Here is a 95564-nt window from a genome sequence, read left to right as displayed (position 1 = left end):
TCTTTCCGGTCTGCCCAATAGCTATCATTATCAATATGACTTTGCGAGAAAGGTAGCAGACTAGATGTACCATGATCACCAAGTTCGGAGACATAAAAMTACACGAGATAGAGCAAGAGTTAAACCTGCAAAACTTTCATTTTTACGATGGCAAAAATTTTTGGCATGCTCCTTCGCATAAATTGGAATTTCCTGAACAACATATAATAAACCTTAATGCCGTATTGTCTGAAAATAAATTAAGGCTGGAGGTTCTTGAAAAAGAAACCATCGCTGAAAAAAATAAGTCACAATTATTTAGAGAAAAGTTAAATATCCAAGAAGAAAATAGCAATATACTTCGAAATGAGTTGAATGATATTAAAAAATCTTTTTATTATAAGATCCTAAAAGTTCTTAAGTTAATAAACTAAGAGGGTTATATGTTAAACATCGTTATTCCAATGGCAGGTGCCGGTAGCCGTTTCGCCCAAGCAGGCTTTATTCAACCTAAGCCATTAATTCCTATACATAATGTTCCAATGATTAAGGTGGTGATTAATAATCTAAGACCTAAAGTTGAGCATAGATTTATATTTATAGTACAAAAAAAACATGTTTCCCAATACGATTTAATTACTAAATTACAGTCCTGGTCGCCTGGCGCAATCGTAATTGAAACCGAAGGATTAACAGAAGGTGCCGCATGTACGGTTTTACTGGCTAAAAAGTATATAGATAATGATAATTCACTCATGATTGCAAATAGCGACCAATATATCGATTGCGATATCGATGACTACCTCGAGGAATTAGACCGAGACTCTTTAGACGGTCTGATTATGACGATGGCTGCAGATGATCCAAAATGGTCGTTTGTTGGAATGGGCGAACATGGCTATGTTACTAATGTAGTTGAGAAACAAGTTATTTCGAACGAAGCTACTGTGGGTATTTACAATTTCAAACACGGAAGTGATTTTGTAAGTGCAGCAGAAATAATGATAGATAAGAATGATCGTGTAAATAATGAATTTTATGTAGCACCGGCTTATAATTATATGATCGAAAGAAATATGAAAATTGGTATATATAACATTGGTTCTGAAGCTAATGGTATGTACGGACTTGGGATCCCAGCCGATTTAAATTTATTTCTGGGTTTGGAACTATCAACCAAAGTAACATCCGGACTCTAAAAATGATTATCATCAGTCATCGTGGTTATTGGCATAATCAAGAAGAAAAAAATACAGAAACGGCCTTCATTCGCTCTTTCGATATGGGTTTCGGAACTGAGACCGACATTCGTGATTGTAATGGCAAGCTCGTTATCTCTCACGATATTCCTAACGGAACTGAAATTTCTTTAGATTATTTTTTAAGTTTGCTCAAAGGCAGGGATTTACCGCTTGCATTAAATATTAAAGCAGATGGACTAAGTGATTTGTTGGTTAGTTCGCTTTCAAAGGCTAATGTGACAAATGCCTTTGTCTTTGACATGTCTATCCCTGACCAAATGTCTTATGTTCGAGAAAATAAAATCAACGTTTTCGCTCGTGTCAGTGAATATGAAAAAACACCTGCTTTCTATCATGAAAGTTTTGGTATTTGGTTGGATGGGTTTCATAGCATTTGGTATGATAAATCCTTAGTTGAGGGATATATTTCGGAGGGTAAATACATTTGTATCGTTTCCCCTGAACTCCATAAACGAAGCGATTATAAAGATTTGTGGAAAATGTTGAAAATTAGTGGCTTATCGGTAAGTACGCAACTCATGTTGTGTACTGACCTACCCGAAGATGCACGTGATTTTTTTAAGGAGGATATATGATTAAGGCTGTCATTTTTGATATGGACGGTGTTTTAATTGAGGCTAAGGAGTGGCATTATGAAGCCCTAAATAAATCCCTAAACCTGTTTGGTTTTAATATTGATCGTTATGATCATCTTACAAAATTTGACGGACTCCCGACTAAAGATAAGCTGAATATTCTCAGTGCAGAATATTCTCTACCACTGGAGTTGCATTCTTTTATTAATGAAATGAAGCAACAATATACAATGGATATTGTACATGCAAAATGTAAACCGATGTTTATACATGAATATGCATTGTCAAAACTTAAACAACAGGGATATAAACTGGCAGTAGCCTCGAATTCAATTAAAAATACAGTTATTACAATGATGGAAAAAGCATCACTAGACAGTTATTTAAATGTAATGCTTTCAAATCAAGATGTTACAAAGGGCAAGCCAGATCCGGAGATTTATATTAAAACCATTGAAATCCTCCAGCTAACACCTGAAGAATGCCTCATTGTTGAGGATAATGAAAACGGAATAAAAGCAGCAAAAGCATCTGGTGCTCACGTATTAGTTGTGAGCGATGTTACAGATGTTAATTATCGTAATATTACTGACTTTATAAATAATATAAATCTGGAAGGTTAATATGAACATCATTGTTCTTGCTGCTGGTGAAAATTATATCGATTCTAATGATAAAAACTATCCACTCTGTTTGTCAGAAATAAATGGTGTCTCTATAATTCAGAAAATTTCAGAGCAAGTTTCATTCAACAAGGGCAGTACAGTCTTCCTTTTTCAAGAAAAACATATTCGAAAGTTCCATCTTGATAATATTGTTGATTTGTTATCTCAGAAGAGAAGTTCAGTTTTCCCAATTCCTGAAAATACTTCTGGTGCCGCATGCACTGCTCTTCTTGGGGTTGTTGACCTTAATCAGTCTGAACCACTTCTCATAATCAGCGCTAACCAGTTAATCGATATTGATTTTGAGAAGTTTGTAGAATTTATGCATGAAAGCGATTCTGACGCGGGTACTATCATTTTTGATTCCATACACCCTCGATACTCTTACGTTTTATTGGATAATGCTGGATTAGTAATCGAGGCCTCGGAGAAAAAACCGATAAGCCGTGATGCAACGGCGGGTGTTTATTGGTTTAAAAAAACAGGTGAATTTACAGAATCTGTAAAGAATATGATTCGTAAAGATGCACGTATTGACGATAATTTTTACATTTGCCCTTCTTTCAATGAGATGATTTTAAAAGGCCTGAAAATTAGTGCAGTTAAAATTATGGCCTCGCAGTATCATCCACTGAAATCAATGAATCAGGTAGAGTTTCAACATCGTTAACGAGGTATTATGAAAAGTTTCAAAGCTAGCGAAATGATCGGCGGTTGGTTTGTTGGGGCATTTAACCCTGCAGTATTAAATACTTCTGCTTGTGAAGTCGCTGTTAAAAATTACTCTAAAGGTCAGTACGAATCTAAACATTTTCATAAGATAGCCACTGAAGTTACTTACATTATTTCTGGAGAAGTGATGATGTGTGGTAAACAATGGGGGCCTGGCGATATTATAGTTCTTACCCCAGGTGATATAACTGATTTTGAGGCCCTGACAGATACCGTCAACGTCGTAGTCAAACTTCCTGGTGCTCTTGGCGATAAATATATAGCTTGAATCGTGTGAAAATAGTAGAAATCAGCTGTCTGTAGCGCGTTTATTACAATCGATAGTTTTTTATAAATTTGATGAATTCAAAATCTAATATTCACTTCTCGCTTTACTAAAATTTATAATTAGCCTGATTTTATCAGGTTCTGTGTCGATTAAAATTCTACAATTCCCGAAGATGTGAGGGAGTTTGCTTGATTTATAATGGCTTAACTTTGCTTTTTAGTGATGAGCTGAGTCTATAAAGCTTCTTGCTGATATAACGTTATCTTTAAATCTTATGTGCATGCCTTGATTAAAACGTTACCGGTAAAGTAAACAGTACATTGAGGAGATATGTACAACCGGTTGCAGACATTCACGCTCACAATATTGTTATGGCTGCAATAGGTTCACCCTTCGCCATTCTCATGTACAATGCTTGTGTTCATTTGTATAGCTCAGTGCAGTTAAACTCACTGTTTACAGGGGTTTAGACTTAAATCTGGGCGATCAACTAATTCAGACAGGAGTTGCTAATGTCCAAACAACAGATCGGCGTTGTCGGTATGGCGGTAATGGGCCGTAACCTCGCGCTTAACATCGAAAGCCGTGGTTATTCCGTTTCCATTTTTAACCGTTCTGGCGACAAGACTGACGAAGTCATCGCAGAAAATCCGGGTAAAAATCTGGTTCCGCACTACACCGTCGAAGAGTTTGTTGACTCGCTGGAAAAACCACGTCGTATCTTGCTGATGGTGAAAGCCGGTGAAGCAACTGACAAAACCATCGCATCCCTGACTCCGCACCTGGATAAAGGCGACATCCTGATCGATGGCGGCAACACCTATTATAAAGACACCATTCGCCGTAACCGCGAACTGTCTGAGCAGGGCTTCAACTTCATCGGTACCGGCGTTTCCGGCGGTGAAGAGGGCGCACTGAAAGGCCCGTCAATCATGCCTGGCGGCCAGAAAGAAGCGTACGCACTGGTTGCGCCAATTCTTGAAAAAATCGCTGCACGTGCTGAAGATGGCGACGCTTGCGTAGCCTACATCGGTGCTGATGGCGCAGGTCACTACGTTAAGATGGTTCACAACGGTATCGAATACGGCGACATGCAGCTGATCGCAGAAGCCTATTCCCTGCTGAAACAGTCCCTGAACCTGAGCAACGAAGAGCTGGCAACAACCTTCGCTGAATGGAATAAAGGCGAGCTGAGCAGCTACCTGATTGACATCACCAAAGACATCTTCACCAAGAAAGACGAAGAAGGTAAATACCTGGTCGACGTGATTCTGGATGAAGCAGCGAATAAAGGCACCGGTAAATGGACCAGCCAGAGCTCTCTGGATCTGGGCGAACCACTGACTCTGATCACCGAGTCTGTGTTTGCACGTTACCTGTCTTCTCTTAAAGATCAGCGTGTTGCGGCTTCTAAAGTGTTGTCCGGCCCGGCTGTTAAACCTTTCACAGGCGACAAAGCAGAATTCATCGAGAAAGTTCGTCGCGCTCTGTATCTTGGTAAACTCGTTTCTTACGCGCAGGGCTTCTCACAGCTTAAAGCCGCTTCTGACGAGAATAACTGGGATCTGAACTACGGCGAAATCGCGAAGATCTTCCGTGCTGGCTGTATTATCCGTGCTCAGTTCCTGCAGAAAATTACCGATGCTTACGCTGAAAACGCGTCCATCGCTAACCTGCTTCTGGCTCCGTACTTCAAAAACATCGCTGACGAATATCAGCAAGCGTTGCGTGATGTTGTGTCTTATGCCGTTCAGAACGGTATCCCGACACCAACCTTCTCTGCTGCGATCAACTACTACGACAGCTATCGTTCAGCGGTTCTGCCGGCTAACCTGATCCAGGCACAGCGTGATTACTTCGGTGCACATACTTACAAACGCACTGATAAAGACGGCGTATTCCACACCGAATGGTTGGATTAATCCGTTTGGCGGCGTGCTGAAAAGCGCGCCGTTGCTGACGTCAATAAAAAGCCGCCAATGCATCTGCAAAGGCGGCTTTTTTACGTCTTAAGGTTGACGTTATTTCTTATGACGCTGACGCAAATTATCGATCACCGCACTCAGGTTCAGATCCTGATCCTGCAACAACACCAGCAGGTGATAGACCAAATCTGACGCTTCGTTTTTCAGCTCAAAACGGTCGTTGACGGTTGCTGCCAGTGCAGTTTCCACGCCTTCCTCACCGACTTTTTGTGCGATGCGTTTGGTGCCGCTGGCATACAGTTTGGCGGTGTAGGAGCTTTCTGGATCGGCAGTTTTACGCGATGCCAGCAGTTCTTCCAGCTGGTACAAAAATGCCCAGTCGGTTTCGGCAGGGTGGAAACAGCTGTTGTTGCCTTTATGGCACGTCGGGCCAATCGGATTGACCAGCACCAGCAACGTATCGTTGTCGCAATCAGGCGTAATGCTCACGACGTTCAGATAGTTTTCTGAGGTCTCGCCTTTGGTCCATAAACGTTCTTTGGTGCGAGAATAGAACGTCACTTTGCCGGAAGATTGCGTAACGCTCAGGGCTTCCTGATTCATGTAACCGAGCATCAGCACTTCGCCAGACACAGCGTGCTGGATGATTGCTGGCATCAGGTTATCCACTTTTTCCCAGTCGAGCTGGCTGATTTGTTCGCCGGTCAGCAGACCGGTTTTTACTTCCTGATTACTCACAAGCGGATCTCCACGCCATTTTCAGCTAAATAGCTTTTCAGCTCGCCAATATTGATAATTTGTTTGTGGAACACCGATGCGGCCAGTGCGCCATCAACGCGTGCTTCGCGGAAAGCGTCGAGGAAGTGTGGCATTGTGCCCGCACCGCCGGAAGCGATGAGCGGAACATGGCAAACTTCGCGGATCATCTTCAGCTGTTCCAGATCGTAGCCATTACGCACGCCGTCCTGATTCATCATGTTCAGCACGATTTCGCCCGCGCCGCGTTCCTGAACTTCCTTCACCCAGTCAATTGTCTGCCAGGTAGTCACTTTGGTGCGTGCTTCGTCGCCGGTAAACTGATGGACCTGATAAGTGCCTGTCGCCGCGTCGTGCCAGGTATCGATGCCCACAACAATGCACTGTACACCATAACGGTCGGCGAGGCGGCTGATCAGCGTCGGGTCGGCGAGAGCAGGGGAGTTGATGGAGATTTTATCGGCACCAAACTGCAAAATCTGCCCCGCATCTTCCAGGCTTTTGATTCCGCCTGCGACACAAAACGGGATATCGATGACTTCTGCCACGCGCGACACCCAGCTTTTATCGACCACGCGGCCATCGCTGGAAGCGGTGATATCGTAAAACACCAGTTCGTCGGCGCCTTCTTGCGCATAGCGCTGTGCCAGCGGGACGATGTCGCCAATGATTTCGTGATTACGGAACTGCACGCCTTTTACGACCTGGCCGTCTTTAACGTCGAGGCAGGGAATTATCCGTTTTGCCAGCATGAAATTGCCTCCGTCACATTGAATTTACCGTCGAGTAATGCCCGCCCGACAATCACGCCTTTCACGCCGCTGTCACGCAGATTGGCGATGTCCTGCAATGAACCGATACCGCCGGAAGCCTGAAAAGCCACCTGTGGAAAACGCGCGGTCACTTCACGGTACAACTCTACGTTTGAGCCTGCCAGCGTGCCGTCGCGGGAAATATCCGTACAAAGAACGTGTTTCAGGCCGAAAGGCAGAAACAGTTCCACGATCTCTTCAAGCGTGGAACTGGAATTTTCCTGCCAGCCGCTGACGGCGACGTTTTTAGTGCCATCGGCAGCGATACGGACGTCGAGCGCCAAAACCAGTGCGTCTGCGCCGAAACGCTTGAACCAGCCCTGAACTTTCTGCGGATCTTTCACCGCCGTCGAACCCACGACGGCGCGGGTTGCACCGGTATTCAGCAGGGCTTCAACGTCCTGTTCGGTGCGGATACCGCCACCAACCTGAACCGGTACAGATACGCCCGCCAGCAATTTTTTCAGCAACGGAATCTGACGTGCCGCCGGATCTTTCGCGCCGGTTAAGTCAACCAGATGCAAAACTTCTGCGCCTTGTTGCTGATAATCCTGCAAACGTGGAAGCGGATCGTTGCCATAATCACGCTGCTGGCCGTAATCGCCCTGATGCAAACGCACCACGCTGCCTTCGATCAAATCTAAAGCCGGGATAATCATCCTGTTTACATCTCCAGAAAGTTTTTCAGCAACTGTGCGCCCGCCGCACCGGAGCGTTCGGGGTGAAACTGTACGCCGAAGAAGTTGTCTTTTTGCACGGCAGCGCTGAAAGGCTCACCGTAAAGCGTCTGCGCGATCGTGTTTTCGCAAACCGGCATGGCGAATCCGTGGACGAAATAGAAGTACGCATTTTCATCGATGCCACGGAATAAATGGCTGTCAGCGTTCGCTGTCACCTGATTCCAGCCCATGTGCGGCAGAGGCAAACCGAGATCGGGCATACGGCGCACCGGTGTTTCAATAATCCCCAGCGTATCAATCCCGCCGTTTTCTTCACTGGAAGACGCCAGCAGTTGCATACCGAGACAAATCCCCAGCACCGGCTGAGTACAGGCTTTAATCAGCGTAATCAGTTCGCGCTGTTCGAGTTGTTCCATCGCCGCCTGTGCGGTGCCGACACCCGGTAAAAAGAGCTTATCGGCCTGCAAAACAATTTCCGGTTCACGGCTCACCGTCGGTTCAAAACCCAGACGCTGAACCGCATATTTCACGGAAGAAAGGTTGGCACAGCCCGTATCAAGGATAACGACGTTCATCACAGCACTCCTTTCGAGCTCGGCAATGTATTGCCATCGACACGAATCGCCTGGCGCAGCGTGCGTCCGAATGCCTTGAACAGGCTTTCGACGCGGTGGTGATCGTTCTTACCTTTGGTGCGCAGGTGCAGGGTACAGGCCATCGCGTAGGACAGCGAACGGAAGAAGTGTTCGACCATTTCCGTGCTCAGATCGCCGACGCGCTGATAGTTAAACTCTGCCTTATATTCCAGGTGCGGGCGGCCGGAGATATCCAGCGCGCAGCGCGCCAGACATTCATCCATCGGCAGCACAAACCCGAAACGTCCAATACCGCGTTTATCGCCCAGCGCCTTATTAATGGCTTCACCCAGCGCCAGCGCCGTGTCTTCAACGGTGTGGTGATCGTCGATATACAAATCACCTTTCACTTCGATATTCATGCGGAAACCGCCGTGCGTGGCAATCTGATCCAGCATGTGGTCGAAAAAGCCGACGCCGGTGCGGATCTTGCTTTCGCCTTCGCGATCCAGCCAGACATCCACGTCAATCGCGGTTTCGCGGGTCACGCGGTTCACTTTGGCATGGCGGTCGCGTTTCGTAAGCTGTTCCGCAATAGTGGCCCAGTTCAGCGTATCACGCTGATAACGCAGCCCGGCGATGCCCATATTGGCGGCGAGCTGAATATCGGTATCGCGGTCGCCAATCACATAACTGTTGGCGGTATCGAGTACGCCGCTTTCCAGATAAGCCTGCACCAGTTTGGTTTTAGGTTTACGACAGTCGCAGTGGTCTGCAGGCAGGTGCGGACAAATCAGCACTTCATCGAAAACCACGCCCTGCGATGTCAGGATTTGCATCATCAGGTTGTGCGGTGGATCGAACGTTTCCTGCGGGAAACTTGCCGTGCCCAGCCCGTCCTGATTGGTGATCATCACCAGTTTAAAACCTGCGTTTTGCAGGGACAGCAGGGCCGGAATAACGCCGGGCTCCAGCGCCAGTTTGTCCAGACGATCGACCTGAAAATCTTCCGGCGGCTCAGAAATCAGGGTGCCGTCACGGTCAATAAAGAGCGTTTTTTGAAATTGTGGACTCTGGCTCACATGTGCTCCTTGCGGGGGCTATTTTGTTTTTCATTAATAGAGGCGGCAGCGGCGCCGGGTAACGCCTGCAATGCGGTAATAACGCGCTGGAGTTCTTCCCGGGTGCCGATAGTAATACGTAAGCAGCCGGAAAGCCCCGGTTGCTTATTCTGGTCACGCAAGATAATGCCCTGATCCCAGAGGTTTTTAAATGCTGCGCTTGATGCGGTGAAACGCGCCAGCACATAGTTGGTATCGCTGGCAAAAACTGCCTCAACGCAGGCGCATTTCTCCAGCTCTTCCATTAACCAGACGCGGTTTTCAGTCACTTCGGCGACGCGCTGACGCATCAGCGCCAGCCCTTCCGGGCTCAGTGCCTGTGCGGCGATATCTGCGACCGGCGTAGATATTGGATAAGGCGCAATCACTTTCATTAATAAGCCGATGACTTCGCTGTTCGCCAGCGTGAAGCCGCAGCGCAAACCGGCCAGCGCAAAAGCTTTCGACAGCGTACGCAAAATAGTGAGGTGCGGATATTCCTGCAACCAGCCGGAAACGCTCGCCTGCGGGCAGAATTCGATATAGGCCTCGTCCACCGCCACAATCGCGCGGCCACGGGTCATTTCCAGTACGGCGCGGATTTCGTCCGGGTCGATAATATTGCCGGTCGGGTTATTCGGGCTGCACACGTAAACCAGCTTCACGCCGTCCAGCGAAGCTTCGATTGCCGGAAGATCCAGAGACCAGTCGGCTTTTGCCGGAACCGTACGGCCTTCAACGCCGATGGTTTCTGCGCTCACGCTGTACATGCCGTATGTTGGCGGACAATAAAGGATGGCGTCTTTGCCCGGTTCGCAGAATGCGCGGATCAGCAGTTCGATGCCTTCATCCGCGCCACGGCTGACCAGAACCTGCTCAGGATCCACACCGGCGTAAGCGGCGTAGCGGTTAATCACCAGCGCGGGCTGACATTCCGGATAACGGTTAAACGTCTGCTGCGTCAGCTCAAAATTTGGCGCGATGGCGTATTCATTGGCGTTGAGCCACACGTCACCGTTGCCACCCAGACGACGGGCGGACTGATAAGGCGTCAGTTCCTGCACGTTTTTTCGGGCCAGCGCCTGAACGCTGAGATTCTTTTCATTACTCATCAACGCGGCTCCTTCAGGGCGTTTACACGCAGGGTTACTGCATTTTTGTGCGCAGTCAGTTGTTCCGCCTGCGCCAGTGTTTCAATTGTTTGCGCCAGCCCCAGCAACCCTTCCGGCGTTAATTGCTGAACGGTCATCCGTTTCTGGAAATCGGCCAGGCCCAGGCTCGAACAGGTCGCGGTATACCCGTATGTCGGTAAAACGTGATTAGTGCCAGACGCATAATCGCCTGCGGATTCCGGTGACCAGTCGCCGAGGAAAACCGAACCGGCGCTGGTGATGCTGTCGACCAGTTGCTCCGGCTCGCGGGTTTGCAGAATCAGGTGTTCCGGCCCGTAGGCGTTGCTGATTTCGATACACTGCGCGAGGTCTTTCGCGACAATCAGACGGCTGCTTTCCAGTGCCTGACGCGCAATGTCGCTGCGCGATAACGTCGCCAGTTGACGCTCAACCGCTTCGCCGACGGCCTGCGCCATTTTCACGTCCGGCGTCAGTAAAATAACCTGGGAATCCGGGCCGTGTTCCGCCTGTGAAAGCAAATCAGACGCCACGAAATCCGGCGTTGCGCCGCTGTCAGCAATTACCAGCACTTCAGAAGGCCCGGCGGGCATATCGATCGCCGCGCCGTCCAGACTCTGGCTGACCTGACGTTTAGCTTCGGTTACATAGGCATTGCCCGGCCCGAAGATTTTCGCCACGCGGGGAACACTTTCCGTGCCGAACGCCAGCGCCGCAATCGCCTGCGCGCCGCCCAACTGATACACCTCTTCCACGCCACACAACTGCGCGGCATACAGAATTTCGTCGGCAATCGGCGGCGGTGAACAGAGCACCACTTTCTGGCAACCGGCGATACGCGCTGGTGTTGCTAACATTAATACGGTGGAAACCAGCGGTGCGGAACCGCCCGGAATGTACAGCCCGACGGACTGAATCGGGCGGGTCAGTTGCTGACAACGAACACCCGGCTGCGTTTCGATATCCACCACGGCCAGTTTCTGTGCCTGATGGAAAGTGTCGATGTTACGCACCGCGTGCGCCATCGCCTGTTTAACGTCATCGCCCAGACGCGCCGCGGCTGCTGAAATTTGCTCCGCGGTGACACGAAGGTCCTGCACTTCAGTTTTATCAAAGCGGGCGCAAAACTCGCGCAGCGCGCTGTCACCTTCACTGCGGACACGACGCAGAATTTCGCTCACCGATTCAGTAATACGGTCGGAGGCAGAAATTGCCGGGCGGGTCAGCAGGTCGCGACGCTGCTGTGCGTCGCATTGTTGCCAGTCAATAGGAGTAGAGAACGCGTCAGGCTTCATGGCATTACTCCATCATTTTTTCGATTGGAAGAACCAGAATAGAGCTGGCGCCCAGCGCTTTCAGTTTTTCCATGGTTTCCCAGAACAGCGTTTCGCTGCTGACCATGTGCATGGCAACGCGTTGCTGATCGCCTGCCAGCGGTAAAATAGTCGGACGTTCAGCGCCCGGCAGCAGCGCGACGATTTCGTCCAGACGCTCGCTTGGCGCGTGCAACATAATGTATTTGGATTCGCGGGCCTGAATAACGCCCTGAATACGGGTCATCATTTTGTCGATCAGCAGCTGTTTCGCCTGTGGCATTTCGCCGTCGCGCTGAATCAGGCAGGCTTTGGAGCGGTAAATCACTTCAACTTCACGCAGACCGTTGGCTTCGAGCGTTGCGCCGGTGGAAACCAGATCGCAGATTGCGTCGGAAAGACCCGCGCGCGGTGCGACTTCAACTGAGCCGTTCAGCAGGCAGGATTTGAAATCAACGCCTTTTTTATCGAGATATTGCTTGAGCAGGTGAGGGTAGGAGGTGGCGATACGGGCATTTTGCAGACTTTGCGGGCCGGTGTATTCGGTGTCCAGCGGCGTGGCCAGTGACAGACGGCAACCGCCGAAATCCAGACGACGCAGCGTGAAGTAACGCGGGTCTTCGCCCTGAGCGCGGCGGCTCAGCAGCTCTTCTTCCAGCACGTTCTCACCGATAATGCCCAGGTCAACCACGCCGTCCATCACCAGCCCCGGAATGTCGTCATCACGAACACGCAAGATGTCGATCGGCATGTTTTCAGCGAAAGCGATCAGACGCTGTTCCTGCAGGTTGATTTTAATCCCGCAGCGGGCCAGCAGTTCGCGTGACTCATCGCTCAGGCGACCTGACTTCTGCATTGCTATCCGTAAACGTGTTTTATCCAGCATGATGACCTCAGTTTCTCAATTATTTATCGTAAATTCAGTTCGTCAGATTCTTTTACTTCAATTCCTTTGGCCATAAAAAAAGCCCCCGGAAGAAATCTTCCGGGGGCTCTCTCTGCGTTCTGCGCCACTGGAAGATCTAAACAGTCTCCCAGCACCAATCGCCTGAAAGACTAGTCAGGGTGATGGTGATGATGGTGGTTAATCAGAACGTTTGTCATGTCAGTGTCTCGTTTTGTTCATTCAGCGCCGCGTGATTCAAAACTGAATCATTCGCCACACGTATCAAATTCGTTGCCAATAAAACTAAACTATCGGGCGGCAACTGCGCAACCTTTTTTTCCGATGATGAGTTTTTCTTATCCACAGCAGGGTTTTCATCAAATAAATGAATGATCTGCTAACAGACGCTGAGAAATCCTTACGCACCGCCAAAGGGAAAAGGCGTATTTTGCTAGTATAAAGAGAGATATCTGCAGCTGGTGAAATCATGCCAGAGAACAAACGGAGCGATGTATGAAAAAGATTTCGATTATCGGACTGGGCTGGCTGGGCATGCCGCTGGCAATGGCGCTGGCCTCAAAAGGGTACGACGTGGTCGGGAGCAAAACCACGCCCGACGGTGTCGATGCCGCCAGAATGATCGGCATTGAATGTTTCCCGCTGGTCTTCACGCCGGAAATGGAATGCGAAGCGGACGATCTCGAAAAGTTGCTCAACGTCGATGCCTTAATCATCACGCTGCCTGCGCGCAGAACGGCGGAGGGCAGCGAGCTCTATTTCCAGGCGGTACAACAGCTGACGGACAGCGCGCTGGCGCATAACGTCCCGCGCATCATCTTTACCAGCTCGACGTCCGTTTACGGCGACCATGAAGGTGTGATGAAAGAAGACGCGCCGTTGCTGCCTGTTTCACGCAGCGGCATTGTGCTGAAAGAGCTGGAAAACTGGTTCCACGGCTTACCGAATACGTCGGTCGATGTCCTGCGCCTCGCCGGGCTGGTCGGCGGCGATCGTCATCCGGGGCGATTCATGGCGGGAAAAACGCAGGTAAAAGGCGGTCAGCACGGCGTCAACCTGGTCCATCAGGATGACGTGGTCGCGGCCATCACCTTATTGCTCAGCCTGCCAAAAGGTGGCCACACCTATAATCTCTGTGCGCCTTCGCATCCGGCAAAAGCCGAATTCTATCCGGCACTGGCGCGGCAGATGGGGCTGGTGCCACCGACGTTTGCTGAAGAGCCTTCAGCAGGGAAGGGTAAAATCGTCGATGGCGGCCGGATCTGCAAAGAACTGGGGTTCGAATATCAGCATCCGGATCCACGAAACATGCCTTTTTAACTTACAAAACCTTATTCGATAATATTACGTTATGGCCTGCCTGAAATTTAGGCAGGCTTTTTTATTTGGTCTTTTATTGTTCAGTAACAACACCGCATCCTTGTTTGGTCAGATTCTGTGCCGTGTATTATTAAATTTTTATTTCCCCCGCTAATTAGCCTGCTTAATAACAGGTTAATCTCCGTAACTATTCAAAAATCCTCTTAATAAATGCAGTTAGCGATGTACTTTATTCGCTTTTTACACGTCGGAAGTGGCGCGGGATGCTGGTTGAGTAATAAAATTCCTATTCTTGAGCTTTCAATTTGTCATTGAGCGGCATAAACCACTTTTTTAACCACAATCATTAAAGTTTTCCTGAAGAGATGCCGATACGTTTGTACGGCCTAAGTCCGCCGTCTCATCATTTCTTCTTATCAATCTAGTCTCATGACTGGATGTCTGCGCTTGTCTGGTAACAAATACTTACAATCATTGTCTTTTTGCTTTTGAAATAGCGTGGTTGCTCACGTTTCCCCTACTTTTTGAACTAAATTTAACCAAAACTTTTCGGACTCGATCCCCTGTAGGCCTTGTGGTGACTGGGTTGCGCAGAATTAGCACAATGATCATGCTATTGGAAATTTACAGCATAAAAAACTGGGTGGGCTATGATTGATTGGTGTGTGTGCTAATCATTTGGCTTTAATTGGTCTTTGTACAAAATGATCTCAAAATGGCGAAAAAAGACAGCCACAGCCCCCTTTTTTAGACACTTTTTTACTTTTGGTTTAAAACTGCGCAAATTTTTACGATAAATTGCACTTTTGGAGACAAAATAAGTTTTAAAAATGTGATGTGCGTCACACTTTATTCAAAATTCGGCAACGCCCAGATTGTATGTATAAAGGGAACGGGGTTAGAGTTGCGTCGTAGTAAGATTATTCCTAATAATGTATGTAAAAGCGTTTCACTGAATGAGACGCCATCACAGCAACGGACCCTGCCAGTACACCAAAACTGAAGTGTTTCACGATTACTTAGCAGTGCAATTGTCACAATTAATTTAGTTTACATCAGGAACAACTTTGTATTGGCGGTGAAGTAAATACCGCAGGATAAATCTATTTCCAACGTGAGATTTATTAATCAGCCAATGATCCAATTGTTTTGATAGTAAAAAATACTCCTGTCACGCCGGGTGAAACTCTTGCTGCATGGAATATGTCTATCAATCCGCCACCTTAAAAAAGTGGCATCGGTAATGGGGTAGAACAGAATGTCCGAATTGCTAAAGCACATATATGATATCAACCTGTCATATCTATTGTTGGCACAGCGCTTGATTAACGACGAAAAGGCCTCAGCGATGTTTCGCCTGGGGATTGATGACGTAATGGCAGAAACCCTGGGGCAACTGACGCTGCCACAGATGGTGAAGCTGGCTGAAACGAACCAGCTTTTATGTCAGTTCCGCTTTGACGACAGTAAGACAATTGAACGACTGACTCAGGAATCGCGCGTGGATGACTTGCAACAAATCCACACCGGCATCCTGTTGTCCAGCCACCTGCTTAAAGGCCTGGCTGCGAAAGACAGCGGCGCGATGAAGAAAAGGGCGTAGCTATGTCTGGGAAAGATGCGTCAACCAAACCGGCAGAAAAAAGTATCGTCCAGGAAGCACGGGACATTCAGCTTGCCATGGAATTGATTACGCTGGGTGCCAGATTGCAGATGCTGGAAAGCGAAACGCAATTGAGTCGTGGCCGACTGATTAAACTGTACAAAGAATTGCGCGGCAGCCCGCCGCCAAAAGGGATGCTGCCGTTCTCGACGGACTGGTTTATGACCTGGGAACAGAACATCCACTCTTCCATGTTTTACAACGCATACTCGTTTCTCTTAAAGAGCGGGCATTGTAATGGCGTGGAAGCGGTAATTAAGGCTTACCGTCTCTATCTGGAGCAATGTCCGGAACAACCGGGTGAGGCGCCGATCCTCGCGCTAACCCGCGCATGGACGCTGGTCCGTTTTGTCGACAGTGGAATGCTGCAGCTCTCTGCCTGCAACTGCTGTGAAGGTTCATTCATTACCCATGCACACCAACCGCGCCACGGGTTTGTCTGCAGTCTTTGCCAACCCCCATCCCGGGCAGTAAAAAAACGTAAACTTTCCCCGCAGGTTGCCGATATAACATCTCAAGAGCTGGACGAACAGGTCAAGCGCGCTGTCTGAGATTGTTAGGTTGCAGTATGTCGTCCGGAGCGGTGGTAACACCGCTCATCATTTCCCCCTAACGTCTCCGCCATAATCTGGCCCCTTTTATGCACGTTTGAGCTGCGTAACATCGGGCAAGGTGGCACAGCCTCGCGCTTTTCCTCGCCCTAAAACCACATAGAATTAAGGATTCATCGTGCTAGTAATATTAGGTTACCTCGTGGTCATGGGCTCAGTGTTTGGCGGTTTCCTGCTCGTCGGCGGTGAACTGGGCGCATTATACCAACCCGCAGAATTACTCATCATCGGTGGTGCCGGCATTGGCGCCTTCTTCGTCGGTAACAACGGCAAAGCGATTAAATCCACCATGCGCGCCCTGCCGCAGCTGTTTCGAGCGTCGAAATACAACAAAGCGTTGTACATGGATTTAATGGCGCTGCTGTACCGCCTGCTCGCCAAATCGCGCCAGCAGGGGATGCTGTCGCTGGAAAATGACATCGACAATCCGGCGGAAAGCGACATTTTTGCTAATTATCCCCGCATCCTTGCCGATAAGCATTTAGTCGAATATCTGACGGACTATCTGCGACTGATGGTCAGCGGCAACATGAACGCCTTTGAAATCGAAGCCCTGATGGACGAGGAAATCGAAACCTACGAGCACGAAAGTGAAGTCCCGGCAAACAGCCTGGCGCTGGTGGGCGATTCACTGCCTGCTTTCGGTATCGTGGCGGCGGTCATGGGGATCGTGCACACCCTGGCTGCGGCGGATCGTCCGGCCGCAGAGCTCGGGGCGCTGATTGCCCACGCGATGGTGGGGACCTTCCTCGGTATCCTTTTGGCCTACGGATTTATTTCCCCGCTGGCCAGCGTACTGCGCCAGAAAAGTGCTGAAAACGCCAAAATGATGCAGTGCATCAAGGTGACTTTGCTGTCGAGTATCAACGGCTACGCGCCACAAATTGCCGTCGAATTTGGCCGTAAAACGCTTTACACCTCCGAACGACCTTCCTTCATCGAGCTGGAGGAACACGTTCGTCAGGTCAAGTCACCGGGCCAGAAACAAACTGAAGAAGAAAAAGTATGAAGCATCAGAGCCATCCAATCGTTGTTGTACGCAAGAAAAAGAACAAGCACGGCGGAGGGCATCACGGCGGTTCGTGGAAGATTGCTTACGCTGACTTTATGACAGCGATGATGGCTTTCTTTCTGGTGATGTGGCTGATTTCGATCTCCAGCCCTAAAGAACTGGTGCAAATTGCCGAATACTTCCGTACGCCACTGGCGGTGGCCATTACCGGCGGGCCACGCAGCAGCGATGCCACCAGCCCGATCCCGGGCGGCGGCGCTGACCCGACGGTGCAGGACGGTGAAGTCCACAAAATGGATCAGTCGCAGGGCGAAAGTAAGCGTGAAGCCGGCGATTTACAGAAATTGCAGCAAAAGCTGGAAGACATGCTGGCGTCAGACCCGCGTCTGAAAGATTTACGTCCGCATCTGATGATTAACCTCACCGAGCAGGGTTTGCGTATTCAGATTATCGATAGCAAAAACCGCCCGATGTTCCAGCTTGGCAGCGCCATTGTTGAGCCTTATATGCGCGATATCCTGCGGGCGATCGGGCCGGTTCTGGACGATTTCCCGAACAAAATCAGCCTGGCCGGTCATACCGATGACATGCCGTATGCGCAGGGCGAACGTGGTTACAGCAACTGGGAATTATCGACCGACCGCGCCAACGCCTCACGCCGCGAAATGATCATCGGCGGCCTGAGCGAAGGGAAGGTTCTGCGGGTGATGGGCATGGGTTCCACCATGCAGCTTAAAAATCATCCGGCCGGGGACGCGATTAACCGTCGCATCAGTATTTTAGTTCTCAATAAACACGCAGAAGAAGCGATTGAGCGCGAAAACAGTGAGGGCGAAGCGATCACGATCAATGACGCCGGTGAACTGCAACGCCAGGTCCCCGGGCGCCAGAGCGCCCCGGCACTCGCGCCGAAAATGAGCCTGGCTCCGGCCGCGCCAGCGACACCAGAATCATCAGCAGCACCAGTACAGGCACCATCAATACCCGGGATTAATACGCAGACGCCAGTGACACCATCGGCAGGCGCCCAACCTGCGACAGCGGCTCCGGCCACTGTGACGGTCACGGCACCTGCGACCACATCAACAAGCCGCGATTCACAGCAGAGGTGATCACGTGAGCATGGATATTACTGATTTTTATCAGACATTTTTTGATGAAGCAGACGAGTTGCTGGCGGACATGGAACAACATCTGTTGTTGCTTGATCCGCAAGCGCCCGATATTGAGCAGCTCAACGCGATTTTCCGCGCCGCGCACTCAATCAAGGGTGGCGCAGCGACCTTTGGATTTACGGTTTTGCAGGAAACGACTCACTTACTGGAAAACCTGCTCGACGGTGCTCGTCGTGCTGAAATGAGCCTGAGCACCGACATCATCAACCTGTTTCTGGAAACAAAAGACATTATGCAGGAGCAACTCGACGCCTATAAATCATCCCGGGACCCCGATGCAGAAAGCTTTGAATATATCTGTGCGGCCCTGAGACAACTGGCCCTCGACGCGCAACAAGAGCGGGAGCCTGCTCCGGATCTTCACGTCGTCGAATCTGCCCCGGCGGCTAATGCCCCGGAAGCTGCACCTGCCGCACCTGCCGCACCTGCCGCAGGCAAAGGCGACCTGCGCGTACGCCTCTCCGGTCTGAAAGCCCAGGAAGTTCCGGTCATGCTGGAAGAACTGGGTAATCTTGGCGAAATCAAAGATCCGGTTCAGACCGCAGACAGCGTGGAAGCGACGCTGGTCACCACCGTGACCGAAGACGACATTATTGCCGTTCTGTGCTTCGTGCTCGAACCGGAACAAATCAGCTTCACACATGCTGCCACGGCGGCTCCTGCGGTTGTCGAAACGCCAGCGGCTGTGCCTGTTGTCGCTGAAGCTGCACCGGTTCCGGCCGCGCCGCGTTCTGCGCCGGTGCTGACCGCCGTGCCGAACACCGAAGTGGCAAAAGCCCGTGCGCCAAAAGCGCCGGAATCCACCAGCATCCGCGTTGCGGTTGAAAAAGTGGATCAGCTCATCAACCTGGTCGGCGAACTGGTCATCACCCAGTCCATGCTGGCGCAGCGTTCTGACCTGCTGGATCCGGTGATCCACAGCGACCTGCTCAACAGCATGGGGCAGCTGGAACGTAACGCCCGCGATTTGCAGGAATCGGTGATGTCGATTCGTATGATGCCGATGGAATTCGTGTTCAGCCGCTTCCCGCGTCTGGTGCGTGATCTGGCGAGCAAGCTGAACAAGCAAATTGAACTGACGTTGCTGGGCAGCTCGACCGAACTCGATAAGAGCCTGATCGAACGCATTATCGACCCGTTAACGCACCTGGTGCGTAACAGCCTCGACCACGGTGTGGAAACGCCGGAAGTGCGTATCGCCAACGGCAAAGACGCGACCGGTAACCTGACGCTGTCTGCGGAACATCAGGGCGGCAACATCTGCATCGAAGTGATCGATGACGGTGCCGGCCTTAACCGCGAACGTATTCTGGCGAAAGCTGCGTCGCAGGGCATGAACGTCAACGACAACATGAGTGACGAAGAAGTCGGCATGCTGATCTTTGCCGCCGGGTTCTCGACGGCAGAAAAAGTCACCGACGTTTCAGGCCGTGGCGTGGGCATGGACGTGGTGAAACGAAACATTCAGGAAATGGGCGGTCACGTTGAAATCCATTCCCAGCAAGGTAAAGGCACCACTATCCGCATCCTGCTGCCGCTGACGCTGGCGATCCTCGACGGCATGTCAGTGAAAGTCGGTGAAGAAGTCTTCATCCTGCCGCTGAATGCGGTGATGGAATCGCTGCAACCGCTGTCGGAAGATTTACACCCGCTGGCCGGTGGCGAGCGCGTTCTGCAAGTGCGCGGCGAATATCTGCCGCTGGTTGAGCTTTATAACGTCTTCGATGTTAAAGACGCGAAAACCGAGGCGACGCAGGGCATCGTGGTGATTTTACAAAGCGCAGGGCGTCGTTATGCGTTGCTGGTTGATCAGCTGATTGGTCAGCACCAGGTGGTGGTGAAAAACCTGGAAAGCAACTATCGCAAAGTGCCGGGCATTTCTGCCGCCACCATTTTGGGCGACGGCAGCGTGGCGCTGATCGTGGACGTGTCTGCCTTGCAGTCGCTCAACCGCGATAAATTAGCAACAGGCGCAACCGCCGCATAATAAGCAAAGCTTCCGGCGACCTGAACCGTCGCCGGGTGTGAAAAACTCAGGCCGATTTAAAGATAAAAAGCAAAGGTGAACAACATGGCAGGACTTGCAACCGTGTCTAAAATTGCGGGCGAAACGGTAGGTCAGGAATTCCTGATCTTTACTTTAGGCGATGAAGAATACGGCATCGATATCCTGAAAGTGCAGGAAATCCGCGGTTACGACCAGGTAACCCGCATTGCCAACACCCCGGCATTTATTAAAGGCGTCACCAACCTGCGCGGCGTGATCGTGCCGATCCTCGACCTGCGTGTGAAGTTCGCTCAGGAAGATGTGATTTACAACGAAAACACCGTGGTGATCGTCCTCAACTTTGAAAACCGCGTGGTCGGGATTGTGGTTGATGGCGTTTCTGACGTGCTGTCACTGAGCCAGGATCAGATCCGTCCTGCGCCGGAGTTTGCCGTCACCATGTCCACCGAATACCTGACCGGGTTGGGTTCGCTGGGCGATCGTATGCTGATTCTGGTGGATATCGAGAAGCTGCTGAGCAGTGAAGAAATGGCGCTGGTTGATTCGGTGACGAAGATCTAAGTCTCTGGGTTCGGCACCTAGGCTGAATCGTTCGGTCAAGGTCAAGGTCAAGGTCAAGGTCAAGGTCAAGGTCGTGGGCGCCGGCCCACACCGGGTTAAGGGGCGTAAACGCGCCCCTTAACAATCCTGCGTTTTTCAAACTGCGCGCTGCCGCTGGAACGACGGACATGTTCTGCCACATCCGTGGGTGGCGCAAATCTTGCCGCTGCGCGGTTCCTTCTCTCGGTCCTGAAGCCTCAGGTCTTCAGGCCGCTCCGTTCAGCAAGATTTTGAGCGCGCCATTTCATCTTTTTAAAAGATAACAACGAGTTGTTTGCTCCTCCACCTGTCCACCTGCAAAGGGTAAGGTCGGGATGGGGTTTAGCAGACGACTCCATCCTGAATCACCCCACCAAATCCCTCCCGCTAAATTCTTTCCGCCAGCGTGTCGGTGTGGTGTTAAGCCGTTGCCGGAAGTGGTGACGCAGCGTTTCGGGGGAACCGAAACCGGCTTGTTCTGCGACGCGGTCAACGCTCATCTTTCCGCTTTCCAGCAATGCGCAGGCTTTTTCCAGCCGGACGGTCAGCATCCATTCTCCCGGGGTGGTGCCGGTTGCATCGTGAAAACGACGCAAAAATGTGCGGCGGCTCATTCCGACCTGAACGGCAAGTTGTTCAATCACCATTGGCGTATTGAGATGGCTGCGTAAATCATCCAGCAGCGGCGCGAGCGTTTTGGTCTGCCGCAGCGGCACCGGTTGCTGGATAAGCTGCGCCTGATTCCCTTCGCGCATTGGTGGTGTCACCATCCGGCGGGCGGTTCGGTTGGCGACTTCTATCCCGTAATCTCGGCGGATGAGATGCAGACATAAATCGACACCGGCCGCGCCGCCCGCAGAGGTGATAATGCTGCCTTCATCGACGTAAATCATGCCGTGCTCAACCTGCACTTTTGGGAATTTTTGCGCCAGAATCTCGGTGCTGTTCCAGTGCGCGGTGGCACGTTTTCCGTCGAGCAAACCGGCTGCGCCGAGCACAAAGCTACCTGCACAAATCGACACAATCCGCGTGCCGCTGTTGTGTGCTTTTTGCAAGGCGTCAATAAGCCGCGCCGGTGCCGGTTCGTGTACGCTACGCCAGCCGGGGATGACAATCGTGCCCGCGCCTTCGAGCAGTTCCAGCCCGCCATCTACCACCAAACGGACGCCGCCCTGTGCGCCAAATGTGCCTTCCTCAACGGACGCGACGGACAACTCGTACAACGGTTCGCCGGTCAGTTCATCGGCGCGGCCAAACGCCTCGACCGCTGTCCCAAATTCAAACGTGCACAAACATTCGTAGGCGAGCAAAACCAGCCGCCGGTTTTGCGGCGCAGAAACGCGTGTTGCTTCGATTTTTTGCATAACAGGTCACCGTCAGTTTGGCATGATCTTGACGATACATGGCATATCCGCTGATTTCCACTGCGCCGCCAATCTTCCATGCTGAACGCCTCTCAACGTTTGCAGGATTTACGCATGAAAAACACATTGGCACTGATGGCTGTGTGCCTCGCCGCCCTGATGTCAGGGCTGGAAATCTCCAGCGTACCGGTTATCTCGCCGGTTCTTGAAGCACAGCTGCACGCCAGTTTCCGCGAACTTCAGTGGATCATGAACGCGTACACGCTGGCCTGTACAACCGTGCTGATGGCAACCGGCACGCTGGCCGACCGCTTTGGACGCAAACGCGTTTTCATCATCAGTATCGCCGCGTTCGGGCTGACGTCGCTGATGTGCGGATTATCTGGCAGCGCCGCGTGGCTGATTGCCGGACGTTTCCTCCAGGGCCTGAGCGGCGGCGCGATGCTGACGTGTCTCATCGCGATTCTTTCCACGCAATTTCCGCAGGGCAAGGCGCGCAGCCAGGCATTCGCCGCGTGGGGAATTACCTTCGGTTTCGGGCTGGGGTTCGGGCCGATTATCGGCGCGCTTCTGGTGGCGTGGCTGAGCTGGCAGTGGGTATTTCTGGTGCACTGTTTTATCGCGGTGATCACGCTGATTCTGGCGCTGAACAACGTGGTGGAATCCCGCGACGGGCAGGTCAAAAAACTCGATCTCGGGGGATTGCTGACGCTTTCGGTGACAGTGATGGGCGCGACGTATCTGATTACGCAGGGCAGCAGTCTGGGCTGGGAAAGCACGCTGGCGCGCAGCATTATTGCGGTGACGGGGCTGAGTGCGGCGCTGTTTGTCTGGACGGAGAAACGTCATCCGCACCCGATGTTTGATTTTTCGGTGTTCCGCATCCGGCCATTTTCCGGCGCGCTGATGGGGTCTGTGGGCATGAATTTCAGCTTCTGGCCGCTGATGATTTATCTGCCGGTTTATTATCAGAGCGGGCTGGGCTATACCAGCGTGGCGACCGGGCTGGCGCTTCTTGCGTACACCTTACCGACGCTGCTGATGCCGCCGCTGGGCGAAAAGCTGACCGCCAGATTCGGCGCGGCGCGGCTGATCCCGCTGGGTTTATTCACTATTGGCGCGGGGTTTATGCTGATGAATATCGCCGTCGTAACGCACACCAGCCTGCTGCCGGGCGCACTGATTGCCGGTGCTGCGCTGGGCCTGACCAATACGCCGGTGACCAACACGACAACCGGTTCCGTCCCCGGCGACCGCGCAGGAATGGCGTCGGGCATTGATATCAGCGCGCGGCTTATCACGCTGGCAATCAACATCGCGCTGATGGGAAGCCTGCTGGTCACGGGCATCGCCACCAGCCTGAAAGCATTATTGCCCACCGCAGAGAATTTACCGGCAATCGCCGAACACATCGCCGGTGGCAGCGACGTTTCGCTTGCTGGCGATATAGCGGCGCAGGCACTGACAGAAGGTTTTTCCGGTGTTTTGCTGTACGGCGCAACCGGCGTCTGGGCACTGGCGCTGGCAAGCTATTTGCTGTTTAACGTGAGGAGGCGGCGTAAAACCGCATCTTGCGAGCCGTACTGACATTTAAAATCAGCGCTGCATTTCTTGCAGCGCACTTTGCGTAGCGCCTTCCAGTTGCTTTAAAAATAATCATTTAACCGGTGCATCTTTTTGTCAGATAGGGTGTTATCCGCCCGTAATACGGGGCCTCACGGATATCAGCGTGGTGCAAAATGAGAGTTTGATTAAGTACGACAACTGGCGTACATTGAGGCCACATGAGTTTCAGAGAGATCAAATGGAAAGTGATCGAATGTTTAAAGAATGGAAATATTGAATTTGAGGCAAGGCGTGAGATTCATCTCAAGAATTTATTAAGTACGGGTGATATCTCGCCCTTTGAGGTGGCTGCGTTAATCGGCAGGGCATCCGGGGAAAACCATCAGGTTCGTCCCTATCATTTCGACAGCAGCATTGATGTCCACATTATCACCGTCATGAGTGCCGGAGTTCACTGGTACATCAAATGGTATTTCACAGACCCAACCAGCGTTTTTATCAGCGTTCATCATTAAGATTAAGGGAAATTATGATTATTTATAAAGTAGGGGATGAGAAAAAGGCCGTGTGCGGCGTTTGTGAGGCTTTACGGATGGTCAGCTATCAGCTGCGCGATGTGCCGTTTGATGACGGCAGCGGGATCGTCAAAAATATCATCGCGGGCGTGTGTAAAACCTGTGGCAATGTTGCGGTGATCCCTTTTCAGTCCGTGCCCGCCATTAAAAAGCAGCTTCAGGTACAACGCAAAGCCGTGGAAAGCCGTGTGCCTGCGCATATGATTGACCTGTTAAATCTGGCGAGTGCGGAGTTAGGTGCAACGCCTGAGTTTGTGCCTTTGCTGCTGAAATATTATATTCATCAGCTGGCCTCAAACCCTGAGGCCGCTGTGCGTCTGGTGACTTTGCTGACGTCAGAACTCGCAACAGGTCTGGCTAATAAACGCCTTTCGCTGAAGGGGCGTGAAATTGGCAATGATATTGAAAAACTCAAAGGCCTTTCCCAAATCGACAACACCACCGAATTACTGAAAGGCGTGGTGCTGATGATCCACAACGATCTCCTGGTCGAGCCTGATGCGCAGCGTATTGCGCTTTTAAAGAGTTTTGTCGCCACTGTCGCCTGATCCCATTCTCCCCCCAAAAATCTTTTGAACCCGATCACATAAAGTTCCCTCCTTTTCTGCCGATAACCATTCCAGATATTTCCCATTTAAAAAGGAACAACATGTTCAACCGTATGAAAGTGGTCACGGGTATCGTGATCTTACTGGTGGTCTTCGGTGCTTTACAGTTGGTATCCGGCGGCCTGTTCTTTAAATCCTTAAAGACAGACAAAGACAATTTCACCACTTCGCAGCAAATCCGTTTACAACAGGCGGAATTCAACGCCAGCTGGATTTACCTGCTGCAAACCCGCAACACGCTTAACCGTGCGGGTATCCGTTTCATGCTTGACGCTAACCAGATGGGCAGTGGCGCGACGGTGAAGGAGCTGATTGATACCGCAACAAAAGATCTGCAAATCGCCGATCAGCATTTTGCCAATTATCAAAAAATTCCTGTCGATGCCAGCCAGAACCCGGAATACGCGGTAGACGCTAAAAAGCAATATCAGGTTCTGCACAACGCGCTTTCTGAACTGATCGAACTGATTGGTCTGGGCCGTATCAATGATTTCTTCGAACAACCTACGCAGCAGTATCAGGACAACTTCGAAAAAGCCTTCGTCACGTATATCGATCAGAACGATCGCCTGTACAACGACGCCGTTCAGATCAGCGATAACTCCTTCACTCACGCCTTGTGGATGCTGGGCACCGTGCTGGCTGTGTTGATTATTTTCATGGTTCTGGCCTGGTTGGGCGTGCAGAAAATTCTGGTCCATCCGCTGAAAAATATTGTCGAGACCATCCGCAAAATTGCAACCGGTGACCTGACGCACGAAATAGTCGTGAAAAGCCGTAATGAAATCGGCCAGCTTGCCGATAGTCTCAAGTACATGCAGGACGAACTGATTCGCACCGTGTCCGGCGTGCGTCACGGCGCAGATGCCATTTACAGCGGGGCGAGCGAAATTTCTGCCGGTAACAGCGATTTGTCTTCGCGCACCGAGCAACAGGCGTCCGCGCTGGAAGAAACCGCAGCCAGCATGGAACAGCTGACCGCAACGGTGAAACAGAATGCCGAAAACGCCCGTCAGGCCAGCCAGCTGGCACTGAGCGCGTCTGAAACTGCACAGAAGGGCGGGAAAGTGGTAGCAAACGTGGTCGATACCATGAATGACATCGCCAGCAGCTCGAAGAAAATCACTGACATTACCGGTGTGATTGACGGGATTGCGTTCCAGACCAACATTCTGGCGCTGAACGCCGCTGTAGAAGCCGCCCGTGCAGGCGAACAGGGCCGCGGGTTTGCGGTCGTTGCCGGTGAAGTGCGTACGCTGGCACAGCGCAGCGCGCAGGCAGCAAAAGAAATTAAAGGGCTGATTGATGATTCTGTCAGCCGTATTAATACCGGTTCAGTGCTGGCCGAAAGTGCCGGTGAAACCATGCACGACATGGTGAACGCCGTTACGCGTGTGACCGACATTATGGGCGAAATCACCTCGGCTTCTGATGAGCAGAGCCGCGGGATTGAACAGGTCGCACAAGCCATCACTGAAATGGATCGGGTGACGCAGCAGAACGCCTCACTGGTTGAAGAATCCGCGTCCGCTTCGGCGGCCCTGGAAGAGCAGGCAAGCCTGCTGACGCAATCTGTGGCGGTGTTTACGCTGAGTCAGACCGCAAATAACAGCGTGCGCCAGAACCCGGGCACTTCGGCAAGACTGCCTCTGTTGACTCCGAACCTTTCAGGTTCTAAAGCCGGTTCAGGTGGAGCGCAAAGTACAGATTTAACCGAAAACTGGGAAACCTTCTGAGTCACGTACATCGCATAATTATATAAGAAAGAGGGTGACGGTCAGGGCTGTCACCCAACGAGGTTATCCATGTTTAAGCACATCCGTGTGTCCACCTGCATGTTTTTGTTGTTGTTAGTGTTTTTCGTTATGCAACTGGTCAGTAGCGGTTTATCGCTGCAAGCTGCCCACACGGATAAATTAAATTTTGAGCAGATATCCAACACCGCCGAACAGCGTGATGCGCTCAGCCAGACCTGGTCATATTTGCTGCAAACCCGTAATACCCTGAACCGTGCGGCGACGCGTCTGGCGCTGAAACAGCCGCAGGACACAGTAACGCAGCTGATGGGTGACGCTAAAAACAGCCTGAAAAGTGCTGAAGATTCCTACGCCGCTTTCCTGGCTCTGCCGCGCAGAACTGAAAAAGCCGCTGAACTGACGACCGTGAATAAAGCCAGCTACGAAGCGCTGCACGGTATGTTGCAGGTTTTGATTGATTCGTTATCGCGCGGCGACATGGACGGATTCCTCGCCAGCCCGACGCAGAAATATCAGGATTTGTTCCAGAAAGAAGTCGGTAATTACACCGCTTATGTGGGCGGACGTTTCCAGCAGGCGCAAACGCAAACTGCGGATTCTTATCAGAGCGTGATGATTAACACCACCATCGTTACCGTGCTGTTGCTGGTTCTGACGGCGCTGGCGCTGGTCGTCACCCGTCGCATTCTGTTCACTCCGCTGACCATCATGCGCGGCCATTTTGACCGTATCGGTGCCGGGGATATCTCCGCGCCAATCACGGTAGACGGGCGCTACGAAATTAAAGTGATGCTCGAAAGCCTGCAACAGATGCAGCAGTCGCTGGCTGAAACCGTCCGCACCGTGCGTCACGGCGCCGACACCATGTTCTCCGGCCTGAAAGGCATTGCTGCCGGTAACACCGATTTGTCTTCACGCACCGAGCAGCAGGCTTCGGCGCTGGAAGAAACCGCCGCCAGCATGGAAGAGCTGACCGCGACCGTGAAACAGAACGCCGAGAATGCCCGTCAGGCCACACAGCTGGCGCGCGATGCCTCCAATACCGCAGAGAAAGGCGGCGAACTGACCGGTAACGTGGTGAGAACCATGAATGATATCGCCGGAAGCTCGAAGAAAATCAGCGCCATCACCAGCGTGATTGACGGCATTGCTTTCCAGACCAACATTCTGGCGCTGAACGCCGCAGTCGAAGCGGCGCGTGCCGGTGAGCAGGGTCGCGGATTTGCGGTCGTGGCCGGTGAAGTTCGCAGCCTGGCACAGCGCAGTGCGCAGGCGGCCAAAGAAATTAAGGCGCTGATTGATGAATCTGTCAGCCGCGTCAGTCAGGGTTCTGTTCTGGTGGAATCCGCCGGTAACACGATGGATGACATCGTGCGCGCCGTGACCCGCGTCACCGACATCATGGGCGAAATCGCCTCGGCGTCAGACGAACAAAGCCGCGGAATCGAGCAGGTTTCGATTGCCGTGACACAAATGGATCAGGTGACTCAGCAAAACGCCGCGCTGGTTCAGCAGGCTGCTGCTTCCACGCACGCGCTTGAAATTGAATCTGAGAATCTGACCCGCGCAGTATCGGTGTTCCGCCTTGCCACCACCGAAGGCGTGTTGCAACGCCGCAGTGGCCAGTCGCAGGCCTTTACACCACGCCAGGTGGCTCAACCCACGTTACTTCCGGCCACCGCGCGAGCGGGTTCGGCAGATAACTGGGAAACCTTCTGACAGGCTAATTGGGATGAAGCGTCAATGGGGTTTCCGTCACACCACCTGTCCATTAATGGAGCTGCACCATGAATCAACCAGGCTCGCCAATGAGTGCTGATAACTCCTCGATCATGGCACAGATGATCCAGCGTTTACCGCTGTCAGATACGCATTTCCGCCGGATCAGTGAGCTGATTTATCAGCGGGCGGGAATTGTACTGGCGGACCATAAACGCGAAATGGTCTACAACCGCCTCGTCCGGCGGTTGCGGATCCTCGGGCTTAATGACTTCAGCAGTTACATGGCTTTGCTGGAAAGTGACAGCAACAGCCCGGAGTGGCAGGCGTTTATCAATGCGCTGACCACCAACCTGACGGCATTTTTCCGCGAGGCGCATCACTTCCCGATTCTGGCGGAGCATGCCCGTTCGCGTCCGAATAATTACAGCGTCTGGAGTACGGCGGCATCGACCGGTGAAGAGCCGTATTCCATCGCCATGACGCTCAGCGAAGCGCTGGGGCCGCGTATGGCAAACTGCCGCATTCAGGCCAGCGATATCGACACGCAGGTGCTTGAAAAAGCCACGGCGGGCGTTTACCGGCTGGAAGAGCTGCGCACGCTCAGCCCGCAGCAGTTACAGAAATTCTTCCTCAAAGGCACCGGCCCGCACAGTGGCCTGGTGCGTGTACGCCCTGAACTGGCGCAGATGGTGGCTTTCCAGCAGCTGAATTTGCTGGCAAACCAATGGCAGCTGAACGGTCCGTTTGATGCGATTTTCTGCCGTAATGTGATGATTTATTTCGATAAAGAAACACAGGAGAAAATTTTACGCCGATTTGTTCCGTTACTTAAACCGGGTGGCCTGATGTTTGCCGGACACTCCGAAAACTTCAGCCAAATCAGCCGGGAATTTTATTTGCGCGGCCAGACCGTCTACGGCCTCGCCAAGGAGAGGTAATGAATAAAATCAGAGTGTTGAGCGTCGATGACTCGGCGTTAATGCGTCAGCTGATGACGGAAATCATCAACAGCCATCCGGATATGGAAATGGTGGCGACCGCGCCTGATCCTCTGGTGGCGCGCGATCTCATCAAAAAATTTAATCCGGATGTTCTGACGCTGGATGTCGAAATGCCGCGCATGGACGGCCTGGATTTTCTGGAAAAACTGATGCGTCTGCGCCCGATGCCGGTGGTGATGGTGTCGTCGCTGACCGGTAAAGGCTCGGAAATTACGCTGCGCGCACTGGAACTGGGGGCGATTGATTTCGTCACCAAACCGCAGCTCGGTATCCGTGAAGGGATGCTGGCCTACAGCGAAATGATTGCCGATAAGATCCGCACGGCGTCAAAAGCGCGTCTCAACAAAAACGTCAACGTTGAGCAGCCGCGCATTCTCAGCCATACGCCGCTTCTGAGCAGTGAAAAGCTGATTGCTATCGGGTCGTCTACCGGCGGCACCGAAGCCATTCGCCACGTGTTGCAGCCGCTGCCGCCGACCTGTCCGGCGCTGATGATTACGCAACATATGCCGCCGGGTTTTACCCGCTCTTTTGCCGAACGTCTGAACAAACTGTGTCAGATCACCGTGAAAGAGGCCGAGGACGGCGAGCGCGTTTTGCCGGGCCATGCGTATATCGCACCGGGCGACAGACATATGGAACTGGCGCGCAGTGGCGCCAACTATCAGGTTAAGTTGAACGACGGGCCGGCGGTGAACCGCCATCGTCCGTCGGTCGACGTGTTATTCCGTTCGGTGGCGCAGTATGCCGGACGCAATGCCGTTGGGGTGATCCTGACGGGAATGGGCAATGACGGGGCCGCCGGCATGCTGGAGATGCACCGCGCAGGGGCGTATACCCTTGCACAAAACGAAGCCAGCTGTGTGGTATTCGGTATGCCTCGTGAGGCTATCGCGACCGGTGGCGTAAACGAAGTGGTGGATCTCAGTCAAATCAGTCAGCGGATGCTGGCACAAATATCAGCCGGTCAGGCATTACGTATTTAATTTTTCAGCCTCGCGGCTTAGCACCAAACCTTAGGAGTAGATAAAACATGGCCGATCCAAATCTGAGATTTCTGGTAGTTGACGATTTCTCTACCATGCGTCGTATCGTGCGCAACCTGCTGAAAGAGCTGGGCTTCAACAACGTTGAAGAAGCGGAAGATGGTGTCGATGCACTGAACAAACTGCGTGCCGGTGGTTTTGACTTCGTGGTATCCGACTGGAACATGCCAAACATGGACGGTCTGGATTTGCTGAAAACCATCCGCGCTGATGGCGCATTAGCCAAACTGCCGGTGCTGATGGTGACGGCAGAAGCGAAGAAAGAAAACATTGTGGCAGCCGCACAGGCCGGTGCCAGTGGTTATGTTGTGAAACCTTTCACTGCGGCCACGTTGGAAGAAAAACTGGGCAAAATCTTCGAAAAACTGGGCATGTAGGAGCTGATTTATGGCAGAGATACCAATGCCTGCAAATGATGCGGCAACCGCGGGCGAGATTATCGCCCGCATTGGGCAACTGACCCGTATGTTGCGTGACAGCATGCGTGAACTTGGCCTGGATCAGGCCATTGCTCAGGCGGCTGAAGCCATTCCTGACGCGCGCGACCGTCTGGATTACGTCGTCACTATGACCGCTCAGGCCGCAGAACGCGCCCTGAACAGCGTTGAAGCCGCACAGCCACGCCAGAACAAACTGGAGTCTGGCGCGAAAAAGCTGGATAAGCGCTGGGATGAATGGTTCGAGAACCCGATTGAATTATCGGATGCACGCGAACTGGTCACGGATACCCGCAGCTACCTGAAAGAAGTCCCTGAGCACACCAGCTTTACCAATGCTCAGCTGATGGAAATCATGATGGCGCAGGACTTCCAGGATCTCACCGGTCAGGTGATCAAGCGCATGATGATTGTGGTTCAGGAAATTGAAAATCAGCTGCTGATGGTGCTGATGGAAAACATTCCTGAGCAGCAGGTTAAAGCCAAGCGAGAAAACGACAGTCTGCTTAACGGCCCGCAACTCGACGCCAACGGCGTCGGTGTTGTCGCTTCGCAAGAACAGGTCGACGACCTGCTGGATTCGTTAGGTTTCTGATGTTCAGAATGTTTGCCCGTCCGCTTTCAAAATTCAGAAGGCGGATGGGAAAACGTCACTCCGTGCTGCATTTCTCGCCCGTTCCCTCCGTTTTTCTACCCGCGAAGTCAGTTAAGTGATTTTGTGAGATTTATTTTAAAAAAATTTCACGTCACAGGATCCTGTACTCCTACGCTTATCCGGGAAAAATCCTGGAAACAAATTAATCCAGATCTGTCTCAGGGTTAGGTGAAAATTATCTGTTATCTTCAGCTCTGAAGAGTTAATAAGAAATATCCTGTATCCGCTGTGAGTTACCCGTAAATATTGGTTGGGATGTCGCCTGTGGGGTGTATTGCTCAATCAAAAAACCGCCGATACAATACGCCGCATTCGCCACTGAGCTGATCGGAATTAATAATTTCATCAGCCAGTGGGGAATTCTGGAAGTATAAAAATATATTTCCTGCACCGGGCGGAAACCGTTATTTATAAACGCCATGTTTATAAAGTGAGTCATGCTCAATTAACTCTTAACAGGTACTTAAATAAGGATATCACATGAAAAAGATCAACATGACTGAAGCAAGCACAATCGTTGGCGGCACCACTACTTGCGTTAACAGCTTCGAACTGAACCTGGTGGGTAATGCCACAGTTTGTAACGCTGTTAAAACTTGTACTGACAAAAACGGCGTTGTGACTAAAACCTTTACTGCTGCTGCAATCATCAACTGCGGTAGCGTAGGCTGAGAGTAATTTTCTCTCTGTAAGTTGGAATAAATCCAGGTAGTCATATTTATTCTGACCGGGCGTTGTATTGCAGTAATACAACGCCCACCTGGCTCCTGTGAATAATCACAATTGAAAGTATTTATTAACAGGGAGCCGTCAAAGCATCGCGTTAATTTTCAGGATGAAAGCCTCCCATGAAAAAAAGAATACTCCCCATTCTGGCTTATACCGTTTTTGTAGCGGTTATTTCAGCGCTTATTACTACCGCCTGGTTCCATTATTTCGTCTTAAACCAGAATAGCGGCAGCCCGGAAGAACAGCAGGTTCTGACTTCCCTGAGCGCCGACAAATTATCAAAAAGTCCGGTCCAGGACGGGCAGGATATTATCGAAATTTTCTCTTACGGCTGTCATTTCTGCGCGCTGAATGAAAAGAACGTAGAAGCGCTGGAAAAGCGTATGCCTGAAGGTAAAAAGCTGGTGCGCCTGCATTTCAGCCTCGACAATCAGGGCGGGCTGGCACGTTTTGCGCCAGTATTTGCGACACTTCAGGTCATGGGCATTGAAGAGGCGCACCGCGAGAGTGCTTATGAAGCCGTGCTCAAAAACAAAATTGATTTAGGTGATGCAGAGAAACGCACTGCGTGGCTTCAGGAAAACAAGATCAGCGTTGATGAATATAATAAAGTCAGCCAGACGCCTGAAGTGAAAGAACTGCTGGATTACATGACGAAAGTCACTCAGTACTACGATATTAATGCCACGCCGATCTTTATTGTGAATAAAAAATGGGTTGCTATTCAGGATCGCGAGTTCCCGGCGTTCTCTGATAATTTGCTGTCATTATTAGAGCATGACAAGGCGCTGGAGAAATAATGAAATTCTTCGCCCTGTGGTGCGCTCTGTTTTGGAAAAACCTGTCGGTCAGGCTGATGTGGTTTTTCTATAAACTCCGGCTTATCGGTTACAGGGCGCATTGTTTATTATTCCGGCACATTGATTACCGTATTATTTTTGGTTTGTCACGGTTCGGGCGCTTTCTGGGGCTGACGCCACGCACGGTTAAACTGCGTGCTGCGGTGGCCCATTCAAACAGGAAGTGCCTGCTTGATGATAAAAAGACGTTTAATTATATCTGGCAAACCCGGCGTCGTGAGCTGCTGATTCAGGCGGTGACGTACGGGCAAAGCCGCCGTGCGTTGCGCGAGCTGGCAGCCTGTTCGGCGGCGCTGAATGCGGTGGTTGAGCCGTTGCACCGCGCCGGGCAGCCGGTCATTCTGGCACCGCTGCACATGGTGTCAGACGTGCTTTCCACCATGGTGGGCGCGGCGGCGTATCCGGGAAAAGCAACGGTCATCACATCAAGAAGCGCCAATGCGCATGATGAAGCTGAACGGCAGCTGGGCGGCGTCGATCTGACCTACTGTTCAATTCATGACAATAACAAAACCCTGGCGGGCAATATGATGACGTCGGTAATGGAAGCGGCAGAGAATAAGCGAAATATTATTCTCTTTCCTGACATTACACCTGACTTCACCAACTTTGCGAGCAAGGATAAAAGCGAAAAGTTTCCGTGCAGGATATTTGGCCGTCCGGCCCATCTGCACAGCGGAATTATTCGTCTGGCAAGAATGATGTCGGCGCAAGTCGTTTTTTATCACCTTTATTACGATAAAGGATTACAAATAGCGGTGCATGAACCGGTGCCGGCCAAAAAGCTGAAAACCGAAATGCCGGGAATTATTGAACGAAGTATAAGCGAACATTCCACTGACTGGATGCTGTGGCATTCACACTCACTCTTTTTTATTAATGAATAAACCAAAGTGCGTGCAGGGATATTACTGATAAGAATAGGATGTTGAGGTCGTTTGTTTATGGATAATATTATTCCCAGACTGGTTTATCAGGCTGAAACCAATGAATGTGCGCTGGCCTGTATTTCCATGCTGGCCGAAACGCAGGGCATTGACGCGCCGCTCGATGCGCTGCGTGAACGTTTCCCCGCCTCGGCCCACGGCACCGCGCTGTCCACGCTTTGCGACATTTTAAATGAGCTGTCGATCCCTGCGTATCCTGTCGCGTTCGATCTGGAAGAGTTGTCCGAACTGCCGCTGCCGGCGATTTTACACTACGGCGCGAGTCACTATGTTTTGCTGGCTTACCGGCAGGGCAGTTATGTCTGCGTGATGAACCCGGCGATTGGCGAACAGCTGTTGCCGGTGGCGGCGCTGAAATCAGAGATCAGCGGCTATGCGCTGGTGCTCGATAAAGACGCCGCAACGGCAAAACCCGTTCCTGAAAAGGTGAAGAAAACCCGCCGTTTCCGTGCGCTTGAATGCATGAGCCTGAAAGAAACCGCAGGTATTCCGGGCATTTACAGCCTGATGATGCTGGCATTTCTGGTCTCCCTGACGCTGTTTATCATGCCGGTGATGGTCAGCAGCGCCATCAATAATGTCTTCTCGTCCGGCGGGAAAACCGATTTCCCATACTTCTACTATCTGCTGGCCTTCGTGATTTCCACGCTGCTGGCTTTTGCCGTGCGCAGCGTGACCGAGCGGTTCATCAAGCGCTTCGTGGTGATGCAAAGTGTCAGCGGTTTTGCGCGTCTGATGACGAATTCCCTGGCCTATTTTGAGAAACGCAGCCCCGGCGAAATCTACAGCCGTTTCTCTAACTGGCAACTGGCCGCCGCCCGAAAAATCGAGCTGGACAACGGCCTGCGTGTGAACTGGATTGTCGGCGCCATTGCGCTCGGTGTGATGTGTTACATCAGCCCGATGCTGGCCGCCATTTCTGCCGCGGGCGTCACCCTGATGGGGCTGGTCAGCGTCTGGGCGATTTTCCGCGATCGTTTTTACACCCAGCAAATTCAGGTAAAAAGCGCCGAGCAGAGTGATTTCCTGCTCGAAACCATCCAGGGTTTTGCCACGATAAAATCGGCAGGGCTGAGCAGCCAGCGCCAGGGCGTTTTTGCCGGATACGCGCTTTCGCTGTTTGACTGCCGCCAGAAGCAGAACGTTTACGAGCAGGTCAAAAGCAGTCTGTATCAGCTGATCGGCAGTCTGGAGATGGTGTTTTTCATGCTGCTGGCGCTGCCGCTGCTGAAAGATAACCTGATTTCTCTCGGTGAGTTTTTCGCCTACAGCTTTGTGCGCCAGATTTTTACCGCGTACATCACGCAGATTTTCTTCTCCGTTTTGCAGAAAAATCAGCTGCACGTCATCGATACCCGCGCGAAGGATCTGTTCCCGTCCGCGCCGGTCAGCGAAGAAGGACACGGCGAGACGCTGCCGCCGGTGGCGCATTTCAATCAGCAACTGACCTATCGTGATATCTGCTTTGCCTATGAACCCGGCAAACCGGTGCTGGAAAACCTGTCGATGGTGCTGCGTCGCGGCGAAGCGCTGGCGATCGTCGGGCAAAGCGGCGCGGGCAAAAGCACGTTGCTGAAAGTGATCACCGGGCTGATTGAACCGCAGTCAGGCGAAATTCTGGCAGACGGTCAGCGGGTGAGCAGCCGTCAGGCGCAGAAACTGTTCTTCCTGCAAAGCCAGGAGGACATCCTGTTCAATGCCTCGGTGGTTCAAAACATCACGCTGTTTGACCCGCATTTTGACGCACAAAAACAGCTGCGCGTTGATCAGGCTTTTCAGGGGCTGAATCTGACGGACGTCATTGACCGTCTGCCGGGGAAACAAAATGCGCTGATCCGCGAAAGTCATCCGGCGTTATCCCTCGGCCAGCGGCAGCGCCTGATGCTGGCGCGTGCGATGTACAGCGATTGTCCGGTGCTGGTGCTGGACGAACCGACCGCGAACCTGGATGAAGTGACCGCGTTGCAGGTCATGCACACCCTGATTGAACATTGCCGCCAGTATCAGAAAACGCTCATCACCGTCACGCACAGCGAAACCACCCTGACGATGTTTGACCGCATTTGCCGGATGGACCAGCGTCGCGTGGAATCTTACGGTGCCGCAGCGGGCAGCCACCGAATCGCTCAGGGAGAAGAGGCGTGATGTCCGGATTAAAAAAAATAAATGCGCTGCCGGTCAGAAAACGCAGGGCGGTTTTTGCGCTGCTTGGCGCGCTGGTGATTGTTCTGGTCGTCGCCGGTTTCCTGCTCTGGCAGGCGCTGAACCGTACCGAAGTTCCGCTGGTGACGGAAGAAGTCAGCCGCGGCGACATCGAAAAAACGGTGCTGGCGACCGGCATCCTCAAACCGTCCGTGCAGGTTAACGTAGGTGCGCAGGTTAACGGTCAGCTTAAAAAACTGTACGTCCGTGCCGGTGACAAGGTGACGAAAGGCCAGCTGCTGGCCGAAATCGACCCGACCTTACAGCAAAGCGAACTGCGTAAATCCGAAGCCGAACTCGACAGCGCCGTGGCGCAGAAACAGGCGTCACTTTTTACCCTCAAACAATACCAGCTGGAACTGAAACGCCAGCGGAAGATGGACAGCGAAGGTTCCGGGATCCGCAGCACGCTGGAGCAGGCGCAGGCGAAAGTCGATACGCAGGTGGCGCAGGTCAAAGTGAATGAAGCGCAGATTGTGCAGGCGCAGATGTCGCTGGAAACGGCGAAAGCCAATCTGGGCTATACGCGGATCCTCGCGCCGGTCGACGGCCAGGTTCTGGGTATTGTCACCAAGGAAGGGCAAACCGTGGTGTCCTCACAAACCGCGCCGACCATTCTGGTGCTGGCTAATGTCGATACCATGACCGTGCAGACCCGTATTTCAGAAACGGACATTCTGAAAGTTCACGCCGGGCAACCGCTGTGGTTCTACGTGGTGGCAGATCCGAAACACCGTTATGAAAGTGTGATGGGTACCTTGCAGGACGCGCCGAATGACGCTTTGCAGGACGATACCGCCAGCACGACGTCATCACAGCAGCCGTCTGCCGTCTATTACAACGGCGTTTTCAGCGTGCCCAATCACGACCATGTGCTGCGGACATCGATGACCGCGCAGGTGTTTATTGTCACTGAACAGGCCAGAAACGTGCTGCGTCTGCCGGTTGTCGCGCTCGGTGAGCCGCAGGGGAAAGACCAGTATCAGGTGCAGGTCGTGAACGGGAAAAACGTTGAACAACGCCTGATCCGCGTCGGGATTAATGACCGCCAGTTTGCGGAAGTTAAAGAAGGGCTGAAGGAAGGCGAGCGCGTCGTGTCGTTGCAGGGCAGTTCAGGAGCCGTCAATGGCTGATTCTCCGTTAATCGAGCTTGAGCATATTTACCGGCATTTTGGCTCAGGAAATGCCGCCGTTACCGTGCTCAAAGACATTTCCCTGCGCGTGCATGCCGGGGAAATGCTGGCCATCATCGGCGCATCGGGTTCCGGTAAATCCACGCTGATGAACATTCTGGGCTGCCTGGATAAGCCTTCAGAAGGCAGCATGCGCATTATGGATGTGCCGACGGGTGTGGCCAGCAACGAACAGCTGGCGCAGCTGCGCAGTCAGTACATCGGTTTTATTTTCCAGCGTTATCACCTGATGCCGTATCTGACGGCAACGGAAAACGTCGCCATACCGGCGCTTTACACCGATATGCCTGCGGCTGAACGTGAGAGCCGTGCGACACATTTGCTGACGCGCCTCGGGCTGGGCAGCCGCCTGGATTACCGTCCGGCGCAACTTTCCGGCGGCCAGCAGCAGCGCGTGAGTATTGCCCGTGCACTGATGAACGGTGCGCAGATTATTCTCGCGGATGAGCCGACGGGCGCGCTGGACAGCAGCAGCGGGCAGGAGCTGATGGCGATTTTGCACGGTCTGCATCAGGCCGGGCATACCATCATCATCGTGACGCACGACCGCAATATCGCCAGCCAGTGCCAGCGCATTGTGGAGATCCACGACGGGGCGATTATTGCCGACAGCGAAAATCCGGTGGCTGAACAGGGGCAGCCGCAGGGCTTACCGGCGACCACCGCAACGGGCCGTTCTCCGGCCTGGCAGGGCATCAAAGAAGCCGTGCGCATGGCGTGGCGATCGCTGCTCGGACACCGCGTCCGCGCATTCTTGTCCATGCTGGGCATTATTATCGGCATCTCATCGGTGGTCTCTTCCATGGCGGTCGGCGAGGGCGCCCGGCAGAGCATTCTGAGTCAGATCAGCCAGCTCGGCACCAGCACCATCGAAATTCAGCCCGGTCTGGGCTGGGATAAACCGCGTCCGGATTTTGAACGCTCGCTGACGCTGGACGACGTTGAGCTGCTTGGCCGTCAGCCTTTTATCGACAGTCTGTCGCCGGTGGTCAGTAAAACGGTCATCGCGATACGCGGCGGGCGGCAGGTGCTGGTTTCGCTGTCCGGCGTCAGCAACGGATTTTTCCGTGTGCAGGGGCTGAATTTTGCGTCGGGAAATCATTTTACCCGCCGTGATCTCGATGACCGCGAGCCGGTCGTCATCATCGATCAGAGTGTGCGCAGTACGCTGTTTCCCGGCGGCGAAGATCCGATGGGCGAGATCGTTCAGCTTTCCGGCGTGCCTTACCGCGTGATTGGCGTGGCGGACAGAAAAGGGCCGAAATACATCGGCGAGCAGCTGAGTTCGTGGATCCCTTATACGTCGCTGATGGAACGCATGTCCGGGGATACGCCGCTGCAATCCATCACGCTGCGCATTGCCGACAATTTCCCGATTGAGGATGCGCAGAAAGACGTTGAGCGGTTGCTGGATTCGGCGCACGGGAAACGCGATTTCTTCACGATGACCAACGATCAGATGACCAAAACGATCCGCAAAACGTCGGAATCCATGACGCTGCTGATCACCGCCATTGCCGGGATTTCCCTGCTGGTCGGCGGCGTCGGGGTGATGAATATCATGCTGGTGTCGGTCACGGAGCGTACGCATGAAATTGGTATCCGCCTTTCCGTGGGCGCACGCCCGGCGGACATCATGCGGCAATTCCTGATTGAGGCGATGGTGATTTGTACGCTCGGTGGGCTGATTGGTATTGCCGGTTCCGGCCTCGCCGGGCTGATTTTTTCTCAGGTTACGCAGGAATTCACCATGATTTTCACCTGGCCGCCTATTTTGCTGGCTTGCGGATTCTCCGCGCTTATCGGGCTGGGGTTCGGCTTTTTCCCGGCGCGGAATGCTGCCCGTCTGCACCCGACAGAGGCGCTGGCTCGCGAATGAACAAACTGACTCTTATCGCCGTCACGCTGATGCTGAGCGGCTGCGGGCAACTGCTTAAAAGCGATTACCAGAGGCCGATGCTCTCTGTCCCTGACGCCTGGCGCTTTCAGGAAACGGGTTCTGCCTATGCGAAGTTCACGCCGCACTGGTGGGATAACTTTGACGACCCGCAGCTGTCGCGGGTGATCAATGCCGCGCTGCAAAGTAATAACGATCTGGCGCTTGCCGGGATCAAACTTAAACAGGCTCGGCTGGCTGCCGGATTGTCGGATACCAATCTGACGCCAGATTTCACGGCGAACGCGTCGGCCAGCAACACCAAAAATATGCGCAAGTCCACCACGCCGGTGGAAAGTTACGACAACGGGCTGTCGGCGTCGTATGAGCTGGATTTGTGGGGAAAACTGGCGCGCACCCGTGAGCAGTCGGACTGGCTGGCGAAAGCGTCTGCCGAAGACTTGCAGGCGACCGCGCTGACGCTGATTGGCAACACGGCGCAGCTTTACTGGCAGATTGCCAGCCTGAATCAGCAGATCACGACATTACAGCAGAGCCTGACGATCGCGCAGGAGACGCTGAAGATGGTCACCTCCCGTTTCAGTGCGGGCGATCTCGGTCAGCTGGATTATTTGCAGGCGCAGCAAACGGTACTGACGCGGGAAAACAGCCTGCGGGATCTGATCCGGCAGCGCGAAGAATCGCGCAATGCGCTGGCGATTTTGCTCAACCGCCCCGCCGGACAGTTTGCCGCTGAACGCCGCTCGCTGGATTTCCACCAGACCGTACCGGTCGCCAGCCGTCTGCCGGTTGAGGTGATCGCCAGAAGGCCGGATGTGCAGTCATCCGAAATGAATTTACGCGCCGCGCTGGCGGGTTCTGACGTTTCGCGGCTGAGCTTTTATCCGTCGCTTTCCCTGAACGGTTCGCTGAATGCGGGCGCGGCGGTGTTCGGCCAGTGGTTCAGCAATCCGACACGCACGCTGGGCACGGCGCTCGATTTGCCGTTTATCCAGTGGAACAAAGTGCAGATGACGGTGGAACAGTCCGGGCTGGATGTGCAGACCGCCGCAATCCAGTTCCGCAGCACCGTTTACAGCGCGTTGCAGGATGTGGATAACGCGCAGTCGCAACGCCAGACGTATCAGCAGCAAAAGCAGAGTCAGTTGCAGAATCTGGAACTGAGCCGCCAGCGGCTGACGCTGGTGGACAGCCAGTACCGCAACGGATCGGTGACCTTCCAGACATTACTGGATGCGCAGGATTCGCTGCTGGACAGCGAAAATACGCTGATCACCACCCAATACAATTATCTCTACTCCACCATGAAACTCTGGCTGGCGCTGGGCGGCGGGGAAGACAACACAATGGATCAGAAAGGATAAGTGATGGAAAAGGAACTGTCTGAACGCGCTAACGCCCCGCGTCGGGTCGTGGTGACCGGTTACGGCGCCGTCACGCCGCTGGGCATGAATGCCGCAGAAAGCTGGGCGGCGATCATGGCGTACAAACCGGGTTATCAGTACTGCGACAAATCGGCGGCCGGAATCAAATCGCGCTTCTACGGGCTGATTGAAAACGAGCCAGTATTAAAAAATGTACCGGCGGCCATCCGCCGTCGCCTGCCGCGTTATGCCCGCCTGACACTCGCGTCGGCGCAGGAAGCCATGAAAATGGCCTTCGGTGATGAACATCCGGAACAGCATTATGACCTGCTGGACTGCGGCGCAATTATGGGCACCGGCTGGGCGGGGCAGGATGAAACGCAGGTGCATTACGACGATTTTCTGCGTACCGGTATGGGTTCGCCGTTCGGCTGTTTCTTCTCGATGCCAAGTTCTGCCACGGCGGCGGTCAGCCTGCTGTGGGGCCTGCGTGGCTATCAGAATACGACAATCGCGGCCTGTGCTACCGGCACCATGGCGGTCGGCGATGCGTTTGAACTGATCCGCAACGGGCGGGCAAAAATGATGCTCGCCGGGGCGGGGGAATCGCTGCGCTCGGATTCGGCGGTCTGGAATATCGACGTACTTGGCGCGCTGGCCAGCGAACAGGAAGAAATCACCCGTGCCTGCTGCCCGTTCAGCCTCGACCGCAACGGGTTTGTGCTCAGCGAAGGCGCGGCGGTGCTGTGTCTGGAAGATCGCGAAACCGCGCTGGCGCGGGGCGCGACTATCCTCGGCGAGATTTGCGGATACGGGAATTTCTCCGACGCCTTTGACTTTACCGCACCGGCAGCCGACAAAATTGCGCGGGTGCAGACCATCCGGCATGCGCTGGATCAGGCGGGCATCGCGGCCAGCCAGCTCGATTACATCAACGCGCACGGTACGTCCACGCCGCTTAACGATCTCAACGAAACCGAAGCGATCAAAATGGCGCTGGGCGATGAAGTGGCTTACGCCACGCCGTGTTCGAGCACCAAATCCTATACCGGTCACCTGATTGGCGCGGCGGGCAGTTTTGAAACCATCGTCTGTCTCCAGGCGCTGGCGCACCAGATTATGCCGGCGACCTGCAATCTGAATAACCCGGATCCGGCGTGCGATCTGGATTACATCCCGAACCAGCACCGTCCGGCGCAGATCAGTACCACCCTGAACCTGAGCTTTGGTTTTGGCGGGGCGAACGCGGCGCTGGTGATCAGCCGGGGGCAATAATGTCGTTTATTTACAGCCTGCGCGATGCCGAAACGTGGGCGAAGTTTTCCGGTGATTACAACCCGATTCATTTTGATCACGCCGAAGCGAAACGGCTGGGGCTGGACGGTTTATGCGTTCACGGCATGCGCGCGATGCTCGATATCAAAACGGCGCTGAGCGCCCGGATGGAAAACGATGCGTCCGGCGCTGACGGCTTCAGTTTCGTCAGCCGCCTGCGCGAACCGGTGCTTTGCGATGAGCCGTACCAGCTGGCGCTGAGTGAAACGGTGCGCCGCGGACACATGCAGATAAGCGGCAATCTGCTGGGCAAAGAGGCCTTCGCGCAGGCCAGTATCAGCAGCAAACTGACCGGCACCGGTGGCGTAAATTTAGCGCCGGTGGCGCAGACGTTTTCACTTTCTGCGCAAACCCTGAGGTCGTTTTATCAGGATTTCCCGCACGGGGGAAAACCGGTGGCGGTCTGGAATTTTATGGACGCGGTGCTGTTTCGCCAGCTTGTTCAGTCGTCCGGCACGCTCGACACCGTGCGCAGCATTTTGCCGGAAGTCAGGGCGGCCTGCCTGAGCGAGGTTTTCAGCCAGGTTCAGGTGGTGCAAACGCATCATGAGACCCGTTTTTCACGTTCGTTGCTGGCGGCGGGCACAGAAACGGCGTGCTGCGAAGCTTTTGATTACGCCGTGCTGCCGACGCTGGTGACCGGCGATAAGCATTCGGGGCTGATTTTGCTCGCCAGCCTTCAGGCATGGCGCGGCGCTGAACCGCTCATGACGGTGACCGTCACGCTCAAAACCGGGCCGCTGAAAGCCTGAATAAAAATATTAATTCAAGATTCAATTTTAAAAAAAAACACACACCAACATAATGATATTAAAGGACTAAAAAATGGCTCAATACGATGAAGTTTATGAAAAAGTTAGCGAGATGCTGTGCGATGCGAAAGACCTGGAACCTGATGCCTTAACGCCTGACTCACCGCTTCACCAGCTCAAGCTGGACAGTCTGGATTATGTTGAGCTGATGGTGCTGGCGAAAAAGGAATTTGGCGTGTCGGTGGAAGCCGAATTGTTCGTCAATAATCCGCAAATTTCGCTGCGCGAATTGTGCCAGTACCTCAGCGATAACAGTAAATAAGCCATGCAGGATAAATGGATCCTCGTGACCGGCGGAAGCCGTGGCATCGGTCGTGCCACGGTGATGCGGCTGGCAAAAGACTGGAATGTCGTTTTCACCTGGCAGAACAGCCAGAAGGAAAGCGATGAGCTGGAGCAGGCGTGTGCCGGATTGCCGGGTTCGGTAGAAGGGCATCAGTGCGATGGCCGCGATGAACAGGCGGTGGCAGCGCTGTCCGCTGAGCTGCTGGCGCGTCTGGGCGCGCCGCATGCGGTGGTTCACAATGCCGGGATTACGCTCGATGCGTTGCATATTCATCAGACCAGCGAAAACTGGCACAAAGTGATGGATACCAACCTGAATGCCATCTTTTACTGGAACCAGCAATTACTGGAACCGATGATGTTGCAGGGCGGCGGCTCGGTGGTGATGATGTCATCCGTCACCGGCATTAAAGGCAACAGCGGCCAGACGGCGTATGCCGCCACCAAAGCTGCGATGATCGGCGTCAGCCGGACGCTTTCCATCGAACTGGGGCGTTTTGGCGTGCGGGTTAACTGCCTGTTGCCGGGGTATATCCGCACGGAAATTCTCGATGCCGTGCCGAAAGACGTGCTGTCGGGGATCCGTAAAACGATTCCGCTCAAACGCTTTGGTCAGCCGGAAGAAGTGGCTGGCGCGGTATCCTGGCTGGTCAGTGATGACAGTGCTTATATGACCGGCCAGACACTGGTTCTGGACGGCGGTCTTTCCGCCTGAGTTTTTCCCCGCCTTTTTCCGCTGTGTAATCAGGACGCTATGCGTCCTGATTTTGTTTGATTTCCCCACCCTCGTCTTGCCGTTCTCCGTCAGATTTTTCCTCTGCTTTGCCACATTCTGGCCATTGCGTGATCAGTTACCGCCATTTGTTTGCCCCTTTGTTTGCACAATGAAAAATAAATGTTCACACGATGAAAAAACCACCGAATAAGGCTAAGAAAATTCCTTACCGCTTACAGGGTTTTTTCGCCAATAAAACCTGATAAAAAACAGACAAATATGTCAGCTTTTAGGATGTTTTTCAGCGATTAATCATTCAAAGCTATCGGTAAGACCGGTAAATTCCTTATATTTCCGTGCGGTTTATTATTTACTTACTCAGCCTGTGTTATTTTCCTTATGATGATATAACTAACCTCACCTATACTCTGCTTCAGGGGCTTTTTATTATCGGTTTACATTTCGTGAGGTGAGCGAATCGCATATATATAGCGCAACGGCTTTAGATGTTTTTTTGAACATTATTAATTTTTTTGCAGGAGGTGTGAGCGTCTTATTAGTGACATTGGGTATTTAAACAAGGAGCAGAAGTTAACCTTTCACTTGCAAGGATTAGCCTGAAAACAAATAAATGTTAACAGACTTTATTTGTTGGGTTGGGTGAACGATAACCTTATCTCAGATAACATACAGAGGAACAGGCACTATGAAAAATCGTAAATATTTGACCCCGTCCGAAGTGGAGAAACTGCTCGAGGCCACGCTGCATGGCAGGCACGCGGAGCGTGATTATTGCCTGATCTGGATGTGCTTTATCCACGGCTGCCGGGTCAGTGAGATCAGCAACTGGCGGCTGTCCGACATCGATATGGAGGGCAACAATATTTATATCCACCGTTTAAAAAATGGTTTTTCTACGGTTCATCCTCTTTATATGAGAGAAAGGAAATCTCTCCGGCTTTGGCTCAATAAAAGGCAGCAATATCGGGGCGCGGATTCAGACTGGTTGTTTTTATCAAACCGTGGCGCGAAATTATCCCGGCAGAGAATTTACTGGTTAATTCGTAATTATAGTGAGGCCGCTAATCTCACTATTAATGCCCATCCTCATATGTTAAGACATGGCTGCGGATTTGCGCTTGCCGATCGCGGAATAGATACCCGGTTAATCCAGGATTATTTAGGTCACCGGAATATTCAGAACACCGTTTTATATACCGCCAGCAATGCTCAGCGGTTTAAAGAAGTGTGGTAAATAACATGTAATTAATTATTACAATGGAGTCATTTTGAACTAAATTGGAGCCTATCCTAGTGAGAGCGTAAATCTCTGTCAATACTGTAAATTCCTCCCCGCCAAAATTCACATTAATTAACGTTTTTTCAATAAGTTACTGTCGTAAAAACTATTTCCTCGCCATTTTTATCTCTCGGTTTTTTCTTATATCCCGTTGCTGTGGCTATTTCTTGTCTGCGACATCTCTCAGTTTAACCAGATAAAAACACTATAAATATTAAAACATCTGGATTTAATGACTGTTGATTTCAGTTTTTTTGGTGGTTATCACCAAAGGAGTCACTTTAGTTCAAAATGAATCGTTTGGTTTAGAACGTTAACCTGACCAAACGCTTTATTAAATGGAGTGGAACTCCATGAACTAAATAAAGGAATGGCAGATGGTTTTGTCAAAAACAATTCGATTACACCCTGAAGGTGTATCGACAGCAATATGTTAATAGGAAAAATATCGTGAAAAAGAATCTTCTTGTTGTTGCCCTGATGGCTGCTTCCGCTTTTGCTTCTTCAGCTTTCGCAGCTGATGGCGCAGTAAACTTCACCGGCACCATCACTGATGCAGCTTGTACTGTTGATACAGCTTCTAAAGACCAGAACGTCTTCCTGGGCAATATCGCACGTACAGCTTTCCCGGTTGCAGGCACCCTGGCTGCACCTAAGAAGTTCACTCTGGTTCTGACTGACTGCCCGGACACTGTAACTGGTGCAACCGTACGTTTCGACGGCAACCAGGTTTCTGGTGATAACAGCATTCTGGCACTGACCGCTGGCGACACTACCGCGACTGGCGTAGGTATCCAGATTTCTGACAACCAGAACAAAGTTGTTCCACTGTACGAAGACTCCTCTGTATACCCGCTGGTCAGCACTGGCGCTAACAACCTGGACTTCTCTGCACGTTACATCTCCCTGACTGACGCTGTAACTGTCGGTGATGCAAACGGCGTGACTCAGTTCACCGTTGTTTATCAATAAGTCTTACTGATCGCCTGGCGATCAGATAAGTCAGACCAGGGGCTCCAGAGCCTCTGGTCTGTTTGAACCCTTGGTCTACATGAATCCCAAAGACAGGTTGAATCACCATGAATAAATGGCGCGTCACAGCGGTGGCAGCACTATTAATGACATTCGCGTCTGCGGCGCAGGCAGGCATCGTCGTGGGCGGAACACGTCTGATTTATGACGGCGGAAAAAAAGAAGCGTCGATCAATATCAGTAACCCGGATCACACGCCGTATCTCATTCAGTCCTGGGTCGATGGCGCCCTGACCGAAACGGGTGCGCAGGGTGAAAAGGCACCTTTTATCGTCACGCCACCTTTGTTCCGTCTTGATGGCAACCAGCAAAATATCCTGCGAGTCGTTCGCGCGGGCGGCAATTTGCCGGACAACAAAGAATCGCTCTACTGGCTGAACATTAAATCGATTCCTTCAGCTGAGAAAAAAGAAAACACCCTGCAAATCGCGGTGAAAACACGCATCAAACTGATTTACCGCCCGGCGGCCGTGAAGGACTCGCTGGAAGACGCCGCTAAAACGCTGACCTGGAAACGCGTCGGTAACAACCTGCAGGTGACCAACCCTTCTGCACATTACATCACTTTCTTCAATGTGAAGATTAACGGCACTGCCGTGAAAGAAGCCACGATGGTTGCACCGCAATCAAGCGCCACCTTTGCCGTTCCTGCATTGAACGGCGGCGCACTGAGCTGGCAGTTCATTAACGACTACGGCGGTACCAGCAAGCCGTTAGTGGCAACACTCTGATCTGCGCCGTCGCCGGATAAGCTTTGCTGTGCGGGCAGGACAAGGGATGGAGGGTGCACCAGTCATTCTGGTTGCGTTGAAAAATGGAATTATACGAATGAACAAAAAACCGAAGAATAAGACTTCGACCGGCTTTAAACGCTCCCGGATTGCCTGGCTGGTTTCCTGTCAGTTCGCAATGTTAATGGGCGGTGCAGGAATGGCCAGTGCGGCGGAATATTTCAACCCGGCATTACTGGAAATTGATAACCCTGCACAGGGAAAAGCCGATCTTTCTGTTTTTGAAGAAGGGGACTTGCAGCCACCGGGCACGTACCGCGTTGATATTTATCTCAATGGTTCGATGGTCGATACCAAAGACGTCGTATTTTCACTCGTCACAAACAGCTCGGGCAAAAAGAGCCTTCAGCCTTGTCTGAGCACCGAAATGCTCAAAGAGATGGGCGTCAGAACGGGGATGTATCCGGGCATTGCGGCCACGGATGAGTGCGCCAACTTTACCGGCGAAATCCCTCAGTCTTCTGCGGCACTGCGTTTTGATCAGCAACGGCTGGATCTGAGCATTCCTCAGGCCTCACTCAATTCTCAGGCGCGCGGCTACGTGTCTCCTGACAAATGGGATTCGGGTATTCCGGCGTTCCTGATGAACTACAGCTTCAGCGGCGCGAATACCGAAGCGCGTAACAGCGACACCCGTAATTCCGATACCTACTACCTGAATCTGCGTTCCGGCGCGAATCTGGGTGCCTGGCGTTTGCGTAACTATTCGACCTGGAACCGCGACAGCAAAGGGACCGATCACTGGGATTCCATTAATACGTATTTGCAGCGCGATATTCAGGTGCTCAAAAGCCAGCTGACGCTCGGTGACAGCAACTCACCGACGGAAGTTTTTGATACCGTGCCATTCCGCGGGGTTCAGCTGGCAACGGATGACGACATGTTGCCCGACAGCATGAAAGGCTATTCGCCGGTCGTGCGCGGGATTGCGCGCAGTAACGCACAGGTCACGATCCGCCAGAACGGTTACGTCATTTACCAGAGCTACGTGCCAGCGGGTGCGTTTGCGATTTCCGACCTGTACCCGACGGCGGGCAGTGGTGACCTGAATGTGACCATTAAAGAAGCTGACGGCAGCGAGCAGAATCTGGTGGTGCCGTTCGCCTCGGTGCCGGTGCTCCAGCGTGAAGGCCATCTGAAATACAGCTTCACCAGCGGTCAGTACCGTTCTTACAGCAGCGATGTTGAGAAGACGCCGTTCACGCAGGGCACGGCCATTTATGGTTTATCCCACGGCGCAACGGTGTACGGCGGTTTGCAGGCAGCGAGTAAATATCAGTCACTGGCAATGGGACTCGGGCAAAACCTCGGCGCTATCGGCGCCTTGTCGGCGGACGTGACGCAGGCCTGGACCAAGCAGGAAGATAACCCGAAAGACAGCGGTCAGTCATACCGTGTGCGCTACGGTAAAAGCTTCGTTGAATCGGGCACGAACTTCAGCCTGGCCAGTTACCGTTATTCCACGCAGGGCTTCTATACCCTGAAAGAGGCGCTGGAAAGCTATTCCGGCGGCAACGGCTATTACTCCGATCATAAGAAGAGCCGCGCAGAACTGACGCTGAGCCAGAACTTATGGGAAAAAGCCGGTGCGATGTCCCTGAGCCTGGTGAAAGAGGAATACTGGAATAACAACCGTTCTACCGAGTCTGCCAGCGTGGGTTACAACAACACCTGGAAAGGCGTTTCTTATGGCCTCAACTACACCTACAACCGCAACGGCACTGACAGTAACGGTAACCGCACGTATTACACCGACCAGATTGTCGCGGTCAATATCAGCGTGCCGCTGGGTCAGTGGCTGGCGGGCAGTTATGCCACGTACAACCTCAACACCAGCAAAAACGGCAACACCACGCAAAACGTCGGTCTGAGCGGAACCACACTGGCGGATAACAACCTGAACTACAGCATCAATCAGGGTTATGGCAGCCAGGGGCAGGGTTCCAACGGGTACGCGAGTGCGGACTACAAAGGCGGTTATGGCGAAGTTAACGCCGGTTACGGTTACGACAACAGCCAGCGTCGCATGGATTACGGCCTGCAGGGCGGCATTCTGGTGCATGAAAACGGCGTGACGTTATCGCAACCGCTGAGCGAAACCATTGTTCTGGTGAAAGCGCCGGGCGCGGATGGCGTCAGCATTGCCAGCAACACCGGTGTTAAAACCGACTGGCGAGGTTATGCGGTGGTGCCGTATGCCACGGCGTACCGTCGCAACCAGATTTCACTCGATACCGCAACGTTACCGGACGACGTCGATATGACGCTGACCAGTACGGCGGTGATCCCGACCCGCGGCGCGGTGGTGCGTGCGGACTTCGATCCTAACGTCGGCCAGCGTGTCCTGATGACCCTGACCCGTGCCGATGGCCAGCCGGTTCCGTTTGGTGCAATGGCGACCAACAGCACCGGTAAAAACGGCAACAGCAGCATCGTGGGCGACAGCGGGCAAGTGTATCTGTCCGGTCTGGCCGATGCAGGCAAGCTGGATGTGAAATGGGGCAGCGGCGCGTCACAAGCGTGTCAGGTGAATTACACCCTGTCTGAGCAGCCTGCCGGTTCGGGGATTCAGATGATTAACGGAGCCTGCCGGTGAGGGGAAATACGGAAATGAATAATCAACATTCTGAGCAGTCAGTGGAAAGGGAAAACGTACAAATGGCGTCTGAAATCATTCATCCCCGCATCTCTTTCTGGGGAAAAACCTGCGCGCTGGTCTGTTTCAGCCTGTCGGTCTGGGCGATGAGCAGCACTGCGCAGGCGGCGAGCTGTTCGCCAACGGACGGCACCAAAACCTATAACTTTCCCATGGATTATCTGCTGAGTGACCCGGCACAGAACACCGCCGGGATGGTGAAGCCGGACGCGTTTACCTGGAACCTTACCGGAAACTATAACGTCACCTGTTCCTGTACCGGCAGCTACACCGGCGCATACGCGACCGCCAAAGTACCGGACACCGGCATGGTCTACAGCGACGGTACGCTGAATTATTACGCGATCAACGATTACCTCGCGGTGGCCAGTAAGGTGTACATCGCCGGGAAGGTGAATGACTTCATCGCGACGCCTTTTGACGGGCGCAGCAACCTCAATACGGCGACCAGTTGCGACAGATACCCGTACGCGACAGGGTCCAGAGGCTCGGTGTCATTGTACTTCCGCCGTCCTTTTGTCGGTGTCCAGACTATCCCTCTGACGAAAATTGTTGATGTGTATATCGCGACCGATGCCACGACGCAGTCCCCGACGCCGGTATCCACCGTCTGGATGAGCGGAACGGTCACCGTGCCGCAGTCCTGTGTGATCAACGGCGGCGGTGTGATCACCGTGCCTTTCGGCGACATCATGTCGGGGGATATTTCCACCAAAGGCGAGATGGCGAAAAACTTCACGCCGAAGAATGTCGCCTTTAACGTCGCCTGTACCAACATCTCAGACGGGGTTCAGGTCAGCCTTTCCTTCCAGGGCACGCCGGATGGAAACGATCCGACCGCGCTGGCGACCACTAACGGCGATGTGGCAGTGCGACTTCAGGATGCGGCGGGCAAAACCGTTGCGCCAGTGAGTGGTTTCCTGCCGCTGAACATGGATTACACCTCTCAGGTGGGAACATCGGAAATCAACTTATATCCGTTTAACACCACGGGGAAAATGCCAGATACCGGAAACTTCACGGCAACGGCCACGATCCGCGCTGAAATTCAGTAATGCCTGCGCCCGAAGCGCAGCGTGACTGACAGAGGAAAGATAAGGAAATAAGTACGATGAACTCTCAACGGAATAAACAGCAGATTGTGACGGCGCTGGTGCTGGGTGCGGCTTTTGTCCTGGCCTCACAGGTCGCGAAAGCCGACACCATCATGAATATTACCGGCAACATCAAGGCGTCGCCGTGCACGATCAACGTGCCGGCCGGCGGGCTGAATGTCGATCTGGGGCAAAACATCCAGGCGGCCAGCCTGGTGGCTCCGGGTGCAGCGTCGGACTGGAAATCATTTTCCATCGCGCTGACCGCCTGCCCGACGTCAACCGCGACAGTGACCCTGACGATGAACGGTACACAGGATGACGCTGACAACACGTTGTATGCCAATGCCGGTACGGCGGGAAACGCGCAAATCGAAGTGCAAAACAGCGAGGGAACGCGTCTGGGTAACGCCGTTCAGTATACAAAAAATATTGATGCGGCCAGCCGTGGTACTGAATTCGACCTGCAGGCCCGCGCGTATACCGTTAACGGCAATGTGACGCCGGGAACGATAAGCGGTGTGCTGCTGGCGACGTTTATCTACGAATAACGTCGCACGGCACGTTCACTTACCACGATTTTCAACATGACTTTTTTTAACGTGAAAACAGGAAATAACATGAAAGGACTTATGAAAACTTCATCACTGGCGCTGGTCATTTTTGCTGGCCTGAGCCAGAGCAGCTTTGCAGATCCGACACAAATCAACATCAACGGCACGGTCGTGGCCTCTGCCTGTACCGTCGATAATGCCGGTGCGCCGGTGCAGGTGACGCTCGATACGCTGGAAGCCACTGCGCTGGCGACCGCGGGCGAATCAGGTGGATGGAAAACGTTTGATCTGAAGCTGATTAACTGCCCGGCAACCACGACCGTCAGCACCGCGACTTTCGCCGGTACGCCTGCCACGGCGAATGCCAACCTGTACACCAATACCGGTACAGCGACCAACGTAGAAGTAGAACTGCAAAACACGGCAGGTAAGCAGTTGGGTAACGGCGCGACCTACGCGGTAGATGTTGATGCCAGCACCCATGAAGTGGTCTACCCGTTGCAGGCCCGCGCGTACACGACCGCCGGTTCTGTCATGCCAGGCACGATCATCGGTTCTGTTCAGGCCACCTTTACCTACCAGTAACGGCGGGCGGGCACGGGCCGTCATGGGAGACATTCAATGAAGCCAATAAAAAGTATTCAGGGCGTTGTGCTGCTGGCAGTGGCGGTCAGTGCGGCCACTGCTAACGCCGCAGATCTGAATATCAACGGGAAAGTCGTCAGCAGCCCGTGCATTGTGGATACCGCGTCAGTCAGCCGCGATGTGGATTTTGGTCAGCTCATTATCAAAAAGGACCTGGCGACGGCAGGTGCGGGCGGTGACTGGAAATCCTTTGAGGTCAGGCTGAACAATTGCCCTGCGACGGTTTCCAGCGTCATCGCTAATTTCACCGGCACCCCGGCGCAGGAAGACGCGACGCTTTACAGCAACAGCGGAACGGCCACCCACGTTGGCGTGCAACTGGTCACCGATGCCGATAAAACGGTGGTACTGGCGCCCGGAAGTCAGTTAAGCGCCGATGTCGATGCGCAGAGAAGTGCGGTATACGAGCTGGCCGCGCGGCCTTACACCACGAGCGGCGAGGTTACCGCTGGCTCACTGGTGAGCCTGACACAAATCAACTTTACCTATCAGTAAGATCGCCATCTTTCCCGTCTGTCACCGGAGGGGCAGGCGGGAAAGGGCACTCATAAAGTGGTGAACAATGGATGTTGTTCACCAGAAGGGAATTCGTTTCGTGCAATCGGGCACGGAAAGGATCACTGAAAATACAAGGAAGACATTATGAACAGTTTAAACAGCGTCAGATTTCATCAGCATGCCTTCATTTCTGCGGCCGCGGCCGCCTATCCGCAGGGGGCGTTCATTATGGATGCCTGCCCGGTCACCGCGCTGGGCGTGAAAAAAATGCTGGTCGAATCCGCCGGGATCACCGGACCTTTTACCTATGTTCAGTCGCTTGCCGCCATCCCGGAGAAAATCGCCGACGCACCCCCTGCGTTGCTGATTATGGATATTTGCGGTGAAAAGGAATCAGTGCTCGACGGGTTACGCCTGCTTTCCCAGATCGTGGCGTCCAGTCCGGCCATGAAAATTGTGATTTGTACGGACTACAGTGACCACCGGATCCTCGAACTTCTGGCATCGTCCGGGGCACACGGCCTGCTGCTCAAAAATGAGCCGGTGCTGGCGCTGGAACAATGCGTCACCGAAGTGCTGGCCGGTGCAACACAGTGGTTAAGCCCGCGTGCGCGGCAAATTCTCTCCGGTGCCCGACAGACAACGCCACTCACCGCCCGTGAGCTGGACGTTCTCGCGTATCTGTTCTCTGGTCTGAGTGTTTCGCGGGTCGCGCAAACACTCCACCGGGATATCCGCACTGTCAGCACGCATAAGCGCAATGCAATGATGAAACTGGGGTTTCACAATGACAGCGAGCTCTTTGCCCAGGGGACGTGGATGGCCAAAATCGGCCCGTCCGCGATCATGTAATTTCAGATGACTGAGCCACGAGCCGGGAATTTATTCCCGGCAAGTCAGGGAGCTACACCATGATTCACGCCCACATCAAACCCCGGACAATCGCCCTGATGGACAGCCATCCGCTGACGCTTTCCGGGCTGTCCTATCTGGTTAACTCCATCGACGAGACCTGTGATATCCGCATGGAAGAGACCAGTCTGGGCCGCATTGCAGAAGGCCTGATGTACCAGTCGGTGGACATTCTGATCACCGATCTTCATGGTTATCAGGAAAGTATTCAGGAAGGGCAGGAAATTCTCCAGCGCCTGAGCCTGCAATTTCCCCAGCTGATTATCGTGGTATATACGCTGTGTCGCGACGCAGACAAACTGAAAAAATTGCTCAAATTCAGCAATATCAGCCTGATTGCGCGCGGAGAGTCGCCGGTGATTACCGATGATTTATTCCGTCATGCGCTGGCGAAAAAGAAAGTGTTAAGCCCGCTGATCTGCTGCACGTTAGCCGAGCAGGATGTAGCCAGTCAGCGCACCGGATTCCGGCCGACGCAAAGCGAGAATGAGATCATCAAATATCTGCTCAACGGCATGAGCCTCAGCCAGATTGCGGAATTGAAAAATCTCAGCATCAAAACCGTCAGTGCGCATAAATGTAATGTCATGCGTAAGCTGCACATCACGACCGATGCGGAATTGTTCCTGCTGCTCAAAAATGGCATGTGAACTGAGGGGGATTTAGCCATCCCCGCTACATGGATTAGTCCGGTGAGCCGCGTACTGCGGCGCCTGACGGGCAGAAACGTAAAAAGGTAACGCCCGTTATATGGTGATTGACCGGAAACGCCCGGCGTTACTGGCGGTATAAATAACCGTGTTCTGAATATTCCTGTGCCCGAGATAATCCTGAATCAGCCGGGTATCGCAGCCGGTATCTGCCAGCGCATAACCGCAGGCGTGTCTGAGCATATGCGGATGAACCGCCACGTTAATTCCCGCGTCTTCGCCGTATTTACGGAACAAACGATAGAGTTGTTGTCGCGACAGCTGCCCGCCATGACGGGAAAGAAATAACCATTCTGAGTCGGCATCCAGATATTGTGACCGAATTTCAAGCCATTCTTTAATAAAAGTCATCTCCCTGTCCTGAATGGGATGCTGAACAGAGAACCCGTTTTTGAGGCGGGTGATATAAATTATCTTGGTCGAAAGCTCAATGTCCTTAACCCGTAAATTAGCCAGCTCGCTAACACGAAGGCCGTGAATAAAACACATTAATAACATGCATTTATCGCGCACTTTATTGACGCCTGTCGAAACGGTACCGACGAGTTTCTCCATCTCAACCTGAGTTAAGTACTTTCTCCCACTCATATTTTTTCTATCCTTGATTAATTGCAGATGATTTATGTTCTTACGGGGCTGTTTAAGTCCCGGAACAAAGACAGGGTAAGGGATGTTATTTTTTTACCGGCGAGCTTTTTCGCAGACAGTTCCACAAATGTCAGTCATGCATGATCAGGGAAATATCAGAAAAAACGGTAATGTAATAATATCGTCTGAAATCAACGTGAAAGAAAACTCATTTTTTCAGGACGATTAACGGTGGTTTTTGTTAATGAATTTTACACAGCAGTGCTATCCACAAAATAAAAACTAATCAGTTTGGCGCAGCGATTCTAACGTTTAAACTTCTCAAAAAGGAAGGACGCATATGCTATTTTTTGATCATTGAATAAGAATAAACCCACATAAAGTCAGTGAATTCCTAAAATAGTCCCCTCCGCTCTCAGGTTCTTCAAGACATTTATCCATTTGATTTAGTAAACAGACCTCAAAACCTGCCTCTTTTCCATCCATAAGACTTAGCCGCTTTTGTCATGCTATGCATGAAATTGTGCCCGTCGCTCTTTGCGCCGGGTAAATGCTGACAGGAAACACCGGTGGCTGAAGACAGCGATCTCGAAAAAACAGAAGCCCCCACATCCCACAGGCTGGAAAAAGCCCGTGAAGAAGGGCAAATCCCGCGTTCGCGCGAACTGACCTCGATGCTGATGCTCGGGGGCGGTTTGACGTTGCTGTGGGTTTCCGGTGAATCGATGGCGCGTCAGCTGGGTGTGATGATTTCGCAGGGGCTGAAGTTTGATCACGGCATGGTCAGCGATGATCGCCAGGTGTTGCAGCAAATGGCGACACTGCTGGGCCGCGCTGTCTGGGCGTTATTGCCGGTTATCGGCGGCCTGATCCTGATTGCCCTGGCCGCGCCGCTGTTGCTCGGCGGGCTGATGTTCAGTGGGAAATCATTTGCCCCGAAATTCAGCCGCATGGATCCGATTGCCGGATTTAAGCGTTTGTTCTCCGGTCAGGTGCTGGCCGAACTGCTCAAGGCCATCCTGAAAGCGCTGCTGGTCGGCTCTGTCGCCGGTTTTTATGTGTGGCACAAATGGCCGGACATGATGCGGCTGATGGCGCAGCCGACAATCCCCGCACTCGGCGAAGCGCTGAATATGGTGGCGTTCTGCGGGCTGATGGTGGTTCTCGGGTTAACGCCGATGGTGGCGTTCGACGTGTTCTGGCAAATCTGGAGCAACCTGAAAAAACTGCGCATGAGTAAGCAGGATATCCGCGACGAGCATAAAAGTCAGGAAGGCGATCCGCATGTTAAAGGCCGTATCCGCCAGCAACAGCGCGCCATGGCACGCCGACGCATGATGGCCGATGTGCCGAAAGCCGACGTTATTGTGACCAACCCGACGCACTACGCCGTCGCATTGCAGTACAGCGAAAACAAAATGAGCGCACCGAGAGTGCTGGCGAAAGGCGCGGGCGACGTGGCGCTGCGCATTAAAGAGCTGGGTGCCGAACACAAAATTCCGATGCTGGAAGCGCCGCCGCTGGCGCGTGCGCTTTACCGGCACAGTGAAATTGGTCAGCAAATCCCGACCGCGCTGTACGCCGCGGTTGCTGAAGTTCTGGCCTGGGTTTATCAGCTTAAACGCTGGAAGCGCGAAGGCGGACTGATCCCGAAAAAACCTCAACATTTGCCAGTGCCTGACGGTCTGGATTTTGCAGGAGAAAGTGATACCCATGGCTAATCTGGCCGCGATGCTGCGTTTACCCGCCAACTTTAAGTCCGGACAATGGCAGGTTCTGGCAGGCCCAATCCTCATCCTGATGATCCTGTCGATGATGGTGCTGCCTTTACCGCCGTTCCTTCTCGACTTGTTGTTCACGTTCAACATTGCGCTGTCCATCATGGTGTTGCTGGTGGCGATGTTCACCCAGCGGACGCTCGATTTTGCGGCTTTCCCGACCATCCTGCTGTTCTCAACCTTATTGCGTCTGTCGCTCAACGTCGCCTCCACGCGTGTGATCTTACTCGAAGGTCACACCGGCGGCGCGGCGGCGGGGCGGGTTATCGAAGCGTTCGGCCACTTCCTGGTCGGTGGTAACTTCGCCATCGGTATCGTGGTGTTTATCATCCTGGTGCTGATTAACTTTATGGTTATCACCAAAGGTGCCGGGCGTATCGCCGAAGTTGGCGCGCGTTTCGTCCTCGACGGGATGCCGGGTAAACAGATGGCGATCGACGCCGACCTCAACGCCGGTTTAATTGGCGAAGACGAAGCGAAAAAACGCCGCAGCGATGTTACGCAGGAAGCAGACTTCTACGGTTCGATGGACGGTGCGAGTAAGTTCGTGCGCGGTGACGCCGTTGCCGGTCTGATGATCATGATCATCAACGTGGTCGGCGGCCTGCTGGTGGGTGTTCTTCAACACGGTATGGATCTCGGCCACGCCGCAGAAAGTTATACCTTGCTGACCATCGGTGACGGTCTGGTCGCGCAGATCCCTGCATTGGTAATCTCCACCGCTGCCGGTGTCATCGTGACCCGCGTCGGCACCAATCAGGACGTCGGCGAGCAGATGGTCACCCAGCTGTTCCGTAATCCGCGCGTCATGATGCTGAGTGCCGGTGTTCTCGGGCTGCTCGGCATGGTGCCGGGCATGCCAAACCTGGTTTTCCTGCTGTTCACCGGCGCTTTACTGGCGCTGGCGTGGTGGACGCGTGGTCAGGAGCAGAAAGCTCCTGCGGCAAAAGAAGTGGCACCGTCGGCAGCCGACAGCGGCAAACAGCTGGTGGAAGCCAGCTGGTCAGACGTACAGCTTGAAGATCCGCTGGGCATGGAAGTGGGCTACCGCCTGATTCCGATGGTGGACTTTGCGCAAAACGGCGAACTGCTGGGGCGTATCCGCAGTATCCGTAAGAAATTCGCGCAGGAAATGGGGTATTTGCCGCCGGTGATCCACATCCGCGACAACCTCGAACTGCCACCTGCCGGTTACCGCATTCTGATGAAAGGCGTCGAAATCGGTACAGGGACCGCACATCCGGGGCGTTGGATGGCGATCAATCCGGGTAACGCCATTGGCGAACTGCCGGGTGAACCGACGGTCGATCCGGCGTTCGGGCTGGCGGCGGTGTGGATTGAACCGTCGATGCGCGAACAGGCACAAATTCAGGGCTTCACCGTGGTGGAAGCCAGTACCGTAGTGGCGACGCACCTCAATCACCTGATCAGCCTGCACGCCAAAGAACTGTTTGGCCGCCAGGAAACGCAGGAACTGATGGAACGCGTCACCAAGGAAATGCCGAAGCTGACGGAAGATTTCATTCCGGGCGTGATTTCCCTGACCAACATGCACAAGGTGCTGCAAAATCTGTTGTCCGAACGCGTGTCGATTCGCGACATGCGCACGATTGTCGAAACGCTGGCGGAATACGCACCAAATCAGCCTGATCCGAACGAACTGACGGCTGTGGTGCGCGTCGCGCTGGGCAGGGCGATTACTCAGCAATGGTTCCCGGGTAACGGCGAAGTCCAGGTTATCGGGCTGGATACCGCGCTTGAACGCCTGCTGTTACAGGCGCTGCAAAGCGGCGGCGGATTAGAACCGGGGCTGGCCGATCGTCTGTTAACGCAATCGGAAGCCGCGTTACAGCGTCAGGATATGCTCAGCGCGCCACCGGTCCTGCTGGTGAATCACGCGCTGCGTCCGCTGTTGTCGCGCTTCCTGCGCCGCTCACTGCCGCAGATTGTGGTGATGTCGAATCTCGAAATGACCGACAGCCGCCAGATCCGCATGACCGCTACCATTGGTGGTGAATAAGATGCTTCGCACCGCGCTGCTCGTCCTCAGCCTGATAAGCCTGCCTGCCGTTGCCGCGTCAGGTTCCTGGTCTGATACCCAGCGCGGCGTAACGCTGCAAAACCGGGGCGTGATGATGTCGTCACCGCCGCTGGCCGCCGCAGATTCCGCGCCGGTCAGGCAAAAAAGTTCGGCGACGATCACCACGGTCAGCTGGAAATATGAAGTGCTCGGCGCAAGACCGGCAGGGTTACAGGTGAAACTCTGCAACACCCTGAATCACTGCGTGGGGCTGGATGCGGACAGCGGTACGACGCGTTCGTTTTACGGCCAGACCGCCAGCTCCCCGCTGCGGTTTGTGTATTTCGTCACTGGAAATGGGGCGATGAATACGCCGCTACGGGTGATCGGGAATCAGGTCATTGTGAATTACCGGTGAGCCACCGGGGGCTTATAACGGAGGACCGGGAAAGTTTCGGTTTTTCACTCGCCGTGAGGGCTGGCGGATGACCGGGAAAGTTTCGGTTTTTCACTCGCCGTGGGGGCTGGCGGATAACCGAGAAAGTTTCGGTTTTTCACTCGCCGTGAGGGCTGGCGGATGACCGAGAAAGTTTCGGTTTTTCAATAACTGTGATCACTTAACTTCCTGCGCCGAAACCGACAAAAGAGGGCTATGACGAGCCCTCTTTTGAATCTCCGCGTCTTTTTTACTGCGCGCTATCGCTCGCTGGCTATGTTTCAGCAACTACAGTTATTGCCGCGAAAACTTGCCGCTGCGCGGTTCCCTCGCTCGGTGTTACTCGGCCTGCGGCCTCGCCCTTCGGGTCGTCACTTCGTGACGCTGTCTCGCTTCGCTCGGCTCGAGCCACAGGTCTCGAAACACTTCACTCGGCAAGCTTTCTGAAAGCGGCCAGAAGCTTTAAAAAAGATAAAATAGCATTACGTTCTTTAGATCAAAAACGGTGAGGTTGCGAATTAGAAAGCTGTGGCCGCTTTCAAAAATCACGCTGAAAGGAGAGGTGGAAAACCGCGTATCTTTTCGCGCGGTTTGTAATCCGACTGGAAGGAACCGCGCAGCGGCGGGATTTTGCGGCAATAGCCGGAGCTGCTGGAAAATAGCCAGCGAGCGGTAGCGCGCAGTGAAAGAGCCCGGGATTTTCAAGGGGCGCGGCGATAGGCGCTCCTTGAAGCCAGTTTGGGTGGCAACCCAAGGTCTTGAACTTGACCTCAGAGCCAGTTTAGGTGGCAACCCAAGGTCTTGATTTATCAGATGCGATCACTGCAATTAAGAAACCGAAACCTGCTCATTCTGAACAAGAAGAAACCGTTCTCCGTTTCGGTCTAAACGGAAATCTTCCTGACGGTTTGCCCGGATACAGTTTCCTGCCCGTTCGGTCCGTAGAATTTTTGTGTCTGGCTGGCGTTGAGAATAGCCAAAGCCTCGGTGTTGTAGGCAATTTGTTTGCCCAGCAACATGCCGTTGTGACGATTGATCTGACTCAGCCTGGTGGTCAGCTGCACCACCTCTTTCCACATCGCGGCGATTTCCGGCTGACGGGAGTAGGGGGCGCTTTGTTTCAGGCGTTCGTCATGCTGACGACGCTGTTTATCAAGATAGTCTACCGTAGCGAGCAATGAGCTCTTTTGCTCGGTGATATGCTGCAGGGCCGCTCCGTTCACGCGGCCTGAGCACAGTATCGTTTGTTCGTGATTAATCACTTGATCCAGCGCTTGCAACGTTTCAACCAAGGTAGTCATGGACTTGATAAAATTCTTCATCGGGCCTTATTACCTTCCAACTTTTTCGTCTCTTAGCCGGGTCTGCGGCTTAAAAACCTTTGAGATAATCCTGCGTGTCCTTCAACAGAGCATCAGCAATTTTGCCGGTATCCATGGTCAGTTTGCCATCACGGATAGCTTGTTTCAGTTCGTCGACACGTGCCGTATTGATGTCCTGGGCACTTGACTGAGTCAGAGACGTTTGCGCTGAGCTCAGGGTCACCGCCGTACCGCTGGTGGTGGTGCCAGAAACAGTGTCTTCTTTGCGCGTATTCTGAACAGAAGCTTCAGAAGGATCACGCTGCTGGATCGAAGTTAAAGGTGAAACACCTTGAGTACGATCGATAGCCATATAAATATTCTCCGGTAAGGGTATTCAGGGCCTTTAATGTGACGCAAACCCCAAAAATGCCGTCGTGGGACGACTCTGATACGTTTGTTATCGACATGTGGCGAAATAACTTTAGCCTTAATTGCAGCTTTTTCTACAAATACGGTTGCAATTCAACCTAAATTGTCACTGTCACAGACCCATCTGAGCCCACTGTCCCGTTCACAATTACACCTGACGGCATTCTTATCCGCACGGATTCATTTGCTGCTGCGTTGTTCATCGCCTTACCGGCGCTGGACACGTTAAAACCACTGCCTGTCGCCTGTACCTGCACTTCCTGACCCGCACGCACCATCCACGGACGGCGCAGCATCGACAACGTTAACGGCTGGCCGATGCTGATATTGCGCAGCGTGACGCCGTTGATCGCCTGATTGCTGTCAAGAATTGCCTTCGGCGGCAGCAGATCCAGACGCCCGTTTTTGGCTTCCAGATCCGTTTGTGCCAGATGCGCACCCGCAGGCACATTTTTCGCCGCCACCCAGTAAGTTCCGCTCACCTGGACCTTGGTCTGCACATAACTTTTCTGACCGTTACAGTTCACCGCCACCGAGACATTTCCCCAGGTGCGGCTGTTGGACGAAAGCATAAATTGTGGCGATAAACACTGCGGCTGACGCGCGGCGGGGGTCATTACAACCACCTTCACCTGCATTCCGCTGTCGGCATATTGCTGACGGAAGAACTGCTGGAGCTGCGAGGTCAGTAGTGTATCGCTATTGGCCGACGCAGGCACGCTTTTGGCTGGCGCATTTTGCGCAAAGCTGCTTCCGCCGGATGTCACACCCAGAAGAATGCAGCCCAGCGTGATGCTTAAACGTCGGAGTTTCAGCCTGTTCATACGCGATTTACCTTTGTGCCCGATGTGTCGGCGAAAAGTTTACTGGAGACAAGTCTACCCTCAGTTTGCAATTCCTAAAGGGACAAATAGCGGACGATTTTGCGCTTATTCAGACGATAGGTTGTTGACACCCGCATTTATGCTGTCGACTCCAAAATCTCACTTTGCGGAGGGCGCATGCTCGACAAATTGAACGCCGCACTACAGTTCCAACAGGAAGCGCTCAACCTGCGCGCCCAGCGGCAAGAAATACTTTCAGCCAATATCGCCAACGCCGATACCCCGGGGTATCAGGCGCGCGATATCGATTTCGCCAGTCAGTTGCAGAAAGTGATGGAGCAGGGCCGCGCCAGTGAAAGCGGCATGTCTTTGTCACTGACGTCTGACCGCCACATCGCGGCATCAAACGTTTCACCCGCCGACATGGATTTGATGTACCGGATCCCTGACCAACCGTCGGCAGACGGTAACACGGTCGATATGGACCGTGAACGTACCAACTTTGCGGATAACAGCGTGCGCTATCAGACCGATTTGACCGTCCTGGGCGGCCAAATTAAAGGGATGATGTCGGTGCTGCAAGGATAAAACCTATGTCGATGCTCGGTATTTTTGATATCGCCGGTTCTGCGCTTGCCGCGCAGTCTCAGCGTCTGAACGTCAGCGCCAGTAACATGGCCAACGCCGACAGTGTGACCGGCCCGGATGGTCAGCCTTATAAAGCTAAACAGGTCGTGTTTCAGGTGAACGCGGCGCCGGGGCAGGAAACCGGCGGCGTGAAAGTGGCGCAGATCGTTGATGATCCGGCGCCGGTGCGCATGGTGTACGAGCCCGGTAATCCGATGGCGGATGCGAAAGGGTATGTGCAGATGCCAAACGTAGATGTGGTCAGCGAAATGGTCAACACCATCTCCGCTTCCCGCAGTTATCAGGCCAACGTCGAGGTGCTCAACACCACTAAGTCGTTGATGATGAAAACTCTCACTCTGGGGCAATAGCGGAGCGAAATATGTCTATAACGACGTCGATTAATGACACCACTGATAACACCACGATCACCAGCACCGGCTCCAGCACGTCCACGACCGGAACCAGCTCGGCCGATGATCTCTCCAGTAGTTTCCTGACCCTGCTGGTCGCTCAGCTGAAAAACCAGGATCCCACCAATCCGATGGATAACAGCCAGCTCACCAGCCAGCTGGCACAAATCAGTACCGTGAGCGGGATTGAAAAACTCAACACCACGCTGGGCGGCATTTCCGGGCAAATCTCCAGCGGCACTTCCGTGCAGGCCAGTTCCCTGATTGGTCACGGCGTGATGGTCTCCGGCAGTGCGATCCTGGTGGGTAAAGACACCGACGGTACGGTCAGCACCACGCCATTTGGTTTCGAGCTGGAAACCGCGGCAAGCAGCGTTACCGCCACCGTCAGCGATTCCACCGGCAAAGTGGTGAAAACCCTCAGCCTGGGTTCACAGACTGCGGGCGTTCACAGCTACACCTGGGACGGCACGCAGGACGATGGCACCGCCGCCCCGGATGGCAGCTACACCTTCAGCATCAATGCCCTGAACAACAGTCAGCAAATGGTGGCAACACCGCTGAACTATGCGCTGGTCAATGGTGTAACCAAAGATTCATCCGGGAATACCGCGTTGGATCTGGGCGTGCGCGGAACCGCAACTGTCGATTCTGTACGCCAGATTTTGTAAGCCGTTGGCTCACTTCCTTCGCGGGAAGAAGAGCTGAAACCCTTAACTTCATGCAGCAACTACACACAGTAAAATGGAGCTAACATGAGCTTTTCCCAAGCAGTCAGCGGCCTGAGCGCGGCATCGACCAACCTCGACGTGATTGGTAACAACATCGCCAACTCCGCCACCGTGGGTTTTAAGACAGCCACCGCCTCTTTTGCCGATATGTTCGCCGGTTCTCAGACCGGTATGGGCGTAAAAGTCGCCGCTGTCACACAGAACTTTAACGACGGTACCACCACCAACACCTCCCGCGGGCTGGATGTGGCACTGAGCGGCAACGGTTTCTTCCGCCTGACCGACACCAGCGGTGCGGTTTACTACTCCCGTAATGGCCAGTTCTCCCTCGATGCGAACCGTAATCTGGTGAACATGCAGGGTCTGAGCGTGACCGGTTTCCCGGCGACGGGTACACCACCGACCATCGCCGCGGGCGCACAGCCTGTTGCGCTGAACATCCCGACGACCATGATGAGCGCCAAAGCCTCTACCGCCGCCACCATGGTGGCTAACCTGAACTCAACGGATACCGCGATCCCGGCGACCAAAACGTTCAGCAGCAGCGATGACACCAGCTACAACTACGTGAACAGCATCACCACCTATGACTCGCAGGGTAATGCGCACGACAACAACGTGTACTTCGTGAAAACCTCCGCGAACAACTGGGATGTTTACTCACAAGATGGCAGCGTTGCCGGCTCCGCAGCCGCCAAAATTGGTTCTCTGAAATTTGACACCAGCGGCGCACTGGTCAGCACCACCGACGCAACAGGCGCTGCCAACGCAGGTCTGGCACTGACATTGCCAATGAACACTGCCACCAACGGCACCGTGACCCCGCAAACCGTTTCTCTGGATTTCACCGGCAGTATTCAGCAGAGCACCGGCAGCGACAGCATCGGTTCCCAGAATCAGGATGGTTATGCAGCGGGCCAGATGACCGGTTACACCATCAATGACGACGGCACGATTTCCGGGACTTACTCCAACAACAAAACCCAGTTACTGGGACAAATTGTGCTGAGTAACTTCTCCAACCCTGAAGGTTTGAAATCCGAAGGCGATAACGTGTGGTCGGCGACCTCTTCTTCAGGCCAGGCTGTCACCGGTATCGCGGGTCAGGGCGGTTTAGCGTCCATGACCAGTGGCGCGCTGGAATCTTCCAACGTCGATCTGAGTGCGGAGCTGGTCAACATGATCGTGGCTCAGCGTAACTATCAGTCGAATGCGCAGACCATCAAAACTCAGGACTCCATCCTGAACACGTTGGTTAACCTGCGCTAACGCGCGACTTAAAAACAGGGCAGCACTATGGATCGCGCTATCTACACCGCGAGCGGCGCAGCCAGCCAGACGCTGGTTCAGCAGTCGGTCACGTCAAGTAACCTGGCTAACGCCTCCACACCGGGCTTTCGCGCACAGCTTTTAGCCATGCGCGCCGTACCGGTGGATGGCGAAAGCCTGCAAACGCGTACGCTGGTCACGGCGTCCACACCGGGCGCAGACATGACTCAGGGGAAACTTAACTACACCGGCCGTCCGCTGGATGTGGCTTTACAGCAGGATGGTTTCCTGGCGGTGCAGATGCCTGATGGCACTGAAGCGTACACGCGCAACGGCGACATGCAGGTCTCACCTGCCAACCAGCTGACCATTCAGGGTCATCCGGTGATGGGCGATAACGGGCCAATCGAAGTTCCGCCGCAGTCTCAGCTCACGATTTCTGCGGACGGGACCATTGCTGTCCTGGAAGCCGGCGCTGATCCCAACACCATGGGGCAGCTCGGCAAACTGAAACTGGTGAAGGCGGCTGGCAATGAAGTGACCCGCGGAGACGACGGCATGTTCCGTCCGACCGCCGCGACGGCGCAAGCCCGGGGCGCGACATTGCAGGCCGATCCGACCATCCACGTTATGCCCGGAACACTTGAAGGCAGTAACGCGGATCCGGTTTCGACCATGGTTGACATGATAGCCAACGCACGCCGCTTTGAGATGCAGATGAAAGTCATCCACAGCGTCGATGAAAATGAACAGAGTGCCAACAATCTGCTGTCAATGAGCTGATGATGGCAGAGGAGTAATGACATGATCCCATCGCTATATATTGCGAAGACCGGGCTGGATGCCCAGCAGACCAACATGGATGTTATCGCCAACAACCTGGCGAACGTCAGCACCAACGGCTTCAAACGCCAGCGTGCGGTTTTCGAAGACTTGCTGTACCAGACAGTCCGTCAGCCGGGTGCGCAATCTTCCGAACAGACGAACCTGCCTTCCGGTTTGCAAATCGGTACCGGTGTTCGTCCGGTATCGACCGAGCGTCTGTTCTCACAGGGCAACCTGTCGCAGACCAGCAACAGTAAAGACATCGCGATCAAAGGCGAAGGTTTCTTCCAGGTGCAGCTGCCGGATGGCACCACCGCCTATACCCGCGACGGCTCTTTCCAGGTTGATCAGAACGGCCAGCTGGTCACTTCCAGCGGCTACCAGATCATCCCTGCGATCACCGTTCCGGCGAATGCCCTGAGCATGACCGTCGGTCGTGACGGTATCGTCAGCGTGACCGTGCAGGGCCAGACCGCTGCACAGCAGGTCGGCCAGCTGACGCTGAGCACCTTCATCAACAACAGCGGCCTGGAATCTATGGGTGAAAACCTGTACCAGGAAACCCAAAGTTCCGGCGCGCCAACAGACAGCACGCCGGGTCTGAACGGTGCCGGCCTGTTGTATCAGGGTTATGTCGAAACCTCTAACGTCAACGTGGCGGAAGAGCTGGTCAACATGATCCAGACGCAGCGTGCTTACGAAATCAACAGTAAAGCGGTGTCCACGTCGGACGAAATGCTGCAAAAACTTTCGCAGCTGTAAGTTTTTTGTGGTGGTAAGAAAAATAAGAGGGCAGGGGCAAATTTGCTTCTGCCCTGAACCGGTTCAGATCCCTACCAGGTCGATTTTTTTAAGGCGATAACTGTGGTGACCAAAAAAATAACGTCGGTAATGACTTCTTATACAGACCGACCAGGCAAGCTGGTGCTGCCGCTGTTAGTCACGTTACTGGCGAATGGCTGTGCGTATATGCCCCATACTCCGCTGGTACCCGGCGCAACGTCCGCCGCGCCTGCACCTGCCGCACCGCCGGTTCCCAACGGTTCGATTTTCCAGTCCGTTCAGCCGATGAACTATGGTTATCAGCCTCTGTTTGAAGACCGCCGTCCACGTAACGTCGGTGACACACTGACCATCGTCTTGCAGGAAAACGTGAGTGCGAGCAAAAGCTCCTCCGCCAACGCCAGCCGCAACGGGTCAACCACCTTTGGTGCAGCCACCGCACCCCGTTATCTGGAAGGTCTGTTCGGCAATGCGCGCGCCGATGTCGACATGAGCGGTGCCAACACCTTCGCCGGGAAAGGCGGCGCGGCGGCCAACAACACCTTCAGCGGCACGCTGACCGTGACGGTTGCGGAAGTGCTGGCTAACGGCAACCTGAAAGTTGTCGGTGAAAAACAAATCGAAATTAATCAGGGAACCGAATTTATCCGGTTCTCCGGTGTGGTCAACCCGCGCACCATCAGCGGTGCCAACGCCGTTATCTCCACGCAAGTGGCTGATGCGCGCATCGAATACGTGGGCAACGGCTACATCAATGAAGCGCAGAACATGGGCTGGTTGCAGCGGTTCTTCCTAAACTTATCGCCGTTATAACGAGGCAATCATGCGAAAACTACTTTCCGGTGTTATCTGTCTGGCAATGTCCGCCCTGGTGGTACTGCCCGCATCCGCCGACCGTATTCGTGATCTGACGACGGTACAAGGCGTGCGTGATAACGCCCTGATCGGCTACGGCTTAGTCGTTGGCCTCGACGGAACCGGTGACCAGACCACGCAGACGCCGTTTACTACCCAGACGCTGACCAACATGTTGTCCCAGTTAGGGATCACCGTTCCGGCGGGCACAAACATGCAGCTGAAAAACGTGGCAGCCGTGATGGTCACCGCCAAAATGCCGCCATTTTCACGCGCCGGGCAGGCGATTGATGTCGTGGTTTCCTCAATGGGTAACGCCAAAAGTATTCGCGGCGGAACCTTGCTGATGACGCCAATGAAAGGCGTCGATAATCAGGTTTACGCGCTGGCGCAGGGTAACGTGTTGGTCGGCGGTGCCGGGGCTTCTGCCGGTGGCAGCAGCGTCACGGTTAACCAGGTTTCCGGTGGCCGTATTACCGGCGGGGCGACCATTGAACGCGAACTGCCAAGCACGTTTGGTACGGAAGGCGTGATTAGCCTGCAACTCAATGATGAAGATTTCAATCTGGCGCAGCAGGTCAGTGACGCCATTAACCGTCAGGGGCTGGGCTCCGCCTCAGCGCTGGATTCGCGCAATATTCAGGTCATCGTGCCGCGCGGCAACACCTCGCAGGTGCGTATTCTGGCGCAGATTCAGAACATCGAAGTCAACGTCGGGCCGATGGACGCGAAAGTGATCATCAACTCCCGTACCGGCTCGGTGGTGATGAACCGCGACGTCACCCTCGACAGCTGCGCCGTGGCACAGGGCAATCTGTCCGTGGTGGTCGATCGCCAGAACGACGTCAGCCAGCCGAATACGCCATTTGGCGGAGGCCAGACCGTCGTGACGCCAAATACCAATATTTCCGTCCGTCAGTCCGGCGGTTCTATTCAGCAGGTGCGTTCGAGCGCCAGCCTGAACAACGTGGTCCGCACACTTAACGCGTTAGGCGCGACGCCTATCGATCTGATGTCCATCCTGCAGGCGATGAAAACAGCCGGTTGCCTGCGTGCTGATTTGGAAATTATCTGATGAGCGATCTGATGTCGATGTCAGGGGCGTTTGATCCGCAGGGTGCGGCGTATGACACGAATTCCCTGAACAAACTGAAGCGGGACGTTTCGCAGGATCCGCAGGCCCACATCAAAGAAGTCGCCAAACAGTTCGAAGGCGTCTTCGTGCAGATGATGCTGAAAAGCATGCGTCAGGCGCTGCCGCAGGGCGGGATCCTCGATAACCAGTCCACCAAGCTTTATACATCGATGTACGATCAGCAAATTGCACAGGACATGTCCGACAAAGGGTTGGGCATGGCCGACATGATGGTGGAACAGCTGACCGGCGGCTCAAAACAGCCGTCGGAACTGGCGGGCACCACGCCGATGGCGCTCGACGGCGAAGTGCTGAAAACCATGCCCATTCAGGCGATGGAACAGTATCTGCGTAAAGTCATTCCGACCGCGCCGGATCGCACCACCGGCGGTGCGCCACTGCCAACCGACAGCGGCCAGTTCGTCTCCAGCCTGAGCATTCCGGCGCAGGTGGCGAGTAAAGACAGCGGCATTTCTCATCAGCTGATTGTGGCGCAGGCTGCGCTGGAATCGGGCTGGGGTCAGCGCGAAATTCCAACCGCCGACGGTAAACGCAGCTACAACCTGTTCGGCATCAAAGCGGGCAGCAGCTGGGAAGGCCCGACGACCAATATCACCACCACGGAATACGCCAACGGCGTGGCGAAAAAAGTTCAGGCCAGTTTCCGTGTTTACGGCTCTTACGTGGAAGCGATCAGCGACTACATCAAACTGCTCACCAACAACCCGCGCTACGCCCAGGTGGCGTCCGCAAATACGCCTGAACAGGCCGCACATGCACTGCAACGCGCGGGCTATGCGACGGATCCGAATTACGCCGACAAACTGGTCAGTGTGATCCAGAAAATCAAAGGCGCGGGCGAGCAGGCTGTGAAAGCTTACAGCCATGATTTAAAAGATATTTTTTAGTGCCGCAAAAGCGTGTTTTTTTTCTCAAGTTTTAGCCGTACAGGCCGATAACACGTTAAGAATGGGAAAAGGGGAAAGCCCCGTTTCAGTTCCCTTAATTACACGGTGGTAAAAAAGTCACCGGCAGCCAAAAGGTCACTCATGTCCAGTAGCTTAATTAATACCGCAATGAGCGGACTGAACGCAGCGCAGGCCGCGCTCAGTACCACCGGCAACAACATCGCTAACGTCAGCGTAGCCGGTTATAACCGCCAGACTGCCATCATCACTCAGAGCAACGGGACGTCGACGTCTGCCGGGTATATTGGCAATGGTGTGACGGTGACGGGCGTGAACCGTGAGTACAACTCTTTTGTCGTGAAGCAACTGCTGGGCGCGAGCGCGACAGGCAGTGCGCTGTCAACGCAGCTTGATCAGGCCAGCTCCATCGATGATTTGCTGGGTGACAGCTCAACCGGCATCGATGCCACCATGGCAACCTTCTTCAAGGGCCTGCAAACCCTGACCAGTAACGCCAGCGACAGCTCGGCGCGTCAGGCGGTTTTGGGTGAAGCGCAGGGCTTAACCGCGCAGTTCAACAGCTCGGCGAAATACCTGAGCGACATGAATACCGCCGTTAACCAGCAAATCACGCAGAACGTTGACCAGATCAACACCTATGCGGCGCAGATTGCCAAGTTAAACAATCAGATTACCGCGACGCGCGGCAGCACAGGGCAGGAACCGAATGCCCTGCTCGATCAGCGCGATCAGCTGGTCAGCCAGCTCAATAATATTACCGGTGTGACCGTCACGCAGCAGGACGGTGACACGTACAACGTCTCCTTCGCCAACGGTGCGCCGCTGGTGAGCGGTGGAACGGCGAAAACCGTTGTGGCGATGGCATCCAGCGCGGATCCGTCAAAACTGACGGTCGGCATGACCCAGCCTGATGGCTCGGTGACACAGCTTCAGGAAAGCCGTCTGACCACCGGAACACTCGGCGGCACGCTGGCATTCCGCAAAGACAACCTGGAACCGGCGATCAACCAGCTGGGCCAGCTTGCGCTGTCCATGGCCGATGCGTTCAACACCACCAACAAAGCCGGTTTTGATCTCAACGGCGACGCCGGTACAGATTTCTTCTCGTTCACCGGCGCAACCACGGTGGCGAATACCAAAAACACCGGCACTGCCGATGTGAGCGTGGCTTATAAAGACACCACGGCCGTGAAAGCCAGCGATTACACCATGGCGTACGACGGCAGCGCGTGGAAAGTGACCCGCGTATCCGATGGCGCAACCATTACGCCAACGGCAGGCACCGACAGCAGCGGTAATCCGACGATGGACTTTGACGGCTTATCCGTTTCCGTCACCGGAACGCCAGCCACCAACGACAGCATCACCATCAAAACGGTGAGCAACGTTGCCGGCAGCATTAATGTCGCCATCAATGATTCTTCGCTGATTGCCGCCGCAGGCGCAGCAGACAGCGGCGTCAGCGATAACACCAATGCGCAGAAATTGCTGAACCTGCAAACCGCAAAACTGGTGGAAGGTAAATCTACCCTGACCGGCGCGTATGCCAGCCTGGTGAGTAACGTCGGTAACCAGGTTGCCACGCTGACCACCACCAGCACGGCGCAGGCCAATATCGTGACGCAACTGACCACGCAACAGCAGTCTATCTCCGGGGTTAACCTCGATGAAGAATACGGCGATCTGCAACGTTACCAGCAATATTATCTGGCGAACGCGCAGGTTGTGCAGACTGCTTCGACCATCTTTGACGCGATCATCAACATTCGCTGATCTTTGAACTGATAAGGAACTGATGCCATGCGCCTTAGTACCAACATGATTTACGACCAGAACATGAACGCGGTGTTAGATGGTCAGAACCGTTTCCAGGCGACCGGTTTACAGCTGTCCACCGGCTCGAAAGTCAGCAAGCCTTCTGATGATCCGCTGGCTGCTTCGCAGGCCGTACTGGTTCGTCAGGCACAGGCAGAAAACGCGCAGTATTCTGTGGCGCGTACCTTTGCCAACCAGAGCATGAGTCAGGAAGAATCGACGTTAAGCAGCGTGACATCCACCATTCAGGATGCGCAGACGCTGATCGTTCAGGCCGGTGACGGTTCCCTGAGCGACGACGACCGTTCCTCACTGGCGACCAAACTGGAAAGCCTGAAATCTCAGCTGCTGAACCTGGCAAACAGCACCGACGGTAATGGCCGTTACATTTTTGCCGGTTACAAAAGTGATACGCCGCCGTACACGCAGGACGCGACGACCGGTGCCGTAACCTATACCGGTGGCACGACGGCGCTGACCCAGCAGGTTGATGCCAGCCGTACCATGACCATCAGCCATACCGGCAATCAGGTTTTCGATTCCTTAACCGGTGATGCGAAAGCGGAACCCGATGGCTCTGCCAGCGAATCCGATATCTTCAAAACCATCGACGGTGCGCTGACTGCGTTGAAAACGCCTTCTGCGGATTACACGTCTGATACCGAATATTCAGATGCGATCGGCAAAGCCAACCGCGGCCTGAGCAACTCACTCAACAACGTGCTGTCTGTGCGTTCAGAGCTGGGGACTCAGATGAGCGAACTGGACAATCTGGATACGCTCGGGGATAACCGCGACGTGGCAAACTCGACCAAACTCAGTAATCTGGTCGATACCGAATGGACATCCGCAATTTCGACGTACACGCTGCAACAGGTCGCGCTTCAGGCCTCTTACAAAACCTACAGTGCCATGCAGGGGATGTCCCTGTTCCAGATGAATTCGTAATTCTTCCGGCGCGTCACCTGACGCGCCCGCTTACTCTCTTCGTTATCGACTGCCGTCTGTGGCTAAAGCAGACACGCAGGCCCTTTTCTGATTGTACTTAAACCGGGTACCTTCAGCTTTGTATGTCGTCTTTCTAAGGTTGGGCGACATACATTTTTTCCTCTTCATATTCCGAACTGGCTCAGCGTTGGCGCCTTCGCTCACCCCGGTCACATACTTATTGTATGCTCCCGGGGATTTGCTCAGTTGCCGCCTTGATCCAATCCGGAATATTTCGAGGAAAAGGTGATCAATGAAACGGCTTAATGGCCAAATAATGCGAGCAGGACGGGGAACAGGAACGGGGCGAGGAGGGAGGTGATAATCCCGCAAATCACCAGCGCCAGCGAGCTGAACGCGCCTTCCTGATAATCCATTTCTGCGCAGCGGGCGGTGCCGAGTGCGTGAGAGGCGGTGCCCATCGCCAGACCGCGTGAGGCTTTGGTGGTGATCTTCAGCACGTTCAGAATGCTGTGGCCGAAGACTGCGCCCAGGATCCCGACAAAGATAACGCACACGGCGCTGATGGCCGGAATACCGTGAATGGATTGCGCGGTGGCCATCGCAATCGGCGTGGTGACGGATTTAGGCATTACTGACGCGGCTATTTCCGGCGTCGCCCCCATCCATAACGCAATCGCGGTCCCGGTGGTCATCGCCACGATGCTGCCGATAAAACAGATGCTGATGATGGATTTCCACCGTGCGCGGATCTGGTGCAGTTGCTCGTAAAGCGGAAACGCCAGCGCGACAACGGCGGGTTGCAGCAAATCGTTGAGAATTTTACTGCCGGCAAAATAGCGTGTGTAAGGGATGTTCGTGACCAGCAGCAGAGGGATGATAATCACCATCGACATCAGCAGCGGATTGAGTAACGGCATTTTGAGTTTGATTGCCAGCTTGCGTGCGGCGAAAAACACCAGCAGCGTCAGCGGAAGTGACCACAGAATATCAATCATTTTTCTTCTCCGCCTTGTCAGTCACCGCACCGCGATCGCCATGAATATAGTGGGAACAATAGGCGACGACCAGCAGCACAATAATCGTACTCACCAGACAAGACACCACCAGCGGACCGAACTGTGTCCGCAGCTGTTCGTAGTAATTCATCACCCCGACGCCGATGGGCACGAAAAGCAACGCCATATAACGGATGAGAACATTGCAGCCCGGTTTGACCCATTTAAACGGCAGAATTTGCGTGGAAAGCAGCCCGAACAGGATCAGCATCCCGATGATGCTGCCGGGAATAGTGATCGGTAAAAGAGATGAAATCGCGTTCCCGGCGAACAGACAGAGGTATATCAGGATAAATGCCCGGATATAGTGGAAAGCCAGAGATAATGCGTTGTTCATAGTGATTTGCCCGCTTGAATGATGCATTCATCATACAATTAAGATGTGATCTGCGCCACATAACCAAGTATGAAATTTCGGAATGAAGTGTATGCGATTGCGGAGATCGCCGCATTGCGATTTTCAATTGCGGAGATCGCCGCAATTACGCTTTTCAAAAGCGGGCTGGTGCAAGTTTCGGTTTCTCAATAGCAGTGATCACTTAACGCGCTGCGCCGAAACCGACCAAAGAGGCCCAGGACGGGGCCTCTTTGGAATCTCCACGTCTTTTTTACTGCGCGCTATCGCTCGCTGGCTATGTTTCAGCAACCACAGCTATTGCCGCGAAAACTTGCCGCTGCGCGGTTCCCTTACTCGGTTTCGAGCCACAGGTCTCGAAACACTTCGCTCGGCAAGATTTCTGAAAGCGGCCAATGGCTATGTAATTCAGCAAGCTTTCTGAAAGCAGCTGGAGGCTTTTTCAATTCAAAATCAGCCTGCATCTATCTTCCGAATTACATAGCCTTTGGCCGCTTTCAAAACGACGTTGAGAGAGTGGTGAGAAACAGCGAGAGGTTTTTTTCGAGCAGGTTCGAACCCGAAGCGAAAGTACCGCGCAGCGGCGGCGTTTGCGGCAATAGCCGGAGTTGCTGAAACATACTTTACAAGCGGCAGCGCGCAGTTAAAAAGCGCGGGTGTCCAGAGGGCGCGCGCGTTAACGCGCCCTTTGGGCCAGTTTGGGCGGCGAGCCCAAGGTCTTGAATTTGGCTTTGTTTTTAAGCCAGTTTGGGTGGCAACCCACCCTCAGGCATCACAACCCGGGTGCTTTCCACATCGACGTCGTCAGTTGCCTGTCAACAAGCCTCAGCTGATCCGCGTACACTTCCTGCCAGTTGGCTTTCTGCACCAGATACTTCGCGTGATTCGCCACGTCCGGCTGATATTCCCGTTCCCAGCGCACCAGCGCTTCTCCGGTCCCGACCAGCGAGGTATAAACACCTGCCGCGACACCGGCTGCAATTGCGCAGCCCAACGCGGTGGCTTCTTTCACGACCGGCACGTTAACCGGAACGCCGGTGACGTCACTCAGAATCTGACACCACAGTTTTCCTTTCGAACCACCGCCGGAGAACACCAGCGATTTTGCGCGCACGCCGGAAAAGCGGGCGATCATATCCAGATTACAGGCCGAGACGATGGCGGCGTTTTCTTCGAGCGCGCGGAACAGCGTCGGTTTGTTGCACTTCTCCGGGTCGATGGACAGATTGATAAACGACGGCGCGGCGTGATACCAGTTTTTGAAATGCATCGCATCGGAGAAGACCGGCGTCACACCCCACGAACCCACCGGCACGCGCGCAGCCATGTCTTCGAGCAGGCTGTAAGCATCCACGCCCAGCCTTCCGGCGAGAGTTTTCTCCTCGGTGCAGAACGCATCGCGGAACCAGCGCATCGTCAGGCCGGTAAAGAAACTGATGGATTCGGCCTGCGCCATGCCGGGAATGACGTGCGGATTGACGCGGATGTTCATCTCCGGATCGGTGACCGGCTCCGGTAAATTCACAATCTGCTGCCAGAAAGTGCCGCCTAAAACGGCGGTCTGACCGGGGCGCACCAGCCCTAAACCAAGCGTACCGAGCTGGGCATCGCCGCCGCCCATGCCGACGGGGGTTCCGGCTTTCAGGCCGCTGAGTTCCGCTGCGCTGGCAGTCACGTAGCCCAGACGCGTACCGGTTTCGGCGACGGGGGAAAGCATATCGGCGCGCAGCCCGGCCATGTCTAACAGCTCAGGCCGCCAGTTGCGGGTCGCCAGATCCAGCATGCCGGTGGTGCCGGCGTTAGACGGGTCAACCGCCAGCTCGCCGCTGAGCATATAGGCCAGCCAGTCGCTGATCATGGTGACGGTTGCGGCCTGACGGTAAATATCTGGCCGATGGTGCGCCAGCCACAGCAGGCGCGGCATGGCGCTGAGCGCCAGCGTCTGGCCGGAGCATTCATACACTTCGCGTTCAAATTCGAAATCGTGGATTTCTTTCAGTTCGGAAACTTCACGGCTGGCGCGGGCATCGACGTTAGCGCAGGCCCAGATTGGTTCGCCGGATTTATCATAAAGCACAATCCCTTCGCGCATCGAACAGGCGGCGACGGCCCGGATGGCGGAGGCGGGGAGATGCGCTTCGTGCAGCGCCTGGCGGATACACTGGCAGGCCAGTTGCCAGTTTTTATGCAGATCAAACTCCATAGAGCCGGGCACATCCGGCAGCGCCAGATGGATCCATTCGGCCTGTCCGGCGGCAATCTGTTCGCCTTCGAGATTGAAAATCACCGCCCGGATACTGCCGGTACCGGCATCCAGCGCCATTAAATAGCTACGATCGTCGTCAGAGTTCAGGGTAGAGGTCATCGCTACGTTCTCTCGTGCCAGTTTATCGGGCACCGTTTACCTGACCGCCACACCCCTCACTCCCTGCGGGTCAGTCGAGCAACGCCAGCATGGCTCTTGCTGTGCTCTCTTCAGTAACCAGTGCGTTAATTCGTTTGCCTTTCAGCGCTGCGACGATGGCTTCGGCTTTCTCGACGCCGCCTGCCACGCCTAAAACGGTCGGAATACTGGCCAGATCGGCGGGGGCGACGGCGATCAGTTCATCGTGGATCGCCATGTTTTCCGCCAGCTCGCCGCTGCGCTGCATAAAGAAGCCGAGGATGTCGCCGACCGCGCCTTTGCGGCCAAATAACAACTGCTCCCCCTCGCTGATATAACCGGAGCGCAGGATCGTCGCTTCCTGTTTCTGGTTCAGCGAACCGATGCCGACCACCGCAATATCCGCCGCGCAGGCCGCCAGCATCACGTCATGAACATTGCGTTCCTGCCGGAAAATCGCCGCCACGCTGGCCGATGAGGCACGCAACGGCGCGGGAATAATGCTGACGCCGCAGGCCGCATCGAGCTGCCCGATGCCGGTCATATACGGGCCGACACCGCCGGAAAGCGTGACCATCCTGATCTGCTGCGAGGCGATAAAGCCGCTCAGATGTTGCAGCGTGCTCATGGCCGTTTCGCCAAATCCGACCGCCAGCAGTTGTTCAGGTTTCAGCAACGTCATCAGCATATGCGCCGCGCCGACACCCAGACGGGCACTCAGCGAACCGTCGGCAAGCTGCGGCAGGACGCGGATCTGCTGCAAACCAAAACGTTCGAGCAGAGTGTTTTCCAGCGCCAGACACCCCTCAAACCGCGAGTTGATTTGCACGCGGATCACCCCGGATTGCCGGCCTTTTTCCAGCAGACGCGACACTTTCAGCCGCGTCAGGCCAAGTCGTTCACCAATCTCATTCTGGGTCAGACCGTCGTGGTAATAGAACCAGGCGGTGCGCGCCAGCAGTTCCTCTTCGCCCATGCTGAATTCCGGATGGTTAGTCAGATCAGAAAGCGTTGTCTTATCATTCATAGTGAACACTTATCAAAATGTAGATCAATTGTTCGTTAACGAAATGTTGTTAACTGTGATGTGTTTGGCAAATTCCAAATGAATTCTGGTTGAATCATATCGCAGACTCTATGAGTTGAACAAACTGTGATCAGCGCAAAAGTTTTCCTCAGCGTGTCAGACTAGGTTTATGAACAATGTTAAATGATAAATACATTTGTTCATTAAGTGTATCTGGCCTGAGGTTGATGTATGCAACACAGCGAGCATTCAGCACATTCCCCGATATCTGCCGCGCCACTGCTGGAAGTGAGCGATGTCAGTAAAAGCTTTTCCGGCGTGGCGGTGCTGAAAGATATCGATTTCAGCCTGCAACGCGGCGAAGTGCATGCGCTGCTCGGCGGTAATGGCGCGGGGAAATCCACGCTGATGAAAATCATTGCCGGTGTTGAAACCGCAGACTGCGGCACGATGCTGTTAAACGGTGAACCGCTGCTGGCACGCTCGCCTGCGAAAGCGCATCAGGCCGGAATTTATCTGGTGCCGCAGGAACCGATGCTATTTCCCAGCCTGACCGTGCGCGAAAACATCCTCTTCCGTTTACCGGCGCACCAGAACAGCGAGAAAAAGCTGCAACAAACCCTGACGGAGCTGGGCTGCAATCTGCCGCTCGGCGCACTGGCGGGCACATTAGAAGTCGCCGATCAGCAACTGGTGGAAATCCTCCGCGGGCTGATGCGCGACGCCCGTCTGCTGATCCTCGATGAACCGACGGCCTCGCTGACACCGGCGGAATCCGCCCGGTTATTCACTCAGGTTCGTCATCTGACGGCGGGCGGCGTGGGCGTGGTGTTTATCTCGCACAAACTGCCTGAGATCCGCGCCATCAGTGACCGCGTCAGCGTCATGCGCGACGGCAAAATTGCCCTGAGCGGAACGCTCACCGGGCTGGATAACGACGCCTTAATTCGTGCCATCACGCCGCACACGCAGGACGCCGCCTTACCGGCGGAACAAAAACTGTGGCTGGATTTACCCGGACCGCGTCGCCACGCGTCGGCAGGAAACCGGGTGGGGCGCGAGCCGGCTTTACAGGTGCTGAACCTCACCGGTGAAGGGTTTATCAATATTTCATTTAGCGCCCGCGCCGGGGAAATCGTCGGGCTGGCAGGTGTTGTGGGCGCAGGGCGCACCGAACTGGCGGAAACGCTGTACGGCCTGCGTGATGCCCAAAGTGGTCAGGTGCTTCTGATGCAGCAAGACATCAGCGCGCTGAACACTGTGCAACGCCTGAAAAAGGGGCTGGTCTATCTGCCGGAAGACCGGCAGGCGTCCGGCTTATACCTCGATGCGCCGCTGAGCTGGAACACCACGTCGCTGACGTTTAACCGGCAAAGCTGGTGGCTGAATATCAAACGTGAGGCGGCGGTACTGGAGCGTTATCACCGTGCACTGGGCATTAAATACCGCGACGGCGCACAAACGGCGCGCACGCTCTCCGGCGGGAATCAGCAAAAACTGCTCATTGCCAAATGTCTGGAAGCGCAACCGGCAGTGCTGATTGTCGATGAACCGACGCGCGGCGTAGATGTTGCCGCCCGCGCCGACATCTATCAGCTGCTGCGAAACGTCGTGGAACAGAACGTCGCGGTCATTCTGATTTCATCGGATCTGGACGAAATAGAAGGGCTGGCCGACCGCGTTTTCGTCATGCATCAGGGCGAAATGAGTGGCGAATTGCAGGGCAGTGAAATCAACGTCAACAACATCATGCACATTGCTTTTGGCAATCATCCCCAGACGGCCGATACCGGAGGAACCTCATGCTGAAGCGGATCCAAAACAACCGTGAACTGACCGCGCTGATGGCGATTATTGCGTTGTTTGCGCTGCTCGGCGTGATGGACAGCCAGTCGTTCAGCTTCCAGACGCTGAGCATGATTTTCGGCAGCGCGCAGATCCTGATGCTGCTGGCGATGGGCGCGACGCTGGTCATGCTGACGCGCAACATTGACGTCTCGGTCGGTTCCATCACCGGCCTTTGCGCGGTGACACTCGGCGTTTTGCTCAACAGCGGCGTTGACCTGACGCTGGCATGCTTACTGACACTCGGCACCGGTTTGCTGGCGGGATTGTTCAACGGTGTACTGGTCGCCTGGCTGCGCATTCCGGCGATTGTCGCCACGCTGGGGACGCTCGGATTATACCGCGGCCTGATGTTGCTCATGACCGGCGGCAAATGGATTGAAGGCTTACCCGCCGGGCTGAAATCCCTGTCGGCTCCGGTGTTTCTTAACGTCTCCGCGCTCGGCTGGCTGGTGATTGTTCTGCTGGTGGCGATGTTCTGGGTGCTCAGCCGGACGGCGTTTGGCCGCAGCTTTTACGCGGTGGGCGATAACTTACAGGGCGCACGCCAGCTCGGCGTGGCGGTGAACCGGGTGCGCATTCTCGCGTTTGGCATCAACGGCGTGATGGCTGCCATTGCCGGAATAGTGTTTGCCTCACAAATTGGTTTCGTGCCTAACCAGACCGGCAGCGGGTTGGAGATGAAAGCCATCGCGGCCTGCGTGCTGGGCGGGATCAGCCTGCTCGGCGGCACCGGTTCGCTGCTTGGCGCGGTGCTGGGCGCCTATTTCCTGACGCAAATCGACAGCGTTCTGGTGTTGCTGCGTCTGCCTGCGTGGTGGAACGACTTCATCGCCGGACTGGTATTGCTCGGTGTTCTGGTACTCGACGGACGGTTGCGGCAGGCGTTGCAGAAAAACCTGCGCCGTCAGAAATATGCCCGTTTTCTGGCCGCCAGCCCGCCGGTGCAGAAGAAATCTGCCGGACATAAAAGCCCGCAGCCGAAAAATCTCACACGCCGGTTAAGCACCGGTAAAAAAAGCGGAGTGATGTGATGAATTCCTTACGCAACTACGGCTGGGAAGCGGCATTGCTGGCGCTGCTGATCCTTGAAATTGCGCTGTTCGGCATCGCAAACCCGCGCATGCTGGATGCCAGTACGCTGCTGTTCAGCACCAGTGACTTCATCACCATCGGCATTGTGGCGCTGCCGCTAACGCTGGTGATTGTCAGCGGGGGGATTGATATTTCGTTCGGTTCGACCATCGGCTTGTGTGCCATCGCGCTGGGCGTGTTGTGTCAGGCGGGGGTTCCGCTGGCGTTCGCCATCATTCTGACGCTGGCGCTCGGTCTGGCCTGCGGCCTGCTCAATGCGGCACTTATTCTCTATACCGGCGTCAATCCGCTGGTGATCACCCTCGGTACGCTGTACCTGTTTGGCGGCAGCGCGTTGTTGCTTTCCGGGCTGGCGGGTGCGACCGGTTTTGAAGGCATTGGTAACTTCCCGGATGCGTTTACGAATTTTGCGAATCAGGTGATTTTCGGCCTGCCGATGCCGCTGCTGATTTTCCTGCTCGCCACGCTGTTTTTCTGGCTGCTGATGCACCGCAGCCGCACCGGCCGCAACGTTTTTCTGATCGGCCAGAATGCCCGCGTGGCGCGTTACGGCGCGTTGCCGGTCAGCCGCACTGCGTTTGCGTTATACGGCATGACCGGGCTGGCGTCGGCGGTGGCGGCGATCATCATGACCTCCTATTTCGGTTCCGCGCGCTCTGATCTCGGCGTCTCCTTGCTGATGCCCGCGATCACCGCCGTGGTGTTAGGCGGAGCCAATATTTACGGCGGTTCAGGTTCCATTCTCGGCACGGCGCTGGCGACGCTGCTGATCGGATACTTACAGCAGGGTTTACAGATGGTCGGCGTATCCAGCCAGGTGTCCAGCGCGCTTTCGGGGGCGCTGCTGATTCTGGTGGTGATTGGCCGTTCTGCCAGCCTCAACCGTGGTCTTATCCGCAGTGTTTTCCAGCGTTATCGCCAGCGCGGGTCTGCGTCTTCTCCTTCTTTATCCACCAAATGAACCGGGGTGCAAGATGAAAACAAAAATGCTGAAAACCATGCTGATTGCCAGCGCCGTAAGCCTTGCGTGCCTGAGCGCGCAGGCCGCCGAACGTATCGCGTTTATCCCGAAACTGGTGGGTGTCGGCTATTTCACCAGCGGCGGTAATGGCGCAACGGCGGCGGGCAAAGCGCTGGGCGTGGATGTGACTTACGACGGCCCGACCGAACCGAGCGTGTCCGGTCAGGTGCAGATGATCAATAACTTCGTCAATCAGGGCTACAACGCCATTGTGGTGGCGGCGGTTTCTCCGGACGGCCTGTGCCCGGCGCTCAAACGCGCCATGCAGCGTGGCGTCAAAGTGCTGACCTGGGATTCCGACACCAAACCGGAATGCCGCTCGATTTACATCAATCAGGGCACACCGCAACAGCTCGGCTCAATGCTGGTCGATATGACCTCCAGCCAGGTCACCAAAGAAAAAGCCAAAGTGGCGTTCTTCTACTCCAGCCCGACGGTCACCGACCAGAACCAGTGGGTGAAAGAGGCGAAAGCCAAAATCGCCAAAGAGCATCCGGGCTGGGAAGTGGTGACCACGCAGTATGGCTATAACGACGCCACTAAATCACTGCAAACCGCTGAAGGGATCCTCAAATCTTACGGCGATCTGGACGCCATTATCGCGCCGGATGCCAACGCATTACCGGCCGCCGCGCAGGCGGCAGAAAACCTCAAACGCACCAATGTGGCCATCGTTGGTTTCAGCACGCCAAATGTTATGCGCCCTTACGTTGAGCGCGGCACGGTGAAACAGTTCGGCCTGTGGGACGTGGTCAGCCAGGGCAAAATTTCGGTTTACGTCGCCGATCAGTTACTGAAAAAAGGCGAACTCAACGTGGGTGACAAGCTGGATGTACCGGGCGTCGGGGCGGTGGAAGTGGTGCCGAACAGCGTGCAGGGCTACCAGTATGAGGCCAAAGGCAATGGCATCGTGTTGCTGCCGGAACGCGTGGTCTTCACCAAAGACAACATTGCGAAATACGATTTCTGACGATAACGGTTTGCAGCTAAGGAGATACTGAAATGGCAGATTTGGACGATATCAGAGACGGTAAAAACTTCGGCATCGGTACGCCGCAGGATAACCATGCGTTTTTCCTCAAGGGCAGCGGACAGCTCGACTGGGGAATGCAGTCGCGGCTGGCGCGGATTTTTAATCCGGATTCCGGCCGGACCGTCATGCTGGCGTTTGACCACGGTTATTTTCAGGGGCCGACCACCGGCCTTGAGCGTATCGATATCAACATTGCGCCGCTGTTCCCGCATACCGATGTGCTGATGTGTACCCGCGGCGTGCTGCGCAGCGTGGTGCCCGCCGCCATCAATAAACCGATCGTGATGCGCGCCTCTGGCGGCAATTCAATCCTGACTGAGCTTTCCAACGAAACGGTGGCCGTCGCCATCGAAGACGCGCTGCGCCTGAACGTTGCCGCAATGGCTGCACAGGTTTACATCGGCAGCGAACATGAACATCAGTCGATCAAGAACATCATTCAGCTGGTGGATCAGGGGATGCGTTACGGCATGCCGACGATGGCGGTCACCGGCGTCGGCAAAGACATGGCGCGCGACCAGCGTTATTTCTCGCTGGCAACGCGCATTGCGGCAGAGATGGGCGCGAATATCATCAAAACTTACTACGTGGACAGCGGTTTCGAACGCATCGCCGCTGGTTGTCCGGTACCGATTGTGATTGCCGGAGGCAAGAAACTGCCGGAACGCGAGGCACTGGAAATGTGCTATCAGGCCATCGATCAGGGTGCATCGGGTGTGGATATGGGCCGCAACATCTTCCAGTCCGAATCACCGGTCGCCATGCTGCACGCGGTCAAAGCGGTGGTGCATGAGAATGCCAGCGTGGCGCATGCCTACGAGCTGTTCCTGAGTGAAAAGGGGTAAATCATGGAAGTGACGCTGGTTGAGATTAATGTGAAGCCGGACAAAATTGACGAGTTCCTCCAAGTATTCCACGCCAATCATCTGGGCGCGGTAAAAGAAGAGGGCAACCTGCGGTTTGACGTGTTGCAGGATGAACACGAACCGACAAAGTTCTTCATCTACGAAGCCTACCGGGATAACGAAGCGGTGCTTGCGCACAAGAAAACGCCACATTATCTGAAATGCGTTGAGGCGCTGGAGGAGATCATGACAGGGCCACGGAGGAAAACCGTGTTTAAGGGGGTCTACCCGTAGGGGTTTTTGATTTCAAATTTTAGTTTTAAATTCAAAATCAAGACCAAGACCTTGGGCTCGCCGCCCAAACTGGCCCAAAGGGCGCGTTAACGCGCGCGCCCTCTGGACACCCGCGCTTTTTAACTGCGCGCTGCCGCTCGCTGGCTATTTTCCAGCGGCTCCGGCTATTGCCGCAAAATCCCGCCGCTGCGCGGTTCCTTCCAGTCGGATTACAAACCGCGCGAAAAAATACGCGGTTTTCCACCTCTCCTTTCAGCGTGATTTTTGAAAGCGGCCAGAGGCTTTTTAGTTCACAACCTCACCGTTTTTGCTCTAAAGAACGCAATGCTATTGCATCTTTTTTAAAGCTTCTGGCCGCTTTCAGAAATCTTGCCGAGCGAAGTGTTTCGAGACCTGTGGCTCGAGCCGAGCGAAGCGAGACAGCGTCACGAAGTGACGACCCGAAGGGCGAGGCCGCAGGCCGAGTAACACCGAGTAAGGGAACCGCGCAGCGGCAAGTTTTCGCGGCAATAGTTGTGGCTTCTGAAACAGTGCCAGCGAGCGATAGCGCGTGTTGTAAAAGACGTGGAGATTCCAAAGAGGCCCCGTCCTGGGCCTCTTTGGTCGGTTTCGGCGCGAGCCGCTGAGTGATCACTGCAATTGAAAAACCGAAATATTCTCGGTCAGAGCCCCCGCTGCAAGCGAGAAACCGACACTTTCTCAATCAGCTACGAATTGCCACGATGGTCAATCCACCATCACATTAACCCTTCGAGCCTCACATATAACTCCCTGAAGACTTCGCGTCGCGCGAGGTAATCTGTGTGCTTCATCATGTCCGGCTCATGAACCTGCTCCAGCGGTAACGGTGGTAAAAAATCTGCCAGCGGTCTGCGGGCATTCACGGCGATCTGCGCCAGTCTCGCGGCCCCAAGTGCCGGGCCGACATCTCCGCCGGTACGGTATTCCAGCGTTTCACCGCTGATGTCTGCCAGCATCTGCCGCCAGTAAGGGCTGCGTGCACCGCCGCCAATCAGGGTGATGCTGTGCGGTTTCAGGCCGGTGGCGTGAAGCACATCCATGCCGTCGGCCAGCGCAAAACCGACGCCTTCCAGTACGGCGCAGGCGATATCCGCCGGGCCGTGCTCATGCGTCAGGCCAAACAGCGTACCTTTGGCATTCGGGTTGTTGTGCGGCGTGCGTTCACCGGAAAGATACGGCAGGAACCAGACAGGGGAAGCGGCAGGGGGCGTTTTTTCGGCGAGGCTGATGAGTTCACCCACGGAGGCGGTGCCGGTGAGTTTTGCTGCCCAGTCCAGACATGACGCGGCGCTGAGCATCACGGACATCAGGTGCCAGGTATCGGGCAGGGCATGGCAGAAACTGTGGACGGCCTGCTGCGGATTACTGAGAAAACCGTCGCTGACCGCGAAGTAAACGCCGGATGTGCCCAGCGAAAGCATGGCTTGCCCGGTTTTATACAGCCCGACGCCCACCGCGCCCGCCGCATTATCGCCACCGCCAGCAATCACCGGTACGGAATCCATTTTCCAGCGTGAGGCGAGTTCCGGTAACAAGTGGCCGGTGATCTGATTGCCTTCAAACAGCGCGGGCATGTGCTCACGCGTGAGGCCGGTGGCGGCCAGCAACGTTTCGCTCCAGTCGCGTTTTGCGACGTCCAGCCACATTGTGCCCGCCGCGTCTGACATATCGCTGGCGAAAACGCCGGTCATCAGCCAGCGCAGATAATCTTTGGGTAATAAGACCTTATCGATTTTCGCAAATAATTCAGGTTCATTCTCACGCAGCCAGAGCAGCTTCGGCGCGGTAAAACCCGGCATCATCAGGTTGCCGGTGATCTGGCGTGAATCGGGGACGGTTTTTTCCAGCGTTTCGCACTGGCTGAAGCTGCGGCCATCGTTCCATAAAATCGCCGGACGTAAAACCTGCTGATGAGCATCAAGTACCGTGGCACCGTGCATCTGGCCAGTCAGGCCGAGAGCTTTGACATCTTTGAGCGCGTGTTTTTTGGCAAGTGCAGTCACCGCTTTATCCGTCGCGGCCCACCAGTCGGCAGGATTTTGTTCAGACCATAACGGATGCGGACGGGAAAGGGTTAACGCCTCACTGTGGCTGGCAACAACCTGACCTTCTTCGCTGAGTAAAATGGCTTTCACGCCTGAGGTGCCCAGATCTATACCAAGATACATACATTTTCCTTTTTCCTGCTCCACGCAGGGCGGTGATGACACCACGGCGCGCGGGAGAAGGTTGATGGGTTAACCCGTTTCCTGAACGTTCAACGCCCTGCAAACCTCGGGCCGCAGGGCGTTTTCCATCCTGATAAATTAACCAAACAGATAACGGTTAACCAGATTTTCCAGACGTTCCTGCTGGCCGCTCTGATGCTGAGGCGCTAACGCATGTTGCTGCGCGTAGTTGCTCAGGGATTCCAGCGACATTTTACCTTGCAGGATCTGCTGACCGAACTCGGTATTCCAGCCCGCGTAACGCTGTGCGACGTGTTTATCCAGCTCGCGACTTTCAATCATACGGGCAGCGACTTTAAGCGCCAGCGCCATGGTATCCATGCCGCCGATATGGCCGTAGAACAGGTCATATTTGTCTGTGCTCTGACGGCGTACTTTGGAATCGAAGTTCAGGCCACCGGTGGTGAAGCCGCCCGCTTTGATGATTTCATACATCACCAGCGCGTTTTCTTCGACGCTGTTCGGGAACTGGTCGGTATCCCAGCCGCATTGCGGGTCGCCACGGTTGGCATCCACAGAACCGAAGATCCCCAGCGCAATTGCATTGGCAATTTCATGATGGAAAGAGTGGCCCGCCAGCGTGGCGTGGTTAGCTTCGATATTCACTTTGATCTCTTTTTCCAGACCAAATTGTTTCAGGAATCCGTATACAGAAGCCACGTCATAATCGTACTGATGTTTGGTGGGTTCCTGCGGTTTTGGTTCGATAAGCAACGTGCCCTGGAAACCGATTTTATGTTTGTGTTCAACGACCATTTGCATGAAACGGCCAAGCTGTTCGCGTTCCTGGCGCAGGTCAGTGTTGAGCAGGGTTTCGTAACCTTCACGGCCACCCCACAACACATAGTTTTCGCCGCCCAGTTGTTGGGTGGCGTTCATCGCGTGAACCACCTGTGTGGCCGCCCAGCTGTAGATTTCCGGATTGGGATTGGTGGCCGCACCTGCGCCGTAGCGGGGGTTGGTGAAGCAGTTTGCCGTGCCCCACAACAGTTTCACGCCGCTCGATTCCTGCTTTTGCGCCAGAACGTCGGTCATGATGGCGAAGTTATTAATGTATTCTTTGACCGTTGCGCCTTCCGGCGAGACATCGACATCGTGGAAGCAGTAGTAAGGGACGTTCAGTTTTTTGAAGAATTCGAAAGCCACGTCGGCTTTGCGTTTTGCCAGTTCCAGCGCATCACCGGGTTGTTGCCACGGGCGGTCAAAAGCGCCCACGCCGAACATATCGTTACCATTCCAGCAGAATGTGTGCCAGTAACACGCCGCAAAACGCAGATGCTCAGCCATGGTTTTGCCGAGGATCACTTCTTCAGGGTTGTAATGACGGAATGCCAGCGGGTTAGTGCTGTTAGCACCTTCGTAGCGAACGGCGTCGAGCTTGTCGAAATATGCGTGCATTGAATAACTCCTTGAAAACGGGCCCAGCGGGACTGGGAGGCTGAGCTTCTATCTTCGGAGTTGATGGGGCTTCCCACAATTACGTTATTTCACACTCAAATTAATAGAATTATTAAGTGTGCGTCAGATCGCATAAATAAGCCGTTCTGTTTAGCGTTTTTATTCGTTCTCCATGATGCCTCGGGAATAATTGCACTTATGTTGTGCTTATTACAATCAAACCATGATCCCCATCATAATTCCGAGAATAAACAAAAAAACATAACGCAGTGATTAAAATCTGCAATTGCCGATTAATAACCCAGCGTCAACAATCCTTGTGTCATTTCTGTACGAGTTTCTCTGTATCTGCCGCTTCTTATTCTTATAAAAGGTCTGACATGATGAAAATGAATAAAATAATTCTTTCTGCCTGTGCCGCTTTAGTATTGTTCAGCCAGTCTGGGCTCGCGAAAGAAATTAAAATTGGTATGGCAATTGATGACTTACGTTTAGAGCGCTGGCAAAAAGACCGCGATATTTTTGTGGCTAAAGCTAAAACGCTGGGCGCGGATGTTTTTGTTCAGTCTGCCAATGGTAATGAAGAAACACAGATGGCGCAGATCGAGAACATGATAAACCGGGGCGTCGATGTGCTGGTCATCATTCCTTATAACGGTGAAGTGCTGAGCAATGTGATTGCCGAAGCTAAGCGGGAAGGCATCAAGGTGCTGGCCTACGACCGCATGATCAACAACGCGGATATCGATTTTTATATCTCGTTTGATAACGAAAAAGTGGGTGAGCTTCAGGCGCAAAGCCTGATAGACCGCGTGCCGCAGGGCAATTACTTCCTGATGGGCGGGTCGCCGGTGGATAACAACGCCAAGCTGTTCCGCGCCGGGCAAATGAAAGTGCTGAACCCGTTAATCAAAGACGGAAAGATCAAAGTGGTCGGCGATCAGTGGGCTGACGGCTGGCTGCCGGAGAATGCGCTGAAGATCATGGAAAACGCGCTGACGGCCAATAACAACAAGATTGATGCGGTTGTGGCGTCCAACGATGCCACGGCGGGCGGTGCGGTGCAGGCCTTGTCCGCACAGGGTCTGGCGGGCAAAGTCGCCATTTCCGGGCAGGACGCAGATCTGGCTGCTATCAAACGTATCGAAGCCGGCACACAGACGATGACGGTGTATAAACCCATCACGAAACTGGCCAACGATGCGGCGGAAATTGCTGTTCAGTTAGGCAAGGGGGAAACACCAAAGTCTAACGCCACGTTAAATAACGGCAAAAAAGAAGTCCCTTCTTATTTATTAACACCGATTCAGGTCGATAAAAATAATATCGAAAGCACCGTGGTGGCTGACGGATTCCATAAAAAATCCGACCTTTAATTTTTCAATATTTTCTATGAAAACAACACGTCTTTGCGGCGTGTTGTTTTTATCAGGATAAAATACTATGCCAGAGAAATATGAAAAATCAGCCTTGCTGGATATGCGTAATATCACCAAGAAATTTGGCGCGGTAAAAGCCGTGGATAATATCAGCCTGACGCTATCGGCCGGGGAAGTGTTATCACTGTGCGGAGAGAACGGATCCGGTAAATCCACATTAATGAAAGTGTTATGCGGTATTTATCCCGGCGGCACCTATGAAGGGGAAATTTATTTCTCGGGGGAACGTCTGACCGCAAAAGGGATACGCGATACCGAACAAAAAGGGATTGCGATTATTCATCAGGAGCTGGCGCTGGTGAAACAACTCAGCGTGCTGGAAAACATGTTTCTGGGTAACGAGTGGGGCCGTTACGGAATGCTCGATACCGACAATATGTATTTGCGCTGCCAGCGCATGCTGGCGCAGGTGAAGCTGGATATTGACCCGCATACGCCAGTGGGTGAACTCGGCCTGGGTCAGCGTCAGCTGGTGGAAATCGCCAAGGCGCTGAACAAACAGGTGCGTTTGCTGGTGCTCGATGAACCGACGGCGTCGCTCACCGAAAGCGAAACTGCCGTGCTGCTCGATATTATCCGCGACCTGCGGCATCACGATATCGCCTGTATTTATATTTCACACAAGCTCAATGAGGTGAAAGCCATTTCGGACAAGCTGTGTGTGATCCGCGATGGCCGGCATATTGCGACCTGCGAGGCGGCCAGCACGTCGGAAAAAGACATCATTTCGATGATGGTCGGGCGTGAGCTGACCGAGCTGTTTCCTCCCCGTGAACGCCAGATTGGCGGGGAAGTGCTGCGCGTCGAAAATCTCACGGCCTGGCATCCGGTGAACCGGCACATCAAACGCGTCGATAACGCCGGATTTACCCTGCATAAAGGCGAGGTGCTGGGCGTGGCCGGGCTGGTCGGAGCCGGAAGAACAGAAACGATGGAGTGTTTGTTCGGCGTGTATCCGGGACGCTGGAGCGGAGATATCTGGCTCGGCGGAGAGAAAGTGGAAATCAGCGGTTGCCGTGACGCCATGCGCCGTGGCCTGGCGATGGTGCCGGAAGATCGCAAACGCGACGGCATTGTGCCGGTGATGGCGGTGGGCAGCAATATCACACTGGCGGCGTTAGATCAGTTCAGCGGCGGTGGCGTGCTGCGTGAAGCGCAGGAGCAGCACACCATCAGCGAATCGGTCAGACAGCTCAAGATTAAAACCTCTTCTCCGGAGCTGGCGATTGGCCGTCTCAGCGGGGGGAATCAGCAAAAAGCCATTCTGGCCCGCTGCCTGTTGCTTAAACCCAAAATCTTAATTCTCGACGAGCCGACGCGCGGCATCGACGTCGGGGCGAAGCATGAAATCTACAAACTGATCGGCCAGCTGGCGGCGCAGGGGATGGCGATTATCGTCATTTCCTCCGAGTTACCCGAAGTGCTGGGGCTCAGCGACCGCGTGGTGGTTATGCATCTCGGGCAGGTAAAAGCCTGCCTGGATAACAATAATTTAAGTCAGGAACAGGTTATGGAAGCTGCCCTGAGGAGTGAAGCTCATGTCTAAATTTCCCCAACCAGGAAACCCATCCGCTGCGGCGGGAGAGGGTGAAAACGGCGGTGCATTGTCTGTACCGAAGCTGAAGAACATCAACCTTCAGGTTTTTGTCATGCTGGCGGCCATCGCAGTAATCATCGTCTTTTTCAGCCTGACAACCGATGGCGCGTATATCAGTGCGCGTAACATTTCCAACCTGCTGCGCCAGACCGCCATCACCGGCATTTTAGCGGTGGGCATGGTCTTTGTGATTATTTCTGCTGAAATCGATCTGTCCGTCGGTTCGATGATGGGCCTGCTCGGTGGGGCGGCGGCCATTTTTGACGTCTGGTTAGGCTGGCCGTTACCGCTGACGATTATCGTCACGCTGGCGCTGGGCCTGTTACTGGGGGCATGGAACGGCTGGTGGGTGGCTTACCGCAAGGTGCCTTCGTTTATCGTGACACTCGCCGGGATGCTGGCGTTTCGCGGCATTCTGATTGGGATCACCAGCGGGACGACCGTCGCACCGACCACGCCTGCGATGTCCTTAATCGGCCAGAGTTATCTGCCCGATTCCTTCGGTTTTGGCATCGGTGCAGTTGCTCTGGCGCTGTTCATCGGCTGGCAATGGCGCCGCCGTAACCAGCGAGCAGCGCTCGGCCTGCCGGTCACGGCGGCGAAAAGCCACGTCACCCGTCAGGCGCTGACTGCAATTATTGCGCTGGGCGCGATTTATCTGCTCAACGATTATCGCGGCGTACCGACGCCGGTGCTGATTCTGGTAGCGCTGATGCTCGGCGGAATGTTCATGGCATCGCGCACCTCCTTTGGCCGCCGTATTTATGCCATTGGCGGCAACATCGAAGCCGCCAGACTGTCAGGTGTTAACGTCGAGCGCAGCAAACTGGCGGTGTTTGCCATCAACGGCCTGATGGTGGCGATTGCCGGGTTAATTCTCAGCTCACGTCTGGGCGCAGGTTCGCCATCCGCAGGTAACATTGCTGAGCTTGATGCGATTGCGGCCTGTGTCATTGGTGGCACCAGTCTGGCCGGAGGTGTCGGCAGCGTGGCCGGTGCGGTGATGGGCGCGTTTATCATGGCGTCGCTTGATAACGGCATGAGCATGCTCGATGTCCCGACGTTCTGGCAGTACATCGTTAAAGGCGCGATTTTACTGCTGGCGGTATGGATGGATTCCGCCACCAAGCGCCGCGCATAACACCGCCGGTAAATCGTACGTTTACGGACAGTCACTCACAAAACTCCGAGGAGCCTCACATATTCTGATTGCCATCGCCACGCAGAACCGGCGTTGTGCTATTGACCAGCAGACCTATGTAACCCGCCCTGTTCATGTGCGCATGTGAACAGGGTTTTAGCCTATTTGATCATCGGTGAGAAACAGGCATGTTTGAGAAACGCTATCGGATCACGCTGTTATTTAACGCGAACAAAGTTTACGACCGTCAGGTTGTGGAGGGGGTTGGCGAATATTTGCAGGCCTCGCAAAGCGACTGGGATATCTTCATTGAAGAGGATTTCCGCTGCCGTATCGACAATATCAAAGACTGGCTGGGCGACGGTGTCATCGCAGACTTTGATGACCGCGAAATTGAAACCCTGCTCGAAGATCTTAACGTGCCGATTGTCGGTGTCGGCGGGTCTTATCATCGGGAAGAGGATTACCCGCCGGTTCACTACATCGCGACCGATAACCACGCGCTGGTCGAAGCCGCGTTTATGCACCTGAAAGAGAAGGGCATCAACCGTTTTGCCTTTTACGGCTTGCCTGATGCGGGCGGAAAACGCTGGGCGCAGGAGCGCGAATTCGCTTTCAGGAAACTGGTGTCAGCCGAGCAGTATCAGGGCGTGGTCTATCAGGGAATGGAAACCGCACCGGAGAACTGGCAGCACGCGCAAAACCGGCTGGCGGACTGGATACAAACGCTGCCGCAGCAAACCGGCATTATCGCCGTCACCGACGCCCGCGCCCGACATTTATTGCAGGTCTGCGAGCATCTGAACATTCCTGTGCCAGAAAAGCTCAGCGTTATTGGGATCGATAACGAGGAATTAACCCGCTATCTCTCCCGCGTGGCATTGTCTTCCGTGGTGCAGGGCACGCGGCAAATGGGCTATCGCGCGGCAAAGCTTCTGCATCAGTTGCTGGATCAGCGCGACCTGCCGTTGCAGCGCATTCTGGTTCCGCCGGTCAAAGTCGTCGAACGCCGTTCAACGGACTTCCGCTCTTTGCGGGACCCAGCGGTGATTCAGGCGATGCATTACATCCGTTATCACGCCTGTAAAGGCATCAAAGTCGAGCAGGTTCTGGACGCCATCGGCATGTCACGGTCTAACCTGGAGAAGCGTTTTAAGGATGAAACCGGGCAAACGATTCACGGCGTGATCCACGAAGAAAAGCTCGACCGTGCCCGCAACCTGCTGGCCGCCACGTCGATTTCCATCAATGAGATCTCACAAATGTGCGGGTATCCGTCACTGCAATATTTCTATTCGGTATTCAGGAAAGGCTATGAAATGACGCCCAAAGAGTACCGCAGTATTCACGGCGAAAGCGTCTATCAGGAGAGTTGAGACAAGACGCCGTGGCGCACACGAAAATACCCTGCCCGGTGTCGGGCAGGGTAAACCGGTTAAGGTTCCACGACTTTCTGATAACCAATCAGCATCAGTGTCGGTGTTTTCCCGCTTTCTCTCGAGTTCACGGTAATGGTGCGGCCGTTACGTTCACCGCCAATATAATAGGCGACTTCGGTTTTACCGGCGGCTAACGCAGCGCGAACGGCTTTATCGACATCCACATAACGGAACTGCTGGACGTTATCCATATAAATACTGCCGTCAGCGGTATATTTAAATGCCGGTTTATTATTCCATGTCACCGTATTTTCATCCCATGAACCCGGATCGGTTGGATAGAAGAAAATAGAAACGGCGGCATTGTCGGTAGTATTACCGTTGAAAACGCGGATTTTATATTTGAAGCTCACGCCAGGGTAATCATCAATATTGGTTGGTAATGCGGGAATTTTAAATTTCATCAACGCCAGGATCTGTTTATTCTGGTCACGGCCCGGTGAGTTCCAGTTATCCTGCACCAGCAACGTTGGCACGGTGCCAAAGTTTTTGTCGTTGTCTGTCTGGTTGCTGACATAGGTATCGGCTTCGACATCGGAATAGCTGTAAGGAATGTTAGTGCCACAATCCATTTTGTAGTTCATGCAGCGGTCGGCCATGAATTTCGTCGCATCTTCAGTCCACGCATTCATAAAATCACCGTGGGCGGTGTAAACGCTGCCCCACAACGGCGTCAGGTTTCCGTCGATGACTTTAGGATCGAGGGATAATTTAATCTTGCTGACGTCGAGTGATTTGATTTGGGGTAACACGTAGGCAATGTTCATATTAACCTTAGCCAGCTTGACCGGATGGTCTGCCGGACACTGGCCATTGTTATTACTGTAAACCGCGTTGTTCGTGCCTTTCGCCTTCAGGTTTTTACCGTCCCAGCAGTCCGGGAACATCACGCCAATATTGAACTGTACGGCATCGCCCGCTGCGCGCAGGCCGCAAATCTGGTTGGCCGTATTGGTGTAGCCGTTACCGTTGGCACACAGGAAACTGACGTGCGGATTCGGCCCGGTCCCTTTATGGTCGCCCGCCAGCAGCTGAAGCCCGTGAGGATAAGGGGTGATCGGATATTCCAGCACGTTGTTGGCCTGATAATAGTTTTTGATGTAGGTCGGGTTCACGATGGTGCCATCGGGAAGCATCATGGTCGGCACCCAGTAGGCGGTGCTGTCGGCGGCGTTATCGCAGGTGGTCCCTGAGTGGAGCAGCAGGCTTTCGGCGGTGGAGAATGCATCCGAAGAACGGTTGCCCACAAAATCATGAGACATCGCCATGCCGGGCATATTGGGCATCAAAATGGCGTCGTCGGGCTTCATGTGGCTGAAATTACAATCTACGTTTATTTGCGCATCGGCGGCTTGCGCCGCATGGGGCATCAGCGCAAAGGCTCCGGTTAAAAGGGCTAACGAACACAAAGTATATTTCATGCTGAATATCCTTCAGGTATTAAACAGGGAACATCGGATGTTTGTGTGAAGTACCGGCTAATCACCACTCAATATTAAGTTGCCGTTTCGTTAATGAAATATTTCAGCGTCCTGTGGTGGAAGGCAGAACAGCAAAATAAATCCCATTAACGGTGAGGTTGGTTAATATTTTTCATGAGCAATAACTATTATTAAATAAACGCCATGACAGATAATAAAATTCGCATCAATAAAACTTTGTGATTAATGTTATTGCCGCGTGATGCCGGAAAAAGGAGGGGGGGATTAAGACAAAACTGAGCAAAAAAAGGCCCCGGAGCGCATAACACGCCGGGGCATGGCAAAAATGATTTTTATAACGTCATTTATAAAACAATAACGAACTGATGGCTGCCGTGTTCCGGCGTCACGCGTATTCCTTGCGCTGTCGCCGAAGTGGTTGCCAGACTGCATTTCGAGACGCTGTGAATATTGCGCAGGCACAACGTCCAGCCGGTAGCCTGGCCTTCCGTGGTCAGCGTCAGCGTGTTACCGCTGCGGTGCGCGTTCAGCGTAAAGACCACATTCCCGTGCAGATCGGTCAGACGGCTCTCAGCAATTGCGCCATCTTCCAGCTCGAACAGGTGGAATTCCGGGCGCTCACTGTAATCGTAATCCGGTTTTTCACTGTTGCTGCCTGTTGCCAGTAACGTATTCGGACGGACGTACAGCGGCAAGCTGTCGAAGCCATGCTGCTGACGGTGCCAGCGTGAGCCTTCGGCCACCTCGTTGCTGAGCAGGTGCGTCCAGCGCCCTTGGGGAAGATAGAAATCCACGTCGCCTTGTTCACTGAAGACCGGTGCAACCAGCAGGTCATCGCCCAGCATGTACTGCCGGTCAAGATAATCGCAGGCCGGATCTTCCGGGAAATCCAGCATCATGGCGCGCATAACCGGCGTTCCGCTTTTGGCGGCCTGCACGGAGGCCGGATACAGATACGGCATCAGGCGGCATTTCAGTTGCGTGAACTGGCGCACCACGTCGCAGGCTTCGTCGTCATAAACCCATGGCACACGGTAGGATTTGCTGCCATGCAGGCGGCTGTGGCTCGACAGCAGGCCGAAGGCGCACCAGCGTTTGTAGATATGCGCCGGTGCAGTGTTCTCGAAACCGCCGATATCGTGACTCCAGAATCCGAAGCCGGACAGCCCGATGGACAGGCCACCGCGCAGGCTTTCCGCCATAGATTCGTAAGTGGCGTAACAGTCGCCGCCCCAGTGAACCGGGAATTGCTGCGCGCCCACGGAGGCCGAGCGGGCAAACAGCACGGCTTCGGAAGCGCCGAGCTTATCCTGCAACGTTTCATACACCAGCTTGTTGTACACAAACGCGTAATGGTTGTGCATTTTCTGCGGGTCGCAGCCGTCGTGCCAGACCACATCGGTCGGGATCCGCTCGCCGAAGTCCGTCTTGAAGCAATCCACGCCCATATCTACCAGCCGTTTCAGGTGTCCGGCATACCATTCACAGGCCTGCGGGTTGGTGAAATCGACAATGCCCATTCCCGCCTGCCATTTATCCCACTGCCACACGCGGCCATCCGGGCGTTTGAGCAGATAGCCTTTCTCTTTGCCTTCGTGGAACAGCGGAGATTTCTGGCCGATGTACGGGTTTATCCACACACAGATTTTCAGACCGCGTGCTTTCAGGCGCTGCAACATGCCCTGCGGATCCGGGAAGGTTTGCGGATCCCATTCAAAATCGCACCACTGGAAAGCTTTCATCCAGAAGCAGTCGAAGTGGAAAACGTGCAGCGGCAGATTGCGTTCGGCCATGCCGTCGATGAAGCTGTTGACCGTCGCTTCGTCATAATTGGTGGTGAAAGATGTGGTCAGCCACAGGCCAAATGACCAGGCGGGCGGCAGCGCAG

90 protein-coding genes, 2 other RNA genes and 1 other annotated feature (1 of these 93 cut by a window edge) are annotated in these 95564 nt (G+C 53.9%); of the genes, 69 read left to right on the top strand and 23 right to left on the bottom strand.

Annotation, left to right across the window (positions count from 1 at the left end; translation table 11 throughout):
* Window positions 1-71: 71 nt before the first annotated feature.
* The 7 genes from KWG64_RS16485 to gndA all read left to right on the top strand — a co-directional run bounded on the left by KWG64_RS16485 (window position 72) and on the right by gndA (window position 5403).
* Entirely contained in the window at window positions 72-413 is a 342-nt protein-coding gene (locus KWG64_RS16485) for a hypothetical protein (protein ID WP_218522474.1), read from the top strand.
* Window positions 414-422: 9 nt separating this feature from the next.
* Window positions 423-1178, top strand: a complete 756-nt coding sequence (locus KWG64_RS16480) for a glycosyltransferase family 2 protein (protein ID WP_218522473.1) — start codon at window positions 423-425, stop codon at window positions 1176-1178.
* A 2-nt stretch (window positions 1179-1180) separates the two neighbouring features.
* Entirely contained in the window at window positions 1181-1816 is a 636-nt protein-coding gene (locus KWG64_RS16475; protein ID WP_218522472.1) for a phosphodiesterase, read from the top strand.
* Entirely contained in the window at window positions 1813-2439 is a 627-nt protein-coding gene (locus KWG64_RS16470) for an HAD family phosphatase (RefSeq protein ID WP_218522471.1), read from the top strand. Before KWG64_RS16475 ends, KWG64_RS16470 begins: the two co-directional genes overlap by 4 nt.
* Before the next feature lies 1 nt (window position 2440).
* Window positions 2441-3151, top strand: coding sequence for a sugar phosphate nucleotidyltransferase (locus KWG64_RS16465; protein ID WP_218522470.1), 711 nt, complete (start codon window positions 2441-2443; stop codon window positions 3149-3151).
* A gap of 9 nt (window positions 3152-3160) precedes the next feature.
* On the top strand, window positions 3161-3481 hold the full coding sequence (locus tag KWG64_RS16460) for a cupin domain-containing protein (RefSeq protein ID WP_218522469.1): 321 nt from the start codon (window positions 3161-3163) through the stop codon (window positions 3479-3481).
* Between the two features lie 512 nt (window positions 3482-3993).
* Entirely contained in the window at window positions 3994-5403 is a 1410-nt protein-coding gene (gene gndA / locus KWG64_RS16455; RefSeq protein WP_165057033.1) for an NADP-dependent phosphogluconate dehydrogenase, read from the top strand.
* 99 nt (window positions 5404-5502) lie between these two features.
* Here gndA and hisIE read toward each other — a convergent pair whose 3' ends face one another.
* Genes hisIE through hisG form a run of 8 tightly spaced genes read right to left on the bottom strand, consistent with a single transcriptional unit; the run spans window position 5503 to window position 12658 of the window.
* Window positions 5503-6117, bottom strand: a complete 615-nt coding sequence (gene hisIE, locus KWG64_RS16450) for a bifunctional phosphoribosyl-AMP cyclohydrolase/phosphoribosyl-ATP diphosphatase HisIE (protein WP_218522491.1) — start codon at window positions 6115-6117, stop codon at window positions 5503-5505.
* A gap of 23 nt (window positions 6118-6140) precedes the next feature.
* Window positions 6141-6914, bottom strand: a complete 774-nt coding sequence (hisF, locus tag KWG64_RS16445) for an imidazole glycerol phosphate synthase subunit HisF (protein WP_218522468.1) — start codon at window positions 6912-6914, stop codon at window positions 6141-6143.
* Window positions 6896-7633 carry a 1-(5-phosphoribosyl)-5-[(5-phosphoribosylamino)methylideneamino]imidazole-4-carboxamide isomerase gene (gene hisA / locus KWG64_RS16440; protein WP_218522467.1) on the bottom strand — a complete coding sequence of 246 codons (738 nt, stop codon included), beginning with the start codon at window positions 7631-7633 and terminating at the stop codon, window positions 6896-6898. The genes hisF and hisA overlap by 19 nt, the downstream gene beginning before the upstream one ends.
* 5 nt (window positions 7634-7638) lie before the next feature.
* Window positions 7639-8229, bottom strand: a complete 591-nt coding sequence (hisH, locus tag KWG64_RS16435; protein ID WP_218522466.1) for an imidazole glycerol phosphate synthase subunit HisH — start codon at window positions 8227-8229, stop codon at window positions 7639-7641.
* Window positions 8229-9311, bottom strand: coding sequence for a bifunctional histidinol-phosphatase/imidazoleglycerol-phosphate dehydratase HisB (gene hisB / locus KWG64_RS16430; protein WP_218522465.1), 1083 nt, complete (start codon window positions 9309-9311; stop codon window positions 8229-8231). The genes hisH and hisB overlap by 1 nt, the downstream gene beginning before the upstream one ends.
* Window positions 9308-10441: a histidinol-phosphate transaminase gene (hisC, locus tag KWG64_RS16425; RefSeq protein ID WP_218522464.1), complete on the bottom strand. Its 1134-nt coding sequence runs from the start codon at window positions 10439-10441 to the stop codon at window positions 9308-9310. The genes hisB and hisC overlap by 4 nt, the downstream gene beginning before the upstream one ends.
* Window positions 10441-11754 (bottom strand): histidinol dehydrogenase, encoded by a 1314-nt coding sequence (gene hisD / locus KWG64_RS16420; RefSeq protein WP_218522463.1) that lies wholly within the window; start codon window positions 11752-11754, stop codon window positions 10441-10443. The genes hisC and hisD overlap by 1 nt, the downstream gene beginning before the upstream one ends.
* Before the next feature lie 4 nt (window positions 11755-11758).
* Window positions 11759-12658, bottom strand: a complete 900-nt coding sequence (hisG, locus tag KWG64_RS16415) for an ATP phosphoribosyltransferase (RefSeq protein ID WP_101078671.1) — start codon at window positions 12656-12658, stop codon at window positions 11759-11761.
* 73 nt (window positions 12659-12731) lie between these two features.
* Window positions 12732-12853 (bottom strand) — a sequence feature (His leader region).
* A 318-nt stretch (window positions 12854-13171) separates the two neighbouring features.
* Between hisG and KWG64_RS16410 the strand changes: the two genes are divergently transcribed.
* From KWG64_RS16410 to cheW, 7 genes are all read left to right on the top strand, one after another.
* Window positions 13172-13996 carry an SDR family oxidoreductase gene (locus tag KWG64_RS16410; RefSeq protein WP_195814576.1) on the top strand — a complete coding sequence of 275 codons (825 nt, stop codon included), beginning with the start codon at window positions 13172-13174 and terminating at the stop codon, window positions 13994-13996.
* 1258 nt (window positions 13997-15254) lie between these two features.
* Window positions 15255-15599 (top strand): flagellar transcriptional regulator FlhD, encoded by a 345-nt coding sequence (gene flhD / locus KWG64_RS16405; RefSeq protein ID WP_120508226.1) that lies wholly within the window; start codon window positions 15255-15257, stop codon window positions 15597-15599.
* A 2-nt stretch (window positions 15600-15601) separates the two neighbouring features.
* The gene (flhC, locus tag KWG64_RS16400) at window positions 15602-16210 is read left to right on the top strand and encodes a flagellar transcriptional regulator FlhC (protein WP_101078668.1); all 609 of its coding nucleotides are present in this window, start codon (window positions 15602-15604) and stop codon (window positions 16208-16210) included.
* Window positions 16211-16388: 178 nt separating this feature from the next.
* Window positions 16389-17279 carry a flagellar motor stator protein MotA gene (gene motA, locus KWG64_RS16395; protein WP_152325852.1) on the top strand — a complete coding sequence of 297 codons (891 nt, stop codon included), beginning with the start codon at window positions 16389-16391 and terminating at the stop codon, window positions 17277-17279.
* Window positions 17276-18394: a flagellar motor protein MotB gene (motB, locus tag KWG64_RS16390; RefSeq protein ID WP_218522462.1), complete on the top strand. Its 1119-nt coding sequence runs from the start codon at window positions 17276-17278 to the stop codon at window positions 18392-18394. Before motA ends, motB begins: the two co-directional genes overlap by 4 nt.
* Before the next feature lie 10 nt (window positions 18395-18404).
* On the top strand, window positions 18405-20444 hold the full coding sequence (cheA, locus tag KWG64_RS16385) for a chemotaxis protein CheA (RefSeq protein WP_255562207.1): 2040 nt from the start codon (window positions 18405-18407) through the stop codon (window positions 20442-20444).
* A gap of 84 nt (window positions 20445-20528) precedes the next feature.
* Window positions 20529-21026, top strand: coding sequence for a chemotaxis protein CheW (gene cheW, locus KWG64_RS16380; RefSeq protein WP_095922337.1), 498 nt, complete (start codon window positions 20529-20531; stop codon window positions 21024-21026).
* Between the two features lie 383 nt (window positions 21027-21409).
* Here the strand turns inward: cheW and KWG64_RS16375 are convergent, their stop codons facing one another.
* The gene (locus KWG64_RS16375) at window positions 21410-22408 is read right to left on the bottom strand and encodes a helix-turn-helix domain-containing protein (protein ID WP_218522460.1); all 999 of its coding nucleotides are present in this window, start codon (window positions 22406-22408) and stop codon (window positions 21410-21412) included.
* A 114-nt stretch (window positions 22409-22522) separates the two neighbouring features.
* On the opposite strand from KWG64_RS16375, the gene KWG64_RS16370 reads away from it, so the two are divergent.
* From KWG64_RS16370 to KWG64_RS16225, 30 genes are all read left to right on the top strand, one after another.
* Complete coding sequence (locus tag KWG64_RS16370) at window positions 22523-23995, top strand: MFS transporter (protein WP_218522459.1); 1473 nt, start codon at window positions 22523-22525, stop codon at window positions 23993-23995.
* Between the two features lie 197 nt (window positions 23996-24192).
* Complete coding sequence (locus tag KWG64_RS16365) at window positions 24193-24489, top strand: hypothetical protein (RefSeq protein WP_218522458.1); 297 nt, start codon at window positions 24193-24195, stop codon at window positions 24487-24489.
* 14 nt (window positions 24490-24503) lie between these two features.
* Window positions 24504-25097 carry a hypothetical protein gene (locus tag KWG64_RS16360; RefSeq protein ID WP_218522457.1) on the top strand — a complete coding sequence of 198 codons (594 nt, stop codon included), beginning with the start codon at window positions 24504-24506 and terminating at the stop codon, window positions 25095-25097.
* 101 nt (window positions 25098-25198) lie between these two features.
* Window positions 25199-26893: a methyl-accepting chemotaxis protein gene (locus KWG64_RS16355; RefSeq protein WP_218522456.1), complete on the top strand. Its 1695-nt coding sequence runs from the start codon at window positions 25199-25201 to the stop codon at window positions 26891-26893.
* Window positions 26894-26962: 69 nt separating this feature from the next.
* Complete coding sequence (locus KWG64_RS16350; protein ID WP_218522455.1) at window positions 26963-28633, top strand: methyl-accepting chemotaxis protein; 1671 nt, start codon at window positions 26963-26965, stop codon at window positions 28631-28633.
* Window positions 28634-28701: 68 nt separating this feature from the next.
* Complete coding sequence (gene cheR / locus KWG64_RS16345; protein WP_195814584.1) at window positions 28702-29574, top strand: protein-glutamate O-methyltransferase CheR; 873 nt, start codon at window positions 28702-28704, stop codon at window positions 29572-29574.
* Window positions 29574-30623, top strand: coding sequence for a chemotaxis response regulator protein-glutamate methylesterase (locus tag KWG64_RS16340; protein WP_152325862.1), 1050 nt, complete (start codon window positions 29574-29576; stop codon window positions 30621-30623). Before cheR ends, KWG64_RS16340 begins: the two co-directional genes overlap by 1 nt.
* 47 nt (window positions 30624-30670) lie before the next feature.
* Window positions 30671-31060 (top strand): chemotaxis response regulator CheY, encoded by a 390-nt coding sequence (gene cheY / locus KWG64_RS16335; protein ID WP_104922338.1) that lies wholly within the window; start codon window positions 30671-30673, stop codon window positions 31058-31060.
* A 10-nt stretch (window positions 31061-31070) separates the two neighbouring features.
* Window positions 31071-31715, top strand: coding sequence for a protein phosphatase CheZ (gene cheZ, locus KWG64_RS16330; protein WP_104922337.1), 645 nt, complete (start codon window positions 31071-31073; stop codon window positions 31713-31715).
* A gap of 540 nt (window positions 31716-32255) precedes the next feature.
* Window positions 32256-32447 carry a DUF4762 family protein gene (locus KWG64_RS16325; protein ID WP_104922336.1) on the top strand — a complete coding sequence of 64 codons (192 nt, stop codon included), beginning with the start codon at window positions 32256-32258 and terminating at the stop codon, window positions 32445-32447.
* A gap of 176 nt (window positions 32448-32623) precedes the next feature.
* Window positions 32624-33304: a DsbA family protein gene (locus tag KWG64_RS16320; RefSeq protein WP_218522454.1), complete on the top strand. Its 681-nt coding sequence runs from the start codon at window positions 32624-32626 to the stop codon at window positions 33302-33304.
* The gene (locus KWG64_RS16315; protein ID WP_218522453.1) at window positions 33304-34251 is read left to right on the top strand and encodes an ABC transporter; all 948 of its coding nucleotides are present in this window, start codon (window positions 33304-33306) and stop codon (window positions 34249-34251) included. The genes KWG64_RS16320 and KWG64_RS16315 overlap by 1 nt, the downstream gene beginning before the upstream one ends.
* Before the next feature lie 57 nt (window positions 34252-34308).
* Complete coding sequence (locus KWG64_RS16310) at window positions 34309-36456, top strand: peptidase domain-containing ABC transporter (protein ID WP_218522452.1); 2148 nt, start codon at window positions 34309-34311, stop codon at window positions 36454-36456.
* Window positions 36456-37646: an efflux RND transporter periplasmic adaptor subunit gene (locus KWG64_RS16305; protein WP_218522451.1), complete on the top strand. Its 1191-nt coding sequence runs from the start codon at window positions 36456-36458 to the stop codon at window positions 37644-37646. The genes KWG64_RS16310 and KWG64_RS16305 overlap by 1 nt, the downstream gene beginning before the upstream one ends.
* A complete protein-coding gene (locus tag KWG64_RS16300) occupies window positions 37639-39585 on the top strand; it encodes a MacB family efflux pump subunit (protein ID WP_195814589.1) in 1947 nt (648 codons plus the stop codon). Before KWG64_RS16305 ends, KWG64_RS16300 begins: the two co-directional genes overlap by 8 nt.
* Window positions 39582-40967, top strand: a complete 1386-nt coding sequence (locus tag KWG64_RS16295) for an efflux transporter outer membrane subunit (RefSeq protein ID WP_218522450.1) — start codon at window positions 39582-39584, stop codon at window positions 40965-40967. The genes KWG64_RS16300 and KWG64_RS16295 overlap by 4 nt, the downstream gene beginning before the upstream one ends.
* A 3-nt stretch (window positions 40968-40970) precedes the next feature.
* Window positions 40971-42242 (top strand): beta-ketoacyl synthase, encoded by a 1272-nt coding sequence (locus tag KWG64_RS16290; protein ID WP_195814591.1) that lies wholly within the window; start codon window positions 40971-40973, stop codon window positions 42240-42242.
* Window positions 42242-43054 carry a MaoC/PaaZ C-terminal domain-containing protein gene (locus KWG64_RS16285; protein ID WP_218522449.1) on the top strand — a complete coding sequence of 271 codons (813 nt, stop codon included), beginning with the start codon at window positions 42242-42244 and terminating at the stop codon, window positions 43052-43054. Before KWG64_RS16290 ends, KWG64_RS16285 begins: the two co-directional genes overlap by 1 nt.
* A gap of 73 nt (window positions 43055-43127) precedes the next feature.
* Window positions 43128-43376 carry an acyl carrier protein gene (locus tag KWG64_RS16280; RefSeq protein WP_195814593.1) on the top strand — a complete coding sequence of 83 codons (249 nt, stop codon included), beginning with the start codon at window positions 43128-43130 and terminating at the stop codon, window positions 43374-43376.
* Window positions 43377-43379: 3 nt separating this feature from the next.
* On the top strand, window positions 43380-44114 hold the full coding sequence (locus tag KWG64_RS16275; RefSeq protein WP_218522448.1) for an SDR family NAD(P)-dependent oxidoreductase: 735 nt from the start codon (window positions 43380-43382) through the stop codon (window positions 44112-44114).
* A 706-nt stretch (window positions 44115-44820) separates the two neighbouring features.
* Window positions 44821-45369: a tyrosine-type DNA invertase gene (locus KWG64_RS16270; protein ID WP_195814595.1), complete on the top strand. Its 549-nt coding sequence runs from the start codon at window positions 44821-44823 to the stop codon at window positions 45367-45369.
* A gap of 495 nt (window positions 45370-45864) precedes the next feature.
* Window positions 45865-46386: a fimbrial protein gene (locus KWG64_RS16265; RefSeq protein WP_152325878.1), complete on the top strand. Its 522-nt coding sequence runs from the start codon at window positions 45865-45867 to the stop codon at window positions 46384-46386.
* 107 nt (window positions 46387-46493) lie between these two features.
* A complete protein-coding gene (locus KWG64_RS16260; protein WP_195814596.1) occupies window positions 46494-47177 on the top strand; it encodes a molecular chaperone in 684 nt (227 codons plus the stop codon).
* A 97-nt stretch (window positions 47178-47274) separates the two neighbouring features.
* A complete protein-coding gene (locus tag KWG64_RS16255; RefSeq protein WP_218522447.1) occupies window positions 47275-49833 on the top strand; it encodes a fimbria/pilus outer membrane usher protein in 2559 nt (852 codons plus the stop codon).
* Window positions 49834-49847: 14 nt separating this feature from the next.
* On the top strand, window positions 49848-50948 hold the full coding sequence (locus KWG64_RS16250) for a fimbrial protein (RefSeq protein ID WP_255562202.1): 1101 nt from the start codon (window positions 49848-49850) through the stop codon (window positions 50946-50948).
* 56 nt (window positions 50949-51004) lie between these two features.
* Window positions 51005-51538, top strand: a complete 534-nt coding sequence (locus KWG64_RS16245) for a fimbrial protein (protein WP_218522446.1) — start codon at window positions 51005-51007, stop codon at window positions 51536-51538.
* Window positions 51539-51607: 69 nt separating this feature from the next.
* Entirely contained in the window at window positions 51608-52126 is a 519-nt protein-coding gene (locus tag KWG64_RS16240; RefSeq protein ID WP_218522445.1) for a fimbrial protein, read from the top strand.
* A 36-nt stretch (window positions 52127-52162) separates the two neighbouring features.
* On the top strand, window positions 52163-52681 hold the full coding sequence (locus tag KWG64_RS16235; protein WP_218522444.1) for a fimbrial protein: 519 nt from the start codon (window positions 52163-52165) through the stop codon (window positions 52679-52681).
* Between the two features lie 147 nt (window positions 52682-52828).
* Window positions 52829-53536 (top strand): response regulator transcription factor, encoded by a 708-nt coding sequence (locus KWG64_RS16230; RefSeq protein WP_255562201.1) that lies wholly within the window; start codon window positions 52829-52831, stop codon window positions 53534-53536.
* 59 nt (window positions 53537-53595) lie between these two features.
* Window positions 53596-54246 (top strand): LuxR C-terminal-related transcriptional regulator, encoded by a 651-nt coding sequence (locus KWG64_RS16225; protein ID WP_195814601.1) that lies wholly within the window; start codon window positions 53596-53598, stop codon window positions 54244-54246.
* Window positions 54247-54342: 96 nt separating this feature from the next.
* Here the strand turns inward: KWG64_RS16225 and KWG64_RS16220 are convergent, their stop codons facing one another.
* Window positions 54343-54912 (bottom strand): tyrosine-type DNA invertase, encoded by a 570-nt coding sequence (locus KWG64_RS16220; protein ID WP_255562206.1) that lies wholly within the window; start codon window positions 54910-54912, stop codon window positions 54343-54345.
* A gap of 551 nt (window positions 54913-55463) precedes the next feature.
* Between KWG64_RS16220 and flhB the strand changes: the two genes are divergently transcribed.
* From flhB to KWG64_RS16205, 3 genes are read left to right on the top strand one after another with little or no spacing between them, the layout of a single operon-like run.
* On the top strand, window positions 55464-56615 hold the full coding sequence (gene flhB / locus KWG64_RS16215) for a flagellar biosynthesis protein FlhB (RefSeq protein WP_152325887.1): 1152 nt from the start codon (window positions 55464-55466) through the stop codon (window positions 56613-56615).
* Entirely contained in the window at window positions 56608-58692 is a 2085-nt protein-coding gene (gene flhA, locus KWG64_RS16210; protein WP_218522443.1) for a flagellar biosynthesis protein FlhA, read from the top strand. Before flhB ends, flhA begins: the two co-directional genes overlap by 8 nt.
* 1 nt (window position 58693) lies before the next feature.
* Window positions 58694-59110 (top strand): flagellar protein FlhE, encoded by a 417-nt coding sequence (locus tag KWG64_RS16205; RefSeq protein WP_195823050.1) that lies wholly within the window; start codon window positions 58694-58696, stop codon window positions 59108-59110.
* Between the two features lie 358 nt (window positions 59111-59468).
* Here KWG64_RS16205 and KWG64_RS16200 read toward each other — a convergent pair.
* The 5 genes from KWG64_RS16200 to flgA form a co-directional block, all read right to left on the bottom strand.
* Window positions 59469-59550: non-coding RNA, RtT sRNA (locus KWG64_RS16200), on the bottom strand.
* Between the two features lie 40 nt (window positions 59551-59590).
* Entirely contained in the window at window positions 59591-59920 is a 330-nt protein-coding gene (locus KWG64_RS16195) for a hypothetical protein (RefSeq protein WP_218522442.1), read from the bottom strand.
* A gap of 92 nt (window positions 59921-60012) precedes the next feature.
* The gene (locus KWG64_RS16190; RefSeq protein ID WP_195814604.1) at window positions 60013-60450 is read right to left on the bottom strand and encodes a flagella synthesis protein FlgN; all 438 of its coding nucleotides are present in this window, start codon (window positions 60448-60450) and stop codon (window positions 60013-60015) included.
* 49 nt (window positions 60451-60499) lie between these two features.
* Complete coding sequence (gene flgM / locus KWG64_RS16185; RefSeq protein ID WP_152326911.1) at window positions 60500-60802, bottom strand: flagellar biosynthesis anti-sigma factor FlgM; 303 nt, start codon at window positions 60800-60802, stop codon at window positions 60500-60502.
* Window positions 60803-60959: 157 nt separating this feature from the next.
* Window positions 60960-61685 carry a flagellar basal body P-ring formation chaperone FlgA gene (gene flgA / locus KWG64_RS16180; RefSeq protein ID WP_218522441.1) on the bottom strand — a complete coding sequence of 242 codons (726 nt, stop codon included), beginning with the start codon at window positions 61683-61685 and terminating at the stop codon, window positions 60960-60962.
* 177 nt (window positions 61686-61862) lie between these two features.
* Here flgA and flgB point away from each other — a divergent pair, with 177 nt between their 5' ends.
* The 11 genes from flgB to flgL all read left to right on the top strand — a co-directional run bounded on the left by flgB (window position 61863) and on the right by flgL (window position 72015).
* The gene (gene flgB, locus KWG64_RS16175; protein WP_104922288.1) at window positions 61863-62273 is read left to right on the top strand and encodes a flagellar basal body rod protein FlgB; all 411 of its coding nucleotides are present in this window, start codon (window positions 61863-61865) and stop codon (window positions 62271-62273) included.
* 5 nt (window positions 62274-62278) lie between these two features.
* Window positions 62279-62683, top strand: coding sequence for a flagellar basal body rod protein FlgC (flgC, locus tag KWG64_RS16170; RefSeq protein ID WP_152326913.1), 405 nt, complete (start codon window positions 62279-62281; stop codon window positions 62681-62683).
* Between the two features lie 11 nt (window positions 62684-62694).
* Window positions 62695-63396 (top strand): flagellar hook assembly protein FlgD, encoded by a 702-nt coding sequence (flgD, locus tag KWG64_RS16165; RefSeq protein ID WP_152326914.1) that lies wholly within the window; start codon window positions 62695-62697, stop codon window positions 63394-63396.
* Between the two features lie 84 nt (window positions 63397-63480).
* Window positions 63481-64725, top strand: a complete 1245-nt coding sequence (gene flgE / locus KWG64_RS16160; protein WP_195814607.1) for a flagellar hook protein FlgE — start codon at window positions 63481-63483, stop codon at window positions 64723-64725.
* Between the two features lie 27 nt (window positions 64726-64752).
* On the top strand, window positions 64753-65508 hold the full coding sequence (locus KWG64_RS16155) for a flagellar basal body rod protein FlgF (protein ID WP_218522440.1): 756 nt from the start codon (window positions 64753-64755) through the stop codon (window positions 65506-65508).
* Between the two features lie 21 nt (window positions 65509-65529).
* A complete protein-coding gene (gene flgG / locus KWG64_RS16150) occupies window positions 65530-66312 on the top strand; it encodes a flagellar basal-body rod protein FlgG (protein WP_104922283.1) in 783 nt (260 codons plus the stop codon).
* Between the two features lie 129 nt (window positions 66313-66441).
* Complete coding sequence (locus tag KWG64_RS16145; RefSeq protein WP_152326918.1) at window positions 66442-67146, top strand: flagellar basal body L-ring protein FlgH; 705 nt, start codon at window positions 66442-66444, stop codon at window positions 67144-67146.
* Window positions 67147-67156: 10 nt separating this feature from the next.
* A complete protein-coding gene (locus KWG64_RS16140; RefSeq protein ID WP_195814610.1) occupies window positions 67157-68263 on the top strand; it encodes a flagellar basal body P-ring protein FlgI in 1107 nt (368 codons plus the stop codon).
* On the top strand, window positions 68263-69231 hold the full coding sequence (gene flgJ / locus KWG64_RS16135; RefSeq protein WP_195823052.1) for a flagellar assembly peptidoglycan hydrolase FlgJ: 969 nt from the start codon (window positions 68263-68265) through the stop codon (window positions 69229-69231). Before KWG64_RS16140 ends, flgJ begins: the two co-directional genes overlap by 1 nt.
* A gap of 141 nt (window positions 69232-69372) precedes the next feature.
* Entirely contained in the window at window positions 69373-71025 is a 1653-nt protein-coding gene (gene flgK, locus KWG64_RS16130) for a flagellar hook-associated protein FlgK (protein ID WP_195814612.1), read from the top strand.
* Window positions 71026-71052: 27 nt separating this feature from the next.
* Complete coding sequence (gene flgL / locus KWG64_RS16125; protein WP_195814613.1) at window positions 71053-72015, top strand: flagellar hook-associated protein FlgL; 963 nt, start codon at window positions 71053-71055, stop codon at window positions 72013-72015.
* A 302-nt stretch (window positions 72016-72317) separates the two neighbouring features.
* Here the strand turns inward: flgL and KWG64_RS16120 are convergent, their stop codons facing one another.
* The 4 genes from KWG64_RS16120 to lsrR form a co-directional block, all read right to left on the bottom strand.
* Window positions 72318-73013: a CidB/LrgB family autolysis modulator gene (locus KWG64_RS16120; RefSeq protein WP_104922277.1), complete on the bottom strand. Its 696-nt coding sequence runs from the start codon at window positions 73011-73013 to the stop codon at window positions 72318-72320.
* Window positions 73006-73410 carry a CidA/LrgA family protein gene (locus KWG64_RS16115; protein WP_152326924.1) on the bottom strand — a complete coding sequence of 135 codons (405 nt, stop codon included), beginning with the start codon at window positions 73408-73410 and terminating at the stop codon, window positions 73006-73008. Before KWG64_RS16115 ends, KWG64_RS16120 begins: the two co-directional genes overlap by 8 nt.
* 790 nt (window positions 73411-74200) lie before the next feature.
* Window positions 74201-75793, bottom strand: a complete 1593-nt coding sequence (gene lsrK / locus KWG64_RS16110) for an autoinducer-2 kinase (protein ID WP_218522489.1) — start codon at window positions 75791-75793, stop codon at window positions 74201-74203.
* Between the two features lie 70 nt (window positions 75794-75863).
* On the bottom strand, window positions 75864-76838 hold the full coding sequence (gene lsrR / locus KWG64_RS16105; RefSeq protein ID WP_195814614.1) for a transcriptional regulator LsrR: 975 nt from the start codon (window positions 76836-76838) through the stop codon (window positions 75864-75866).
* Between the two features lie 231 nt (window positions 76839-77069).
* On the opposite strand from lsrR, the gene lsrA reads away from it, so the two are divergent.
* From lsrA to KWG64_RS16070, 7 genes are all read left to right on the top strand, one after another.
* Window positions 77070-78647 carry an autoinducer 2 ABC transporter ATP-binding protein LsrA gene (gene lsrA, locus KWG64_RS16100; RefSeq protein ID WP_218522439.1) on the top strand — a complete coding sequence of 526 codons (1578 nt, stop codon included), beginning with the start codon at window positions 77070-77072 and terminating at the stop codon, window positions 78645-78647.
* The gene (lsrC, locus tag KWG64_RS16095; protein ID WP_195823055.1) at window positions 78641-79717 is read left to right on the top strand and encodes an autoinducer 2 ABC transporter permease LsrC; all 1077 of its coding nucleotides are present in this window, start codon (window positions 78641-78643) and stop codon (window positions 79715-79717) included. Before lsrA ends, lsrC begins: the two co-directional genes overlap by 7 nt.
* Entirely contained in the window at window positions 79717-80739 is a 1023-nt protein-coding gene (lsrD, locus tag KWG64_RS16090) for an autoinducer 2 ABC transporter permease LsrD (RefSeq protein WP_195823056.1), read from the top strand. Before lsrC ends, lsrD begins: the two co-directional genes overlap by 1 nt.
* 25 nt (window positions 80740-80764) lie before the next feature.
* Entirely contained in the window at window positions 80765-81769 is a 1005-nt protein-coding gene (gene lsrB, locus KWG64_RS16085; protein ID WP_370530262.1) for an autoinducer 2 ABC transporter substrate-binding protein LsrB, read from the top strand.
* 32 nt (window positions 81770-81801) lie between these two features.
* The gene (gene lsrF, locus KWG64_RS16080; protein ID WP_152326930.1) at window positions 81802-82677 is read left to right on the top strand and encodes a 3-hydroxy-5-phosphonooxypentane-2,4-dione thiolase; all 876 of its coding nucleotides are present in this window, start codon (window positions 81802-81804) and stop codon (window positions 82675-82677) included.
* Window positions 82678-82680: 3 nt separating this feature from the next.
* Window positions 82681-82971, top strand: a complete 291-nt coding sequence (lsrG, locus tag KWG64_RS16075; protein WP_218522438.1) for a (4S)-4-hydroxy-5-phosphonooxypentane-2,3-dione isomerase — start codon at window positions 82681-82683, stop codon at window positions 82969-82971.
* 385 nt (window positions 82972-83356) lie between these two features.
* Window positions 83357-83438: non-coding RNA, RtT sRNA (locus KWG64_RS16070), on the top strand.
* A gap of 270 nt (window positions 83439-83708) precedes the next feature.
* On the opposite strand, the gene xylB is transcribed toward KWG64_RS16070, so the two are convergent.
* Both xylB and xylA read right to left on the bottom strand, forming a co-directional pair.
* Window positions 83709-85160 (bottom strand): xylulokinase, encoded by a 1452-nt coding sequence (xylB, locus tag KWG64_RS16065; protein WP_218522437.1) that lies wholly within the window; start codon window positions 85158-85160, stop codon window positions 83709-83711.
* Window positions 85161-85298: 138 nt separating this feature from the next.
* Complete coding sequence (xylA, locus tag KWG64_RS16060; protein WP_195814621.1) at window positions 85299-86618, bottom strand: xylose isomerase; 1320 nt, start codon at window positions 86616-86618, stop codon at window positions 85299-85301.
* Window positions 86619-87001: 383 nt separating this feature from the next.
* Between xylA and xylF the strand changes: the two genes are divergently transcribed.
* From xylF to xylR, 4 genes are all read left to right on the top strand, one after another.
* A complete protein-coding gene (xylF, locus tag KWG64_RS16055) occupies window positions 87002-87994 on the top strand; it encodes a D-xylose ABC transporter substrate-binding protein (protein WP_218522488.1) in 993 nt (330 codons plus the stop codon).
* Window positions 87995-88061: 67 nt separating this feature from the next.
* Entirely contained in the window at window positions 88062-89603 is a 1542-nt protein-coding gene (locus tag KWG64_RS16050) for a xylose ABC transporter ATP-binding protein (protein WP_218522436.1), read from the top strand.
* A complete protein-coding gene (gene xylH, locus KWG64_RS16045; RefSeq protein ID WP_255562200.1) occupies window positions 89596-90795 on the top strand; it encodes a xylose ABC transporter permease XylH in 1200 nt (399 codons plus the stop codon). Before KWG64_RS16050 ends, xylH begins: the two co-directional genes overlap by 8 nt.
* Before the next feature lie 188 nt (window positions 90796-90983).
* Window positions 90984-92171 (top strand): D-xylose utilization transcriptional activator XylR, encoded by a 1188-nt coding sequence (xylR, locus tag KWG64_RS16040; protein ID WP_195823059.1) that lies wholly within the window; start codon window positions 90984-90986, stop codon window positions 92169-92171.
* Window positions 92172-92230: 59 nt separating this feature from the next.
* On the opposite strand, the gene KWG64_RS16035 is transcribed toward xylR, so the two are convergent.
* Entirely contained in the window at window positions 92231-93655 is a 1425-nt protein-coding gene (locus tag KWG64_RS16035) for a DUF1996 domain-containing protein (RefSeq protein ID WP_218522435.1), read from the bottom strand.
* Between the two features lie 365 nt (window positions 93656-94020).
* Window positions 94021-95564: the 3' portion of an alpha-xylosidase gene (gene yicI / locus KWG64_RS16030; RefSeq protein ID WP_218522434.1), read on the bottom strand. Its footprint extends 781 nt past the window's final position; the window shows 1544 of its 2325 coding nt (coding positions 782-2325); its start codon lies off the right edge, out of view; it ends in the stop codon at window positions 94021-94023.

It is taken from the genome of Rahnella sp. PD12R, assembly GCF_019200965.1.
In the GTDB taxonomy this organism is placed as follows: domain Bacteria; phylum Pseudomonadota; class Gammaproteobacteria; order Enterobacterales; family Enterobacteriaceae; genus Rahnella; species Rahnella laticis.
The sequence above is the reverse complement of the archived record's forward strand: the minus strand, read 5'-3'. Positions and strand labels throughout refer to the sequence as shown.

Bases quoted from the DNA above. Each gene is read 5' to 3' on its own strand.
- KWG64_RS16480 (WP_218522473.1), top strand. From the start codon at position 423: ATGTTAAACATCGTTATTCCAATGGCAGGTGCCGGTAGCCGTTTCGCC.
- KWG64_RS16475 (WP_218522472.1), top strand. From the start codon at position 1,181: ATGATTATCATCAGTCATCGTGGTTATTGGCATAATCAAGAAGAAAAA.
- KWG64_RS16470 (WP_218522471.1), top strand. From the start codon at position 1,813: ATGATTAAGGCTGTCATTTTTGATATGGACGGTGTTTTAATTGAGGCT.
- KWG64_RS16465 (WP_218522470.1), top strand. From the start codon at position 2,441: ATGAACATCATTGTTCTTGCTGCTGGTGAAAATTATATCGATTCTAAT.
- KWG64_RS16460 (WP_218522469.1), top strand. From the start codon at position 3,161: ATGAAAAGTTTCAAAGCTAGCGAAATGATCGGCGGTTGGTTTGTTGGG.
- gndA (WP_165057033.1), top strand. From the start codon at position 3,994: ATGTCCAAACAACAGATCGGCGTTGTCGGTATGGCGGTAATGGGCCGT.
- hisF (WP_218522468.1), bottom strand. From the start codon at position 6,914: ATGCTGGCAAAACGGATAATTCCCTGCCTCGACGTTAAAGACGGCCAG.
- hisA (WP_218522467.1), bottom strand. From the start codon at position 7,633: ATGATTATCCCGGCTTTAGATTTGATCGAAGGCAGCGTGGTGCGTTTG.
- hisH (WP_218522466.1), bottom strand. From the start codon at position 8,229: ATGAACGTCGTTATCCTTGATACGGGCTGTGCCAACCTTTCTTCCGTG.
- hisC (WP_218522464.1), bottom strand. From the start codon at position 10,441: ATGAGTAATGAAAAGAATCTCAGCGTTCAGGCGCTGGCCCGAAAAAAC.
- hisD (WP_218522463.1), bottom strand. From the start codon at position 11,754: ATGAAGCCTGACGCGTTCTCTACTCCTATTGACTGGCAACAATGCGAC.
- hisG (WP_101078671.1), bottom strand. From the start codon at position 12,658: ATGCTGGATAAAACACGTTTACGGATAGCAATGCAGAAGTCAGGTCGC.
- KWG64_RS16410 (WP_195814576.1), top strand. From the start codon at position 13,172: ATGAAAAAGATTTCGATTATCGGACTGGGCTGGCTGGGCATGCCGCTG.
- flhD (WP_120508226.1), top strand. From the start codon at position 15,255: ATGTCCGAATTGCTAAAGCACATATATGATATCAACCTGTCATATCTA.
- flhC (WP_101078668.1), top strand. From the start codon at position 15,602: ATGTCTGGGAAAGATGCGTCAACCAAACCGGCAGAAAAAAGTATCGTC.
- motB (WP_218522462.1), top strand. From the start codon at position 17,276: ATGAAGCATCAGAGCCATCCAATCGTTGTTGTACGCAAGAAAAAGAAC.
- cheA (WP_255562207.1), top strand. From the start codon at position 18,405: ATGGATATTACTGATTTTTATCAGACATTTTTTGATGAAGCAGACGAG.
- cheW (WP_095922337.1), top strand. From the start codon at position 20,529: ATGGCAGGACTTGCAACCGTGTCTAAAATTGCGGGCGAAACGGTAGGT.
- KWG64_RS16375 (WP_218522460.1), bottom strand. From the start codon at position 22,408: ATGCAAAAAATCGAAGCAACACGCGTTTCTGCGCCGCAAAACCGGCGG.
- KWG64_RS16370 (WP_218522459.1), top strand. From the start codon at position 22,523: ATGAAAAACACATTGGCACTGATGGCTGTGTGCCTCGCCGCCCTGATG.
- KWG64_RS16365 (WP_218522458.1), top strand. From the start codon at position 24,193: ATGAGTTTCAGAGAGATCAAATGGAAAGTGATCGAATGTTTAAAGAAT.
- KWG64_RS16360 (WP_218522457.1), top strand. From the start codon at position 24,504: ATGATTATTTATAAAGTAGGGGATGAGAAAAAGGCCGTGTGCGGCGTT.
- KWG64_RS16355 (WP_218522456.1), top strand. From the start codon at position 25,199: ATGTTCAACCGTATGAAAGTGGTCACGGGTATCGTGATCTTACTGGTG.
- KWG64_RS16350 (WP_218522455.1), top strand. From the start codon at position 26,963: ATGTTTAAGCACATCCGTGTGTCCACCTGCATGTTTTTGTTGTTGTTA.
- cheR (WP_195814584.1), top strand. From the start codon at position 28,702: ATGAATCAACCAGGCTCGCCAATGAGTGCTGATAACTCCTCGATCATG.
- KWG64_RS16340 (WP_152325862.1), top strand. From the start codon at position 29,574: ATGAATAAAATCAGAGTGTTGAGCGTCGATGACTCGGCGTTAATGCGT.
- cheY (WP_104922338.1), top strand. From the start codon at position 30,671: ATGGCCGATCCAAATCTGAGATTTCTGGTAGTTGACGATTTCTCTACC.
- cheZ (WP_104922337.1), top strand. From the start codon at position 31,071: ATGGCAGAGATACCAATGCCTGCAAATGATGCGGCAACCGCGGGCGAG.
- KWG64_RS16325 (WP_104922336.1), top strand. From the start codon at position 32,256: ATGAAAAAGATCAACATGACTGAAGCAAGCACAATCGTTGGCGGCACC.
- KWG64_RS16320 (WP_218522454.1), top strand. From the start codon at position 32,624: ATGAAAAAAAGAATACTCCCCATTCTGGCTTATACCGTTTTTGTAGCG.
- KWG64_RS16315 (WP_218522453.1), top strand. From the start codon at position 33,304: ATGAAATTCTTCGCCCTGTGGTGCGCTCTGTTTTGGAAAAACCTGTCG.
- KWG64_RS16310 (WP_218522452.1), top strand. From the start codon at position 34,309: ATGGATAATATTATTCCCAGACTGGTTTATCAGGCTGAAACCAATGAA.
- KWG64_RS16305 (WP_218522451.1), top strand. From the start codon at position 36,456: ATGTCCGGATTAAAAAAAATAAATGCGCTGCCGGTCAGAAAACGCAGG.
- KWG64_RS16300 (WP_195814589.1), top strand. From the start codon at position 37,639: ATGGCTGATTCTCCGTTAATCGAGCTTGAGCATATTTACCGGCATTTT.
- KWG64_RS16295 (WP_218522450.1), top strand. From the start codon at position 39,582: ATGAACAAACTGACTCTTATCGCCGTCACGCTGATGCTGAGCGGCTGC.
- KWG64_RS16290 (WP_195814591.1), top strand. From the start codon at position 40,971: ATGGAAAAGGAACTGTCTGAACGCGCTAACGCCCCGCGTCGGGTCGTG.
- KWG64_RS16285 (WP_218522449.1), top strand. From the start codon at position 42,242: ATGTCGTTTATTTACAGCCTGCGCGATGCCGAAACGTGGGCGAAGTTT.
- KWG64_RS16280 (WP_195814593.1), top strand. From the start codon at position 43,128: ATGGCTCAATACGATGAAGTTTATGAAAAAGTTAGCGAGATGCTGTGC.
- KWG64_RS16275 (WP_218522448.1), top strand. From the start codon at position 43,380: ATGCAGGATAAATGGATCCTCGTGACCGGCGGAAGCCGTGGCATCGGT.
- KWG64_RS16270 (WP_195814595.1), top strand. From the start codon at position 44,821: ATGAAAAATCGTAAATATTTGACCCCGTCCGAAGTGGAGAAACTGCTC.
- KWG64_RS16260 (WP_195814596.1), top strand. From the start codon at position 46,494: ATGAATAAATGGCGCGTCACAGCGGTGGCAGCACTATTAATGACATTC.
- KWG64_RS16255 (WP_218522447.1), top strand. From the start codon at position 47,275: ATGAACAAAAAACCGAAGAATAAGACTTCGACCGGCTTTAAACGCTCC.
- KWG64_RS16250 (WP_255562202.1), top strand. From the start codon at position 49,848: ATGAATAATCAACATTCTGAGCAGTCAGTGGAAAGGGAAAACGTACAA.
- KWG64_RS16245 (WP_218522446.1), top strand. From the start codon at position 51,005: ATGAACTCTCAACGGAATAAACAGCAGATTGTGACGGCGCTGGTGCTG.
- KWG64_RS16240 (WP_218522445.1), top strand. From the start codon at position 51,608: ATGAAAGGACTTATGAAAACTTCATCACTGGCGCTGGTCATTTTTGCT.
- KWG64_RS16235 (WP_218522444.1), top strand. From the start codon at position 52,163: ATGAAGCCAATAAAAAGTATTCAGGGCGTTGTGCTGCTGGCAGTGGCG.
- KWG64_RS16230 (WP_255562201.1), top strand. From the start codon at position 52,829: ATGAACAGTTTAAACAGCGTCAGATTTCATCAGCATGCCTTCATTTCT.
- KWG64_RS16225 (WP_195814601.1), top strand. From the start codon at position 53,596: ATGATTCACGCCCACATCAAACCCCGGACAATCGCCCTGATGGACAGC.
- flhA (WP_218522443.1), top strand. From the start codon at position 56,608: ATGGCTAATCTGGCCGCGATGCTGCGTTTACCCGCCAACTTTAAGTCC.
- KWG64_RS16205 (WP_195823050.1), top strand. From the start codon at position 58,694: ATGCTTCGCACCGCGCTGCTCGTCCTCAGCCTGATAAGCCTGCCTGCC.
- KWG64_RS16190 (WP_195814604.1), bottom strand. From the start codon at position 60,450: ATGAAGAATTTTATCAAGTCCATGACTACCTTGGTTGAAACGTTGCAA.
- flgM (WP_152326911.1), bottom strand. From the start codon at position 60,802: ATGGCTATCGATCGTACTCAAGGTGTTTCACCTTTAACTTCGATCCAG.
- flgA (WP_218522441.1), bottom strand. From the start codon at position 61,685: ATGAACAGGCTGAAACTCCGACGTTTAAGCATCACGCTGGGCTGCATT.
- flgB (WP_104922288.1), top strand. From the start codon at position 61,863: ATGCTCGACAAATTGAACGCCGCACTACAGTTCCAACAGGAAGCGCTC.
- flgC (WP_152326913.1), top strand. From the start codon at position 62,279: ATGTCGATGCTCGGTATTTTTGATATCGCCGGTTCTGCGCTTGCCGCG.
- flgD (WP_152326914.1), top strand. From the start codon at position 62,695: ATGTCTATAACGACGTCGATTAATGACACCACTGATAACACCACGATC.
- flgE (WP_195814607.1), top strand. From the start codon at position 63,481: ATGAGCTTTTCCCAAGCAGTCAGCGGCCTGAGCGCGGCATCGACCAAC.
- KWG64_RS16155 (WP_218522440.1), top strand. From the start codon at position 64,753: ATGGATCGCGCTATCTACACCGCGAGCGGCGCAGCCAGCCAGACGCTG.
- flgG (WP_104922283.1), top strand. From the start codon at position 65,530: ATGATCCCATCGCTATATATTGCGAAGACCGGGCTGGATGCCCAGCAG.
- KWG64_RS16145 (WP_152326918.1), top strand. From the start codon at position 66,442: ATGACTTCTTATACAGACCGACCAGGCAAGCTGGTGCTGCCGCTGTTA.
- KWG64_RS16140 (WP_195814610.1), top strand. From the start codon at position 67,157: ATGCGAAAACTACTTTCCGGTGTTATCTGTCTGGCAATGTCCGCCCTG.
- flgJ (WP_195823052.1), top strand. From the start codon at position 68,263: ATGAGCGATCTGATGTCGATGTCAGGGGCGTTTGATCCGCAGGGTGCG.
- flgK (WP_195814612.1), top strand. From the start codon at position 69,373: ATGTCCAGTAGCTTAATTAATACCGCAATGAGCGGACTGAACGCAGCG.
- flgL (WP_195814613.1), top strand. From the start codon at position 71,053: ATGCGCCTTAGTACCAACATGATTTACGACCAGAACATGAACGCGGTG.
- KWG64_RS16120 (WP_104922277.1), bottom strand. From the start codon at position 73,013: ATGATTGATATTCTGTGGTCACTTCCGCTGACGCTGCTGGTGTTTTTC.
- KWG64_RS16115 (WP_152326924.1), bottom strand. From the start codon at position 73,410: ATGAACAACGCATTATCTCTGGCTTTCCACTATATCCGGGCATTTATC.
- lsrK (WP_218522489.1), bottom strand. From the start codon at position 75,793: ATGACCTCTACCCTGAACTCTGACGACGATCGTAGCTATTTAATGGCG.
- lsrR (WP_195814614.1), bottom strand. From the start codon at position 76,838: ATGAATGATAAGACAACGCTTTCTGATCTGACTAACCATCCGGAATTC.
- lsrA (WP_218522439.1), top strand. From the start codon at position 77,070: ATGCAACACAGCGAGCATTCAGCACATTCCCCGATATCTGCCGCGCCA.
- lsrC (WP_195823055.1), top strand. From the start codon at position 78,641: ATGCTGAAGCGGATCCAAAACAACCGTGAACTGACCGCGCTGATGGCG.
- lsrD (WP_195823056.1), top strand. From the start codon at position 79,717: ATGAATTCCTTACGCAACTACGGCTGGGAAGCGGCATTGCTGGCGCTG.
- lsrB (WP_370530262.1), top strand. From the start codon at position 80,765: ATGCTGAAAACCATGCTGATTGCCAGCGCCGTAAGCCTTGCGTGCCTG.
- lsrF (WP_152326930.1), top strand. From the start codon at position 81,802: ATGGCAGATTTGGACGATATCAGAGACGGTAAAAACTTCGGCATCGGT.
- lsrG (WP_218522438.1), top strand. From the start codon at position 82,681: ATGGAAGTGACGCTGGTTGAGATTAATGTGAAGCCGGACAAAATTGAC.
- xylB (WP_218522437.1), bottom strand. From the start codon at position 85,160: ATGTATCTTGGTATAGATCTGGGCACCTCAGGCGTGAAAGCCATTTTA.
- xylA (WP_195814621.1), bottom strand. From the start codon at position 86,618: ATGCACGCATATTTCGACAAGCTCGACGCCGTTCGCTACGAAGGTGCT.
- xylF (WP_218522488.1), top strand. From the start codon at position 87,002: ATGAAAATGAATAAAATAATTCTTTCTGCCTGTGCCGCTTTAGTATTG.
- KWG64_RS16050 (WP_218522436.1), top strand. From the start codon at position 88,062: ATGCCAGAGAAATATGAAAAATCAGCCTTGCTGGATATGCGTAATATC.
- xylH (WP_255562200.1), top strand. From the start codon at position 89,596: ATGTCTAAATTTCCCCAACCAGGAAACCCATCCGCTGCGGCGGGAGAG.
- xylR (WP_195823059.1), top strand. From the start codon at position 90,984: ATGTTTGAGAAACGCTATCGGATCACGCTGTTATTTAACGCGAACAAA.
- KWG64_RS16035 (WP_218522435.1), bottom strand. From the start codon at position 93,655: ATGAAATATACTTTGTGTTCGTTAGCCCTTTTAACCGGAGCCTTTGCG.